Here is a 115,343-nt window from a genome sequence, read left to right as displayed (position 1 = left end):
AACCCGTTTTATCAGCAACTCGAACAACAACTCAAAACTACCCGTGCTGAAGGGTTATATAAAAACGAACGGATTATCACTTCCGCTCAGCAAGCTGATATTTCTGTTGCTGATGGGAACCGCGTCATTAATTTTTGCGCCAATAACTATTTGGGCCTGGCAAATCACCCGCGACTGATCGCCGCAGCTAAAAAAGGTATGGATACACATGGCTTTGGTATGGCATCGGTGCGTTTTATCTGTGGTACGCAAGATGCTCACAAAGACTTAGAGCAGAAGCTCGCCAGTTTTCTAGGAATGGAAGATGCCATTCTCTACTCCTCTTGCTTTGATGCGAACGGCGGTTTGTTTGAAACCTTGCTCGGGCCAGAAGATGCCATTATCTCGGATGCGCTGAATCATGCCTCCATCATTGATGGCGTGCGGTTATGTAAAGCTAAACGTTACCGTTATGCCAACAACGATATGAGCGAGCTAGAAGCGCAGCTAAAACAAGCCAAGGCCGAGGGTGCACGTCATATTATGATTGCCACTGACGGCGTGTTCTCGATGGATGGGGTGATCGCCAATCTGAAAGGCGTTTGTGATTTGGCGGATGAATATCAAGCATTAGTCATGGTGGATGATTCCCACGCTGTGGGTTTTGTCGGAGCCAATGGGCGTGGGACGCATGAGTACTGCGAAGTGATGGATCGCGTTGATATTATCACTGGCACCTTGGGTAAGGCGCTCGGCGGGGCATCTGGTGGTTACACGGCTGGCCGTAAAGAAGTGGTTGAATGGTTGCGCCAGCGTTCACGGCCTTACTTGTTCTCCAACTCATTAGCCCCCGCTATCGTTGCCGCCTCAATTGAAGTGTTATCACTCTTGGAAGACGGTGCCGAACTGCGTGACCGTCTGTGGGCGAACGCTCGTCTTTTCCGTGAGAAAATGAGTGCTGCCGGTTTCACGCTGGCGGGTGCTGATCATGCCATTATCCCTGTGATGCTGGGTGACGCAACATTGGCGCAAGAGTTTGCCAATGCATTGCTGAAAGAGGGAATTTATGTCACCGGTTTCTTCTATCCGGTTGTTCCAAAAGGTCAGGCTCGTATCCGTACACAGATGTCGGCCGACCACACGACAGAGCAGGTAGAGCGGGCGATTGAAGCCTTTGTACGTATTGGTAAGCAACTTAACGTTATTGCGTAAGGAATATCATGAAAGCACTATCCAAACTGAAAGCAGAAGAAGGTATTTGGATGACCGATGTGCCGCAGCCAGAGCTCGGCCACAACGACATCATGATCAAAATTCGCAAAACCGCTATCTGTGGCACGGATGTACATATTTATAACTGGGATGAGTGGTCGCAAAAAACGATCCCTGTCCCAATGGTGGTCGGCCATGAGTATGTGGGGGAAGTGGTCGCCATTGGTCAAGAAGTGAAAGGGTTTAATATTGGTGATCGGGTGTCTGGCGAGGGGCATATCACTTGCGGGCATTGCCGTAACTGCCGTGGGGGCCGAACCCATCTTTGCCGCAATACGGTAGGCGTTGGTGTGAACCGACCGGGCTCTTTTGCTGAGTTTCTGGTGATTCCTGCTTTTAATGCCTTCAAAATCCCAGATAACATTTCAGATGAGTTAGCCGCTATTTTCGATCCTTTCGGCAATGCTGTGCATACCGCATTATCCTTTGATTTAGTGGGGGAAGATGTGTTGGTGTCCGGTGCTGGCCCGATTGGTATTATGGCTGCTGCGGTGTGTAAGCATGTCGGTGCTCGCCATGTTGTCATTACAGATGTGAATGAGTACCGCTTGGACCTGGCGCGTAAAATGGGCGTCACGCGGGCTGTTAACGTCAGTAAAGAGAACTTGAATGATGTGATGGCCGAGCTGGGTATGACAGAAGGGTTTGATGTGGGGCTAGAAATGTCAGGTGCGCCACCTGCATTCCGTTCACTGCTTAACTCCATGAATCACGGTGGCCGTATCGCGATGTTGGGGATACCGCCATCTGATATGTCTATCGATTGGAATCAAGTGATTTTCAAGGGGCTGTTTATCAAAGGAATCTATGGCCGTGAGATGTTTGAAACCTGGTACAAAATGGCAGCACTGATTCAGTCTGGCTTAGATTTAACGCCGATCATTACTCACCGTTTCTCTATTGATGAGTTCCAAGAAGGTTTTGATGCCATGCGTTCAGGGAAATCAGGCAAGGTCATATTGAGCTGGGATTAATTACTGATAAAAACAAGTTATTGATGGCAATAAGCGGGGCGACCATTATCTGGTCGCCCCGTTTGTTCTTCAGCCCATCATTGAGTATCCGTTTTTGGCTGATGGGTTATTGGTTCATCCACTTTTGGCTCATCAACCGGTACGGCTGGCATAAAATGAGGCGGCCAATAGCGCTGAATAAAGGTGACTGCAGGGCTTTGCATCAGGCTCTCGCCGATGATGCTGAACATCCTGTCTGCATAGATTTTCTCTGGCACATAATGGGCTTTCGCTTTGCATTGCTTAATGGCTTTTAGGCGATCATTTTTCGTGGGCTCACGCGGTGTTGATTTGCCCGATGAAGTCGTGCCACTGCTATGGGTTACAGGCTCATTCAGTAGTGCGCTTGGCCGGACCAATACGATGTCTGACGGCAGTTGAGGCAACATCTGTTGCAGCACTTTAATCGTCGCCGGATGTGGATGACCAATCGCAATAGCAGAGCCATTTCGGCGCGCTAATTCTACCGCGCGATTAAACTGTAGGCGGATAGCCGCTTCATTTTGTGAGTCATCCAAGAAGACTTTACGCTTAATCACTTTCACTCGAGTGCCATCGGCCGCTTTACTGGCTTGGCTATTACCAATCGTAACGCTGTCGAGGAAATAGAGCTGATAGTGCTCCAAGACCTGCATCACTTTCTGCATCCCACTTAAACTGGAGGTCATGGCGCTGCCCATGTGGTTATTCATGCCACTGGCGTAGGGGACGTTATTCACCGCTTGGCGAATAATGCGCTGGATCTCCTCACTGCTCATGGATGGCTGCAAGGTATCACGCTCCAGCGGCTGCTTGCTCAGCGGTGCCATTGGCAGGTGAATCAGGATTTCACGCCCTTGATTGTGGGCTTTAACCGCCATCTCTCGGGCATAAGGGGCATTGGGTAAGATAGCGACCGAAATAGGTAACGGCATCTGCAATATCTTGTTTTCGTTCTGTGGGCGATAACCAAAGTCATCGATGACAATTGAAAGCTTGCCTGCCTGTGCGGCGCTGGCGATAAGTAGTGTTGTCGCGATGATAAATCGGCGTGCGTTGAAATAGCGCAATACGTGTTCCCTAACGTTGTTCCCTATCTTCCTAACCAGGGTTGTGGGTTAACAGCTTGACCCTGACGGCGGATTTCGAAATAGAGTGATGGCTCACCCTGACCGCCACTGGTGCCAACGAGAGCAATCGGCTGGCCAGCTTTCACCTGTGCACCGACATTGACTAACGCGCTCTGGTTGTAGCCATATAAACTCATATCCCCTTTGCCGTGCTCAATCACCACGACCAGACCATAGCCTTGTAGCCAGTCTGCCAGCAAGACTCGTCCATCTGCAATCGCTTTGACTTCACTGCCTTCCGGTGCGGAAATCACCATCCCTTTCCAGCGAAGTTCCCCTTGTAAGGCTTCACCGAAACGATGCGTTACGTTACCACGTACAGGCCAGACAGCTTGAGCACCTGGGCGACCAAGGCCACCGGTACGAGCCATTAATGAGCGCTCACTTTCACTTGGTTTATAGCTGGAGCCCGTTTTCTTGGCTTGCTGCTCTTTGGCTTTTACCTGCTCGCGCACACGGGCGGCTTCTTTAGCTTCCCGCTCAGCACGGGCTTTTGCTTCCCGTTCTGCTTTGGCAATTTGATCACGCAACCGTGATTCGTTCAGCCTCAATTCTGCTAGACCCTGCTGATCTTTTTCCAGCGAGGCTTCTAACGAAGTGAGGGTTTTCTTGCGCGCAGTCCTTGCCTGTTCTAGCTTCTGCTGCTGGTTTTTTTGCTCATCCAACAGCGTTTTTTGCTGATTCTGTTTCTGTTCTAGCGTTTTTTTCTCTGCAGAGAGATCGGTACGAGTCTGTTCCAGCTCTTCAATAGATTTTTGTCGAGCTTCATTGAGATAACTGAAATAGGCCAAAATACGCTCACTGCGTTGGCTCTCTTCACCGCTTAAAATAAGCTGCAAACCACTGTGTTGGCCTTGCTTAAAGGCAGCATCAAGTTGTTTAGACAGCATATCTTGTTGCTGAGATTGTTGGTTTTGCAGCTTGGCAATAGAGGTCGTGAGCTTGGAAATGTCTTTGTCTAACTCAGTCAAGGTACCTTGAGTGTCGCGCAGGCTTCGGCTGGCTTGAGCAATGGTATTCTCTTGCTGTTTCAACTGATCCAGCAATGAGCTGCGTTGCTGTTTTTGCTGCTGAACACTTTTTTCTTTTTCGGCGATATCTTGCTGAAGGGTTTTCAACTGATTTTTGTTATCAGTTGTTTTTGCTGCTAAAGGGGCATCAGCGGCATTGACGGAAAATGGCAATAGCAATACGCCAGCGCAAAAAACGCTGGCGTACAGTGCTAACCACGGACGACGCCCCCACTGAGTCGGCAACGGAGTATTACGCTCTTCGTTGCCCGCAGGGGTATAGTCAGAAGCCATTGATATCGTGAATGCCGCTTTTTCCTTCATAACGAAGGATTATTCCACGATGAACAGCGGCTTACCAGTCATCTCTTTCGGGATTTCCATTTCCATCAGTGACAGCATGGTTGGGGCGATGTCAGAAAGTTTGCCACCCTCGACCGCTTTCACCTCTTTATTACCGACGTAAATAAGTGGCACAGGCAGGCTGGTATGGGCAGTGTGGGCTTGGCCGGTTGCTGGGTCACGCATCTGCTCAGCATTACCGTGGTCAGCGGTTACCAGCAATTGGCCGTCAACGGCTTTGACCGCGGCAACCACTTGCTCGATGCAATTATCCAGCGTTTCTACTGCTTTCACAGCCGCATCATAGTCACCGGTATGGCCGACCATATCGCCATTTGGATAGTTACAAATGATCACATCATATTTGCCACTGGCAATTGCGGCGACCAGTTTCTCGGTCAATTCGGCCGAACTCATTTCAGGTTGCAGGTCATAGGTTGCCACTTTTGGTGAGTTAATCAGAATGCGATCTTCACCTTTAAAGGGCTCTTCTACGCCACCGTTGTAGAAGAATGTGACATGCGCATATTTTTCAGTCTCAGAAATGCGTAGCTGTGTTTTGTCATGCTTCATCAGCCACTCACCGAAGGTATTCTCCAGTGATGCTGGTGGGTAAGCGCAGGCGACTTTAATGTCCGCAGCATATTCAGTCAGCATGATGAAATCGCCGAAATTAACCACTTTATCGCGTTTGAAACCGTCGAAATCGGCGTTAACAAAGCAACGGGTAATTTGACGAGCGCGGTCAGCACGGAAGTTCATGAAGATTAATGCATCACCATCGTTCATGGCTGCTTGAGCTTCGCCAGCGGCTTGAATCACGGTTGGTTTAACAAATTCATCATTCTCATTGCGAGCATAAGCGGCTTGCAGACCAGCGACGGCATTATCCGCAGTAAACTCGCCTTTAGCCTGCGTCAGTAAGTCGTAGGCCAGTTGGACACGATCCCAACGGTTATCACGGTCCATGGCATAGTAACGGCCAATAATCGACGCAATGCGGCCGTTACCCAATTCTGCAAATTTCTCAGTGAATCGTTTCAGTGAAGACTCAGCACTGCGCGGTGGAGTGTCACGTCCGTCGAGGAATGCATGAAGGTAAATGGCCGTTGCACCGCGTTTGGCGGCTAATTCAACCATTGCCAGAATATGGTCTTCGTGGCTATGTACACCACCGGCAGAGAGCAAACCCATGATATGAACTGCTTTGCCTGCTTTAACCGCGTTATCAACTGCTGTGGTTAGCGTCACGTTAGTGAAAAAATCACCGTCTTTGATCTCTTTATCGAGGCGAGTTAAGTCCTGATAAACGATGCGGCCAGCACCTAGATTTACGTGGCCCACTTCTGAGTTACCCATCTGCCCGTCGGGCAAACCAACATCCAAGCCGGAAGCTGCAATCAAGGTATGAGGTTGCTGCTGCCACAAGCGGTCCATGACCGGCGTTTTTGCATTCAGAATGGCGTTATCCTGCTGTTCTTCGCGGTGACCGTAGCCATCGAGAATAGTCAGAACCAGTGGTTTTTTAGTGCTCGACATTGCATAACCTCTTTCTTGTTCTATTGGGTATATATGTTGAAAGGCGGTAATTTACTATAAAACCGGTTAAAAATAGCCCAAAGAGATCAACATTGGCGCTGGGTTTTACGTAAATATCATTATTTAGGCGACAAAACTTCCCGAGATTGCTCGCAGTTTCTGCAATCACGCTTGCATATTGGCTGTATTTGCCGCATCGCGCAGGTATACTCTGTGACCTTGAATATTATCCCCTAACTAACGGGAGTTTTTACCCCCATGTTGCAAGAGATTATGCAATTCATTAGCCAGCATCCAGTTTTGAGTCTGGCCTGGGTGGCGTTGTTCGTCGCCGTGATTTTCACTACTTTCAAAAGTTCTCTCTCAAAAGTGAAAGAGATCACCCGTGGTGAAGCGACGCGTCTGATTAATAAAGAAGATGCGGTTGTGGTTGATATCCGCACACGTGATGATTACCGCAAAGGTCATATCGCCAGCTCGCTTAATTTGCTGCCGACCGACATTAAAAACGGCAGCTTAGCTGAGTTGGAAAAGCACAAAGCACAGCCTATTATTGTAGTTTGTGCTACAGGGACAACCTCCCGTGCTTCTGCTGATCTGCTGAGTAAAGCAGGCTTTGAGCGAGTGTTTACCTTGAAAGAAGGTATCTCGGGCTGGAGTGGTGAGAATCTGCCACTGGCGCGCGGTAAGTAATTGCGATACAAATTTCGCTATATCAATAAATTATACAGTCAACTGAGGTGTATCCATGGCGAAGATTGAGATTTATACCAAAGCAACTTGCCCATTCTGTCACCGTGCTAAAGCACTGCTGAACAGTAAAGGCGCTGCTTTCCAAGAGATCGCAATTGATAATGACCCTGCCAAACGCGAAGAGATGATTGCTCGTAGCGGGCGGACGACTGTACCTCAGATATTTATTGATGGGCAGCATATCGGTGGCTGTGATGATTTACATGCCCTGGATGCGCGCAGTGGGCTAGACCCACTGCTTTAACTCGTCAGTGGGCCACACTCATTAATGGAAGAGCCCACGGCGGCAGTGCAGTTTAATATGGACGTATAACTTTAGGGTATCTATACACATGTCAGAACAAAACAACACCGAAATGGCTTTCCAGATCCAACGTATCTACACCAAGGATATCTCCTTCGAAGCGCCAAATGCTCCGCAGGTTTTCCAGCAGGATTGGCAGCCAGAAGTTAAACTTGATCTTGATACTGCTTCCAGTCAGCTGGCTGAAGATGTGTATGAAGTGGTACTGCGTGTGACGGTAACGGCCTCTTTGGGCGAAGAAACTGCATTCCTGTGTGAAGTTCAGCAAGGTGGTATCTTCTCCATCGCCGGTATCGACGGCACCCAACTGGCTCATTGCTTAGGCGCATATTGCCCGAACATTTTGTTCCCGTATGCTCGCGAATGCATCACCAGCTTGGTTTCTCGTGGTACTTTCCCACAGCTGAATCTGGCACCGGTTAACTTTGATGCCCTGTTCATGAACTATCTGCAACAGCAGGCTGAAGGCGAAGGTGCTGAACAACGTCAGGATGCCTGATGAACACCACGACTGCTTCAATGACAGTTATCGGTGCCGGATCTTACGGCACCGCATTAGCCATCACACTCGCGCGTAATGGCCATCAAGTTGTGCTATGGGGCCATGACCCTAAACACATTCAAGTTTTGCAACATGACCGTTGTAACCAAGCTTTCTTGCCAGATGTCCCTTTTCCAGAGACTTTGCTTCTGGAAACGGATTTGGCACGTGCATTAGCGGCCAGCCGTGATGTATTGGTCGTTGTGCCAAGCCATGTCTTTGGCGCGGTATTGCATCAGTTGAAACCGCATTTACGCCAAGATGCACGAATTGTCTGGGCGACAAAAGGGTTAGAGGCAGAAACCGGCCGCTTGCTGCAAGATGTCGCGCGGGAAATCTTGGGTGAAAGCATTCCCCTGGCTGTCGTTTCTGGACCTACTTTTGCGAAAGAGCTTGCCGCTGGGTTACCTACGGCGATCGCATTGGCCTCAACCGATACGAAGTTCAGCGAAGACCTGCAACAATTGCTGCATTGTGGCAAAAGTTTCCGCGTTTACAGCAATCCTGATTTTATCGGCGTTCAGCTCGGTGGTGCGGTCAAAAACGTGATTGCGATTGGTGCGGGGATGTCTGACGGCATTGGTTTTGGTGCAAATGCCCGTACTGCATTGATTACCCGTGGCTTAGCTGAAATGACACGCTTGGGCTCGGCCTTAGGCGCAGATCCTTCCACCTTTATGGGCATGGCAGGGCTGGGTGATTTGGTGCTAACCTGCACAGATAATCAATCTCGTAACCGCCGGTTTGGCATTATGTTGGGCCAAGGGTTAGGTGTACAAGAAGCGCAGGACAAAATTGGTCAAGTGGTTGAAGGTTACCGCAACACCAAAGAAGTCTTGGCATTGGCGCAGCGTCATGGTGTTGAGATGCCGATAACTGAACAGATTTATCAGGTATTGTATTGCCACAAAAATGCCCGTGAAGCGGCATTGACCCTACTGGGTCGGACTAAAAAAGATGAAAAAAGCGGCATTTAAGCCCTTGAGTTAAATCCGCGCAAAAGGTCTGGGCTGAAATAAAATAATAACGATATATCCAGTGTCATTGAGGTTTTCGCCTCAAGGGAAAGGGTATCAGTTGCTTCGGCCGTTCCCCGAGGCAACCTGTTTATGGGCAGGAGTACGTCATGTCGTCAGAAGAGTTAGAACTGGTCTGGAGTAGCATTAAATCTGAAGCCAGAGCACTGGCTGAGTGTGAACCGATGCTGGCAAGTTTTTTTCACGCGACATTATTGAAGCATGAAAATTTGGGTAGTGCGCTGAGCTACATTCTGGCGAATAAATTGGCAAATCCAATCATGCCCGCTATCGCTATTCGTGAGGTGGTAGAGGATGCTTATCGCGCGGACGAACAGATGATTGTCTCCGCTGCTCGCGATATTTTGGCTGTACGCCTGCGCGACCCTGCCGTCGATAAATACTCCACACCACTGCTATACCTCAAAGGTTTTCATGCATTGCAGGCTTATCGTATCGGGCATTGGTTGTGGGCGCAGGGCCGCAAAGCCTTAGCTATTTATCTGCAAAATCAAGTATCTGTTGCCTTTGGTGTCGATATCCATCCTGCGGCAACCATTGGTTGTGGCATCATGCTCGACCATGCTACGGGTATTGTTATTGGTGAAACTGCCGTCGTTGAGAATGATGTTTCCATCCTGCAATCCGTTACCCTTGGTGGTACGGGTAAAACCAGTGGTGATCGTCATCCGAAGATTCGTGAAGGCGTGATGATTGGTGCTGGCGCGAAAATTCTGGGGAATATTGAAGTCGGGCGAGGGGCTAAAATTGGCGCAGGGTCAGTGGTGTTGCATTCCATACCTGCGCATACTACCGCCGCGGGTGTACCTGCTCGTATTGTCGGTAAGCCAGAAAGTGATAAGCCTTCACTGGACATGGATCAGCATTTCAATGGTGCTGGGCATGGTTTTGAGTACGGTGACGGTATTTAATTCTGTCGGTCCTGTTTGACGCTCTCACGGTGTGAGTAACATCTGTGTGAGCAACATTTGTGTGAGCAATAATTGGTTACTTGGCCCATCCGTGGGCCTCGCCTTCGCAAGACTTTACTCTTTCAATAACGCACCCGGATACCCTAGTTGCCGCCAGGCTTCATATACGACGACCGATACGGCATTTGACAGGTTCATACTGCGGCTATCGGCTTGCATGGGTATTCTGATTTTCTGCTGGGCAGGTAACGCATCCAGAACACTGGCCGGTAAACCTCGGGTTTCAGGGCCAAACAGCAGATAATCATTCGCTTGATAACTCACAGCGCTATGGGCTGGCGTCCCTTTGGTGGTCAATGCAAATAAGCGGGCAGGTGTTGCTCCGGAAGACAGGGCACCATCGAGTTTTTCGCTGTCCAAAAAGGCTTGATAATCATGATGATGCTTGATGTTTGCAAACTCATGGTAATCAAGACCCGCACGGCGTAAACGTTTGTCGTCCCAAGTGAAACCCAAAGGCTTAATCAGATGGAGTTGGCAGCCAGTATTCGCGCATAACCGAATAATATTACCGGTGTTGGGCGGGATTTCGGGTTCAAATAAAACAATATTAAGCATATGTCCCCCAATAATAAGGGGCGCAGGATATCAGAATCCCCCTGTGAGTGCAGCGGTTGACGACGCGGATAGCGTAAAACAAAAAATTTAAAAGCAAGGAGCGGAGAGTACTGTTAACGGCTATTTTATAGGCTGACCATCACAGTCAGAATTAATGGGGTATTCATCATGACAACAGTCAAAAGCGCATTTGGTAGCGAACAAGACTCACGTTGGGTTGCCGTGACGACGCGTGATAAAGCCGCCGATGGTCAGTTTGTTTATGCAGTAAAAACCACCGGTATCTATTGCCGTCCCTCCTGTCCGTCTCGTCAGGCTAAAGTCGAACACATTGAATTCTTTGCTGATAATCAGGCTGCGGAGCAAGCGGGTTATCGAGCTTGTAAACGTTGCCGCCCCACTCAATTGCCTTTGGCACAGCAGCATAGAGATAAAATCAGTCAAGCGTGTCGTTTGATTGAACAAGCAGAAACCCCACTTAAACTTGATGAACTGGCCGCTGAATTGAATCTTAGCGCTTTTCATTTTCACCGGCTGTTTAAAGCGATGACCGGACTGACCCCAAAGGCGTACGCTAACGCGGCTCGAAGTGCACGTGTTCGTACTCAATTGGCAGGTGAAGGCTCAGTGACTGATGCTATTTTTGAGGCTGGATATAACGCTAATGGCCGATTTTATGCGCAATCAAATGCGCTATTGGGCATGACGCCAACCCGATATCGTCATGGTGGTCGTGATGTGACACTGCGATTTGCCGTTGGTGAGAGCTCACTCGGCGCGATTTTAATGGCAAAAAGTGAACTGGGGATTTGTGCCATTTTATTGGGTGACTCACCTGATTTGCTGGTGCAGCAATTGCAGGATAAGTTTCCGCACGCGACGTTAATCGGCGGTGATGATGAGTTTGAGCAATGGTTTGCACGGGTCGTGGGCATGGTCGAGGCACCCAAACTTGGCCTAGATTTACCACTGGATATTCAGGGTACCGCTTTTCAGCAACGGGTATGGCAAGCCCTACGGGAGATTCCGGTAGGTGAAACCGCCAGTTATGCCGATATCGCCACTAAAATAGGCTCACCGAAAGCGGTTCGTGCTGTTGCGGGTGCTTGTGCGGCCAATATGCTGGCTGTTGCGATCCCTTGCCATCGCGTTATTCGCCAAGATGGTGCATTGTCAGGCTACCGCTGGGGTATTGAACGCAAGAAACGATTGCTGGAAAAAGAAGGGAATTTAACCAGAGTTGATCTGCCCGATCCACAATGATCGGGCAGCCAAATAAACGCTCAAGCCAAGGGGCAGATAACGGCCTCTTTTTACGCCAAAATTAGGCTTTCAGCGGGTGCAGCGGTAACCACAGTATCAGCCGTAAGCCGCCTAATGGACTATCCTCTGCTCGTACCCAACCACGATGCTGGTTAACCGCCGTTTCAACAATCGCGAGTCCTAAGCCTGTGCCGCCTGATTCGCGATCTCGCGCTTCATCAGTGCGATAGAATGGCCGGAATATCTGCTCGCGGTCGTCTGGGCTAACACCTGGCCCATCATCGTCAACAATGATGGTGACACCTTGGTTATCCGAGCTGAATGCCACCGCAATGTGGTGATGGGAATAACGCAGCGCATTACGCACGATATTCTCCAACGCACTCTCAAGAGCTGCTGGGTTAGCAAATAAGGTCCACGGCCCTGGGGGAGAGGTGACTTCCAACGTTTTGCCCATTTGGTCAGCTTCGAACTGGGCATCTGCCAGCACATCAGACCATAAATCATTCGCTTTAATCGGCTCGCGATGAAGTTCGCTTTTGTGCTGACTGCGGGATAACACCAACAAGTCATTGATCATGCTATCTAACCGCTGCGCCTCCATTTCGATACGTTCCAACTCTTTACCCTCACCATGGCGACGACGCATCAGCGCTGTTGCCAGTTGTAAGCGGGTGAGCGGGGTACGTAGCTCATGGGAGATATCAGAAATGAGCCGCTGTTGGGCCACGACCATTCGATCGAGCGCACTGATCATCTGATTAAAACTGGCACCGGTAGCCAAAAATTCTTGGGGCCCGGATTCCAGCTCTGGGTGCGGTTTTAGATTGCCTCTAGCAACATCATCAGCAGCATTTTTCAGCTTACGAGCCGGTTTTGCCAAACTCCACGCCAGCCACAACAGCAGGGGTGAGCTGATTAACATGGTGGCAATCAACAGCAGTAGCGGCCGGTCAAACATCAGGTTGATAAAATCAGATTGTGGACTGCTGGCAGGGCGCAGCAAATAGAGCTGATAGTTATCTTCGCCATCCCGAATCGAGAAGGGGCCGACCATCTCGACACGACCATATTTCTTCTTTTTCGGCTGATCAGAGTTATCTGACTGGCCGATAAAATTACGTACAATCTGCATTTCGTGTCGTTGAGCACCAATCACACGGCCTTCGGAGGTCACTAACACCAAATGCTGGCCCGGCGGTGCCCACTTCTCAATGGCGCGATACAGTCTACGCCACCACATGAGATCATTAGCAGGATCGCTGGCCAGCTCGGCTTCAATATGTTGCTCGAGCATCGTACCCTGACGCTCTTCGCTATCGAGTAAAGTGGTCATTTGACGCGAATCAAGCTTTGGTAACATCAGCACGAGCATCAATACCAGCGCTAAGGTAAACCAGAAAATGGCAAAAATTCGCGTCGTTAAACTGTTAATCATGTTTCGGATACCATCAGATACCCGCGACCACGTAAGGTTTTAAACCACGGCAACCCATCTTTGCGATCGGGTAACTTACGGCGTAGGTTTGAAATATGCATATCAATAGCACGGTCAAAAGGTGTCAACCGTTTCCCCAGCACTTCTTGGCTCAGATGCTCTCGCGAGACGACCTGACCGAGATGTTGGGCCAGTAAGTAGAGTAAGGTAAATTCAGTACCAGTCAGTTCCAGCACTTGCCCTTCAAAACTGGCTTCTTGCCGGCCAGGATTCAATTGCAGGCAATCAACGTCAAGTATCGGCGCACCCTGATCAATATTTTGTTGCTGTTCGCTCCAGTTAGAGCGACGCAAAATTGCACGGATACGGGCAACCAGTTCACGATCGTTAAAGGGTTTTGCCAGATAATCGTCAGCACCTAGCTCAAGGCCAAGTACCCGATCCAATTCACTGCCACGGGCAGTCAGCATAATCACCGGTGTTTGGTGATGTTGACGCAACTCTTTTAGCGTTTCGATGCCGTTTTTACGTGGCATCATAATATCAAGTAATAACAAGTCGATAGAACTGTCCAGCAAGTTCAATGCCTGTTCGCCATCATGGGCAACAACAACATTAAAACCTTCCATTTCCAGTAATTCTTTCAACAGCGACGTCAATTCACGGTCATCATCAACTAATAGGATTTTATGCATGGTTATTTCTCCTCTTGACGCAAAATACGTTAACGCTTGCCGGTATTCCATGACTTTACTTAGCTTTACATGCTCTGACTCCAGTTTTACATCCGCTGACGCATGTTTGCAGCTGGACCGATAGACTGCTCCTCATTGAATCGCATAGCAGCAAATCGCTTAGCAGATAGAAACCAGGAGTTAAATGATGCGTAAAGTAACTAAATTAACAACGTTAATGATGGCGTCAATGTTAGTTCTCGGCTCTTCAACCGCCTTCGCCGTCGATAAAGCCGACAGAGACAATGGCTGGTGCCATGGTGACGGTTCGATGATGAACAAAAAAGATGGCCGTGGTCACCATAACATGTTTGATGGTGTGAATCTGACTGAACAACAGCGTCAGCAAATGCGTGACCTGATGCGCCAGTCTCGCCAAGGTCAACCCCGTATGGATATTGCTGACCGTGAAGCCATGCACAAGCTTATGACCGCCGATAAATTCGACGAAGCTGCGGTAAGAGCACAAGCCGAGAAGATGTCCAAAGACCAGATTGAACGTCAGGTCGAAATGGCTAAAGTTCGCAACCAAATGTACAACTTGCTCACACCAGAGCAAAAAGCTGCCCTGAATCAAAAGCACCAGCAGCGCATTGAGAAAATGCAGCAGGCGCCAGCAGCACAACCCTCTTCTGCCCAGAAGTAAGTAGTACCCTGTAATACCCTGTTTTCCTTGCCATAGACACCATCCCTGTCTTTCCCCGCCATGATGGCGGGGCTTTTTTTTTATATGCCTATCGTCGTGTGAAAATCTTTACTCTAATGGCTAACTAGACGACTTCTTCACTGATGACCTGACTGCACCTCGAATTATTTAGGGTATATACTGAGAGTCCTTAATATTATTCGGAATGCGTTATGGATCCGCAATATGCGCGACTGGTCAAAGCCGCGGCACTGAGTGCTACTGTGCTGGCATCAATTTTACTGGTGATTAAAATTTTTGCCTGGTGGCATACTGGGTCGGTGAGCTTATTGGCCGCGTTAGTTGACTCGCTAGTGGATCTCGCGGCTTCACTAACCAACCTTTTTGTCGTGCGATACTCACTGCAACCTGCTGATGCAGAACATACTTTCGGCCACGGGAAAGCGGAATCATTAGCAGCACTGGCGCAAAGCATGTTTATTTCTGGCTCTGCATTATTCCTGTTCCTGACCGGTTTCCAACATTTAGCCTCACCGGAACCCTTGCAAGACCCAGGTTTAGGCATCTGGGTAACGCTATTTGCATTATTCAGTACCCTAATATTAGTGACATTTCAGCGTTGGGTGGTGCGAAAAACGCACAGTCAGGCCATTCGTGCCGATATGCTGCACTATCAATCGGACGTCATGATGAATGGTGCTATTCTTATTGCACTGGGGTTAAGCTGGTACGGCTTCCATCGAGCGGATGCGCTATTTGCTTTGGGGATAGGTGTTTATATTCTGTATAGCGCGTTGCGTATGGGTTATGAGGCGGTACAAGCTTTACTGGATCGTGCATTGCCTGATGCTGAACGGCAGGAGATTATCGATATTGTGATGTCTTGGCCGGGTGTGATTGGTGCTCATGACCTGCGAACTCGTCAGTCGGGGCCGACTCGCTTTATTCAGCTGCATCTTGAAATGGAAGATATGATGCCGTTGATGGAGGCGCATGTCTTAGCTGAGCAAGTTGAGCGTGCATTGTTACACCGCTTCCCTGGTGCGGATGTGCTAATCCACCAAGATCCCTGTTCCGTCGTGCCAAAAGAGCGTCATGCGCATTGGGAACTATAATAATGACTGAATAAATAATAGCGTCATTAACGATGGATAAACTTTGTGACATGTTGATTCGATCATGAAGAAAATACCGCCAAATGGCATGACTTGAATCAATTCAGCTTGGTGTTTTTGCTATAATATCCGATATTAATCTCATAAAGCTGATTTCCGTACTCTATCACCTGTGCCAAGCATAAATCAGCAGACAACGAATTTAAAAATCGCATCTACAAGTTTAGAGGTAGTCATGGTCAAAAAAATCGGTGTACTAACAAGTGGTGGTGACGCACCTGGTATGAACGCAGCCATTCGTGGGGTGGTTCGTGCCGCTTTGTCAGCAGGGCTGGAAGTTTACGGTATTGAAGATGGCTACCTTGGCTTGCACGAAAATCGTATGAAGAAGCTGGACCGCTATAGCGTGTCAGATATGATTAACCGTGGCGGTACTTTCCTCGGTTCTGCACGTTTCCCAGAGTTCCGCGATCCACAAGTGCGTCAAGTGGCGCTCAAAAATATGAGAGATCATGGTATTGATGGTCTGGTCGTTATCGGTGGTGACGGTTCATATGCCGGTGCTGACTTGCTGACGAAAGAAGGTGGCATTCACTGTGTCGGTCTTCCGGGCACCATCGATAACGATGTGGCGGGTACGGACTACACCATCGGTTTCTTCACCGCGCTGGAAACCGTGGTTGAAGCGATTGACCGCCTACGTGACACTTCTTCTTCACACCAGCGTATCTCTATCGTTGAAGTGATGGGCCGTTATTGCGGTGATTTGACTTTGGCAGCAGCTATTGCTGGGGGCTGTGAGTTTATCGCTATCCCTGAAGTTGAATTCAAACGTGAAGATCTGGTTGCTGAAATCAAAGCGGGTATCGCAAAAGGTAAGAAGCACGCTATCGTGGCGATCACCGAAAAACTGGATGACATCGATTCGCTAGCCAAATATATCGAGAAAGAAACTGGCCGTGAAACCCGTGGCACAGTACTCGGTCATATCCAGCGCGGCGGTGCTCCGGTTGCTTATGACCGTATTTTGGCTTCTCGTATGGGCTCCTATGCCGTGGATCTGCTGTTGCAGGATCATGATTTCTCACAAGGCGGCTTCTGCGTCGGTATTCAGAACGAGAAAATGGTGCATGAGTTAATCTCGATTTGTATCGCGCCAGAAAACAAGAAAAGTAAATTCAAAGAAGACTGGTACGACACAGCGAAAAAACTGTTCTAAAACAGTCGTCCACGTCCTCTCAGAGCCTCCGCATGCGGGGGCTTTTTGCATTCTAGATGTCGTATATTTCGTATTGATATAATCAGAAGTTTTTTATTCTTTAATTGGATGGATAGTTTCTGGCACGCTCTCTATCAAGCCAACCAATCAGGTTGATAGCACGTTAGGTTGAAAAATTAGATTAATAATAATCATTTTGGGAGCGGGTCAATGCGTAAATGGGGTGTGGGTTTGTCGTTACTGCTGTTGGCATCGGGTGCCATAGCAAAAGATATTCAATTATTGAATGTGTCCTATGATCCGACACGTGAATTTTATCAGGAATATAACCAAGCATTCAGTAAGCACTGGCAACAACAAACGGGTGATAAAGTCACCGTGCGCCAATCCCACGGTGGTTCTGGTAAGCAGGCGACCTCGGTGATTAATGGTATTGAAGCCGATGTTGTAACACTGGCACTGGCTTATGACGTCGATGCTATTGCTGAGCGTGGTCGTATTGATAAGAACTGGATCAAGCGCCTACCGGATAACTCCGCACCTTACACATCAACCATCGTATTTTTGGTGCGTAAAGGGAATCCTAAGCAAATCCATGACTGGTCAGATTTAGTCAAACCGGGTATTTCGGTGATCACCCCTAATCCAAAAACCTCTGGTGGTGCGCGTTGGAACTACTTAGCTGCATGGGGTTATGCGTTAGAGCACAACAACAACGATCAAGCCAAGGCGCAGGAATTTGTCAAAACCCTGTATAAGAATGTGGAAGTATTGGATTCTGGCGCTCGCGGTGCCACTAATACCTTCGTCGAACGTGGCATTGGTGATGTGCTGATTGCTTGGGAAAACGAAGCACTACTGGCAGTAAATGAAGTGGGTAAAGACCAATTCGATATCATCACCCCAAGTGTCTCTATTTTGGCAGAGCCAACGGTGTCGGTCGTGGATAAAGTGGTCGATAAACGCGGCACTCGTGATGTCGCTGATGCGTATTTGAAATACCTCTATTCGCCAGAAGGCCAGACTATCGCGGCCAAGAATTACTATCGCCCACGTGATCCCGCCGTCGCAGCTAAGTTTGCGAATGAATTCCCGAAACTGAAACTGTTTACTATTGATGATGTTTTTGGTGGCTGGACTCAGGCACAGCAGGTGCATTTCGCCACGGGCGGCGTATTTGACGAGATCAGTAAACGTTAAATAACTGCATTATTATTGCCCTAATAAGACGCCTGTCAGTGAAAACTGTGGGCGTTTTGCTTTATTGATTTTAGTAATAATATTTTTTCATATTTATTACCTTACTTATAAATGCCAACCGTAGGATTCGCTAACTGCTGCACAGTACGTTATTAAGTGGTCTTTGCCGATAAGGCAACACAACGTATTGGGGAAAATGATGGTCAATAGTATTTCTAATGCAGGCGCGTTTGTTAAGCCTGTTATGGACCCATTAGCGCTAAACCCGTCAATAGTCGGGTGCGGTTCTCTTGAATCGCTCTACAGTTCTTATGATCTACACGGCTCCTTTGATGACATCAGTGAATATAGTCTCGGCGACTTATCAACCTATGCACCACCTGAGAAAATAGAAAACAAAGAGGCTCTCTTTGGAATAAAGCCAGATCGTTATGCCTTTGGCAAAGAAGCCTACTTCGACTATTTATTAACAGAAGTCAATCGCGAGGGAAAACCCCCTCTATTTCTCCGACCGCTAGCCGCTTTATTGGCGTTGTTTGGGATTCATGGCTTTGGGCAAACCAACTGTGCATCTTGTGCAACTGCTGTCATTGATACATTCGAACAAAATAAATTGTATCTCGCATTACCGACATTGAGAGGCGCGGATGTCAAAGGGAATATGGGGCTACCGAAGGATGATGAAGTGGGTATGTCTGCTGCTAAATTAATCGCACAATTAGAAACATGTAAGCCTGATAGTGAGTTATATGGTGTTCTTGTTATCCATCGACCAACGTTATGGACGATGTTGCCGGGAGCGACTCGAGGGCATGCTTGTAATGTGATTAAGCTTAAAGACAGTAATATTCTTCATTTTATTGATACTCAAAAGAGAACCCATTTAAGCTATGACCTTACTGATCTCAATGACCTCTCTTATATGAGTGATGAAGTTAGTGAGTTCTTAGGGCGAGTGGGTAAAGAGGGTATCGATTTATACCAAAAAGAATTTAAGAAGTAGGAACATAAAGAAGCCGGAGCAACGTTGAATTGCTCCGGCTTAATCACTAAATACCTAAATTAGGCTTTTTTAGCTTCTGCTGCTGCTTTCACGATAACCGCGAATGCATCTGCTTTCAGTGAAGCACCGCCCACCAGCGCGCCATCGATATCTGGCTGGGTGAACAGCTCTGCTGCGTTTTTATCGTTAACAGAACCGCCGTACTGGATGATCACTTGTTCTGCAACCGCGGCATCTTGTTTAGCAATGTGGTCGCGGATGAATTTATGAACGGCTTGAGCCTGTGCTGGAGTGGCTGATTTACCGGTACCGATAGCCCAGATTGGCTCATAAGCGATAACCGCGCCTTCGAATGCTTTCACGCCTAAGGTGTTCAGCACGGCATCCAGTTGTTTAGCGCAAACCGCTTCAGTTTGGCCCGCTTCATTTTCTGCTTCAGATTCACCGATGCACAATACTGGGATCAGGCCGGTTTCTTTCAGTACGCCGAATTTCTTGGCGATCAGTTCATCACTTTCTTTGTGATAGGTACGGCGCTCAGAGTGACCGATGATGATGTACTGTGCACCGACATCTTTCAGCATTTCAGCAGAGGTTTCGCCCGTAAATGCGCCAGAGAGATTCACATCAACATTCTGTGCACCCAGAGAAATGCGGCTACCTGACAGCTCATGTTTAGCTTGATTCAGATAGATAGCCGGTGGGGCAATCGCAACACCACAACCGTCAACGGTGCTCAATTCTTTACGCAGGCCAGCGATAAGCTCGATAACCATGTGAGTGCTACCGTTCAGCTTCCAGTTACCCATAACTAATGGATGACGCATGTTTCTTCCTCCAACAAAGGGATACGAGGGTCAATAAAATGACTGCCCGACAGGCAGTTTACCTGTCCAACAGTATAGAGATGATTAGTGACAATGGCTTTGCTTTTCGTCATTAATTGCGGTGAGATTATGCTTCAGATAGTGAAAGCTTAATCGGTTCAACAGCGAAAGTAAGCCCCTTTTCACCATTATCTGCCACAACATAGCGAATTGCGCCGACAGGATGAGAGTAGAACGGCAAACCTTTACCTTGCGTCAACAGTTGTTGCACGTTTTCGATGCTTTGCTGGGGCGTGAGTGTGGGTTCAAATTGCCGCATCAGGGCTGCCATATAGTTGACGGCCACTAATCGGGCGGCTTTCTCCTCACTCCCTTTGATTGGTAAGTAAGTGATTTGCAATGTTTTAATCTTACCAGTTCCCTTTTCTAACGCAGTTGAAGCATAAAGATTTTCATTAATCTTGCTCGCAGCTCGGGTCAGTGGGGGAGCATCATCTTTTACGGTGATGGCGTGGAACTCATGCAGAGGCAGTGTTGGGTTGGCGCGGTTATAACTTTCTCTGAATTTAACCAAAGTTAAATCGAAGGTTGGCGCGCCGGAAAGCAGGTAAGGTGCTGTCGGCAGCGACTCTTCTGTTGGCTGACCACTGTCGTCTACGGGATCGGCATGAGCGCGGCCAACCGTTGCTATTAGCAGCAGTATTGTCAGCGTTGCGGTTATTTCTTTTCTCATGACTTACGCCGTCGTTAGAAGTGTATGGGGGGATTAAAACGGTATTCAGGGGTGATTGTCAAAATTCACTGCGAAGTTTGTCGGTTGGTAGCCTGTTTAGGTTACACTCAGGCACGATTAAATGAGGTCTATGGATCAGTTCATCGATGACAATACAGCAGTGGTGTTTCTCTTTTAAAGGCCGTATCGGTCGGCGAGATTTTTGGATCTGGATGAGCCTGTGGCTTCTGGCAATGTTAGTTATTTTTACACTGGCCGGAAAGGACTGGATGCCTATTCAGACCGCCGCATTTGCGATAGTTTTTCTGCTGTGGCCAACAGCGGCAGTAGTGGTGAAGCGGTTGCATGATCGCAATAAAGCAGGCTGGTGGGCGCTCTTAGTGGTATTGGCTTGGATGTTGATGGCCGGTAACTGGCAGATGCTAGCCCCTATTTGGCAATGGGGCGTCGGGCGGTTCATTCCCACACTAATTATTGTCATGATGTTTATCGACTGCGGCGCATTTCTCGGGACTGAGGGGGATAACCGTTTTGGTCCACCTGCGGTGCCGGTGAAGTTCTTAGCAGATAAAGCATGGAATAAATGAGTGGTAGGGGGAAAGACGAGGATGGTTCAGTGGCAAAACCATCCTCGTTGTTTAGGGGGTTGGTAGATGTTTAGGGGGCTGGCAGAAACTTAAGGTCTGACGCCCAACGTATGGCAAATGGCATAACTCAACTCAGCGCGGTTTAAGGTATAGAAATGGAAATCTTTCACGCCTTCACGGCTCAAGATTTTCACCATATCCATCGCAACTGAAGCCCCCACCATTTTGCGCGTCTCAGGGTCATTATCTAGCCCTTCAAAAATAGTCGTCATCCAATTTGGCACCCGCACATTGGTCATGGTGGCGAAGCGCTGAAGCTGTTTAAAGTTAGAAACCGGTAAGATGCCAGGCACGATTTCGACGTCAATACCGGCTGCTACGCAGCGGTCACGAAAGCGCAAATAGCTTTCGACATCAAAAAAGAACTGCGTAATGGCACGGTTAGCGCCCGCATCAATTTTCCGTTTTAAATTGATCAGGTCAGCTTGGGCACTCTTCGCTTCAGGGTGAACTTCGGGATACGCTGCCACCGAGATATCAAAATCACCCACATCTTTCAGTAATGCTACTAAATCCGAGGCATACATCTCAGGCTTGCCACTCTCCGGAGGCAAGTCCCCGCGCAGAGCAACAATATGGCGGATGCCGCTATTCCAATAATCAGCCGCAATATCACGTAACTGAGTGGGAGAAGCATCAATACAGGTCAGGTGCGGCGCAGCTTCAAGGCCAGTGCGCTCCTTAATCCCTTTAATGATGCTATGAGTACGGTCACGCTCACCAGAATTCGCGCCATAAGTGACGGAAACAAACTTTGGTTTCAGGGTGCTTAGGCGATCAATAGAGCTCCACAGGGTCTCTTCCATCTCGCTGGTCCGCGGCGGGAAAAACTCAAAAGAAACATTAATTTGGCCTTGCAGCTCTGCCAGACTTTGATTTAGCGCTTCCCGCTGGTTTGCGTGATAAAAACTCATACCCTGTCACTCCATTGTCGCTATAACGACTTATGTTATCTGTTGCCGCCCATTTGTGAGCGTCTATACGTTTAGATGGCTAAATAGAAGGTGCCGGAAGTTGGCTAAAGAGTCAACGTTTAAATAAGTTTAGGCTGATGATTAATGTTCATCGGGTCATGAGAAAGATTCACGTTGCGGGAAAGTCGAGGACAGAGAGGTAAGGTAGCCCCTTCTGCGCAGAGCAGAAGAGGCTAAGGAATGGCTGGTTACAGCAATTGAGAGAGTCGGTTTAAGTCAGATTGAATCGCACCGGCTGTGACATCTCGCCCAGCGCCAGGGCCACGGATCACCAGCGGATTATCACGATACCAACGGCTTTCAATGGCGAAGACGTTATCGCACGGTAACAAGGATGCCAGTGGATGGTCAGCTCGCACGGCTTCAACGCCCACCCGAGCCTTTCCATTGGCATCAAAGCGTGCCACGTAGCGCAAGACCAAACCCATTTCATTTGCGGCTTCTAAACGCTGAACCATTTGCTGATTCAATGCATCTCCGTTTTCGAAGAACTGATCTACCGAGCCAGCCTCTGCACCGACAGGCACCAGTGATTCGACCCGTACCTGATTCGGCTCGATATCATATCCCGCTTCACGGGCCAGAATGACCAACTTACGCATCACGTCTTGACCGGAAAGGTCTACACGCGGGTCTGGTTCGGTCAACCCTTGTTGCCAAGCTTGATCCACCAACTCAGTAAACGGCACTGTGCCATCAAATTGCAGGAAGAGCCAAGACAGCGTACCGGAGAAAATCCCGCTAATGGCCAGAATGCTGTCGCCACTGTCACGCAAGTCGCGCACGGTATGGTTAACCGGTAGCCCCGCACCGACGGTGGCGTTATACAACCAATGACGGCCCGTTTTAGCAAACGCATCGCGAATTTGGCGATAGTTATTGCTACTAGACGCCCCTGCGAGTTTGTTCGCACTGATCACATGGAAACCATAACTGGCGAAATCCAGATATTGCTCCGCAAGTGATTCGCTGGCCGTCACATCTAGCACCACCAGATCATCAAACGGGTGCGCACGCATCCACAGGAACAGTGATTCTTCATCCTGCTCATTGGCTTCATCATCGTAAAATGCCAATGTTCGGCTGGCATCGAGCCCGTCGTAACTCAACAGGCTGCGGCGGCTATCCACCACGCCTGCCAACACGAATTCAAAGCCACTACGGGCGGAAATATTTTTTTGCTCGCGTGCGAACAACTCAAGCCAACGGGCACCGATATTCCCTTTCCCGAACAGGACAAGGCCAATACGTTTTTCGGCGCGGAACAATGACTGATGCAAGCCCTGAATCAAATGCTCTGTCGGCCCGAGACGCAGAACGGCGACCAAGCTAATCCCATCTTCAGCCTGCCAGATAAACTCAACTGGCTGATCTTTCAGTTGCTGGTAGAAACGGTGGCTATGTAGAGGGTTCTTACTCACGCCAGCACCGACCAATGCAACCAAAGCCAATCCCTCGCGCAGAGACAATTTCCCCGGCAGCGTGGCATCTTCTAGCACTCTCAGTGCACTGCCGACGACTTCTGAGGTGTAGCAAAGTTGCAGCAGATTGCGGTCTGGGTGAATACCTGTTGCCAGTGGCTTGATTTGCGCCCGTTTGAGCAGCGAATCAATTTCTTTTTGCGCCAGTGAGAAATCATGGTGGCCAGCAATTTGCAATTCAATGAGACAGACATCATCGTGGCTAGTGACAATTTTGGCACCAGAACCGGACGCCAATACACGTTCAATACGGGTAGAACCTTGTTCTGGCTGGTAACTACAACGCAACTGCAAATCGATATCGCTACCTGAAACCGGCTGTAATGTACGGGTGTGCAATACCGGTGCCGCCAAGCGGGCGAGTTCACTGGCTTCATCTAGGCGCAGTAAAGGCAGCAAGCAGGCATCTTTTACTTTACGAGGGTCAGCACTGTACACCCCAGCAACGTCACTCCAGATGGTGACACGTTCGACACCTGCCAGCGCACCCACCTGTGTCGCTGAATAGTCACTGCCATTACGCCCTAACAACACGGTTTCACCGGCGTTATTGCGTGAGATAAAGCCCGTCACCACGAGACGTTGGTGCGGGTTTTGCGTCATTAATTGCTGCAACAACGGATAAGAGCGGCCTTCATCAATTTGGGGCTGTGCTGCTCGCTCAGCTCGGAGGAAATGCCGTGCATCCAGCCAATTCGCTTTCATATCCAGCTTGTTCAGCACCGCGGCCATCAGGCGAGCGGACCAAATTTCACCATGCCCAACCACTTCGGCATAAATAGCATCGTCTACTTTACTGTCCAGCAAACCAGCCAAGCGTTCCAAATCATGGATAAACTCACTGATTAGCGGCTCAGCCATTTCTGGTGGCAACAAACCGTTGATCAGGTCATGTTGATAACGACGCAGGTTTTGCTGCACTTGATGGGCAGAAAGACGATCACTTTGACTGAGCTTTAGCCAGCTAATCAGCTGGTTGGTGGTACTCCCTGCCGCAGATACCACCATAAGATCGCCGGGGTGGCTGTAGTTGGCCATAATATTGGCCACTCGCAGGTAACACTTCACGTCCGCAAGGCTACTACCACCAAACTTATGCAGTTGACGACCAGTGACCGCCGCTGCTACCGCTGTTGCATTCATGCTTACCTCGTTCCCGCCAACTGGAATGCATTTTCCAAATCGGCAATCAAATCTTCGCTGTCTTCAATACCCACGGAAATTCGCAACAAGCTATCAGTAATGCCTGCGGCAATACGTGCTTCTGGTGCCATGCCTGCATGTGTCATGGTTGCAGCATGAGAAATCAGGCTTTCCACGCCGCCCAACGACTCTGCCAAGGTAAATAGCTCAAGGGCAGAGAGGAAACGACGCAATACCTGTTCATCACCATTTAGCTCAAAACTGAGCATCGCACCAAAACCTGACTGCTGACGGCAAGCAATTTCGTGGCCGGGATGTTGTGGCAGAGAAGGATGATACAGCTTTTTCACCAAAGGCTGCTGCTGTAAATAGCGAACAATGTCATCTGCGTTACGCTGCTGTTGAGCCATACGTGGTGATAAGGTCCGTAAACCACGTAATAACAAATAACTATCGAACGCGGCCCCAGTCACACCGATATTATTTGCCCACCAAGCGAGTTCGACGGCTAACTCAGGATCTTTGGCAATGACCGCTCCCGCGACCACATCGGAGTGACCATTCAGATATTTAGTACAAGAGTGAACCACTAAGTCAGCCCCTAGAGATAATGGCTGCTGCAAGGCTGGGCTGAGGAAGGTATTGTCGCAAACGGTCAGTGCGCCGACAGCATGGGCGGCTTCGCAGATGGCCGCGATATCCACCACTCGTAATAATGGGTTACTCGGTGTTTCAATCAAGACCAGCTTAGGTTTTTCAGCCAATGCTCGGTTAAGGGCGGCAGTATCCCCTTGATCAACAAACAACACGCGGTAAGCCCCGCGCTTGCTCAGGCTATCGAATAAACGGTAACTACCACCGTAACAATCGTGTGGTGCGACCAACAAATCGCCTGGCTTTAAAAATGTGGTGCAAACCAAATGAATCGCCGACATCCCGCTGCTGGTCATGACGGCACCCGCCCCCCCTTCCAGTTCAGCCAACGCTCGCTGTACCACATCACGTGTTGGGTTACCGCGACGTGAATAGTCATGTGCACGTGGCTGATTAAAATCAATAAAATTGTAAGTACTGGAGAGGTGAATCGGGGGGACAACGCAGCCGTATTGCTCGTCATCATTCAATCCGCTACGGACTGCAATTGTTGCCTGTTTACGCGTCATAAGGATTTCCACCAGCCGGGATCGAGAAAATGTTACGCCAGAGTAGACGCACAAATTCCGGACGTCAATACATCTGGACATCTAAACTTCTTTGCGTATAGATTGAGCAATGGAATAATAACCGTTAAAATTATTGTGGTTTTAGATATCTTAATGATGGCAGCCAGTATTCGGTGATGTTTTGTTTCATCGCAAAGACGGCAGAGAAAGGTATCAGCTATTAATTAAGTGTCACTTGGGAAGTGAAAGTCACTAGCACTACTGCAAACGGTCGAACATACCCAAATCAGTAAGTTGAGTGGGAGAGTATTGTTAGGATCGCAGTAAACTCAAGCAACAACGGCATTTCAGTGACCCTAGTCTAGTAAAATTGACATTTATTTAGTGAGAACAGCGAAGATCGGGCATAATTGGCCTGATTTCAGAATTTTATATTTTTCCGACAAATTTAAGGTGTCCCATGGCTGAGTGGAACGGCGAGTATGTCAGCCCTTACGCTGAACACGGCAAGAAAAGCGAGCAGGTTAAAAAAATCACGGTATCCATCCCGCTGAAGGTGTTAAAAATCCTCACGGATGAGCGTACCCGCCGTCAGGTCAATAACCTGCGCCACGCCACCAACAGTGAATTGTTGTGTGAAGCATTTTTGCACGCGTTTACTGGTCAGCCGCTGCCGAATGACGAAGATCTACGCAAAGAGCGCAGTGATGAAATTCCGGAAGCCGCGAAGATTTTAATGCGTGAACTAGGTGTTGATCCCGATACTTGGGAATATTGATTTCCAATGCTTCCCGTTCATCAAACATGATGAATAGGGGAGTAGAAATGAAAAAAGGCGCCTAGGGCGCCTTTTTCGTCTGACGAGCAGATATTACTTCTTAGCAGCACCTGGCACGCTGAAACGCTTGTTAAAGCGGTCAACACGGCCACCGGTCGCAACATCACGCTGCTTGCCAGTGTAGAACGGGTGGCATTCGCCGCACACGTCCAGATTCAGGTCATGACCAACGGTAGAGTTGATCTTGATAACGTTACCGCAAGAGCAAGAAGCAGTAACTAAATCGTATTTTGGGTGGATACCTTGTTTCATGGAAAACCTCTATATTTAGGCCGTGTCGCTATCCAGCCCTGTTTCGCCAGACACCACACGATTGATAACTAACAATCGCTGATAAAGTAACCAACGCTTGTTAACAGGATTTGATATCGAATTATATCAAAGGCGGCGAATCATACAGAATTTAGCCAAGCCGCGCAATCGAATCCGCACATTGTGTAGCATGCGGTGTAAACTATTCAATCTTTTTTGCTCAGGTCAATTTTCTCATTCAGGATAAAAACACATGTCCGTTGTTCAAGTGGCTTTACCCGTACCGCTGGCCCGTACCTTTGATTACCGATTAGACAGTGCCATGGACTGTCCGGTGGTAGGTGCTCGTGTCAGCGTGCCATTTGGTAAACGTACCGCTATCGGCATTGTGGTTGGGATTAGCGAGACAAGCGCATTTCCCCTTGAGCAACTGAAAGCCATTGATGCCGTTCTGGATGATCGCAGCTTATTTCCCCCCAGCCTATGGCGCATTCTATGTTGGGCAACCGACTACTACCACTATCCCATCGGTGAAGTGTTATTTCATGCCTTGCCTATTTTGTTGCGGCAAGGGAAACCGGCGCAGTCGGCACCTTTATGGCAATGGTTCGCGACCGAGCAGGGGCGCGCCACGCCACCAGAAAGCTTAAAACGCGCGCCAAAACAGCAACAAGCCCTCGCGGCGTTATTACAAAAACCGGTCTATCGTCATCAAGTAAATGAAATGGCGTTAACCGAAAGTGCGTTACAAGCTTTGCGCAGCAAAGGATTGATTGATCTACGCACCCAGACAGTAGCCACCACCGATTGGCGTCAGGGTTTTACGGTATTAGGCGAGCGGCTTCGATTGAATACCGAACAGGCCACGGCTGTTGGTGCTATCCGCAGCGAGGATACGCAGTTTGCTGCTTGGTTGCTGGCGGGGGTGACGGGTTCCGGTAAAACTGAAGTCTATCTGAGTGTACTGGAAAATATTCTGGCGCAGGGCCGTCAAGCGCTGGTGCTGGTACCTGAAATTGGTTTGACCCCGCAAACCATCGCCCGTTTCCGTGAGCGATATAACGCACCGGTTGAGGTGTTGCATTCCGGGTTAAACGACAGCGAACGTTTATCGGTCTGGTTGCGAGCCCGTGACGGTGAAGCTGCAATTGTCATTGGGACCCGCTCCGCACTGTTTACGCCGTTTGCCCGTTTAGGCGTGATTATTATCGATGAAGAGCACGATACCTCATACAAACAGCAGGAAGGTTGGCGCTATCACGCCCGAGATTTAGCGGTATTTCGCGCCCGTGAAGAGGGCATTCCCATCGTCATGGGCACTGCGACCCCTGCACTGGAAACGCTGCATAACGTACAAATGGGGAAGTATCGTCAGCTCACGTTGTCAAAACGAGCAGGCAATGCCAAACCGGCAGTACAGCACTTACTGGATCTTAAAGGATTGCCGTTAAAGGTCGGGCTTTCTCAGCCGCTGTTGAAAAGAATTAGCGCCCATTTACAAGCGGATAATCAGGTTATTTTGTTCCTGAATCGCCGAGGGTATGCACCTGCTTTACTGTGTCACGAGTGCGGCTGGATTGCCGAGTGTCAGCGCTGCGACCACTATTACACGTTGCATCAAAATCATCGCCAACTCCGTTGCCACCATTGCGACAGTCAAAGGCCCGTGCCTCAGCAATGCCCGAAATGCGGCACCACACATTTGGTGTCTGTCGGCGTGGGTACCGAGCAATTGGAGAATGAGCTAGCGCCTCTGTTCCCTGATACCCCTATCACCCGCATTGATCGTGACACGACGAGCCGCAAAGGTTCGTTGGAACAGCATTTGGCGGACGTTCATCAGGGCGGAGCACGTATTCTGATTGGTACGCAAATGTTGGCGAAAGGTCATCATTTCCCCGATGTGACGCTGGTGGCATTACTGGATGTTGATGGTGCACTCTTCTCAGCCGATTTTCGTTCAGCAGAGCGTTTCGCTCAGCTTTATACTCAGGTATCCGGCCGTGCGGGCCGTGCCGGTAAGCAAGGCGAAGTTATTTTACAAACGCATCATCCGGAACATCCGTTGCTACAAATTTTACTGCAACAGGGCTATGACGCCTTTGCCAAACAGGCACTTGCGGAACGTAAAAGTGTCTTTTTACCGCCTTATACGAGCCACATTATCGTGCGCAGCGAGGATCACGATAATCAGCAGTCAGCGCTTTTTCTGCAACAATTACGCAATTTACTGGAAGCCAGTCCGCTTAAAGATGATGCACTCTGGATAATGGGGCCAGTACCCGCCTTGCAAGCCAAACGTGGTGGGCGTTTCCGCTGGCAACTCTTGCTACAACATCCCTCACGCCAGCTATTACAGCGACTGATTAAAACGTCTCAGCCGTTGATCAATACGTTGCCGCAGGCGCGGAAGGTTAAGTGGGCGTTGGATGTGGATCCAATCGATAACTAATTACCCTTCGTCCTTGTCGCCGCAGCGTTGTTAGCTGCGCTCGCTTACCCGAATAACTGACTTTAGGTAATGAATAATCCTCATGTTATTCGAGGTACACATGGGTGGTTTTTTGTTTGATCCACGTCTCTAAGCAATCGTTTACTCTGCTTTCTGCGAGCCAGTTCGAAAAAACCTACTTATGTCACACTTTTAATGCAAATTAGGTAACAAATTACCCTCACTATCTGTATAGAATGTTCCAAAGTTTGTTATTAATCGAAACCATACTGCCATGAAAGGATATGAGCGCGGCCGACCGGTAACACTGATAGCCGTGTGACAACTCGTTAATATCCTGAGCGATTGGCCTCGGGATATCTCAAAGTCATTAGGGCTGGCATTACGCCAGAGCAAGGAGAAAGGCGTTGGAACAGAAGAAAGAATTCACGGTGGCCACCATGAAAGATGTTGCTGGCATGGCGGGCGTTTCAACAGCGACGGTATCACGTGCATTAATGAACCCCGAAAAGGTTTCAGCAGTGACCCGACAAAAAGTGGAACAAGCTGTTCTGGCTGTGGGTTACTCTCCTCATGCTTTGTCTCGCAACATCAAACGTAATGAATCACGCACCATTCTGGTCATCGTACCGGATATCAGTGATCCGTTTTTTGCCGACATCATTCAGGGCATTGAACATGCCGCCGCTCAGCAAGAATATCTGATCTTAATCGGCGACTGTGCACAACAAACTCAGCAAGAGCGTACTTTCCTTAATCTGATCATTACCAAACAGATCGATGGCATGTTGTTGTTAGGTTCGAATTTGCCTTTTGATGCCAGCAAAGAAGAACAACGCAATTTACCGCCGATGGTGATGGCAAACGAATTCTCACCTGAGTTGGAACTACCAACGGTACATATTGATAATCTGACCGCTGCTTTTGAAGCGGTTAACTATCTGCATGAATTAGGGCACAAACGCATCGCCTGCATCGCGGGCCCAGAGACGCTACCGCTGAGTCATTACCGGCTACAAGGGTACATTCAGGCGCTGCGACGTAATGGCGTTGTGGTCGATAACGATTATGTTATACGGGGTGACTTCAGTTATGAATCGGGTGCTGAGACCTTTGCTACCTTGATGGCACTACCCAATCCGCCAACGGCAATATTTTGTCACAATGATGTGATGGCGATAGGCGCAATGTGGCAGGCGAAGAGAATGGGGCTCAATGTACCGCGAGATGTCTCATTGGTGGGGTTTGATGATCTGAAGCTGTCACAATATTGCGATCCCCCCTTAACCACGGTAGCGCAACCTCGTTATCAAATTGGTCAGCAAGCCATGTTACTATTACTCGAACAGTTACAAGGGCATTCAGTACAAAGTGGCTCCCGCTTGTTAGACACCGAATTAATCATCAGGGAAAGTACTGCTGCGCCTAAAAGCTAGGCAAATATTCAGGGGTTCAGTAACATGACGGACTTATTCCATCATTATGACGCAGCGAAACGATAGTGGCACAAAGAGATTATGTAAGCCGAGGGCGCTCAGGAGCGCGGCGCAAAAGCACTAGCCGGAAAAAACGCAGTGCACCAGCAGTATCTAAAACCGTGGTGGCACTGGCCGTCGCGTTATTAGTGGTATTTGTTGGCGGCCTTTATTTCATTACGCACAATAAGCCAGATGAGCTTCCGTTGCTGCCCAATAGTGGCCCCCGTACAGGTAATGGGTTACCGCCAAAACCGGAGGAGCGCTGGCGCTACATTAAAGAGCTGGAAAATCGCCAAATTGGCGTACCGACACCGACCGAGCCTTCTGCTGGTGGTGAGGTTAATTCCAAGACTCAGCTGACGAATGAACAGCGGCAATTGCTTGAACAGATGCAGGCTGACATGCGTCAACAGCCAACACAGCTGTCTGAAGTTCCTTATAACCAAGGAATATCGGTGCCACGCTCAGCGGTAACGATTACACCGCCGACGACGAATATGCAGCAACCACTAACACAGCCACCACTAACGCAACCGCGTCAGGTGACAGCGCCAACACAGCCGCAAACGCAAGCACCATCGCAGACACGGGCGCAGACTCAAACGCAGCCACCGGTTTCTACACCGCCGCGAACACAACCTGTTGCACCAGTCACACAGGCCGCGACACCGCCGAAACCGGAAAAAGAGAAAGAAAAAGCACAGCGTTGGATGGTGCAATGTGGCTCATTCAAAGCCATCGATCAGGCTGAATCTATCCGAGCCCAGTTGGCATTTGGTGGTATCGAAAGCCGTATTACCACTGGCGGTGGTTGGAATCGCGTCGTGCTCGGCCCGTACAGCACTAAAGCGGCGGCAGATAAAACCTTGCAGCGTTTGCAGGGTGCAGGTCAATCAGGATGTATTCCCCTCGCTGTCGGGGGTTGAAAAGTCGTAATCCTCCCCCATTTATAATCTCAATATACCCCATACTGTTTTTCTGAAGGGCAGTATGGGGGTTCATTCAGTCTGCAACGAGGGTCCGCTCGTGACAACAATTGTAAGTGTTCGCCGTAATGGTCATGTCGTGATTGGTGGTGATGGCCAGGTCACCCTGGGCAATACCGTCATGAAAGGCAATGCTAAAAAAGTACGCCGTCTTTATAACAATAAAGTCATTGCTGGCTTTGCGGGGGGAACCGCTGATGCCTTTACGCTATTTGAATTGTTCGAGCGTAAATTGGAGATGCACCAAGGCCATCTGACGAAAGCGGCGGTTGAGTTAGCCAAAGATTGGCGCACTGACCGTATGTTACGCAAGCTTGAAGCACTCTTAGCCGTGGCGGATGAAACCGCATCACTGATCATTACCGGTAATGGCGATGTTGTTCAGCCTGAAGACGATCTGATTGCGATCGGCTCCGGCGGACCTTATGCCCAGTCGGCAGCGCGTGCGCTACTCGAAAATACCGAATTAGGTGCGCGGGATATCGTTGAGAAATCACTGAGTATTGCGGGGGATATCTGTATCTATACCAACCGCTTCCAAACCATTGAAGAATTGACGTACTAAGCATTAAACCGCTAGGCGTGATTAACGAATAAAGCGTAAGGATAGAGTGATATGTCTGAAATGACCCCACGTGAGATTGTCAGCGAACTTGATAGCTACATTATCGGGCAAGATAAAGCTAAACGCGCAGTGGCTATTGCTCTGCGTAACCGCTGGCGTCGTATGCAGCTCAACGAAGAGCTGCGCCATGAAGTGACCCCTAAAAATATTCTGATGATTGGCCCAACCGGTGTGGGTAAAACTGAAATTGCCCGCCGTCTGGCAAAACTGGCCAATGCGCCATTCATCAAAGTTGAAGCGACTAAATTTACTGAAGTTGGCTATGTGGGTAAGGAAGTGGATTCGATTATCCGCGATCTGACCGACGCAGCAGTAAAAATGGTTCGTCATCAATCCATTGAGAAAATGCGTTATCGTGCGGAAGAGTTAGCGGAAGAGCGTATTCTTGACGTGCTGATCCCACCGGCCAAAAATAACTGGGGCCAACCGGATGAAACCCAAGAACCATCGGCTACCCGCCAAGCGTTCCGCAAAAAATTGCGTGAAGGCCAACTAGACGATAAAGAGATTGAAATCGATCTGGCCGCTTCGCCAATGGGGGTGGAAATTATGGCACCTCCAGGTATGGAGGAGATGACTAATCAACTGCAATCGATGTTCCAGAACATCGCTGGTCAGAAACAAAAGCCACGCAAAATCAAAATCAAAGACGCATTCAAATTGCTGATTGAGGAAGAGGGCGCGAAGCTGGTTAACCCAGAAGAGCTGAAGCAGCAGGCGATTGATGCCGTGGAACAGCACGGGATCGTGTTCGTCGATGAAATCGATAAGATCTGTAAGCGCGGCCAAACGTCAGGTCCAGATGTCTCCCGCGAGGGGGTACAGCGTGACCTGCTGCCATTGGTTGAAGGCTGCACCGTGTCAACCAAACACGGTATGGTGAAAACAGACCATATTCTGTTTATCGCCTCCGGCGCGTTCCAAGTGTCTAGCCCGTCAGATCTTATTCCGGAATTACAAGGTCGCTTGCCTATTCGCGTAGAATTGCAGGCACTGACCACCGATGATTTCGAGCGTATCCTGACTGAGCCGAGTGCTTCGTTGACCGAGCAGTACAAAGCTCTGATGGCAACGGAAGGCGTGACGGTAGAGTTCACACGCGAAGGTATCCGTAAAATCGCGGAAGCAGCATGGCAGGTTAATGAGCGTACCGAGAACATCGGTGCTCGTCGTTTGCATACCGTGCTGGAGCGTTTGATGGAAGATATCTCCTATGACGCCAGCGAGAGTCAGGGTCAATCCATTACGATTGATGCGGAATATGTCGGTAAGCACTTGGATGAATTGGTCGCTGATGAAGACCTGAGTCGCTTCATTCTATAATTCGCCAGTCAATATCGAGTGGGAGGCAATGCCTCCCACTCTTGTTTTAGCGAACCTTGTTTTTCATTAATTCTGTTCTCGCGCATGTTACATTCATTAATGTTGTTTTCGTTAAAACCGTTTTCAGTAACAGGGTTTCCGTCAAGATTTTTGCTATCAAATTTATTTTTTGATGACATTATTTCTGGCGACATTATTCTTGGCAGACATGATTTTTATAACGCGCCAATATGGGCGGACCAGACTCCTATTAAATGAAGCGAAAAATGAGCCTATCAACCAACACCAGCCAAACTCAGGCTTGGCTGGAAAGCCTACGGCCACGAACCCTACCACTGGCTTTTGCCTCTATCGTTACTGGATCAGCACTGGCTTTCTGGCTCGATAGTTTTAAACCCGCCGTCGCTTTACTCGCTTTGTTAACCGCTGGCTTGCTGCAAATTCTCTCCAATTTGGCCAATGACTACGGTGATGCCATTAAAGGCAGTGATACCGAAGAGCGTATTGGGCCATTACGTGGCATGCAAAAAGGAATGATTACCCGCCATCAGATGAAAGTCGCACTGATTATCACTGTGGTGCTGACGATCATTTCTGGTGTTTCACTTATCGCCATTGCCTGTGAAAAGCCCAGTGATATTTTAGGCTTCTTAGTCCTCGGTCTGATGGCCATTATGGCGGCAATCACTTATACCGTGGGTAACAAACCCTATGGCTATATGGGATTAGGGGATATTTCTGTCTTAGTGTTCTTCGGCTGGTTAAGTGTCGCTGGGACTTATTACCTTCAGGCGGGCCACTTTGACAGCATTGTTATGCTGCCCGCCACGGCCTGTGGCTTACTCGCCACCGCTGTCTTGAATATTAATAATTTGCGCGATATCGAAAGTGACCGAGCCAATGGTAAAAATACGCTGGCGGTACGTTTAGGCCCAGTGGTCGCACGTTATTATCATGCCTTACTGATCGCGGCGGCTATCTTCTGCTTGGCGTTATTTAGCCTACTGAATCTGCACAGTTGGGCCGGATGGATTTTTGTTCTGGCAGTGCCATTGCTGGTTAAGCACGCGTTGTTTGTACTGCGTGAGCCAACATCAGCAGGTATGCGCCCGATGCTTGAGCATATGGTCAAGGCTGCACTCCTGACCAACGTCCTATTTGCTGTAGGCTTGGTTCTCAGTTAATCCTACCTCATTAATTGTCCGAGCAAGCAAGCAGAAAGGCTGGCTCGGATTGATTTAACAATTGATGCTTTTGCCAACAACGGCTAGAAAGGGATATACTTAGCATCCCAGCCGCAACCAGACGTAAATCCTATGAAATATGATACTTCCGATCTCTGCGATATCTATCATGAAGAGGTAAATGTGGTAGAACCACTGTTCTCCAATTTTGGCGGACGTACTTCATTTGGTGGCAAGATTACTACTGTAAAATGTTTCGAAGATAACGGCTTGTTGTTTGACCTACTTGAAGAAAATGGTCTGGGCCGTGTCTTGGTCGTTGATGGCGGTGGCTCGGTGCGCCGTGCATTAGTCAATGCCGAACTCGCTGATTTAGCCTTAAAAAACGAGTGGGAAGGTATTGTTGTTTACGGTGCCGTGCGTCAGGTCGATGAGCTGGCTGAGTTAGATATCGGTATTCAGGCAATGGCCGCTATCCCTGTTGGTGCTGCGGATGAAGGCATTGGTGAGAGTGATATCCGCGTAAACTTTGGCGGTGTGACCTTCTTCTCCGGTGACCATCTGTATGCTGATAACACAGGGATGATTTTGTCAGAAGAACCCTTGGATATTGAATAGCGTCCTAAGCCTCTCTCAGCGAAGCATAAAAAAGGGCGATATCAATATCACCCTTTTGCTTTCCTGTTATTTTAAGCAGGAAGAATTTGTGAAAGCCAGCCAGTACTCAGACTTCTTCCATCTTTCCCAGCAGAGCCCGCAAACGATCCTGCCAGACGTGCTGCTCTTGCTTTAGTTGCTCATTTTCGCGCACTAAGGCTTCACGACCACCCGCGGCATCCTGAACTTCTTGGGACAGGGTGTTATTTTTCTCTTTCAGCTCTTCAATTTCCATCTGCAACAATGTGATGGTATCAATCGCCTGCTGAACTTTAACTTCCAATTTCTCAAATACTTCAAATGACATTCTTCGGTCCCCTTATGGTAGCAAGGCGTACATCTTTGGGTCGCAGTCATCATGCTTCACCGAAGTTACTGTATGACCGACGTCACCGAGTCGAGTAAAGCAACCTTCGGCAGATGAAACTGCTGTGAATACTTATCGCGCTATATATCTATCGAACTAGTGAAACAAGCGCTATGTTCTCACGCGTTCCTTCGCAAAGGCGACGCAGCTTGATAAAACGATGCTCTTGATAAACTGATGCTCTTAAACGATTGTATGTAGCCAGTCTCCCCCTGTCTAGCGCCATACCGGCACAAACTACACTCTGTAGCAATTTCTTATAAGTGACTATCGGCGAAAACTGAAAGACGATGCCTATCTATTCTGTAGAATCGAACATTCTTTTAACAAGCAGGGAAAAAAGTACTGGTCTGATCACACTTTCAAAGTCCCTTAACAGCCATGCATAACGCGAAATCGCTCATTTTTATGACGCACTACACACATTTTGATTTCGCTATTTCTCGTTTGTGCTCGTTAACGATAAATTTACATCACCCCCTTCGTTGTCCGAAGGGCAAAAATAAGAAATACCCTATAAATCTCTGTCTCTAGGACATCTACTATGAGCCAAACCGCTAGTTCGACCTTGAAAGGCCAATGTATCGCAGAGTTCCTCGGTACGGGTCTGCTAATCTTTTTCGGTGTAGGCTGTGTTGCTGCGTTGAAATTGGCAGGCGCCAGTTTCGGACAATGGGAAATTAGTATTATTTGGGGCCTAGGTGTTGCCATGGCCATCTATTTGACCGCAGCAATTTCAGGTGCACATCTTAATCCGGCGGTAACCATTGCATTGTGGTTATTCGCTTGCTTCGATCGCCGCAAAGTTATTCCCTATATCGTGGCGCAGGTTGCCGGTGCTTTTTGTGCCGCGGCATTAGTGTACGGCCTGTATTACAACCTGTTCGTCGATTTTGAACAAACTCATCAAATGGTTCGCGGCAGTGCCGAGAGCCTCGATCTGGCCGGTATCTTCTCTACCTATGCCAATCCGCACATTTCTGTTTTCCAAGCATTCTTGGTTGAAACTGTGATTACCGCGATTTTGATGTGCCTGATTTTGGCACTGACTGACGATGGTAACGGCATTCCACGCGGTCCACTGGCACCACTGCTGATTGGTATTCTGATCGCCGTTATCGGTGCATCTATGGGGCCACTGACTGGCTTCGCGTTAAACCCAGCACGTGACTTTGGTCCGAAAACATTTGCTTATCTGGCAGGTTGGGGCGAAGTCGCCTTTACTGGCGGGCGTGATATTCCGTACTTCTTGGTGCCAATATTCGGGCCAATCGTCGGCGCGTTACTCGGTGCATTTGGTTATCGTGCGCTGATTGGTCGTCACTTACCTTGTGATGTCTGCGTCAGCGATGAAGACGAAACCACGGCCACGACCACAGAACGTAAAGCATAAATATTAGATACTGCGATAAACGGCAACTTAAAATGTGAGCTTATTATGACAACTGAAAATACGACTCAAAAAAAATATATTGTTGCGCTTGATCAGGGGACCACTAGCTCTAGAGCCGTGGTGATGGATCATGATGCTAATATCGTGAGTGTGTCTCAGCGCGAATTTACTCAAATCTACCCGAAAGCGGGTTGGGTTGAACATGACCCAATGGAAATATGGGCAACCCAAAGTTCTACATTGGTTGAAGTGCTGGCAAAAGCCGGTATCAGTTCTGATGAAATAGCAGGTATCGGTATCACCAACCAACGTGAAACCACGATTGTATGGGATAAAGAAACCGGTAAGCCGGTGTATAACGCGATTGTCTGGCAATGTCGTCGTACGGCAGATATCTGCGAAAAATTGAAAAAAGAAGGGCTGGAAGAGTATATCCGCCACAATACAGGCTTAGTGGTTGACCCTTACTTCTCCGGTACGAAAGTAAAATGGATCCTCGATAACGTCGAAGGTGCACGTGAGCGTGCTGAACGTGGCGAGTTGCTGTTTGGTACTGTGGATACTTGGCTGGTGTGGAATATGACACAAGGCCGTGTTCACGTAACGGATTACACCAACGCATCACGTACTATGATGTTTAATATCCGCACCAAAGAGTGGGATGAGCGCATGTTGACCGCGCTGAACATTCCACGCGCTATGCTGCCTGAAGTTCGCCCATCCTCAGAAATTTATGGCAAAACCAACATTGGTGGTAAAGGCGGGACGCGTATTCCAATCGCAGGGATTGCCGGTGACCAACAAGCGGCCTTGTTCGGCCAGCTTTGCGTACAACCGGGGATGGCGAAAAACACCTACGGTACGGGCTGCTTCTTGTTGATGAATACCGGTGAAGAAGCCGTTCAATCTAATCATGGATTGCTGACGACTATCGCTTGTGGTCCGCGTGGCGAAGTTAACTATGCGCTAGAAGGTGCGGTGTTTATTGGTGGTGCCTCTATCCAATGGCTGCGTGACGAGCTGAAATTGATCAGTGATGCCACCGACTCCGAATATTTCGCCACTAAAGTGAAAGACAGTAACGGTGTATACGTCGTGCCTGCCTTTACTGGATTAGGTGCCCCTTATTGGGACCCGTATGCCCGTGGTGCGATTTTCGGCCTGACCCGTGGTGTTAACAGTAACCATATTATCCGTGCAACACTGGAGTCGATTGCTTACCAAACTCGCGATGTGTTAGATGCAATGCAAGCGGATTCCGGCGAACGCCTGAAATCACTGCGTGTAGACGGTGGCGCAGTGGCTAACAACTTCTTGATGCAGTTCCAAGCTGATATTCTGGGTACGCGTGTTGAGCGTCCTGCTGTGCGCGAAAGCACGGCATTGGGTGCTGCCTTCCTCGCGGGTCTGGCAACGGGCTTCTGGAATGATCTGGACGAAGTGAAGAGCAAGGCAACGATTGAGCGTGAGTTCCGCCCAGGGATTGAAACCACCGAGCGTGATTTCCGCTATAAAGGTTGGAAGAAAGCTGTGGCTCGTGCTCAGGCATGGGAAGAGCACGACGAGTAACACCCCGCCTGTTTTACGCTGAACGTGCTTTTATATTGGACGTAATTTGCAAACAACGCGCTATCACCCCCGATAGCGCGTTTTTCGTTTAATTCCCGATGAGCTTACACCGAGCTAACACCCCTACGACTTCAAGTACGAAGGGTGGTAGAATTCCCGCCCAAACTCAGTTCCTCATCCCGCAATCAACAGGTCTAACCATGAAACGTGAATTAGCCATCGAGTTTTCCCGTGTTACCGAAGCCGCTGCATTAGCAGGGTATAAGTGGCTGGGTCGAGGCGATAAAAATGCCGCTGACGGCGCCGCTGTAAGGGCTATGCGAATTATGCTCAATCAGGTCAACATTGATGGGCAAATTGTTATCGGTGAAGGTGAAATCGATGAAGCACCCATGCTGTTTATCGGTGAAAACGTCGGCACGGGGCAAGGGGATGCTGTTGATATCGCGGTTGATCCCATTGAAGGCACGCGCATGACTGCCATGGGGCAGGCTAATGCCTTGGCAGTACTGGCCGTCGGCGATAAAGGCACATTTTTACATGCGCCTGATATGTACATGGAAAAGCTGGTGGTTGGCCCAGGGGCGAAAGGCGCTATCGACCTGAACTTGTCGCTTGAGCAAAACCTACGCAATGTAGCTCGTCAGTTGAACAAGCCCTTGGCTGATCTCACGGTGATCACCCTCGCTAAGCCACGTCATGACGGCATCATCGCTGAAATGCAGCAACTGGGTGTAAAAGTATTCGCTATTCCTGATGGTGACGTCGCGGCGTCTATTTTGACCTGTATGCCCGAAAGTGAAGTCGATGTGATGTACTGCATCGGTGGAGCCCCTGAAGGCGTTATTTCTGCTGCGGTTATCCGTGCTTTAGACGGTGACATGCAAGGCCGCTTATTGGCGCGTCACCACGTTAAAGGGGATAACGACGATAACCGCCGTATTGGCGAGCAAGAGTTAGCACGCTGCAAATCAATGGGTATTGAAGCCGGTAAGGTTCTGCTGCTGGGGGATATGGCCCGCAATGACAATGTCATTTTCTCTGCCACTGGGATTACCAAAGGTGACTTACTGGAGGGGATTTATCGCAAAGGGAACATGGCGACCACCGAAACATTGCTGATCCGAGGCAAATCTCGGACTATTCGCCGCATCCGCTCCACTCATTTCCTCGACCGTAAAGATCCGGCGCTGCATGAGTTTTTACTGTAGTGGTCACAGCAACACCGTTCGTCAGGTAATACCCTTTGTCACAGCAATAAAAACGGGTACTGGACTCAGTACCCGTTAGTCTAAATTAAGCGCGGTGCTCTTGGGGCTGCATCCGATGGGATAACGGCCACCAGCAGAGTAAAATCACGATTGCCATCGCGAACATTAACAATCCCAGACTGAATTGCCCCGTTTGCGGCAGCATGGCGGATAGCCATGTCGCTAATCCTGAACCCACATTTTGCAATCCACCCACTAAGGCGCCAGCCGCACCGGCCAGATAAGGAAAGGGTTCCATTGCCCCTGTCGTTGCCAGTGGGAATAGCATGCCCGCACCAAAGAAAAAGAGGGCGGCAGGTATCACTAACGTCCAGATATTCATCACGCCAAACCAACTGGGGATCCACATCATTAGCCCAGCCAGCAGGCAACTGATAACGGAATGCCACATCAAACTGTGGAAGTTCTTACCGTCACGGCCGGCATACCATGCACCAAAGAAGGCCGCCGGAATGGGTAAAATAAACAAAATACTGACGGTCACACCACTTAACCCAAGCACGCCCCCCATCAACACGCCCGCACTGGCCTCAAATACGGCAATCCCCGCTAATGCACCAATTAACATCACCAGATAACAGCTAAAAGCACCGTCAGATAACAACAGACGAAAGCTGGCTAACATACGCCGTTTTTCCGTTTGCTGTGGCCGAGTTTCTGGTAACCACCGGAACATACAAAATGCGACTAAACCGCATAAAAACAGCAGAAATGCATAGGAAGAACGCCAGCCAAACAGGCTTGCCAGTACCCCACCGATAACCGGTGCTAGTAGCGGGCTGACCAAAATCCCCATGTTTAACATGCTGTTGGCATAACGTAATGACGAGCCAGAATAAAGGTCACGGGGCATTGTCCGCGCCATAACGCCCGCAACACCCGTCCCCATGCCCTGCAAAGCACTGGCTGCCACCAACATGGTTAAGCTGCTGGCCAGCAAAGCGCCTAATGCGCCTAACATAAAGATCATCATGCCCGCCAGAATCACCGGGCGACGACCGACACGGTCGGAAAGCGGGCCATAAATCAGCTGTGAAAAGCCATAGGTCAACAAATATGCCGCCATCACACGCTGCACTACACCGGTACGAACCGAAAAATCACGGGCGATATCCGCGATGACTGGCACATAGATCGTTTGCGCCATTTGGCCCACGGCAACTAGCAGGATTAACATCACAAGCAGGTGAAGATTTTCTATTTTTTTCATTATCTTAAAGAATCAATAAGCCGTAATACGTGCCTTTTTTGTGACACACCTCACTATCGGCGTATAAGCTAACAAATTTTGATTATTTATCTATGTAGCACGACATATTACAAAATCGTCTGCTGGCAGATAAAAACACCAAGCACGTAAAGTAAACTGTCCATATTCACGTTGGCGAAATGAATCTTTTAAGTAAAACAGCGCGATAACATTTAATCGATAATACTTTTTAGGCAAATCCCCTAAAATATCGCCTGCGCTTTTGGCATGACTTCTAATAGGGACCATAACGATGGCTGAATGGGTTAGTGGCAAGATTACTCACGTCGATCACTGGACAGACGCGCTGTTCAGCATTCGGGTTAATGCACCGGTCGATCCCTTTACGGCTGGCCAATTTGCCAAGCTGGCATTAGATATCAATGGTGAGCGGATACAACGGGCTTATTCATACGTTAACGCCCCAAGTGATGAGAATCTGGAGTTCTATCTGGTCACGGTGCCGGAAGGTAAACTCAGCCCTCGGCTGGATCAATTGGCTGTCGGCGATGAGGTGATGGTGACTAAGCAAGCTGCGGGTTTCTTCGTGCTGGAAGAGATACCCGATTGCGATACCTTATGGATGCTGGCCACCGGCACCGCCATCGGCCCCTATCTGTCTATTTTGCAGGAAGGGCGTGATCTGGAACGCTTCAAGAATGTGGTATTGGTCCATGCGGCCCGTTTTGCTCGTGACCTCAGTTATTTGCCATTGATGCAGCAATTGGAACAACGCTATAACGGCAAACTTCATATTCAGACCGTAGTAAGCCGCGAGCAGTCTCCCGGTTCGTTGACTGGCAGGGTGCCTGCACTGATTGAGAGTGGTGCATTGGAAGCGGCAGTGGGCTTGAAGATTGATGCTGCAGATAGCCATGTCATGCTGTGCGGCAATCCGCAAATGGTGCGTGACACTCAGCAGTTACTGAAAGAACAGCGTGAGATGCGTAAACATCTGCGCCGTAAACCGGGGCATATGAGTAGCGAGCAGTATTGGTAGTAGGCGGCATGAGTTAGGCGACAGCCCAGAAATTTATGGGTCAGCGCTACGACCAACTGATGATTTCGATGTGGATGGTCGGTTGGGCACAAATGATATGCCAACCGACCTAACCAACGTGCTAGTCGGCTAAAGGCTCGTAAACCGGCTATCAGCTAGCCGGTTCAAATGAGCTTCGAGTACTAGCCTGTGTTGCGCATGCCTGCCGCAACACCTGCAATCGTCACCATCAATGCTTGTTCAACACGCGCATCAGGGTGTTCTTGCTGGCGTGAACGGTGCAACAGTTCTGCTTGCAGGACGTTCAACGGGTCGGTATACACGTTACGTAGCGCGATAGACTCCGCAATCCACGGCAAATCAGCCATCAAGTGATCGTCATTGGCAATCGCCAGCACCACTTTAATATCGGCTTCTAACTGATCGCGTAATTGCTGGCCCAGCGGCCACAGAGATTTTTCGACCAAACGCTGATCGTAATATTCTGCTAACCACAAATCGGCTTTAGCGAACACCATTTCCAACATACCAATACGCGTCGAGAAGAACGGCCAGTCACGACACATGGCAGCGAGCGCATCACGCTTACCGGCATCAATCGCTTTCTGCAAACCGGCACCTGCACCCAACCAAGCGGGTAGCATCAGGCGGTTTTGTGTCCACGCGAAGATCCATGGGATGGCACGTAAGCTCTCTACCCCGCCGTTCGGGCGGCGTTTGGCAGGGCGTGAACCTAATGGCAGCTTACCTAACTCCAGCTCTGGCGTTGCGGCGCGGAAATAAGGGACGAATTCTGGATTCTCACGCACATAACCGCGATACATATCGCAGGATGCATCAGACAAGATATCCATCACCTCAATCCATTCTTTCTTCGGTTCCGGTGGTGGGAGCAGATTCGCTTCCAAAATAGCACCTGCGTACAGGGCTAAACTGCTGATGGTGACTTCCGGTAGACCAAATTTAAAGCGGATCATCTCGCCTTGTTCAGTGACACGTAAGCCGCCTTTCAGGCTACCCGGAGGCTGCGAGAGCAGCGCAGCATGGGCTGGTGCACCACCGCGACCGATAGAACCCCCACGACCATGGAACAGCGTCAGGGAAATACCTGCTTTCTCGCAGGTTTTGATCAAGGCGTCTTGTGCACGATATTGCGCCCAAGATGCGGCCATCACACCGGCGTCTTTCGCCGAGTCAGAATAGCCAATCATCACCATCTGTTTGCCTTGAATCAGACCACGATACCAGTCGATGCTCAGCAACTGCGTCATCACATCGTCTGCGTTGTTTAAATCATCAAGGGTTTCGAACAGCGGCGCGACCGGCAATGTGAACGGGCAACCCGCTTCTTTCAGCAATAAATGCACAGCCAGTACGTCGGAAGGGACTTTCGCCATGGAGATAACATAGGCGGCGATAGAGCCTTGCGGGGCTTCAGCAATCACCCGACAAGTTTCCAGTACTTCCTGTGTATCAGCGCTTGGCTCCCATTTCAGTGGAACCAGCGGGCGCTTGGAGTTCAATTCACGGATCAGGAAGGCCTGTTTGTCCGCTTCAGACCAGCTCTCATAATCGCCGAGGCCCAGATAGCGGGTTAACTCTGCAATGGCATCGGTATGACGGGTGCTTTCTTGGCGTACATCGATACGCACCAAAGGCACACCAAAACAGCGGACGCGGCGCAGTGTATCCAGTAACTGACCATTGGCGATGATCTCCATGCCGCAGGCTTTCAGGGACTGATAACAGGCGTAGAGTGGGTCCCACAGTTGGTCATTGCTCACCAACAGATCAGTCGGTGGCAACACTCGCTCACCTTTCAGGCGTTTTTCCAGATAGGCCTGCGTGTTTGTTAACTGAGTCCGAACACGTTTCATCAGTTCACGATACGGTTCTGGCACTTCGTCGCCACCAGCCAATTCACGCAGTTCAGGCGTACATTCAGACATTGAAAGCTCTGATACCAGAACCTGAATATCACGCAGGAACAAATCAGTGGCTTTCCAACGGCTGAGCAGTAGCACGTGGCGAGTAATTTCTGCCGTCACATTGGGGTTACCGTCACGGTCACCGCCCATCCATGAGGTGAAGCGAATCGGCACGGCTTCAACCGGCAAACGGTAATCGAGGGAGTTTTGCAACTGCTCATTAAACTCGCGCAAGAAAGCAGGTACGCCTTCCCACAGGCTATTTTCCACCACGGCAAAGCCCCATTTGGCTTCATCAACAGGGGAAGGGCGAATTTTACGAATTTCGTCGGTATGCCATGATTGTGCGACTAACTGCCGTAAACGACGCATGATCTTGTTGCGTTCGTAATCGGCTAAATCATTATGATCCAACTGGCTCAGGCAGGTATTCACTTCCACCAGTTTATGAATCAACGTACGGCGAGTTATTTCGGTTGGGTGAGCAGTTAAGACCAGCTCAATGGATAACTCTTCAACCGCGCTGCGCATATCTTTCTCGCTCAGCTTTTTATTTTTTAACCGAGTGAACAGTTGAGCCAGCGCTTCTGGATTGCTTGCCGCTTCACCGTGGGGTGAAATGCTGTGGTATTGCTCCGCCGTATTCGTCAGATTGAGGAATTGGCTAAAAGCACGGGCGACAGGTAACAGCTCGTCGTTGGACAGATTTTGCAGCGTCGTCAGCAGTTCCTGACGGCTCGCTTCATTCCCCGCTCGCGAAGATTTGGATAATTTACGGATGGTTTCTACCCGATCAAGGATGTGTTCGCCTAACGCTTCCTTGATGGTTTCCCCGAGTAGTTTGCCGAGCATACTGACGTTACTTCGCATTGCGGAATATTGTTCGTTCATATGACCCCTAACATACCCGTCATCATCCAAGTTGCAGGCAAAAGGGCTTAATCGCTGGCCGCCTGCCTGCATCTTGAAATCTATTGGGTATATGATTTCTTTTTGTACCCTTCGTAACTTGATGGGTATGTAAATTAATTTCACCCAGAAGGCTGAGATGGACAATTCCACTCGCCACGTTCAATTCCATACCCCAATTGACACTATTTTCAGCAAAAAAACATCAATTTTAGGGATATTTCTGAAATTTAATTACCGAGGTTAGGTTATCAGTCTGGCTTATGGGCAATATTGATCCGCCTACCTCATTAGAGTTATTTTTGCTGACAAAAATGGTCAACTAACTGACCAATCAGCTCACGAGTGGGTTCGATAAAGGCCATATCGATAAATTCATCTGGCTGGTGGGCCTGATTAATTGAGCCTGGCCCCAGAACCAGTGTCGGGCAGATTTGCTGGATAAACGGCGCTTCAGTGCAGTAGTTCACTACCGCAGTGCGCTCACCCAATAATTTTTCAATAACACCGACCATATGATGGTCTGTCGGGCATTCATAGCCAGGAATCGGGGGATGCAGTTCATCAATACTCAAACGGCCTGGCCAGCGTTCACTCACCGGTGCCAACGCCTCTGCCATCAACTCATCCAGATCGCTTAAGGTGAGACCGGGCAATGGGCGGATATCCATATGTAATTCGCAACAAGCACAGATGCGGTTTGCAGCATCACCACCGTTGATATGACCAAAATTCATCGTCGGATAAGGGACGGTAAACGCGGGATTGTGATAACGCTCCTGCAGCTTAGTGCGCAGTTTCATTAACTCAGTAATGGATTCATGCATTAAATCAATCGCATTGACGCCACGCGCTGGATCACTGGAATGGCCGGATTGGCCCGTGATACGGATGGCGTTGGAAATATGCCCTTTGTGCGCCCGCACCGGTTGCAGTGAGGTGGGTTCGCCAATAATGGCAAAATCAGGGCGCAGCTGGGAGGAGGCGGCAAAGTAGCGTGCGCCTGCCATCGTGGTTTCTTCATCGGCGGTGGCCAGAATATACAGCGGCTTACTCAGCTTGCTGGCATCAATATCGCGTACTGCATCTAAAATGAAAGCAAAAAAGCCTTTCATATCGGCAGTACCTAAACCGTATAACTTATTGTCGTGCTCGGTCAGTGTGAAGGGATCTCGCGTCCAACGCCCTTCATCGTAAGGCACAGTATCGGTATGGCCAGCCAGCAGCAGCCCCCCTTTGCTTGTGCCGCTATTCGTTTCTCCAATACTTGCAAGCAGGTTAAATTTATGGCGTGTATTGGGGACGGGTTGAATTTCGATACGAAAACCTAAGTCTGCGAACCATCCAGCCAACAAGTTGATTAACGCCTCATTACTTTGATCAAGGGCGCCATCGGTCGCGCTGATGGAAGGCGTGGCGATTAACGCCCGATACAACTCAATAAATGGAGGTAATTTCATCTTCACTGTTGACAGCCTTTGGTTAGGATAGTATCAATATTCATGCAATTATTATGAATAAAAATACATTAAGCTTAAGCGTAAGGGAACCTTAAAACGCCCTTAAATTTACGAAAATGTCAATGCCCAATCGCGTGGGGAACAGTAAAACCTTGCTGACTACCCAAAAACTGGTTTTGACTACTTATGTTTTTAAAACCAATTTATGTGTTTAAACCCAATAACATTTTTATAGCCAAAGTACGGGGTGTTACAGCCAGCGGATGAATCTCACCCACATCGCTGCAACATCAAGTAAGCAAGGTAAGGTGAACTGAACCCATGTTAAATACGCTAATTGTTGGTGCTAGTGGCTATGCCGGCGCGGAGCTTACGGCTTACCTGAATCGTCACCCACATATGAACATAACCGGTTTAACGGTTTCAGCGCAAAGTGCAGATGCAGGAAAATTACTTTCTGACCTGCACCCGCAGCTAAAAGGCATCATCGATCTCCCGCTGCAACCCTTGGTGAATGTGGCTCAGGCGGCAAAAGGTGTCGATGTGGTTTTTCTTGCCACTGCCCATGAAGTCAGCCATGACTTAGCGCCACAATTTTTAGCCGCAGGTTGCGTCGTATTCGACCTCTCCGGCGCATTCCGCGTTCAGGATACCGCGTTCTACAGCCAGTATTACGGTTTTGAGCACCAGCACGCGGATTGGCTGGATAAAGCGGTATATGGGTTGGCTGAATGGCAAGCAGAAGACATCAAACAAGCCCAATTGATCGCGGTTCCTGGCTGTTATCCAACCGCCTCTCAACTGGCGCTAAAGCCGTTAGTGGATGGCGGTTTACTCAATGATGCGCAATGGCCAGTGATTAACGCCGTCAGTGGCGTTAGCGGTGCGGGGCGTAAAGCCAGCATCGGTAACAGTTTTTGCGAAGTAAGTTTGCAGCCGTACGGTTTGTTTAATCATCGTCATCAACCCGAGATTGTTGCTCATTTGGGTACGCCGGTGATCTTTACTCCGCACCTAGGCAACTTTGCGCGCGGTATTTTGGCGACGATCACTTGTCGATTGAAGGCAGGCGTGACGGCAGAGGATATCGCTGAGGCGTATCACAATGCTTATCAAGATAAGCCGCTAGTGCGGTTATATCAGCAAGGTGTACCGGCACTGAAAGCCGTAGTTGGCCTACCTTTCTGTGATATTGGTTTCTCTGTAAAAGGCGAGCATTTAATCATTGTCGCGACAGAAGATAACCTGCTGAAAGGGGCGGCTGCGCAGGCCGTACAATGCATGAATATTCGTTTTGGCTTTGCGGAAACCCAATCCCTACTGTGAGTCACGCTAGGGTAGCCAGTGACCGAGCCAGAATAGGCAGATACAGATACTTTATCCAATTAGATTGAGGCGAAACATGATAAACCCGTTGGTCATTAAATTAGGTGGCGTGTTGCTGGACAGCGAAGAAGCGCTGGAACGCCTGTTTACTGCATTAGTGACCTATCGTGAGAAGCATGAGCGCCCGCTTGTGATTATGCACGGTGGTGGCTGTCTGGTTGATGAGCTGATGAAAAAACTCGCGTTGCCGGTCGTCAAGAAGAATGGCCTGCGGGTTACTCCGGCTGATCAGATTGATATTATCACTGGCGCACTGGCAGGAACGGCCAACAAAACCTTGTTGGCTTGGGCGATAAAACATCAAATCAATGCCGTTGGCCTGTGTTTAGGTGATGGTGATACTGTGCCGGTGACGCCGTTAGATGCCGAGTTAGGGCATGTGGGCAAAGCTCAACCGGGTTCACCGGCATTGGTGCAAACTTTGTTGGCTGTCGGGTATATGCCAATCATCAGCTCAATTGGCATAACGGCGGATGGCAAACTGATGAATGTGAATGCGGATCAGGCTGCAACAGCACTGGCCGCGACATTGGGCGCAGATCTGATTTTGTTGTCCGATGTGAGCGGCATTTTGGATGGCAAAGGCCAGCGGATTGCAGAAATGACGGCGCAGAAAGCAGAACAATTGATTGCTCAGGGCATTATTACCGATGGCATGATTGTTAAAGTGAATGCGGCGCTGGATGCGGCACGCTCATTGGGGCGTCCAGTCGATATCGCCAGTTGGCGTCATGCAGATCAACTGCCAGCGTTGTTTAATGGTGTGCCCATTGGTACCCGTATTCTGGCGTGATACTGTTTATTTAAATTCCTTTACCCGACGCTATTGGCGTGGCAGGTTGTTGGCAACCAGCTAACAAGCCTGTCGCTGCAACAGTGCAGGGTATTCTATCGTGTAATTAGGGAAGCAAGATTATGGCATTGTGGGGCGGACGGTTCAGTCAGGCAGCAGATCAGCGTTTTAAACAATTCAACGATTCCCTGCGGTTTGATTACCGGCTAGCAGAGCAGGATATTATCGGGTCTGTTGCTTGGTCGAAGGCGCTGGTCACCGTTGGCGTATTAAGCGCAGACGAGCAGCAACAATTAGAGCAGGCACTTTCTGTTTTGTTAGAAGAAGTGCAGGCCGATCCACAGGCCATTTTGAACAGCGATGCGGAAGATATCCATAGCTGGGTAGAAACTAAACTGATTGATAAGGTCGGCGATTTAGGCAAAAAACTGCACACTGGCCGTAGCCGTAACGATCAGGTCGCGACGGACCTAAAATTGTGGTGCAAATTCCAGATAACTGAATTAAAGGCCGCTGTTCAGCAGTTGCAGCAGGCGTTGGTTATCACGGCTGAAGCTAATCAGGATGCGGTGATGCCGGGTTATACCCACTTACAACGCGCCCAGCCGGTGACTTTTGCCCATTGGTGTTTGGCCTATGTTGAAATGCTCGCCCGTGATGAAAGCCGTTTGCAAGATACCCTGAAACGCCTTGATGTCAGCCCATTAGGCAGTGGGGCATTGGCAGGTACAGCTTATGCTATCGATCGCGAGCAATTGGCGGGCTGGTTAGGTTTTGCTTCTGCGACCCGTAACAGCCTCGATAGCGTTTCTGATCGTGACCATGTGTTAGAACTCCTATCGGATGCCAGTATCGGTATGGTGCATCTATCTCGCTTCGCAGAAGACTTAATTTTCTTCAACAGTGGTGAAGCGGCATTTGTCGACTTATCCGATCGCGTGACGTCAGGCTCTTCCTTGATGCCGCAAAAGAAAAATCCCGATGCATTAGAATTGATTCGCGGTAAGTGTGGCCGAGTACAAGGTGCATTGACCGGTATGATGATGACACTAAAAGGCTTGCCTTTGGCCTATAACAAAGACATGCAAGAAGACAAGGAAGGGCTGTTTGATGCGCTTGATACTTGGCTCGATTGCTTGCACATGGGTGCGCTGGTATTGGATGGCATTCAAGTAAAACGCCCACGTTGCCAAGAAGCGGCGGAACAGGGCTACGCTAACGCGACAGAACTGGCTGACTATTTGGTCGCTAAAGGCGTGCCGTTCCGTGAAGCGCACCATATTGTCGGTGAAGCCGTGGTGGAAGCCATTCGTCAGGGTAAAGCGCTAGAAGCCCTATCGCTCAGTGATTTGCAAAAATTCAGTACTGTCATCGGTAACGATGTGTATCCGATTCTGGCCTTACAGTCTTGTCTGGATAAACGTGTCGCTAAAGGTGGTGTGTCGCCACAGCAAGTCGCCTTGGCTATCACTGAGGCTAAAACCCGCCTGTTTTAGTTTGCTAAGAACTAATACCTATTATGGGCCACTTTATCGTGGCCCATTCTTTTCGAAATACCTGCCCCGAATATTCCTATTAATTCACCGACTCAGAAATTCAATCAACGTTACAGCAACACTTATTTATCGATGAATTATTCTTTCTATAAAATCAATATTCTCAGTGACATACTTTTTTATTTATGAAGGTGATTGAGTTTGTACCTACAAATGATTATGATAATTATTCTCAAATAATGGCGTGGGAATATATCTTCGACTAGCATTAATTAATTAAAAAAATCAGCTCTACGCTAATAACGGAAGACCTTAATTAGGAAGGTTAATTGCCCCACGAATAAGACATATCAATTATTCTGGCTAAATTAACTCCTCTTTGTATGGTTTACGTTATTTAAATACTTGATAGAAAATTACGACACATTAATTATCCGGTTATTTATATCGCTCGGAGCGGATAGCTATTATCCAAACGACGGGCAAATTGTTAAGACTAAAATAATTAATATATGTATTTCTTTTGTATTAATAAGGATGAGTTTTCATAAATGGATAATATGGCTAGAGATAAAAAAGAAACCATAATCTCAAAAAATAAGATTGCACTGGGCCTCATTTTAGCTCTCACCACTCAGGGCTATACTGAAGATGCTAGCGCGGAAACAGCAGTATCATCATCGATTAAAAATGACATGGTGCTAGATAAGCTCAAAGTCGAAGAGACGAGTCATGCTCAGGAAGGCGACTGGGTTTACGATGAAATACACTCGGTAAGCGAAATATCCCGTGAACAAATGGATAACCGGCCAGCACGTCATGTAGCTGATATATTAGAACAAACATCGGGCGTTTATTCCAGCGTAAGCCAGCAAGATCCCGCGTTATCCATCAATATCCGTGGCATGCAGGACTATGGCCGCGTCAATATGAATATTGATGGCATGCGTCAGAATTTTATGAAAAGTGGCCATGGGCAGCGCCATGGGGTGATGTATATTGATCCCGAAATACTGAGTAGTGTTGTCATTGAAAAGGGCCCCAGCAGTGGTATAGGAGGGGCAGGTGTTATTGGTGGTATTGCCACTTTCAGGACTTTTAATGCCAGTAATTTTCTCGAACCAGGAAAAGAGATTGGCGGTAAAGTCCGAGCAATAACCGGCGATAATGGCACTCAATTTATCGGTAGTGCGGTACTCGCAATCGGGAATGAATATGGCGATATAATATTGGCTGCCAGTGAACGGAATCTGAAAGAATATTGGCCTGGCAATAAAGGCCATATTGGTGATATTCGTTTTGGCACCGGTTCCAAAACGCTGGGTGAAGAAATGAAGAAAATCAAAGTTGATTTTTCTAATTATAAAATGGATTCACAGTTGGCCAAAGTGGGGTGGAATATCTCTGCCGATCAGCGTTTGGTATTCAGCTATTTGCAGACACAAATAAATAGCCCCAATGCTGGTATGTTCACCCATGTTTATGATAGGCCAAACTCGAAGCGTAAGATAAATTACGGCTGGTTAAGCAGCAGCGTCAGTGATGTGAAAAATAGCAATGTCGGGCTGGATTATAGCTTAAAGCCAGAACATATCGCGTGGTTGGATATGACGGCAAAAATCTATTATGTTGATACCGACGATAAAACCGATACCCATAATGCCAACCCCGTTTTCCGCGATAAATTCTGGACCCAAACCCGCTTAACCACTCAGGGGTTACAACTGCAAAACACCAGTCTATTCGCCCCAGCAGATCAGCATCAATTTCGCCTGAATTATGGCCTAGAGTGGTTCAGTGACCGTTCGCGAGGTAATTCAACTCATGAGTCCATGTTAGGGGTCACCCCACCGGGAAAACGCACCATTACCAGTACTTTCGCGCAGGTTAATTACGACTATAGCGATTGGCTACGGTTAGAAGGCGGCTTACGTTATGATCACTACCGCTTGCAGGGGAATACTTGGATGTGGACTGATGAATCCCTTCACACCCGTGATAATCCTTGCCGTAAGGGATCTTTCTTTGGTCCTTCTTGCCTTAGAAAAGAAAAGTACGCCATGACATGGGATGTGGATCGCCGAGAACAACAATTTTCACCCACGATGGCCATGGGGATAAAGCCCGGAGTCCAGTGGTTGGAGTTCTTTGGTAATTACGGTAAGTCCTGGCGACCACCGGCGATTACCGAAGTCCTTGCCACCGGCAGTGCGCATGGGCACGGTTGGTCTTTACCGAACCCTGTATTAGCGACTGAAAAGTCTAAGGCATGGGAAACTGGTATTAATCTTCAAAAACAAGGCTTGTTTATCAATGAAGATCGCTTCGCCGCAAAACTGGCGTACTTTGATACCCGCGTCAGTGATTATATCAATCTTGAATTATCCAAACATAAGCCTAAATTTGGTGGCTCATCCTTTGCGAATGCAACTTATATTAATAATTTATTGAAAACCCAATTTCGAGGGCTGGAGTATCAATTAAGTTATGATGCTGGCTTTATTTATACAAATTTAAATTATACCAGAATGATTGGGGTAAATAGTATTTGTTCAAAATATGCGTGGTTGGGTGGTGTACAGAGAATGGTACGTGATAGGAAGAAATATTACTTCTCGGTTGAGTCTCCTGAAATGAATGATGTGGTAAAGTGTAAGAAAACTAATAATATATTTAGCTCATCAGCTTATTTACCTGGTGATCGTGGTAGCCTAACATTAGGTGGAAGAATATTTGATCAAAAGCTGGATCTCGGTACCATTATCCGTTATAACAAAGGACATCAAGATTATACAGCTTTGGCTAAGGACGGTAATGTCTTCGTTGCATATGTGGCGGATTGGCCGAAATATACTTTATTTGATCTTTACGCCAGTTATAAGGTGACGAATAATCTTACTTTGCGCAGTTCAATAGAAAATATCACTAACCGAGCTTATATTGTGAGTTATGGGGATTCTCTTTCCTTCTCTCCAAATCGAGGTAGAACTATACAGGGTGGTTTTGAATATAAGTTCTAATATACATACTTTAAATAGATAACACACAGCATTCTATAATTTTATAAAACAGATATATTATTTAAATATAATAATTTTAGTATTCAGGTGAATAACACATTCACCTGTGAGTCAGGGTGGCTCAATGATGAGTCACTCATTCGTTGTTAACTAATATAAGGAAATTATTATGACCATAACCATTAAATACGATAGCGAACTCGCTGATTATTCCATTTCAACTTATGCTAAAGTCTGGGCAGACAAGCATGGTGATATCATGGAAGCAGCCAGAGGTGACCGCAAATACGGAGATTTTGAAGGAGGGACCGGCTTTTCAGGTACCAAATACTCTCTACCTAGCTCCCATGGCGGTAGTACTGGGCTGATTGTTGAAGGGGATGTAACTTACTCCTTTATGCCACAACATACGTTCTACGGCAAAATTGATAGCTTAGAACTGGGGGAGGAACTTACCTCTAATCCTAATGGTAAATACCTGAGTGAAGTACAGCTAAAATTAAGTGGGTTGGATATTTCTGGCGAATTCGACGATAACAAATCGAAGGAAGAAAATCAGCAAGGAGAAATGCATAAATCGGTGTTTGGCTTAATGCGAGGCAACGCCGAACCCATGCTCGAAATCCTTAAAGCTAAGGGCATTGATGTAGATGCAAAACTCAAAGATATAGATATTGCTAGCCAATTCGATGTGATGTGTGATGCCCCAGAAATTGCCACTGTCGGAATTGCAGATGATAGTGATGCACTGTTGATTGCTGCATAAATCTATTTCAGCCCGAGATAGACGGTCAGAAAAGTGTTATTTGATGAATTAACTTACAGTACTCCACCACCGTTCTCTGGTGAACTGGTTTATTGGCGGCGGTGGTGGTTTACCTCATGTTATTAAAAATAAAAGTGAATAAAATTAAATAAATTTAAAAATAAGAAATTCACCAACCAATAATGGTTAAATAACTAATGTTATATCTTTTATTTAAAATGGATATTAATATAGTGATAAAATCGAAGTTAAATCCACTGTTGAATGACACGATATTGCAGTTTATCGTCAAGCAGTTAAAGACGGGTGGTGAGTAGTGTAATAACTAAGGAAGTATACCATTATCACTATCTGAATAATTCTGATTTATCGATATTGGTGGTATTTTAATTTATCGATAATCTGACAAGCCAATAGCGCGATTTTAAATCTGACAATTATATTACTTTTAGTATGGAAATGGATGCCATGGACTTCAGAAAAACGCCCAATCATTCTTCGGCCTCCCCAACTATTTTCTCGATATTAGCCGATCACAAAAAAAACCTTTGGGGAATCGGATTATTTACTGCTGTAATTAATTTACTGATGTTAGCGCCAGCAATTTATATGCTGCAAGTTTATGACCGCGTTCTTGCCTCAACCAATACCATGACGTTATTCATGCTGACCATCCTTGTGCTTGGCGTATTTGCTTTTATTGGCTTATTAGAATGGGTTCGCAGTGCCGTTGTTATCCGGCTCGGAACACGAATGGATATGCAGTTGAATCAGCAAGTATTTAATGCCGCCTTTGCTTCTCAACTCGTGGGCGATAAAGCACCCGCTGCGCAAGCATTAAATGACCTCACCATTCTACGCCAATTCGCGACAGGTCAAGCGCTGTTTGCTTTTTTTGATGCGCCTTGGTTTCCACTGTATTTAATGGTGATTTTCTTACTTCACCCTTGGCTTGGTGTATTAGCTACTCTAGGTGCGGGAATATTGATTTTCCTCGCCTGGCTCAATCATTCCATCGGTAAAAAGCCCCTTAAAGCCGCATCAGTCATCACTTCCCAAGCCACCCAACAGGCAAATGCGAATTTACGTAATGCAGATGCCATTGAAGCGATGGGGATGCTAACGGCATTACGTCAGCGTTGGCTCGCATCACATTCCCATTTTCTTTATCAGCAAAACCTTGCCAGTGATAAGAGTAGTCAAGTGACCGCCATATCGAAGGCCAGCCGACAGGCGTTGCAATCAATGATGCTGGGGTTAGGTGCATTGCTGGTTATTGATGGTGCCATTACGGCGGGCGTGATGATCGCAGGATCCATTTTAATTGGGCGCGTATTAAGCCCCATCGATCAAGTTATTGCTGTTTGGAAACAGTGGAGTCATGCGCGATTGTCTTATCTGCGTCTGACCAACTTGCTCAGCCAACATCCACCTGTTCACGCCGGTATGCAGCTATCTCCTCCAACAGGGAAGCTAAGCGTGACACAGCTGACGGTCTGTAAACCAGGCACACATCACCCCGTGTTACAGGCCATTAGTTTTGAGTTGCAACCCGGTGATGTTCTTGGCGTTTTAGGGCCATCGGGCAGTGGGAAAAGTACGTTGGCAAAATTGTTGGTGGCCTGCAAACCGGCCTTAAGTGGCTCAGTCCGCTTAGACAGTGCCAACTTGTCTCAATGGGATAAAACTCGATTAGGGGAGTTTATTGGTTACCTGCCGCAAGATATCCAGCTATTTCGTGGCTCTATTGCTGAAAATATTGCGCGTTTTGGCCAGATTGATACCGCAAAAGTGACCGCAGCTGCGCAGCTCGCTGATGTACATGAGTTAATCCTCCACCTACCACAAGGCTATGACACCTTGCTCGGGGATGAGGGGGAAGGGCTGTCTGGCGGTCAGCGCCAGCGCATCGCTTTGGCGCGAGCTATGTACGGCATACCACGGCTGATTGTGTTAGATGAACCCAATGCCAGCTTGGATAAGGAGGGCGAAAAAGCCTTACTTGATAGCATTGTGCAACTAAAACAACAGGGTTGCACCATCGTGATGATTACCCATAAGCCAGCGCTTTTATCCGGCAGCGATTATCTGTTGTTACTCAATAATGGCCAGATGGAATTATTTGGTCGCACTCAGTCGGTTTTGCACGGCGGTAAAGGACAGGACAAGCCTACGACCAAACCGAATGTAAAAGCATTCAATAATAAAAATAATTGGAGCAACGCTGCGTCATATGGTGTGGCACCAACGCGTACTGCTTCAGAAAAACCATAACGTTAGATATAGATTCCACGGAAGGGAGAAAACAGATGTCACCTGAAAAGAGTCATAACCTGATGGCAGTTGTGAGTCACCATCAACAAAGCCCCCCACCGCTGCAAACCAATAGCGAGCGCTACTTGAATCTAGGGGGGTTATTGGTTTTGGGCGGTTTCTGCAGTTTCTTGTTTTGGGCTGGGTTAGCGCCTTTAGATAAAGGTATTGCTGTCGCGGGGCAAATTGTCGTTGCTGAAAACCATAAAGTGATTCAGCCCATGCAAGGTGGGCGTATTCAGCAAATACATGTTGCCGAAGGGGACGAGGTTGTCGAAGGGCAATTACTCATCACCTTAGATGATACTGCGATACGAAGCCATCGGGATAATCTACAGCAACAGTACCTCAATGCATTGGCTCAAGACGCTCGTTTAGTCGCCGAGCAACATGATTTACCGGAGATTCATTTTGCTGAGGAATTACTTCAGGATTCGGCGCACTCATTTGTTGAAGGCATTATCGTCTTACAGCAACAGCTTTTTCAGCACCGCCGCCAAGCTCAATTGAGCGAAATTGCGCGGCTATCGGCGCAAATAGCCCGCCATCAGAGCCGATTAAGCGGCCTACAAATCCTACGTGAGAATAACCATCATCAACTGGAATTATTCCAACAACAGTTACATGGCGTGCAGTCGTTGGCAAAACAGGGTCATGTTGCCAAGAATCAATTATTAGAAATGGAGCGTCAGGCCATTTCTTTGCGCACCAATGTTGCGCAAAACGAGAGTGATATCGGGGAGTTGTATAAGCTTATCGATGAAACGGAGCAGCATATTTCACAGCGTCACGAACAGTATCAAAGCGAGAATCGCGAGCAACTCGCCAAAGCACAGCAAAATAAACAAGAGTTGGCACAGCGTTTGAGTATTGCGGAATATGAATTGGATAATACCCGAATCATCGCACCTGTCAGCGGTTCAGTTATCGCGCTTGCGCAACATACTATCGGTGGTGTCGTGAGCACTGGGCAAACATTGATGGAATTGGTTCCCAGCGGGCAACCTTTGTTGGTTGAAGCCCAGCTCCCAGTAGCACTCATTGATAAAGCCATGATTGGATTGCCGGTTGACCTTAATTTCTCAGCGTTTAATCAAAGTACCACTCCACGGCTTTATGGATCTGTCTCGCACATTGGGGCTGATCGAATGCAACATGCACAAACGCTAGAGCCTTATTACCCGCTCACCATCCTGATCGATACTCACCCAACTGCGCTAAAAATTCGGCCCGGTATGTCAGTTGATGTTTTCATCCGCACAGGAGAGAGGTCATTGCTTAACTATTTATTTAAGCCGCTAACCGATCGTCTGCATGTTGCGTTTGCCGAAGAATAGCCTCCGATGTAAGTAACATTTCGATAACTCGTTAAAAAATAAAGAAATACAATGATTAACTACATGAAAATAAGACAGAATAACAACCGCATGACTCTTTGGTTGAGCAGTGCCATATTGGCGAGTTGTGTTCATGCCTATCTGCTTTGGTGGCTGAGTTTGGCTGCTATCCCCACCACAGTCCTAAACTCGTATCCTATGGCCGTGATGGTCCGTTTGGCGGCTGAGCCTGCATTTACCCCCAATGTAAAACCACATCCAGTTGTGGGAATAACCCAAAATGCTAGCGAGGCCGCCGTTGATCCCACTGAGGAACCACCAGAACAAACCAGTGAGTTACTGACGGCTCCTGAAAGCCCTAATGCCATTTTGAATGTTGAAAAAGAGCGGGAGATCATTAAAAAGCAGCAGACCAAACCAAAACGACCGCAGCAAGACGTGACGAAGCCACGTAAGCCCGTGACCGAAGAAACCTTGCATCACCCGAGCAAGTCATCGTTACCCGCAGCAACAGCCAGTACCTCGTTATCAGGCCAAAGTCAGGAAACTGCCGCCGCGATGAATAGCGATTCTTTGCACATGCAACAGATTAAAATGAATTGGCGAAGCCGCTTACAAGGGCATCTGATAGGGTTTAAGCGCTATCCACCCATTGCCAAAAAGCAGCGGCAACAAGGTATCGCCACTATCCGTTTTATCGTTAATCAAGACGGAAATGTTCTCTCAGCTCAATTGGTTAAAAGCAGTGGGGTAGCGATTTTAGATCGTGAAGCATTAGCACTGATTAAGCGTGCTCAACCGTTACCCAAGCCCCCTAATGAATTGTTATCACATGGGCAAATAACATTAGCATTACCCATTGGTTTTGATCTGAAGAACAAAAGCTAATGCTCTTGGTCACGGGGGATCGGCGACATTAACAATACAAACCTGTCGAGGGGAAGATACCAGCCCGACAGGTTTTATTCATACGGCTAACCGTGCGCAAAGATAGCGATTTAGGCTCACCCCTTCTTCAGATGGATTAGCCAGAAATATTATTCGCCAGGACAACGTAAGCAACGTTCGGCTTCATCGGCGCCCAGCCTCAACTTGGACTGCAAATCACGTAATGCGGTACGCAAACCTTCCTCAATCACGGGATGGTAAAAAGGCATATCCAGCATTTGGTCGATAGTCATTTGCTGTTGATGCGCCCAAGCCAACAGATGAGCTATGTGCTCGGCACTTGGCCCCATCATTTCAGCACCTAAAAAACGGCCCGTCCCCTGCTCACCATAAACGCGTAAAATACCTTTGTTCTTTAGCATTACCCGTGAACGACCCTGATTTTCGAAAGAGACTTCACCGATTTCAAAACAACCGCACGCACTGAATTTCTGCGTCAATTCGCGGAAAGTTGAACCTACCATGGCAATTTGCGGGTCCGAGAAAACCACTGAAATTGGGCTACGGCGTAAACCTGGTACCACTTCAGGGAAACCACCGGCATTCACGCCAGCGATACGAGCTTGGTCACTAGCTTCATGCAGAAGCGGTAATTGGTTACTGGCATCACCGGCGATAAAAATATGTGGCACGCTGGTTTGCATTGTCAATTTGTCGGCCGGTGGCACACCGCGTTCATCAAGAACCAGTGCGGTATTTTCCAGTCCCAGCTTATCGACATTCGGGCGGCGACCCGTAGCTGCCAAAACATAATCCACCATAATCTCTTGTGGCTTATCGTTTTTATCGAGATAACGAATAAAGACTTTATCCCCTTCGCGTTGCATGACTTCGACGGTCACATCCGGATCAAGGTAGAATTCTTCACCCAGTGTTTTTGCTGCGTAAGTGCGAACAATGCTATCAGTGAGTGGGCCGACGCCACCGCCGACACCGAATACTTTCACCTGAACGCCCAACCGATGCAGTGCTTGACCCAGTTCCAACCCGATGACGCCAGGGCCGAAAACGGCGACCGATTCAGGTAAATCGTCCCAGTCAAAAACGTCATCATTCACAATCAATCGATCACCCAGCGCATTCCAAGCAGCAGGCCAAGTGGGTCTGGAACCTGTTGCGATGACAATTCTCTGTGCAACAATACGGGTGTGATCATCTACTTGCAGGGTATTGTCATCAATAAAGCGAGCATATCCCTGAATTTTATCAGCAGCCGGAATGTTATCGACGCCTTCCAATACGAATCCAACAAAGCGGTCACGTTCACGCTTCACGCGGTCCATGACTTCACGGCCATTAATCAAGGTGTTACCTTGCGGATGAATACCGAATCCGGGAGCGGTTTCAATGTGATGCACGGCATCAGCCGCCGCAATCAACAGTTTGGATGGCATGCAACCGACGCGTGCACAGGTCGTGCCGTACTCGCCACCTTCAATCATCACCACGCTTGGGGTCGATAGTTTGGCAGCGCGATAAGCGCCGAGCCCAGCAGTGCCACCGCCGATAACGGCAACATCAACGTTTAAGGTTTTCATGTCTACTCCTCACTGGAAAACAGAAAAAAACGGTAGGCCGAAGCCTACCAAAATACTTCATTTCATCTTCATTTTTATTGATGTTATTAGGCAGAGAAATAATTCTCTAAATCATCACTTCCGCCAATGTGGCGTCCGCCGATATATACTTGTGGAACAGTCCCACGACCGGTCACCGCTCGTAGACTGACGGTTGTGGCGTCTTTACCCAGCACGATCTCTTCGTATTGGATCCCGCGCTCTTGCAGCATTTGCTTCGCTTTGGCGCAGAATGGGCAGCCCGGTTTGGTGAACACTGAAACAGATTCCTGCACTTTAAAATCAGGTGCCAGATATTTCAGCATGGTGTCAGCATCAGAGACTTCAAACGGGTCACCTGGCTTATTCGGCTCAACGAACATTTTCTCAACCACACCGTTACGTACCAGCATGGAGTAACGCCAAGAACGTGGTCCGAAACCAAGGTCTGCCTTCTCAACCAACATGTTCATGCTCTTGGTGAATTCACCATTGCCGTCTGGAATAAAGGTGATATTTTCAGCGTGTTGATCAGCCTTCCATGCATTCATCACAAAGGTGTCGTTGACGGAAACACACAAAATATTATCAACGCCATGTTGCTTAAACACACCGGCCAGCTCGTTATAGCGTGGCAAATGGCTGGAAGAACAGGTCGGGGTAAAAGCACCGGGCAGTGAAAATACGATAACGGTTTTATTGCTAAATAAATCGTCGGTAGTGACATCAATCCACTTGTCGCCCTGACGGGTATGGAAAGTCACCAGTGGGATTTTTTGACCTTCTTGGCTAGCGAACATTGCAACTCCTTGATTAAAAAATTAAATGCTTAAATTTTTATGGGTGTTTCTTCGTTGGGAAACATTATTGATTTTATCGCTTGATAGTTCTAATCACTGGTTGCTATCTTATCTATCGTCAAGGGCTATCATAAAGTGGAGCAGCGATGAACATTCGTGATCTAGAATACTTGGTGGCGCTGGCTGAATTCAGGCATTTCCGGCGTGCTGCCGATTCTTGTCATGTCAGTCAACCCACCTTAAGCGGCCAAATTCGTAAATTGGAAGATGAATTAGGTGTCATGCTGTTGGAGCGCACCAGCCGTAAAGTCTTATTTACTCAAGCTGGGTTATTGCTGGTGGAGCAGGCAAGAACAGTCCTGCGTGAAGTGAAAGTGTTGAAAGAAATGGCCAGTTTACAGGGTGAGAGCATGTCTGGACCCTTGCACATCGGACTGATTCCAACGGTCGGGCCTTATTTACTACCGCAAATCATTCCAACGCTGCATCACACATTCCCAAAACTGGAAATGTATCTGCATGAAGCACAAACCCAGAACCTATTAGCTCAATTAGACAGTGGCAAGCTGGACTGTGCCATCCTTGCGCTAGTCAAAGAAACAGAGGCGTTTATTGAAGTCCCACTCTTTGATGAACCGATGCAATTGGCGATATACGCCGATCACCCATGGGCAGATCGTGACAGAGTACAAATGCATGAATTGGCGGGTGAAAAGTTGCTGATGCTGGAAGATGGTCACTGTTTACGCGATCAAGCGATGGGCTTTTGCTTCCAAGCAGGGGCAGATGAAGACACGCATTTCCGTGCCACCAGTTTAGAAACTTTGCGCAATATGGTTGCAGCAGGTAGCGGTATCACACTCTTGCCTTCACTGGCTGTGCCAAATGAAAGGCAGCGTGACGGAGTATGTTATCTGGAATGTTATAAGCCGGTTCCCAAGCGTACGATTGCCTTGGTATACCGCCCCGGCTCCCCATTGCGTGGCCGCTATGAGCAACTTGCCGAGGCGATACGTGAGCACATGCAAGCGCGCATGAACCCAACGTTAGAACAGGCGGTTTAAGCCATTGAGTGCCGCTACGCGGTAGGCTTCAGCCATTGTTGGATAATTGAAGGTAGTATTAACGAAATATTCAATCGTATTACCTTCGCCTTTTTGCTCCATGATAGCTTGCCCAATGTGGATAATTTCAGCCGCGCGCTCACCAAAGCAATGAATGCCAAGTATCTGCTTAGTTTCGCGATGGAACAGAATTTTTAAGCTGCCAGTATTCATCCCAACAATTTGAGCGCGGGCTAAGTGTTTAAACTGCGCGCGACCGACCTCGTAAGGCACTTTCATTGCCGTCAATTCTTGTTCGGTTTTACCTACCGAGCTAATTTCGGGAATGGTGTAGATACCCGTCGGGATATCTTCTATCAAGTGAACATTCGCCTCGCCTTTGATCATCGCTTGCGCCGCAATGCGCCCTTGGTCATAGGCCGCAGAGGCTAGGCTCGGGTAACCAATAACATCACCGACGGCATACACATGAGGCAGCGCTGTCTGGTACATGCTGTTGACCTTCAGCAAGCCACGGCTATCTGCTTCCAAACCAATTTTTTCCAGCCCTAATCCACTGGTATTACCGGTACGGCCATTGGCGTATAGCAAGCAATCGGCTTTCACTTTTTTGCCTGATTTCAAATGAACAATCACCCCATCAACCGTTCCTTCGATCTGCTCAAATTCTTCGTTGTGGCGGATAACCACGCCGTTATTCCAGAAGTGGTAAGACAGAGCATCTGACATTTCTTGATCAAGAAAAGCCAGTAGGCGGTCACGGGTATTAATCAAATCCACTTTGACGCTTAAGCCGCGGAAGATAGACGCATATTCGCAGCCAATCACCCCAGCACCGTAGATAATGACGTGTTGTGGTTCATGGCTGAGCTGCAAAATGGTATCACTGTCGTAAATACGTTCGTGGGTAAAATCCACGTTTGCCGGGCGATAGGGCCGTGAACCGGTCGCAATAACAATGTTATCAGCGCGCAGCGTATCGTTAGTGCCATCGGCGTAACGGACATTGATAGTATTGGCATCTATAAAGCTGGCATCACCGGAGAACATCTGGCAATGATTGCGATCGTAAAAGCCTTGGCGCATACGGGTTTGCTGGTTAATCACGCGGTCTGCATGATTTAAAATATCAGCGAAAGATGAACTGATGGTTCGAGCATTGTCGCTGTAGAGTGGGTTTTGGTTGAATTCGATAATACGGCTAACGGCGTGGCGCAAAGCCTTGGAAGGGATAGTGCCCCAATGGGTACATCCACCGCCCACATTATTGTACCGTTCAATCACGGCAACCCGGGCGCCTTGCTTGACCAACCCCATAGCGGCACCTTCACCGCCAGGACCCGAGCCAATAACGATGGCATCAAAATGGAAGTGCTGTTGCATGTAGGAGAGACCTATTATTATACAAAATTACAACGGTACATTAACATCATCCAGAGTATAACCCAATCAGCAATAGGTAAATCACCGTGATGGATACTGTAAAGCGGCAATTCCGTATTGGGATGATGCTTTTGTATAACGGTTGTTACTATAAAGTTTGGTATATTGCTGACTATATGTCTTAGATTGAGAATTTGGATATCCCTTGGGCACGATTATGGGCGTCAGAGCACAACAAAAAGAGCGGACTCGTCGTTCCCTTATCGAAGCGGCGTTCAGTCAGCTCAGTGCAGAGCGGAGTTTTGCCAGCCTCAGTTTGCGAGAAGTTTCTCGTGAAGCTGGTATTGCGCCGACTTCTTTTTACCGGCATTTCCGTGATGTTGACGAGCTGGGCCTCACAATGGTCGATGAAAGCGGCTTGATGTTGCGTCAGCTCATGCGACAAGCACGTCAGCGGATTGCCAAAGGCGGCAGTGTTATCCGCACGTCAGTTTCTACATTTATGGAATTTATCGGCAATAACCCTAACGCCTTCCGCTTATTGTTACGGGAGCGTTCAGGGACCTCTGCCGCTTTCCGTGCCGCGGTTGCACGTGAAATTCAGCATTTTATCGCCGAGTTGGCTGATTATCTGGAGCTGGAAAACCACATGCCGCGTAGCTTCACCGAAGCTCAAGCTGAGGCCATGGTCACAATAGTCTTCAGTGCGGGTGCAGAAGTGCTAGACGTGGATATTGAACAACGGCGACAGTTAGAAGAGCGCTTGGTCTTACAACTGCGGATGATCTCCAAAGGTGCTTATTATTGGTATCGTCGCGAGCAGGAGAAACTCGCAGTACCCCGTACTTAATAAGAAAAGGAAAATGATGGAACACGCTAATTCTGAAAAGCACTCTTCATCTGAAGAACACGCTTATCCTGAAAAACAGCCTCGCCGCGAAATGGGCACTCTACTGCTGGCGTTGACGACGGGGTTGGCAATAAATGGTTCATTCAATGCATTATTTAGTGCGTTTGTGCCTTTTTCAATTTTTCCGCTAATTACATTAATATTGGCGGTTTATTGCTTACATCAGCGTTATCTCCATTTTGCGATGCCGCAAGGATTACCACTGTTAGTTTCGGCTTGCTTCCTATTGGGGATTTTATTGTATAGCGCCATTGTACGGGTCGAGCATCCGGCGATTGGCTCTAATTTTCTCCCCTCTATTCTTAGTGTGGCCTTGGTATTTTGGATTTTGTTCAGGCTAAAAGCACGGAAATCGGCACAGGCAGACTCGGAAATCGGGTCGGATAATACGGAAAACCATTCACCGCAGTAATCGCGTATGGCCTATGAGGCGTAACGAGTCAATGTGCCGTTGGGAGTCCAACGGCATCTATTCATCAGTGTAGATAGCTTAGCGGCAGCTAGTCGCGCTTTTCTAGCAAGACCCCGCACTCCATATGATGGGTATAGGGGAACTGATCGAACAGTGCTAAGCGGCTGATTTTATGAGTGTGCTGTAACTGTTCAAGGTTGGCACACAGTGTCTCGGGGTTGCAAGAAATATACAGGATACGCGGATAAGCTTGCACCAACTTGACGGTTTCATCATCCAACCCACTACGCGGCGGATCGACAAAAATGGTTTCGCAGTTATAGCCGCTCAAATCAATGCCCTTCAGGCGATTAAACTCACGAACACCTTGCATTGCTTGGGTGAATTCTTCCGCGGACATGCGGATTATCTGCACGTTATCAATGTGATTAGCCGCGATATTATACTGAGCCGCTGCTACTGAGGGTTTGGCTATCTCAGTCGCCAGCACCCGATCAAAATTACGCGCCAGTGCCAACGAGAAGTTGCCATTACCGCAGTACAACTCCAGTAAATCCCCACTGGCATGCTGAGTGACATCAAGCGCCCATTCCAACATATGAATATTCACCGCGGCATTTGGCTGCGTGAAGCTATTTTCGACCTGACGATAGATCATCTCGCGGCCAGCGACCGGCAACACTTCGTCGATATAGTCGTGGTCCAACATGATTTTGGTTTTCGATGCTCGCCCAATCAACTGCAGGTCAAAGCCTTGTTCGCGAAGCTGATCACGTAACGCCAATGCCTTTTGTTGCCATTCTTCATCTAACTGACGGTGATACAGCAAAGAGGCGATCAGTTTCCCGCTTAGGGTAGATAAGTAATCAATCTGGAACAATTTACGGCGCAAAACAGGTTCGGCTCTGATAGCCGTCATCAAGGCGCTCATCAGACGATTGATGAGCAAGCTGGCTACAGGGAATTGCTCGACCCGAATGCGCTGCTTGGTCTGTTGGTCAAACATGATGTGGTACAAATCGTCTTCATCGTGCCAAACGCGAAACTCTGCCCGCATGCGGTAATGTTCAGCAGGCGAACGGAATATCTCGGGAGCGGGTGCCTGAAACGGCAACATCATTGCCTGAAGACGGGCGGATTTCTCTGCCAATTGGTGATCATAGCCGTCAGTCGGCAGGATGTTGTGAGTCATGTTTCTTCTCGTTTGAGCATAATAAAGAGTGTTATTCCTGCGGATTGTAGGGAAAGTGGCCCTGATGTCCAGTTTTGTTCTATTTATTCATCATGAGAATAATGGAAGTCTAGACATCCATTTTACTTAATCGTAACATTGCGGTCCGGCCTCATGCTGTACTTAAACACCTAAGAGTTAAAAGGGAATCCGGTGTAAATCCGGAGCTGACGCGCAGCGGTAAGGGGAAGTCACGGCGATAGGTTTCAACCAGACACTGTCCGCAAGGACGGGAAGTCATCGCCCGCTCTTTTTTTAGAGATCCCAAGCCCGAAGACCTGCCGGTATAACGTCGCAATATTCGTGGTCGTCGCGTACTACCGGCCATGGCTCTGCGGCATCCGCCAATTGAGTTTGGATGCTTTATGATAATTAAAAAATATACGCTGTTCACAGCCCTCTCTGTGACGGCATTTTCTGGCTGGGCGCAGAACAACACCACGACGAGTAATAATGACGAAATGGTGGTGACAGCCAGCCGTTTCAAACAGCCTGTTTCCACCGTATTAGCACCCACTGATGTAGTGACCCGAGATGATATTGATCGCTGGCAGGCCAAAAGCCTCAATGAAGTGATGCGCCGTTTACCGGGTGTCGATATCGCTCAGACTGGCGGGATGGGGCAAGGCTCTTCCGTTTATATTCGCGGCACTGAGGCACGGCATGTTTTGGTGCTGGTTGATGGTATCCCCTTGGCACGTACCGGTATCGTCAACACTGCTAGCTTTAATCAGATACCCATCTCCTTGGTACAGCGAGTTGAGTATATTCGTGGGCCGCGCTCTGCCGTATATGGCTCGGGGGCGATTGGTGGCGTCATCAATGTGATCACGCAATCTGATAAAGAAGGCGTGCAGATAAATGCAGGTGTCGGTTCCAAAGGCTATCAGCAATATGATGGCAGCGTGCGCCACCGCTTTGGCGATACATTAGCGACGATTGCAGGTGGGTATCAAACCACCAATGGCTTTAATATCAAGCCAGACTCTAATTATTCGGTAGACAGTGACCGAGACGGTTTTCGTAATAAAAATTTCTGGGCAGGATTGGATCATCAGTTCAACCAAGAGTTCTCTGGGTTTGTCCGAGGTTATGGCTACACCAATAGCACCGATTACGACGTCGGCAGTACCCCTTATCTGCCAGAATACAGTGGTGATAAAGAGCGTTTGTATAACCACACTTATGATGCTGGCTTGCGTTATGCTTCAGGCGCTTACTCTTCTCAGTTCATTGCGAGTTACCAAAAATATAAAGATTACAATTACAGCAGCCAATTAGGCCGCTATGGGGTCGCCACCACGCTCGATGATATGGATCAGCGTAATCTGCAATGGGGCAACACTTATAGCTTTGAAAATGCGACGCTAAGCGCAGGGCTTGATTGGCAGCAGCAACGTTTGGCTTCATCCAACACTACTATTTCTGATACCTACAAGCGTGATAACACCGGTTTATATCTGACTGGGCAGCAGAAGTTCGATAGCGTCACACTTGAAGCCTCTGGCCGTGCAGATAAAGATGAGCAGTTTGGTTGGCATGAGACATGGCAAACAGCCGCTGGCTGGGAATTCGTTCCTGATTATCGTTTGACGTTATCTTACGGTACCGGCTTCTTGGCACCATCCTTGGGTCAACAGTACGGCGCGCAGCGCTTCAGCCCACGGATTGAACCCAACAGTAACCTTAAACCGGAAGAGTCTCGCCAATGGGAAGCGGGATTAGAAGGGGTGACGGGGCCGGTTGACTGGCGCTTATCGGCTTATCACAACAAAATTGAAAATCTGATCGATTACTACTCTGACCCGTTGACCTACATTGGGCAATATTACAATGTTAACTCTGCGACCATAAAAGGTGTGGAATGGACCGGAAATCTTGATACCGGTATCTTCACTCATCAGGTCACATTGCAATATATTGATCCGCGCAACGATGAAAATAACGAAGTGTTAGCCCGTCGTTCTAAGCATCAGGCCAAGTATCAGTTAGATTGGACCATGTTCAACTTAGACATGGACGTTTCTTATCAGTACTTCGGCAAACGCTATGACAATAACACCTCTGCGTACAGCACAACGCAGCGTGAATTGCCGAGTTATAGCACAGTAGACGTTTCTGCATCGTATCCCGTTACTTCTCATCTAACAGTTCGTGGTAGAATTGCTAACCTGTTTGATAAAGAATATGAAACGGCTTATGGCTATAGAACTGCTGGACGAGAGTATTACCTCACAGGAAGCTACAACTTCTAAGGCTAATACCGCTCTTCGCCCGACGGCACTGATTTTTGACTCAGGTGTTGGCGGGCTCTCTGTCTATCAAGAGATTCGGCAGCTATTGCCGGATCTCCACTATATATATGCTTTCGATAACGTTGCTTTCCCTTATGGGGAGAAATCCGGTGAGTTCATCGTTGAACGCGTATTAGAGATTGTCACCGCAGTACAACAGCGTCACCCTCTGGCGATTGTGGTCATTGCTTGTAACACTGCCAGCACCGTCTCCCTTCCTGCTTTACGCGAGCGCTTCGCATTCCCAGTCGTTGGCGTGGTTCCTGCTATCAAACCTGCCGTGCGGCTCACCCGTAATGGTATCGTCGGTTTATTGGCGACGCGTGGCACCGTTCATGCTTCTTACACCTTAGATCTCATTTCACGTTTTGCGACAGACTGCAAAATCGAGCTATTAGGGTCATCTGAGCTGGTGGAGCTGGCAGAAACCAAACTGCATGGTGGTGTGGTACCTGCGGAAGCATTAAAGAAAATCCTTCATCCATGGTTGGCGATGCGTGAACCGCCAGACACCATTGTATTGGGATGTACCCATTTCCCTTTATTAGCGGAAGAGTTAGCGCAAGTGCTGCCAGAAGGTACTCGGATGGTTGATTCCGGTGCCGCAATCGCTCGGCGTACCGCTTGGTTGATCTCTTCTCAGGAAAATGTGGCTTCTTCACAGGATGAAAACATTGCGTATTGTATGGCGTTGAATACGGATACTGACGCTTTATTGCCCGTTTTGCAGGGTTATGGCTTCCCAACGCTGCAAAAACTGCCAATTTAACGGCGTTTTGACTAAAGAAACAGCGGTTGAAAAGTTTTTTGAAATTAGGGGTTGCAGCCTGTCAGGAACTCCCTATAATGCGCCTCCACTGACTGGGAACAACGAAATAGACTTCGCCGGGTTAGGAAGAGAAAAGAATCAGTTTGAGTTCGAAAGAAAGCAAATAAAACCTTGACTCTTCAGCGGGAAAGCGTATTATCTGCCTCCCGCGTTACCGTCAGATTAACCGCAAGGTTAACAGGTAACGAACGCTCTTTAACAATTTATCAGACAATCTGTGTGGGCACTCGCAAGACGATATCGAAGCCTGTTTCGACAGGCAGAAGCAATATCAAAGTCTTGAAGAGTGACCAAAGCAGTAAACATTTGAACCTCGGTTCGAATGCATATTTGCAGAAAGTAATCTTTGAGCATCGCTACTTCGGTAGCAAATCAAACAAATCTTAAATTGAAGAGTTTGATCATGGCTCAGATTGAACGCTGGCGGCAGGCCTAACACATGCAAGTCGAGCGGCAGCGGAAAGTAGCTTGCTACTTTGCCGGCGAGCGGCGGACGGGTGAGTAATGTCTGGGGATCTGCCTGATGGAGGGGGATAACTACTGGAAACGGTAGCTAATACCGCATGACCTCGAAAGAGCAAAGTGGGGGACCTTCGGGCCTCACGCCATCGGATGAACCCAGATGGGATTAGCTAGTAGGTGAGGTAATGGCTCACCTAGGCGACGATCCCTAGCTGGTCTGAGAGGATGACCAGCCACACTGGAACTGAGACACGGTCCAGACTCCTACGGGAGGCAGCAGTGGGGAATATTGCACAATGGGCGCAAGCCTGATGCAGCCATGCCGCGTGTGTGAAGAAGGCCTTCGGGTTGTAAAGCACTTTCAGCGAGGAGGAAGGCATTGTGGTTAATAACCGCAGTGATTGACGTTACTCGCAGAAGAAGCACCGGCTAACTCCGTGCCAGCAGCCGCGGTAATACGGAGGGTGCAAGCGTTAATCGGAATTACTGGGCGTAAAGCGCACGCAGGCGGTTTGTTAAGTCAGATGTGAAATCCCCGCGCTTAACGTGGGAACTGCATTTGAAACTGGCAAGCTAGAGTCTTGTAGAGGGGGGTAGAATTCCAGGTGTAGCGGTGAAATGCGTAGAGATCTGGAGGAATACCGGTGGCGAAGGCGGCCCCCTGGACAAAGACTGACGCTCAGGTGCGAAAGCGTGGGGAGCAAACAGGATTAGATACCCTGGTAGTCCACGCTGTAAACGATGTCGACTTGGAGGTTGTGCCCTTGAGGCGTGGCTTCCGGAGCTAACGCGTTAAGTCGACCGCCTGGGGAGTACGGCCGCAAGGTTAAAACTCAAATGAATTGACGGGGGCCCGCACAAGCGGTGGAGCATGTGGTTTAATTCGATGCAACGCGAAGAACCTTACCTACTCTTGACATCCACAGAACTTAGCAGAGATGCTTCGGTGCCTTCGGGAACTGTGAGACAGGTGCTGCATGGCTGTCGTCAGCTCGTGTTGTGAAATGTTGGGTTAAGTCCCGCAACGAGCGCAACCCTTATCCTTTGTTGCCAGCACGTAATGGTGGGAACTCAAGGGAGACTGCCGGTGACAAACCGGAGGAAGGTGGGGATGACGTCAAGTCATCATGGCCCTTACGAGTAGGGCTACACACGTGCTACAATGGCAGATACAAAGTGAAGCGAACTCGCGAGAGCAAGCGGACCACATAAAGTCTGTCGTAGTCCGGATTGGAGTCTGCAACTCGACTCCATGAAGTCGGAATCGCTAGTAATCGTAGATCAGAATGCTACGGTGAATACGTTCCCGGGCCTTGTACACACCGCCCGTCACACCATGGGAGTGGGTTGCAAAAGAAGTAGGTAGCTTAACCTTCGGGAGGGCGCTTACCACTTTGTGATTCATGACTGGGGTGAAGTCGTAACAAGGTAACCGTAGGGGAACCTGCGGTTGGATCACCTCCTTACCTCACGATACGCATTGCGTAGTGTCCACACAGATTGTCTGATAGAAAGTAACGAGCAAATAAGGCCGGACTGAGAAATTAGTCGGGCTTTAGTACCTTGTTGGGTCTGTAGCTCAGGTGGTTAGAGCGCACCCCTGATAAGGGTGAGGTCGGTGGTTCAAGTCCACTCAGACCCACCAACTCACCATTCCCTGTTGAGTTGCAGCAATAAGGTGATTTGCTTTTTATATGGGGCTATAGCTCAGCTGGGAGAGCGCCTGCCTTGCACGCAGGAGGTCAGCGGTTCGATCCCGCTTAGCTCCACCATATAAAAAACTATTTCAAAACGTACTGCGGTCGCAAGGCCTCAGTGTGTTGTGAAATATTGCTCTTTAACAATCTGGAACAAGCTGAAAATTGAAACCATACAGCTGAACGTTATCTCACCGTAGAAGTATCGGGATAATCAGTAACCTGTATGAGAGTCTCTCAATAATCACAGCATGAAGGTCTTTATCTTCACGATAAAACATCTTTGGGTTGTGAGGTTAAGCGACTAAGCGTACACGGTGGATGCCTAGGCAGTCAGAGGCGATGAAGGGCGTGCTAATCTGCGAAAAGCGTCGGTAAGCTGATATGAAGCGTAATAACCGACGATACCCGAATGGGGAAACCCAGTGCAATTCGTTGCACTATCGTTAGATGAATACATAGTCTAACGAGGCGAACCGGGGGAACTGAAACATCTAAGTACCCCGAGGAAAAGAAATCAACCGAGATTCCCCCAGTAGCGGCGAGCGAACGGGGAGGAGCCCAGAGTCTGAATCAAGTGGTGTGTTAGTGGAAGCGTCTGGAAAGTCGCACGGTACAGGGTGATAGTCCCGTACACCAAAACACACTGCTTGTGAACTCGATGAGTAGGGCGGGACACGTGACATCCTGTCTGAATATGGGGGGACCATCCTCCAAGGCTAAATACTCCTGACTGACCGATAGTGAACCAGTACCGTGAGGGAAAGGCGAAAAGAACCCCGGCGAGGGGAGTGAAATAGAACCTGAAACCGTGTACGTACAAGCAGTGGGAGCACCTTCGTGGTGTGACTGCGTACCTTTTGTATAATGGGTCAGCGACTTATATTTTGTAGCAAGGTTAACCGAATAGGGGAGCCGTAGGGAAACCGAGTCTTAACTGGGCGTCTAGTTGCAAGGTATAGACCCGAAACCCGGTGATCTAGCCATGGGCAGGTTGAAGGTTGGGTAACACTAACTGGAGGACCGAACCGACTAATGTTGAAAAATTAGCGGATGACTTGTGGCTGGGGGTGAAAGGCCAATCAAACCGGGAGATAGCTGGTTCTCCCCGAAAGCTATTTAGGTAGCGCCTCGTGAACTCATCTTCGGGGGTAGAGCACTGTTTCGGCTAGGGGGCCATCCCGGCTTACCAAACCGATGCAAACTCCGAATACCGAAGAATGTTATCACGGGAGACACACGGCGGGTGCTAACGTCCGTCGTGAAGAGGGAAACAACCCAGACCGCCAGCTAAGGTCCCAAAGTCATGGTTAAGTGGGAAACGATGTGGGAAGGCATAGACAGCCAGGATGTTGGCTTAGAAGCAGCCATCATTTAAAGAAAGCGTAATAGCTCACTGGTCGAGTCGGCCTGCGCGGAAGATGTAACGGGGCTAAACCATGCACCGAAGCTGCGGCAGCGACGCTTAGGCGTTGTTGGGTAGGGGAGCGTTCTGTAAGCCGTTGAAGGTGGTCTGTGAGGGCTGCTGGAGGTATCAGAAGTGCGAATGCTGACATAAGTAACGATAATGCGGGTGAAAAACCCGCACGCCGGAAGACCAAGGGTTCCTGTCCAACGTTAATCGGGGCAGGGTGAGTCGACCCCTAAGGCGAGGCTGAAAAGCGTAGTCGATGGGAAACAGGTTAATATTCCTGTACTTGGTGTTACTGCGAAGGGGGGACGGAGAAGGCTAGGCTAGCCGGGCGACGGTTGTCCCGGTTTAAGCATGTAGGCGGAGTGACTTGGTAAATCCGGTTGCTTATCAACGCTGAGGTGTGATGACGATGCACTACGGTGCAGAAGTAGTTGATGCCATGCTTCCAGGAAAAGCCTCTAAGCATCAGGTAACACGAAATCGTACCCCAAACCGACACAGGTGGTCAGGTAGAGAATACTCAGGCGCTTGAGAGAACTCGGGTGAAGGAACTAGGCAAAATGGTGCCGTAACTTCGGGAGAAGGCACGCTGGCGCTAGGTGAAGAGACTTGCTCTCGGAGCTGAAGCCAGTCGCAGATACCAGCTGGCTGCAACTGTTTAATAAAAACACAGCACTGTGCAAACACGAAAGTGGACGTATACGGTGTGACGCCTGCCCGGTGCTGGAAGGTTAATTGATGGGGTCAGCCGCAAGGCGAAGCTCTTGATCGAAGCCCCAGTAAACGGCGGCCGTAACTATAACGGTCCTAAGGTAGCGAAATTCCTTGTCGGGTAAGTTCCGACCTGCACGAATGGCGTAATGATGGCCAGGCTGTCTCCACCCGAGACTCAGTGAAATTGAACTCGCTGTGAAGATGCAGTGTACCCGCGGCAAGACGGAAAGACCCCGTGAACCTTTACTATAGCTTGACACTGAACATTGAGCCTTGATGTGTAGGATAGGTGGGAGGCATCGAAGTGTGGACGCCAGTCTGCATGGAGCCAACCTTGAAATACCACCCTTTAATGTTTGATGTTCTAACTCGGCCCCATAATCTGGGGTGAGGACAGTGTCTGGTGGGTAGTTTGACTGGGGCGGTCTCCTCCCAAAGAGTAACGGAGGAGCACGAAGGTTAGCTAATCACGGTCGGACATCGTGAGGTTAGTGCAAAGGCATAAGCTAGCTTGACTGCGAGAGTGACGGCTCGAGCAGGTACGAAAGTAGGTCTTAGTGATCCGGTGGTTCTGAATGGAAGGGCCATCGCTCAACGGATAAAAGGTACTCCGGGGATAACAGGCTGATACCGCCCAAGAGTTCATATCGACGGCGGTGTTTGGCACCTCGATGTCGGCTCATCACATCCTGGGGCTGAAGTAGGTCCCAAGGGTATGGCTGTTCGCCATTTAAAGTGGTACGCGAGCTGGGTTTAGAACGTCGTGAGACAGTTCGGTCCCTATCTGCCGTGGGCGTTGGAAGATTGAGAGGGGCTGCTCCTAGTACGAGAGGACCGGAGTGGACGAATCACTGGTGTTCGGGTTGTCATGCCAATGGCATTGCCCGGTAGCTAAATTCGGAAGAGATAACCGCTGAAAGCATCTAAGCGGGAAACTTGCCTCGAGATGAGTCTTCCCTGGGGCTTTAAGCCCCCTGAAGGAACGTTAAAGACGATGACGTTGATAGGCTGGGTGTGTAAGTGCAGCGATGCATTGAGCTAACCAGTACTAATGATCCGTGAGGCTTAACCTTACAACACCAAAGGTGTTTTGGTGGTATTGAGAGATTTTCAGCGAAGTTCCGAGATTGGGTTGACTGGCTGCGCGAAGAGACGTGTAGTGGGTTGATTGAGACAGAATTTGCCTGGCGGCCATAGCGCGGTGGTCCCACCTGATCCCATGCCGAACTCAGAAGTGAAACGCCGTAGCGCCGATGGTAGTGTGGGGTCTCCCCATGCGAGAGTAGGACACTGCCAGGCATCAAACACGAGTTATCAGAGTGACATCTGGTAACTGACAAAATCGTCAGAGACGGTTTTGCACAGCGAGGAGCGCTGGCCCTGTAAAGGGTAAGTATCAGGAAGATACACGTAACAGAATCGGTGGAGCGGTAGTTCAGTTGGTTAGAATACCTGCCTGTCACGCAGGGGGTCGCGGGTTCGAGCCCCGTCCGTTCCGCCACCCTATTTAGGGGCGTAGTTCAATTGGTAGAGCACCGGTCTCCAAAACCGGGTGTTGGGAGTTCGAGTCTCTCCGCCCCTGCCAGATAAATAAATAACCCTTCGTGAAAGCGAAGGGTTTTTTTATGTTTAAAAAATCTGTGCCATATCCGCTTTTATTTCTGTGCAGTATCAGTTTGTGCTGTTAGCTACATTCTGAGCGTGTTTAATCCCCCACCTCCTTGCTGTAATGATTTCTACTCCTCTATTTTGGGTTTATCTCCGCATTGACTCGGTGACTTGAACAAGTATCCCATGCCTGAACAGATATCCTTATTTACTGTGTTTCATTTTAAAAATTCAAACAAAGCTAAAAGGTAACGTTCCCAATGCATACCTATTTAGCTGAATTTATGTACAAAATGATTGTTATTCTGTGGTGTGACACTGCTCATTATTACTTTTACAAAATGTACTAAAACTAATTAACATTTCAGCTATCAGGAAGCTCACCTTAAAAAACATAATGTGTTTTTCGACCGACATTATCTGCAAATTGGCCGAAGTTCAGGGCTGTTAATGACCTGAATGATTATCTTAACTGTTCTTTGGAATAGTAGTGAATCAACGGCCCGACGATGGCAAGTGAGGAGATAAATATGTACAGGCGTTTACTGTTAGCAGCAGCTGTAACAGCAGCAATGTGTAGTGCAGTTCAGGCGGCTCCGTTAGTCGTGGGCTTCTCTCAAATTGGTTCAGAATCGGGTTGGCGCTCGGCGGAAACAAAAGTTTCTAAGCAAGAGGCGGAAAAACGCGGGATAACATTAAAAATCGCGGATGCTCAACAAAAACAAGAAAACCAAATAAAAGCAGTGAGATCGTTTATCGCTCAAGGCGTTGATGCCATTTTTATCGCACCTGTGGTTGCAACAGGCTGGACACCAGTTTTACAGGAAGCAAAAGAAGCTAAAATCCCCGTATTCTTGCTCGACCGTATGATCGAAGTGAATGATCCTTCGTTATATACCGCAGCGGTTGCCTCAGACAGCGTCTATGAAGGCAAAGTCGCAGGCGAGTGGCTTCTGAAAGACGTGGCAGGTAAGCCTTGTAATGTCGTTGAACTGCAAGGCACAGTGGGTTCTAGCGTGGCGATTAACCGTAAGAAGGGTTTTGCTGATGGAATAGCCTCAGCTCCTAACGTGAAAATTATCCGCTCTCAATCAGGTGACTTCACCCGTAGTAAAGGCAAAGAAGTCATGGAGAGCTTCATTAAGGCTGAGCAAAACGGCAAAAATATTTGCGCCGTGTATGCACATAACGATGATATGGCGATTGGTGCCATTCAAGCCATTAAAGAGGCCGGCCTGAAACCAGGTTCAGAAATCAAAATCGTCTCTATCGACGGTGTTCCTGATATCTTCAAGGCAATGAGTAGCGGTGAAGCAAACGCGACAGTTGAGTTAACACCAAATATGGCAGGCCCTGCTTTCGATGCATTAATTGCGCTGAAGAAAGACGGTACTCAGCCACCTAAATTTATCCAAACAGAGTCCCGCCTGTTACTGCCAGATACAGCCAAACAGGAATATGAGTCTAAGAAAAGCCTAGGTTATTGATTCAAATGGCGGGGCTTGCCCCGCCTCCTTTCGTCACCTGTATTTAGGCAATATCTGAGTCGTTTTTGAACGTGGGTACATCTGATGGAAACACTGCTAGAAGTCCGTGGTTTGTCAGTTGAATTTCCAGGTGTTAAGGCATTGGATTCTGTTGACTTTTCTCTGCGTCGTGGTGAAGTGGTTGCGTTGTTAGGGGAGAATGGGGCCGGGAAATCAACGTTAATCAAAGCATTAACTGGGGTCTATAAACGCAGCGCCGGTGAAGTTTATTTGGATGGCAAAGCCATTTGCCCCGTTGATACCGCTGATGCTCAGAGAATGGGGATTGGTACGGTATACCAAGAGGTAAATTTACTGCCTAACATATCGGTTGCAGCCAATCTTTTTATTGGTCGCGAACCTTTGCGTTGGGGATTCATTGATCATCGGACGATGAATGAGCAGGCGGCGAAGCTGCTGACAGGCTATGGCTTAACGTTGGATGTACAGCAGCCACTAGCGAATTTCTCTATTGCGATACAGCAAATTGTCGCGATTGCCCGAGCGGTTGACCTATCAGCAAAAGTCCTGATTCTGGATGAGCCAACGGCCAGTCTAGATGCCAAAGAAGTCAGCATGTTACTGGATATTTTACGCCAATTACGCGATCAAGGTATTGGCATGATATTCGTGACCCATTTCCTCGATCAGGTCTATCGGATCAGTGATCGCATAACTGTTTTTCGCAATGGTAAGCTCGTTGGCACGAAAACAACGCCAGAACTCCCTCGTATTGAATTGGTCCAGATGATGTTGGGCCATAGCTTCGATGAGCAATTACTGAAACGGGGCGAACATAATATTGCGGCCGGCAATCCATTGGTTGAGTTTAAAAATTATGGTCGTCGTGGTGTAGTAGAGAGTTTTGATTTATCTGTTTCGCCCGGTGAAATCGTTGGGCTAGCAGGGTTATTAGGCTCTGGACGCACTGAGACAGCACAGCTCATTTTTGGTGTCACCACACCTGATACTGGCGAAGCCAAAATACAGGGTAAACCCGTCAAAATCAGAACACCGCGCAAGGCATCAAAATTCGGATTTGGCTATTGCCCCGAAGATCGCAAGACGGACGGCATTGTCGGTGCGGCAACAGTACGAGAAAATATTATTTTGGCCTTACAGGCTCAACGCGGCTGGCTACGGCCCCTTTCAATGCGTGAGCAAACTCAAATCGCTGAGGAATTTATCCAGCAACTTGGTATTCGTACACCCAGCCCCGAGCAGCAAATTCAGTATCTCTCCGGTGGAAACCAGCAAAAAGTGTTACTAGCCCGCTGGCTAGCCACAAAACCACGATTCTTAATTTTAGATGAGCCAACACGTGGAATTGATGTGGGGGCACACGCTGAAATTATTCGGTTGATAGAGAAACTCTGTGACGAAGGGTTGGCACTGTTAATCATCTCATCTGAATTAGAAGAATTGGCGGGTTATGCCGATCGCGTCATTGTCCTACGTGACCGTCGACATATTGCACAACTCGAACATGGTGAGATTTCTGTCCCTGCGATTATGCAGGCGATTGCGGTGTAATAAGGAGTACCTCATGGTGAATAGGAGCCTATCGATGCCGCAACGACCGCGTAAAGTTAAATGGGTCTTACCGAAAGGTGCCACTCAGTTTGGTGCTCTGGCGGTTATTTTATTAATCGATAGTTTGGTTGCCCCGCACTTTTTCTCGATCCATATTCAGGATGGACGGCTGTTCGGCAGCATTATTGATATCTTAAACCGAGGTGCACCAGTCGCTTTACTGGCATTGGGGATGACATTAGTTATCGCGACAGGCGGTATTGATTTATCTGTTGGCGCGGTAATGGCAATCGCAGGCGCGACAGCGGCGACATTGACGAGCGCAGGGCAACCATTACCAACCGTGTTGGCCGCTGCCATCGCTGTTGGCGCGTTATGTGGGTTATGGAACGGGTTCTTAGTGGCGGTGTTTCAAATCCAACCGATTGTTGCCACGTTGATGCTCATGGTGGCAGGGCGGGGGATTGCCCAGCTCATTACAGAAGGACAAATTGTCACATTTGATAGCGGTGGTCTGGCTGAATTAGGCAGTAGTACCTTGATGTACTTGCCAATGTCCGTGGTTATCGCGTTTAGCATGCTGATTATTGTGTGGCTATTGACCCGCAAAACAGCACTGGGGCTATTTATTGAGTCTGTCGGCATTAACCTTCGTTCAGCGCGTAATGCGGGAGTCAGTACTCGGTTGGTGCTCATTGCGGTGTATGTGATTTGTGGTATCTGCGCCGCAGTCGCCGGAATTATTGTGACCGCCGATATTCGTGGTGCAGATGCCAATAATGCAGGTTTATGGCTGGAGTTAGACGCGATTCTGGCGGTTGTTATTGGTGGTGCATCTTTAATGGGGGGGCGTTTTAACCTTCTGCTCTCGGTGATTGGCGCTTTGATTATTCAGGGGATGAACACTGGGATTTTACTCTCAGGTTATCAACCCGAATTTAACCTCGTCCTTAAAGCTATCGTGGTATTAGCCGTCTTGGTGGTGCAGTCACCGATGATCTCATTTAGCCATATCTTCCGGAGGCGAAAATAATGTTAAAGCGCAATATTCCTTTGCTGATTACTATCGCCGTTTTTATTCTGGGATATGCATTTTGTCTTAGCCAATTCCCCAGTTTTTCATCCACCCGAGTCTGGTGCGATTTACTCACTGATAATGCCTTTCTGGGGATTGTCGCGGTAGGGATGACTTTCGTTATTTTATCCGGCGGTATCGATTTATCTGTCGGCTCAGTGATTGCGTTCACAGGTGTATTGCTGGCGAAATTGATCGGCACATATGGCATTCATCCCGCATATGCCTTTGTGATTGTGTTGTTTATGGGAGCGATGTTTGGGGGATTGATGGGTTGGATTATTGATTACCTAAAACTCCCTGCGTTTATTATCACCTTAGCTGGGATGTTCTTCGTGCGGGGCATGAGTTTTATCGTATCCGAAGAGTCTATTCCTATTGACCACCCGCTTTACGGTACATTAGCGAATTTTGCTTGGAAGATCCCAGGTGGAGGGCGATTCACCTTACTGGCCTTCATCATGTTAATGGTGGTGGTATTTGGCGTTCTGCTGGCTCACCGAACACGTTTTGGCCATAACGTCTATGCGATTGGGGGTAACAGTGTTTCCGCTGCGTTGATGGGAGTTCCAGTTAGAAAAACCACCATCAAAATCTATATGTTATCGAGTACTCTCGCTGCCTTATCAGGCATTGTATTCTCGCTCTATACCTCTGCAGGGTATGCATTGGCAGCCAGCGGTGTTGAGTTAGATGCGATTGCGGCTGTTGTTATCGGTGGAACATTACTCACTGGCGGCGTCGGAACTGTCTTTGGGACTCTGTTTGGCGTACTCATTCAGGGCTTGATACAGAGCTATATCACCTTTGACGGCACACTCAGTTCATGGTGGACCAAGATTGTCATCGGCATTTTGCTATTTAGCTTTATTGCGATTCAGAAGTTGATGAGCGCGTTTTATTTAAACCGCCGAGCACGTCCTCAGTCACCGCCGCTTAATCCTGTGTAGTGCTTTGTGTTGCGTTATTTATAGGGGTTTTTAATAGCTGTCGAATCAATGGTTGTTGATCACTGTTTTGCAACCAAACGGCATACAGTGGCCGCACAATGACGGGGATATCAGCGTTAGCAATGAGCTGAGGATATTCTTTTTGCCAATGTTCAGGCAAGAATGCACAACCACTGGTCGTTTCTAATAGTTGCCGAGTGAGATGAGCCGAGGTGGTTATCAATACCGGTATCTGCTCACTGTCGAGTATCCGACTCTCTTGCTGATGGAAATCAGCCCCCCATTCAAGTTTTATATAAGGCGCCTCATTTGCATTTTCATGCTCATTTTGGGTGTCAGTATCTTGTAGTAAATCAACGGGTGTTGCCGAAAAAAGTCGCAATGAAAAATGCCCTAATAATTGACTCGCTAACTCATCCATCTTCGGTGGTTCGGTCGTCATCAACAAATCCAATTGCCGTTCGTGTAATTGTTTTACCAACGATTGCCGTAGAGCAATACGCGCTTCAAGGTGCAATGAGCCTCGCTGATTGTATAGCTGTTGCAACCATGGGGTAAGATAAGCTTCCCAGAGTGAGGCGGTGGCACCGATGGATAACTCGGTATGTTGCGGCGAGTGAGCAACCTCTTTTTTAGCCAATTGCCAAGTACTCATCAGTGTTTCGGCATAGGGAACTAATCGTTCACCTGCCGGAGTCAGACGAATATTATTGCGGTGGCGCGTGAATAAATTTGCACCTAATTGATTTTCCAATTGGCGAATACGAAAACTCACCGCCGACTGTGTTAAGTACAAAGATTCTGCTGCGCGACCAAAGTGGCGAGTTCTACTGACCTCCAAAAAGGTTTTCAGTAATTCAGTATCCACACCTATCTCCAATTATTTTTGTCGTTAAGATTTAAATGTTTTGTTTTACACGATGTCAAGCGTATCTAATACTCCGCGCCATAAACAGCACGACCATAAAAGAATTAGGAGCGTGTCAGATGGCGGAAAGCTTCATCACGACCAATCGTTTTTTTGATAATAAACATTATCCTCGCGGGTTCTCGCGTCACGGCGATTTCACCATTAAAGAGGCGCAATTGCTAGAGCGCCATGGTTACGCCTTCAACGAACTCGACTTGGGTAAACGCCAGCCTGCAACGGAAGAAGAACAGCTGTTTGTCGCTGTCTGTCGCGGTGAGCGTGAACCCGTCAGTGCAGAGGAAAAAGTCTGGTCAAAATATGTGACTCGGACTCGTCGTCCTAAACGTTTCCACACGCTATCAGGCGGTAAGCCGCAGATGGATGCGGTGGAGGATTATACTGATAGCGATGATTAGCTGCGTTCACTTACCCGAATCACTGACTTGGGTATGAGTATAGCGACTGAAAAATGGGGGGCTTTTGCTCCCTTTTTCATTTTTAGTCCTTTGTCACATCAAACTCTTATGCAACTGCAACAGTAGCCGGTCCATACAACGATAGCTTAGTGCTTCAGAAAGATGATGCTTTTGGATGTTATCTTCCTGAGTAAGATCAGCAATCGTTCGGGCCACCTTCAAAATAGAGTGCCAAGCACGCACTGATAACCCCAATGTCAGCAAAACTTGTTCAAGAAAAATAGCGTTTTCAGGTGCTAAACAACAATATTCGGCAACTTCTTGGCTACTCAACTGAGTATTAATCTTTCCGGCTCTTTCAAGCTGCTTTTGCCTTGCCTGCAATACTCGCATCCTAACCGTTTCGCTCGTTTCCCCTTGATTCTTTTGTGCGCCAAGCATCCCTGAGGGAAGCAATGGAACTTCTATCGATAAATCAAACCGATCCAGAAACGGACCAGACAGCTTTGCCAGATAACGCAGAACTTGCTGGGGCGATGTCCGGTTATGAATGCCCTGATAGTGACCACTGGGGCTGGGGTTCATCGCGGCGATGAGTTGTACTTTTGCTGGGAAGCAAACTTTGGCTGCCGCACGGGAAATGACAATTTCACCTGACTCCAAAGGCTCACGGAGTGAGTCTAATACACGGCGCTCAAACTCCGGCAATTCATCCAGAAACAAAACCCCATTATGGGCCAGCGATATTTCACCGGGGCGGGGGATGGAACCTCCACCGATGAGTGCGGCCATCGAGGCACTATGATGAGGGGCTCGAAAAGCACGGCAACGCCATTGCGCCGGAAGTTCGTTGGTGTGCATTAGGCCATTGATAGCGGCAGCTTCCAATGCTTCTTGATCCGTCAGGGGCGGCAGAAGCCCCGTTAACCGGTTTGCCAGCATGGTTTTACCTGTCCCCGGCGGCCCGAGCAGTAATAAGTTATGGCCTCCGGCTGCGGCAATTTCTAACGCACGTTTAGCCTGTGATTGGCCGATGATATCTTGCAGATCAAGATTGTTATCCCAAGAGGGGGATGATGCTAAATATTGGCCCTGAGCAAGCGTATTCTCGCCTTGCAAAAAACCGCACACAGCCAATAAATGGTCAGCAACCCAACTGTTACTTTGCGGGATCAAACCCACTTCATGGCTGTTGGCTGTCGGAAGAATTAATTGCCGTTGATCATCACGACTGGCGAGTGCTGCCGGAATTGCGCCGCTAACACGCCTTAGCGCACCTGAAAGGGCGAGTTCACCCAAGAACTCATAGTGCGTTAGTTTATCCGCAGGAATCTGTTCTGATGCGGCCAGTATCGCTAATGCGATAGGGAGATCATAACGCCCACCTTCTTTCGGTAAATCTGCCGGTGCCAGACTGACGGTAATCCGTTTAGCGGGAAAGGTGAAGCCGCTATTGATCAATGCGCTCCGAACCCTATCACGTGCCTCTTTTACCGTTGTTTCGGGTAAGCCGACCAAGACGAGAGCGGGCAACCCATTGCTGATATGGACTTCTACCGTCACATTGGGTGCTTGAATCCCCAGTGTGGCCCGAGTGTGAATAGTTGCCAGTGACATCATGCATTCCTTTGCTGTCGATACCGCAGCCGAGATAGTGCCTCAGTATTTTTTTCTGCGTGCGGAAAAAGTTTGGGATTGCGAAACCTCCCGAGAAGTTTCGTTGTAACGGAGAGTGTAGAATTTAGAATTGCGGCCAATCACGCAAAAAAAGACCAGTCTACTGATGTGGCTTTTACTGATTGATAAATAAAATATTTGTGGCGTTTCATGTGTGTGCTCACAGAATAATAAATTAAATAAATATTGTCAGACGACCAATAACTGTGATAACTCTGTAGGTATTCGTTCGACACAAGACAGATGAACAACCTAATTATGAAAGCAATTGTCCAAGTGATTAACCTAGTCCTAATTAGCGTGGTGGTGATTATTATCCCACCGTGCGGGGCTGCACTTGGACGAAGAAAGGCATAAAAATCAAGCCTTAATCTCAAGAGAACCCCCGCACCGAAAGGTCCGGGGGTTTTTTTATTGTTACGTTAAAGACGCGAGGAACATAAAATGCACAACAGAATAAAATCCTGTGCCTCCCGCAAAAGGTCGGGGAAATAACTATGAATGGTGCTCAGTGGGTGGTTCAAGCGTTGCGTGCGCAGGGTGTTGATAAGGTATTCGGCTACCCAGGTGGTGCGATAATGCCCGTGTACGACGCTTTGTATGATGGTGGTGTCGAGCATTTGCTCTGCCGCCATGAACAGGGTGCTGCAATTGCCGCGATAGGTTATGCACGTGCAACCGGTAAAGTCGGTGTGTGCATTGCCACTTCAGGCCCTGGAGCCACGAATCTGATCACCGGTTTGGCGGATGCCTTGCTGGACTCTGTTCCTGTTATTGCCATCACCGGTCAGGTGGGTTCTGCTCTGATTGGCACCGATGCTTTTCAGGAGATAGACGTACTAGGCTTGTCACTGGCCTGCACCAAACACAGTTTCCTCGTTGAGTCTCTGGAGGCGCTGCCGGGTATCATGGCTGAAGCATTTGCCATCGCGACCAGCGGCCGTCCGGGGCCAGTTTTAATTGATATTCCTAAAGACATTCAGTTAGCTGTGGGTGAGCTGACCCCGCATCTGATGCCGGTTGAAGAATACCTTGTTGATTCTGCCGCTGAGTTACAGCAAGCATGGGATATGCTGGCGACGGCTAAAAAACCTATGTTGTACGTCGGTGGTGGTGTGGGCATGGCACAGGCCGTACCTGTATTGCGTGATTTTATTGAGACGACGGATATCCCTACGGTTGCCACCCTGAAAGGTTTGGGCGCGCCTGATGCTGAGCACCCCTGCTATCTTGGGATGTTGGGGATGCACGGCACCAAAGCGGCGAACTTTGCCGTCCAAGATTGTGACTTGTTGATTGCGGTTGGCGCGCGTTTTGATGACCGCGTAACCGGCAAGCTGAACACCTTCGCCCCAAAAGCAAAAGTTATCCATATGGATATTGACCCAGCCGAATTAGGCAAACTGCGTCAGGCACACGTGGCATTACAGGGCGATTTGAAAGTGTTACTGCCCGCGCTGCAACAACCACTGAGTATTCAACCGTGGCGCGATGAAGTTATGGCGTTAAAAAAGCAGCATAGCTGGCGTTACGATCACCCTGGGCAAGCGATTTATGCCCCGTTGTTACTGAAGCAAATTTCTGAGCGCAAAGCCCCACAAACCGTGGTGACAACAGATGTCGGTCAGCACCAGATGTGGACAGCGCAGCATATGAGCTTTACCCGCCCTGAGAATTTCATCACCTCCAGTGGTTTGGGTACGATGGGCTTTGGTGTGCCCGCAGCGGTAGGTGCACAAATGGCCCGTCCCGATGATATGGTTATCTGTGTCTCAGGCGATGGCTCGTTTATGATGAATGTTCAGGAATTGGGCACGATAAAACGAAAACAGTTGCCGCTGAAAATCGTGTTGTTAGATAACCAGCGATTAGGGATGGTTCGACAGTGGCAGCAGCTGTTTTTTGATGGACGTTATAGCGAAACAAACCTTTCTGATAACCCCGATTTCATCACTCTGGCCAGTGCTTTTAATATCCCCGGCCAACGTATCACCCGCAAAGACCAAGTCGACGCCGCCCTGGATGCGCTGTTTAACAGCGAAGGCCCTTATCTGCTCCAGGTTTCCATCGACGAACTCGAAAACGTTTGGCCGTTAGTGCCGCCAGGCGCAGGTAATGAAACCATGCTGGAGAAAATCTCATGATACAACATCAACTCTCTATCCAAGCCCGCTTCCGCCCTGAAATGTTAGAGCGCGTATTGCGGGTTGTGCGGCACCGCGGCTTTCAGGTTTGTGCTATGAATATGTCGCCAACGAATAATGATGAGAATATTAATATTGAATTGACCGTTGCCAGCCAACGGCCTGTCGATTTACTGTCTTCTCAGCTGAGTAAGCTTATGGATGTCGCCTGCGTCGAAATCCTACAACCCAATTCATTACAGATACGCGCCTGATGCGCGACAAGGAAAGAAAAGAATGACGAAGAAAGCTGATTACATTTGGTTTAACGGTGAGATGGTTCCGTGGGCAGAGGCGAAAGTTCACGTGATGTCTCACGCGTTACACTATGGCACGTCAGTCTTCGAAGGTGTTCGTTGCTACGATTCCCATAAAGGGCCCGTTGTTTTCCGTCACCGCGAACACATGCAACGCTTACATGATTCAGCCAAAATTTACCGCATGCCTGTCTCTCAGTCGGTTGATGAGCTGATGGAAGCTTGCCGCGAGACACTGCGTAAAAATAATTTGACCAGCGCCTATATCCGCCCATTAGTGTTTATCGGTGATGTAGGGATGGGCGTCAATCCGCCAGACGGCTATAAGACCGATGTCATTATTGCGGCATTCCCGTGGGGAGCTTATCTGGGGCCAGAAGCGCTGGAGCAAGGCATTGACGCCATGGTGTCCTCATGGAACCGTGTCGCACCTAACACGATCCCAACGGCCGCGAAAGCCGGTGGTAACTACCTTTCTTCCTTGCTGGTGGGCAGTGAAGCACGTCGTCATGGCTATCAGGAAGGGATTGCGCTGGATATCCACGGCTTCCTATCTGAAGGTGCCGGTGAGAACCTGTTTGAAGTTAAAGATGGCATCTTGTTTACGCCGCCGTTTACCTCTTCTGCCCTGCCGGGGATTACCCGCGACGCCATCATCAAATTGGCGAAAGATATGGGGCTGGAAGTGCGTGAGCAAGTGTTATCACGTGAATCTCTCTACTTGGCGGATGAAGTCTTCATGTCCGGTACTGCGGCTGAAATTACACCCGTGCGCAGCGTAGATGGTATTCAGGTGGGTATCGGTAAACGTGGCCCAATTACCGGCAAGATTCAACAGGCGTTCTTTGGCTTGTTCACTGGTGAGACTGAAGACAAATGGGGTTGGTTGGATCAAGTCTACCCCGACTCATCAGCGAAGTAATTGCTAGCAGACATCGCAAGTGGTTCGTTCGCCACTTGCGACACAGGTTATTCGCAACATGACAGACTATTTGCATCACAATCAATTATTTGTAACACAACCCATTATTTGCAACACCGAATTGATGTGCAAAATAAAAAAAGCGGAGTAAAGAGACAATGCCAAAGTACCGTTCCCATACCACCACCCATGGCCGCAATATGGCGGGCGCCCGCGCACTGTGGCGCGCTACCGGTATGACCGATGATGACTTCGGCAAACCGATTATTGCAGTGGTTAACTCATTTACCCAGTTTGTCCCGGGCCACGTTCATTTGCGTGACTTAGGCAAGTTGGTCGCGGAGCAAATTGAAGCTTCTGGTGGCGTGGCGAAAGAGTTCAACACCATAGCGGTGGATGATGGGATCGCGATGGGCCACGGCGGCATGCTCTACTCCCTGCCTTCGCGTGAATTGATCGCCGATTCCGTTGAGTACATGGTGAACGCCCACTGTGCGGATGCCATGGTGTGTATCTCTAACTGCGACAAAATCACCCCAGGGATGCTGATGGCCTCTCTGCGACTGAATATCCCCGTGATCTTTGTGTCCGGCGGCCCAATGGAAGCAGGCAAAACCAAGCTGTCGGATAAAATCATTAAGTTGGATCTGGTGGATGCCATGATTCAGGGGGCGAACCCTAATGTCAGTGATGCCGACAGTGAGCAAATCGAGCGCTCAGCCTGTCCAACCTGCGGCTCTTGCTCAGGGATGTTTACCGCGAACTCCATGAACTGCCTAAATGAAGCGCTGGGCTTGGCCTTGCCGGGTAACGGTTCACTACTGGCGACTCATGCTGACCGTAAGCAGCTGTTCATCAATGCCGGTCAGCATATTGTTGCGCTGACCAAACGTTATTACGAGCAAGATGATATCACTGCCTTGCCGCGCAGCATCGCCAATAAAGCGGCATTCGAAAACGCCATGACGCTGGATATCGCGATGGGCGGCTCAACCAACACCGTGTTGCACTTACTGGCCGCGGCGCAGGAAGGCGATGTTGATTTCGATATTAGCGATATTGACCGCTTATCCCGCCAAGTCCCGCATTTGTGTAAAGTCGCGCCGAGCACACAGAAATACCATATGGAAGACGTACACCGTGCGGGTGGGGTGATGGGGATTTTAGGCGAGCTTGATCGTGCAAACCTGCTGAATCGAGAAGTGAAAAACGTTTTAGGGCTGACGTTGACCCAAACGTTGGACACCTATGATGTGATGCTGACCAAAGACGAAGGCGTGAAGCAGATGTACGCCGCAGGTCCCGCGGGTATCCGCACCACGAAAGCGTTCTCGCAAGATTGCCGTTTCCCATCACTGGACACTGATCGTGAAGACGGCTGTATTCGTACCCGTGAACATGCCTACAGCCAAGATGGCGGCTTAGCCGTGTTGTACGGCAATATTGCCGAAAATGGCAGTATCGTTAAAACCGCGGGTGTGGATAAAGAGAGTTTGATCTTCCGCGGCCCAGCTAAAGTGTACGAGAGCCAAGATGCGGCGGTAGAAGCGATTCTTGGTGGCAAAGTCGTGGCCGGTGATGTGGTCGTTATCCGCTACGAAGGGCCAAAAGGTGGGCCGGGGATGCAGGAAATGCTCTATCCAACCACTTATCTGAAATCCATGGGGTTAGGCAAGAGCTGCGCATTATTGACGGACGGTCGCTTCTCTGGCGGCACATCAGGGTTGTCTATCGGTCACGTTTCGCCAGAAGCGGCCAGTGGCGGCTTGATTGGCTTGGTGCAGGATGGCGACTTTATCAATATTGATATTCCGAGCCGTGGCATCGTATTGGATGTGAGTGAGTCTGAGCTGGCTGCTCGTCGTGAAACTGAAGAGGCCCGTGGCGCTGCTGCATGGTCACCGAAAGCCCGCGAACGTCAGGTTTCTTATGCACTGCGCGCTTATGCCTTATTGGCGACCAGCGCGGACAAAGGTGCTGTGCGCGACAAAAGTAAGCTGGGAGGCTAATCCCCATGGCGGTATCACAACCCTTATCCGCTGCCCCCTGTGGGGCAGAATATCTGCGTGCGATACTTCGCGCGCCGGTGTATGAGGTGGCGCAAGTCACCCCACTGCAAGCGATGGAAAAAATCTCGTCTCGCTTGGGTAATACCATTTTGGTGAAGCGGGAAGACCGGCAACCGGTGCATAGCTTTAAGCTGCGTGGAGCTTATGCGATGCTGGCGAGCCTGACTGAAGAGCAGAAAGCTTGTGGTGTGATTACCGCTTCTGCGGGTAACCATGCGCAGGGTGTGGCGCTCTCAGCCAGCAAGCTAGGCATCAAAGCGTTGATTGTGATGCCAGTCGCGACTGCCGACATCAAAGTGGATGCGGTGCGTAACTTTGGTGGTGAAGTGCTGTTGTTCGGTGCCAATTTTGATGAAGCCAAAGGCAAAGCTATCGCACTATCTCAACAGCAGGGCTATACCTTCATTCCCCCTTTTGATCACCCAGCCGTGATTGCAGGGCAGGGAACACTGGCAATGGAATTACTCCAGCAAGATGCACATCTTGATCGGGTGTTTGTTCCGGTCGGCGGCGGTGGGCTGGTGGCAGGGGTAGCCGTGCTGATCAAACAGCTCATGCCGCAGATTAAAGTTATCGGCGTCGAAGCGGAAGATTCGGCCTGTTTACGCGCAGCGTTAGATGCAGGTAAACCGGTCGATCTGGCCCGTGTTGGGCTGTTTGCTGAAGGTGTGGCGGTGAAGCGTATCGGTGATGAACCTTTCCGTCTGTGCCAGGAATATCTGGACGAAGTGATCACGGTCGACAGTGATGCTATCTGTGCAGCGGTCAAAGATTTATTTGAAGATGTGCGTGCTATCGCAGAACCCTCCGGTGCCTTGGCACTGGCGGGCCTGAAAAAATATGTGCAGCAGCACAATATTAAAGGTGAGCGCTTAGCCCATGTACTTTCTGGCGCTAACGTTAACTTCCACGGTTTACGTTATGTGTCTGAGCGTTGTGAACTGGGTGAACAGCGCGAAGCACTGCTGGCTGTCACTATTCCTGAGCAAAAAGGCAGCTTCCTACGTTTTTGCGAATTGCTAGGTGGCCGTTCAGTGACGGAGTTTAACTACCGTTACGCTGACGCAGACAACGCCTGCATTTTTGTCGGGGTGCGTTTGACGCGCGGTTATGCGGAGCGGGCAGAGATCCTCGCCGAGTTGCAGGAAAAAGGTTATCAGGTAGTGGATTTGTCTGATGACGAAATGGCGAAACTCCATGTGCGTTATATGGTGGGGGGCCGCCCGTCAAAACCATTGCGTGAGCGCCTGTACAGTTTTGAATTCCCTGAGTCACCGGGTGCATTGCTGAAATTCCTGCATACCTTGGGCACACACTGGAATATTTCTCTCTTCCATTATCGTAGCCACGGTACCGATTTCGGTCGAGTATTGGCAGGGTTTGAGTTGTCGTCATCTGAACCGCAATTTGAGCAACATCTTGCTGCGTTAGGCTATGACTGCCATGACGAAACAAATAACCCCGCATTTAAGTTTTTCTTGGCGGGTTAGCAATTATATTGCAACGGGCTCTCATATCTCATGATCGATAGAGGGCTTAAATCATTTTATCTAGCGGCTCATTGAGCCGTTTTTTTATGAGTCTCATTCAAGTTATATAAGTCTGTGAATTATTTACGATGATATTAATGATAGATGGAATATAAAATAAATATTTTGAGGTTAACTGTCATTATGTTTTCTTGTTCAATATGTAATTTCGTTTACTTTCTTATTAATTCTCATGTTGTCAGTTATCTAGAGATAACATTGTCAGCGTCTAAGTGCACTCGATAATTTTTCATTAGATATAAGTTATCATCACTTTTACTTATTGTGACCTTAGATAAATATAATCATAAAATAAATTATTTTAATCTTATAAATAATATAGGTGTCTCTATGAATGATAAAAATACTTACGACAGTCATACCATTAGTCGCGATGACATTAATTTGGATGGCCTGCCGATTAAAAAAAGTAAAGATAAAAATGGTGATGTATTGCGAGATAAGTTTGATGGTAAAGGTAAGTTGATTTGGCGTGAGCGAATGGCTTATAACAAAAAAGATAAAACAACTTCAAAGATCGTTACCAACTTTATCCGTAATAAAGGAGGCGCGATAACTGAACGTGATGATTCGACTTATAATGCATCTGGAGAGTTAACTAAACGTAAAGAGCATGTCATCACTGGGCGTGGTAAGTCCGCCATAACTAGAGTATCAGAGTGTCAATATGGAGGTGGATATGTAGTCCTTAAAACTGAAAAAACACTTAATTCAAGTGGTGGTATTTTGAACGAAAAAGAGCAGTTTTTTGATCAGAAAGGAAACATTTTAATTGAGCACTCATTTCTATATAGTAACGGGATTTTAATTGCAATAAATAAGCAAGATAATACACTTAACATTGATAACAAGATAACTTATAGTGAAATTAAACATTATGATGGCAAGGAAGAATTGATTTCTTTTTCCAAAAGAAAGTATATTAATAATAGTGGAGGGGATGGGGATATTCGTTATGAAGAAAGAAAATATCATAATAATGACGAGCTAGTTGAGATTGTGATTCTATCAAAATCATTTAATGCAGATGGGGTTTCATATAATGTTTGTGAGGAGTTTTATTCTTCCGAACAAGATTTAAATAATGACAATGAATTTAAGGTTATTGACAGTGATTTTGATATTTCAGGTAATTTAATTTACAGCGATACAACTTGTGGTAATGAATCTACAAGGATATCTCAAGAATTTGATTCATTTGGTAAGTTAAAGTCAAAAGTGGAAAAAGTGAGTCTCACTCACCATGGGCTGACTTATCAGGAAAATATATATACTTACGATGCTAATGGCGTTGAAATAGATGCGGTTGAGATAACTCACACTCACGATGATTCTAGTCGTAAGTTACAGTCGTCATATGAGTACCACCGCACTAATGACGCTAAAGGTCAGATTATGGGCTCAACTGAAATACGCAAAGAATTTAATTCTAATGGCGATCTAATATCTAACATTCAAAATAAGTATAACCATGCAGGGGAGTTGGTTAGTAACCCGGCAAAAGAGTCAATTTCTAGTTCTGAAAATAAAGTGACTGAACATACGACAGCAACGCAAAAATATCATGAGCAAACAACCGAAACGCTTACAAGAAAAGTAACACCTGGTGTTGATAGCACTCTTATCGAAAGAATTAAAAATGTATATGACGATAATGACGTTAAATTTAAGAGTATTACGATAAGTGAAGAAGTTAATTCCGCTAATAGCAGAACTTACCTAGCCGAAGAGATTCAAGAGTTTGGCTATGATGGCAAATTGATCGTCAAAGTCATTGATAGCTATGACTTTAACTATAGCCCTGATGGAAAACTGCTTTCCCAAAATCAATCAACGCAAGAATTTAATTCAGATGGTGTTCTGACTTTCTGTTCTGGAGGCGAATATAAAGCCGATGGACATAAGACTAAAGACTTTAGTGACACTAGTGGGCACGATGGGGAACATCGTCATCTAGAGCATCAGTATGAGACGTTAGATTATTTGATGAGCTCGATGAATGGCTTTGACCTCAATGAGGGTGTACCAACGTCGGTAGATACTCATTTTATTCCCGCAATGAAGTCGAATACGCTGGTAGCGCCGGTATAAACAATTTTCAGATCTACCACGGCTGAGTTCAATTACAACAGCCCCCAGAACGCTTCTATCAACGGCTCATTGAGCCGTTTTTTCGTCACGCAAACACCCAATTCAAATGGCTCCACCAGTGAGACATCATCCAGCAGCGAAATACGATTGCGTACCGGTTCGGGGCTATTATCCACCACGACTGACGGGATTAATGCTACGCCGCAGCCCAATGCGACCATCGACACAATCGCCTCATGACCAGAGACGGTTGCATAAATTAATGGGTTAGCGATGCGCTGGCGACGAAACCATAAATCGATACGTTTTCGCGAGGGGCCATGCTCCGGCAATATAAACGGGATGTTAGCCCAATCGGGCTGATCGACGGATACCTGAGATCGCACCGCGCAAGGCAGCGCAGGTGCAATCAGCACTAACGGAATTTCACCAATCTGGGTAAATGCCACACTGCTGGGGAGGACTTCAGGGCGGCCTGCAATCCCAAGATCAGCCTCATTAGATTGCACCTTATCGACAGCATCAGCCGCATCACCGGTCGTGAGCTTGATTTCAACCAGTGGGTGACGAGCCCGAAAGCGATCGAGAATGGGCGGTAAGTGGCTATAAGCTGCCGTGACAGAACAAAAAAGCCGTAACTCTCCACTCAGTGATGGCCCATGTTGGCCCAAAGCATGGCGCAATTGCTGGTATTGGAGCAATGTCTGCTGTGCAAAAGCCTTTAATTGAGTGCCTGCATCGGTCAGTTGCACGGTGCGATTGTCGCGCAAAAAAAGTGGCTGGCCGATGGTCTCTTCCAAGCGCTGGATCTGGCGTGAAAGGGTCGAGGGACTGACGTGCATGGCTTTAGCGGTGCGGCCAAAATGGCGGCTTTCAGCTAAATGCAGGAACAATTTTAGGTCACGTAAATCCATCACATACAGCCTCTTGGTTGAGAAGAACCATTGTATTGCATCAGGATTAAGCTGTATTGCAGAATCTGCAATATGACGTTGTTAATATATCAATTTCAGCAATGTGTTTCCTGTCATATAGTGAAACCAAGGTTATCCCCTACACCCACAAAACAGAATCGAACGGAGTAATACCATGGCTAACTATTTCAACACCTTGAACCTGCGTCAGCAGTTGGCGCAATTAGGCAAGTGTCGCTTTATGGCACGTGACGAATTCGCCGATGAAGCAAGCTACCTGAAAGGTAAAAAAGTGGTGATCGTGGGCTGTGGCGCACAAGGTCTGAACCAAGGCTTGAATATGCGTGACTCCGGTCTGGACGTGGCTTACGCCCTGCGCAAAGAAGCCATTGCTGAGAAGCGCGCTTCATGGCGTAAAGCGACGGAAAACGGCTTCAAAGTGGGCACCTATGAAGAGCTGATCCCGCAGGCAGATCTGGTCGTTAACTTGACGCCAGACAAGCAGCATTCAGCGGTTGTTCAAGCTGTTCAGCCACTGATGAAAGATGGAGCAGCACTGGGTTACTCCCATGGATTTAATATTGTTGAAGTGGGCGAGCAAGTGCGCAAAGACATTACCGTCGTGATGGTTGCGCCAAAATGCCCAGGTACTGAAGTGCGCGAAGAATACAAACGTGGTTTTGGTGTCCCGACGTTGATCGCGGTTCACCCAGAAAACGACCCTAAAGGCGAAGGCATGGCCATTGCTAAAGCTTGGGCAGCAGCGACAGGTGGTCACCGTGCAGGTGTGCTGGAGTCCTCTTTTGTTGCTGAAGTGAAATCTGACTTGATGGGCGAACAAACTATCCTGTGCGGTATGTTGCAAGCTGGTTCACTGCTGTGCTTCGACAAATTGGTTTCTGAAGGTACTGACGCGGCATACGCTGAAAAACTGATTCAGTTCGGCTGGGAAACTATCACCGAAGCCCTGAAGCAAGGCGGTATCACGCTGATGATGGATCGCTTATCCAACCCAGCAAAACTGCGTGCTTACGCGTTGTCTGAGCAGTTGAAAGAGATTATGGCGCCTTTGTTCCAGAAACACATGGATGACATCATTTCAGGCGAGTTCTCCAGTGGCATGATGGCTGACTGGGCTAACGATGATGCAAAATTACTGGGCTGGCGTGAAGAGACAGGCAGAACTGCCTTTGAGAATGCGCCACAGTTTGAAGGCAAAATTTCTGAGCAAGAATATTTCGACCACGGCGTGTTGATGATTGCGATGGTAAAAGCCGGTGTTGAATTGGCATTCGAAACCATGGTTGATTCTGGCATTATCGAAGAATCTGCCTATTACGAATCCCTGCATGAATTACCGCTGATTGCGAATACCATTGCACGTAAACGTCTGTATGAAATGAACGTGGTGATTTCGGATACCGCAGAATACGGTAATTACCTGTTCGCCAATGCAGCTGTGCCGTTGCTGAAAGGTAAGTTTATGGATTCACTGCAAGCGGGTGATTTGGGTAAAAGTATCGCCGGTTCTGCGGTCGATAATGCCCAATTGCGTGATGTTAACGAAGCTATCCGCCAACATCCAATTGAAGCTGTCGGTCATAAACTGCGTGGGTATATGACGGATATGAAACGTATCGCAGTTGCGGGCTAAAATATCCTTGTCCGTAAGTTAGCTGCAGCTGCCTAGCTTCATGACAATGATTGAGTCAACGTAAAACGCCGCCATTGATTAATGGCGGCGTTTTTTTGTCTACCCTACAAGAACAATCCAGAACTGCGAGCCTTTATTTTAAATGACTACTCAGGGGCTTACTGTTGCCTGAATCGTCGATTAAGACAAAATTTAAAGCCGTGTTGTTGCTAGTGGGCAAGTGATTGAGCGGGAAGTCGAGTGTAGAAAAAGGGGCAACCATATCAGGCAATGCTTCCGATGAACCTAATTTTATTGAGGCCAGAGATGCATAATAAGGTGTGGGATTATTCACTTTAATCAGTGCAGTGTCACCGTTGCGCACTAAAGAAAAAGTTAGTGTTTTGCCTAAGGTATCTTCCGGTGCGGGTATATCCTTCGGTCGATAAAATATTTTGTACTGCATACGTAAGGCGAGGGTAACGAAAGATTCATCCTCAACTTTAGTGGTGGTCTTCGGCGGAATTTCGTAAACGTTAAGCCAAAATGCAGACTCTCTATCGACAGGTAATTTACTGGCCCCTGATAAAATCAACCGCAAACTGCGCTGTGCTTGCGGTTGTAACCGAAATAAAGGTGGCAGCACTAATACTGGGGAAACCGCTTTCTCCGGTGTGGCCAGTAAATCACCATCATCCACCCAGACCTGTACGGCGACTGGATAACTGTTGCTGTTGACCAGTTGCAGCGATTCTTCGGTGCTGCCCCCGCTAAAGATGACCCGTGTTCTTTCGGCTATCACGCTGGCCATCGCTGGCACACTGCTGGCCATCATCAGCAAAAGGAGCGAACAGTAGATTCCACGATTAACGCGTTTGAAAAGCACGCTATTGGACTCGAATAACCACTTGCGCATGTGCATTCACCGCTCCCGCTGTCACCGTTTGCCCGCTGATCTTGCTTAACTCAGCCCGAAAGTTCTCCGTGTAGCTATTCCCCCCCGACACCGTGCCAGTTATCTGTTGTGCACCTTGGAAAATGCCATACCAGCCACCATTATTACCTGTTTGAGTCACATTCTTTGATAACAGATACATTGGACTATTATTACGGTAAATACGGATGCCAACTCCGCTTGCCATTCCCGCAGCACCGTAATTTTCAGAAACTAAATGGCTGATACCACCACTGCCATTCATTAATCCTAACGTTTGTGCTTTTGCAACACTGGCCGCGGGCACCAAAAAGCCCATTGCCACTGTACCCGCGGTGACACCTGAATTAATGCCTGTTTGACACTGAAAATCCACATTAAAATCCGCAGAGCTGGTATTACCATTGTTTAACTCGGCGACAGAAATTCTGGGTAAAATAACTGTCGGCGTAAAGTTAGTGACCGCACATATTGTTGTGCGGCGAAAAGTCATATAATTGTATAGCCCGATGGAAGCAGGCCAAGTCCCATACCAACCAGGCCAATTTGATACTGAGTCGGTGCCTTCAACTGGGCCACTTATCCCTGGGCCTTTAAAGGCAATATAGGCATTTGGCTGGGTATAGGCATAGGCATATGAAGCCACATTATAAGCCCCTGCACGGGTATAGTTTATGCGAAAAAGCTCAGTATAAAGATTACTGAAATTCTTCGCTTTGACTAAGATACGGCCAGTACTGTCCGTATCAAGTCCCGTTAAACGGCGTCCTTTCCACAAGCGAGAGTAATATTCACCGGTTGAAAGATTTGTCAGTCGAATCACGACATTGGCGACAACGGTGGCAAATCCAGAAGGAACATTCCCCGCAATGGCACCATCTTCATTTTTGCCACCATAGTCATTATCTCCGTTAGTGGCATACATCTCGAACAGTTGGTCGACATCTGCCGCCGCACAACGAAAGAGTACGCGTTCAGGGCCATAACCCGTATTTAAGGCGAAAGTGGTGAAATCAGAAGTTGCAGCCGCTAATAGCGTACCATCTGGTTGAAAATTGGCATTGGTACTGAGATCGATGACACTCGGTAAGCCAAGTGAGCCATTATTATTGTCCAGTGAACCTGCCCATGCTCCCGCCGTGCCATCGCCAGCGCTAAGCTGGTTTTGCGCTGTAATTTTGGTGCAGGCTGACCATACAGGTGTGCTGCATAGCCCAAGCAGTGCCATCATTCCCGCTATCACGCAGGTGCAACGATATCGCGTTGCGACCGCTGGCGACGAAACCTCGCAAGATAGTAATGGTGCTTTTTGTCTAAACATTATTTCTCTCGCATCGTTAACGGTGGCAACTGCCGGTTAAATGGATAATATCTTGCTCGGCTTCTTTTGAATCAAACGCATAAGGCAATTCGCATTGTTCATTGCTGTTATCGCCCCAGCGAACATAGAGTGATCCTTTTTTATCTTTCACCCGAGCGTAGATCTGATTGCCTTGACCTACCATCCCCACAAGCTCGTCTTTTCCACTGTAGACGTCTGCACCGAGTGGTAGCCCCTCACCTTCAGCCGCTTGGGTTTGAATTAATACAGCGTAGCCCGTTAAGGTTTCAAATTTCACTTTAACTGCTGCGCCAGAATAAGGAACCACGCGTCCCTGATTCTCTTTCAGTTCCGTATTACGATTAATCCCTTTCGTATCTAAACCAATCGTATTGTAATTGTAGGGTGTGAGTGATGGCACCAGCGCAAAACCGTTACTATCAATTCTTGCCCCTTGCGAATTACGCACGGTCGCCCCTTGGGCACCATCGGCTTCAATTAAGCCAAAAGTCTCGCCCAAATAAGGCCCCAATGTCAGGCCTTGGCTATGAATAACCGCCGCACCACGTGCACCCGCACCATATTGGGTATAATTACTACCACGAGAATAGCTACCATTGACTGTTGCATTAGGGAACTGCTGCTGCACATTCGCCCCCCAAGTATTCGAACTGCCACTGATATTGCTGTCGTCGTAACCCGCATTGACGGAATAGTTAAAGCTATTTCGTTCACCGGCAGTACCTGATAGTGACGTCTGATAGTTATTACCACTTTTCGGATTACGGTTGGCAGACAGGGATAAATACTGATTCCTGTTACCTATATTCAATGGAATAGACACTGTCAACGACGCGATATTTTCGGTATTGCCATAACGCGTTGATGTCGTCGTGGCATCAGTCTCATCGGTATCCCAGTTATAGAGCGTTGAAGTATAAATTGTACGTTGCCGACTAATGGCCACGTTATAACTGATGTCGCGATAACTGTTTGAGTAATTAAGCTGTAACTGCGTGTCTCGCTGAGTATCGTTATAATAATCGCTGGTTGATGCTGATGCCGACAGTTGCCCATAGCCGCCCAGTGACTGATTTATGGTCGTCGTAAACTGGCTGCGTTGCTTATAAGTGGATGAATCCCAGTTTCCACCATTCTTTTCTACTGAGCGCACACCGAAAACATCATTTAAGTCGCGATAGCCTTTTGTTGAATAACGATATCCAGCCAATGAGAAGGAAGTACCCGTTTCATTAAAAGTTTGGCTATAGGTAGCCTGCATTCGCCAGCCATCCTGAGTTTGATCATTTTCAACTTTAGCGTGGGAATAAGTAGTATTTAGACCAAATGCACCAACGGGGGTCCCTAATACGCCCCCAACAAGTAGTGCCGTATAATCTTGTGCTAAACGAATCCCACTGTTGGCCGTTAATTGATTTGTCAGACCTCGTTCATAGGTGAAGTCCGAGAAATAGCTATCGATATCGGTGAAATCACGTGATTCCCCAACAACGGCATTATAACGACTCACACCTGGACGCATTGAATCTGGTACGGCACTAAACGGAACGGTAAATGTGGAGCGAGTGCCATTTGCCTCTATTACCTCAACATTGAGGTCACCTTGGCTAGCAGTGCTATATAAGTCGTTAATAACAAATGGGCCGGGTGCGACGTTGGTTTCATATATTTCTTGCCCATTCTGGCGAATAACCACTCGCGCATTACTCGTGGCAACACCACGGACTTCTGGCGCAAAGCCACGCATTGACTCTGGCCACATACGTTGGTCAGTTGCCATTTTGGCACCACGAAATGACATGGTGCCGAATAATGTACTATCGGTAAATGTTTCGCCCAGCGTTAATTGACTATCGAGTTGTGAAATAGGGCGTTGCACATAAGTACGGATATTATTCCATTGTGTATCGCTGTTCGTTGAATTACTGGCATAGCGCACGTTTGATTGTTGACGAATTTGCCACAACCCTAAATTCAAGCCGCCTTTTAGACCAAGGAACCCGTAATCAGAGGTATTATTTTGTGTACCCTGTGTTTCGCTACGATAAAAGTTAGTGCTGTAGTTAACAAATGCGAGGTTCTCACCCGCGTCCCATTCCGAACGCTCAATATAGCCTCGAGGTTGCTTTTTTAATAAAGCTTGTGGAATAGATAGCTCTAAGCGCAGTTTGGCCTGATCAAAGTGAAATGAAGCCCCTTTTACCCGTTGAGACAGTGGGACACATTCACCAGTTGGGGTTTCTGCCGCGGAATTCGAAGGTGCTGGTTCCGGATTGGTAGCATCGGGCACATGAGGTTCTTTCTCCATGGCACTGTCACTACCGATGACTTTAATACCTGCAGCCGTTAAGAACTCATCGCTCAGACAGGGGTGAACCTCTGATGAATCAGTATCCTTAACAAACTTAATTGTCGTACGTTTGTACTGCTTGTTATTGATCAAGACATCGACAGCATCGTAATTACCCGCTGTCGTGGCATTCTCTTTATTAAGTTGACTCAGCCCCGCGGCAAAATTGGTACCTAAAAAGAGAGACTCGTCAAACTCTAGATTCTGTGATGCTTCCTGAGCTAAAACAGTATCAACATGTAAGATTAAGCTGATACATAATGTTAATGCTTTCTTACGGCCAGAAAATTTCGCCTTGAATATGATGCGCGCAAAACCCATAAATATTCCCTTACCGGAAAAGGCTATTGAGTCCGATAGCTGCCGGTATCTTGCCCGCCGAAATCATTAACAATACGAAAGTTAATAACAGGATTTGAAGGTGCTGAGGAATTTGGAATAATCCATTCAGCTTGAGACATTGGCGGTATCATCTCTGACTTCATCTTAAGTTTTTTACCGCCGCCAACTACTTCGCCGCTGGCAATAGTGGCAAAGAAGCCTGTAGGATTTTTGCCAGTTACAACCACATTACTGCCTTGCTGGCGAACACTGAATGTTAATGCACTCGGGACTTGGTCTGATCGGCCGACAATACTGTCAGGACGATAAAATAGCTTAATGCGGTTACGCAGCAGGACTAACATTTTATTGTTTTTCTCTGCTTTATTGACGGGTGGTACCTGTAAGAAGTTAAGATAAAATATAGATTCTTTATCTGTTGGCAGCCCACTACCGGTATATTTCAGGCGTAATGTTTGACCTGCATTTGCTTCAATGCGGAAGAATGGTGGGGTAACAATAAACGGGGCCTTACCCGTTTCTGGTGTGGATTGAGCATCCCCACTGTCTAACCAAACTTGAACAGCATTGGCAAAGTTATCATTATTGGTTAATTGTACACTGTGCTCTTTCGCACCCGCCGGATATATAATACGGCTGCCACCCATAACGACACTGGCATTGGCAAAGGAGATACCCATAAATATTAATAGAGTGGCAAACAGAAAACGGTAGCCGTAGCTATGTGTATTAAGCATGATGGGTATATCCTCTGTGGGAATTAATCGGGTGGTTTCCCACCCGACAGTACTCATATTACAGGTAAGAAACTGCGTATTGTACAGAGCCAATCACTGTTCCTGGTGTGGCTTGCCCAGTTGCATAATACTGGACTGCAAAATCATGTTCTGCAGATGTTTGACCTGCTTTCAATACGATACCATCTTGCGCCAAACCGCTATTCAAATCTATACCTGTTGTTGTTGTTGCATCTTTTAATAATTGAAGCTCAACATTCGTTGCTGTACCGCTATTTTTCAGGTTACCGGTCGCTGAAACTTGGTTACCAATGAAAACAGTTTTGATATCAATATCACTTGCGTCAGCAGTACAACCAGAAACACCTAAAGTGAAGGTTGTTTTACCTGCTTTCTTACCAGAAGTATCAAGGTCAGCGCTTGATACAGTCGGCAATAAAACCATTGGATTTGCTTCAACACCGTTTACAGTAACTGAACAAGTCTGTGCAGTAACTTCACCCTGGAAAGTAATTGTATTATTACTTGCTGCCATAGCAAAAGTTGTAGATGCAGAGAATAATGCCAAAGCCAAAGTAATCTTATTCATTTAAAACTCCAAAGCGTTAATTTAAAGTGAGTCTAATCATCATATATATGATGATTTAACTTTATTTATTAAGTAATGAAATGGACTATGACTGTAATGGCGATTTTTATTCGATTATACTTGTCAATTTCCACGGATTTATATTTAAAGTAATTCAGTGCTTATTGTTTTTTGGCACATCCCTTACTTGATGTGAAATATAATATATAAGGTAATCCTTATTGCACATAGGATAAGCGAACCAGTTTTTGTGGGAAAATTCCTATCACACTGACTTTAGGGTTTTAGATTGAATAACGTCATGTATTTAAAGGATTTTAATGAAAATCGAATTTAAAATTAATAAGATCTTTCTTGTTGTTTTTGTCTGTAATGGCTTTTTTTTGCTATTTTTAGGGTTTTTACAACCCTAGTTTTACATTAGAACATGCTCGTTTTAGGATTTATTTACGGTACCTATTTATAGTTAAGTGAAGATTGCATAGAGAAATGACAGGTAAGATTTTTAAGTATAAGAACTTTATGAAACGAATTATGTTGATGATGTAGGTAGGGAAATGTCAGATGGTAAAGATATTATTTGCGCCTCTTATTCAGGAGACGCAAACTAAACTTAGTTCCGATATAGCACTTTAATGATGTGATAACCGAACTGAGTTTTTACCGGACCATAAGGTTGCAGTAGTTCGCAGCTGAAGACGGCTTTATCGAACGCTGGGACCATATCGCCTTTGTTGAACTCACCCAGATCACCGCCGTTGCGTTTTGACGGGCAGTTGGAGAACTTCTTCGCCAACGCTTGGAAATCCGCGCCGCTATTTAATTGCGCCAGAATATCGTTTGCCTGCTTTTCATCATCTACCAGAATGTGCAGCGCAGAAGCTTTGTTTGCCATAATTACAATCACCACAATGTTATTTGAACGAAGGTTATCTTCTATAGGCTCTAGAAGCGCGCCAGTGTAGCGTATTTTATTCGGGATGGGGCGACTAGCGAGGCTGTTTTACAAATCAAAAGGTGCAGGTGATTTTTTTTCGACAGCGGCTTTCTGCTACAATCCTGTTCCCCCGATAACCCACAGAGCGACCCATGTAACATGCGATTAAATCCCAGCCAACAACAAGCCGTCGAATTCGTCACCGGACCCTGCCTGGTGTTGGCCGGTGCGGGATCGGGTAAAACTCGGGTGATCACCAATAAAATTGCCCATTTAATACGCCAGTGTGGTTATCAACCAAAACATATCGCAGCGGTGACCTTTACCAATAAAGCCGCGCGTGAGATGAAAGAGCGAGTGGCCCAGACTCTAGGGCGTAAAGAATCCCGTGGTTTGATGATTGCGACCTTCCATACGTTAGGGTTGGAGATCATCAAAAAAGAGTATGCGGCGCTGGGGATGAAATCTAATTTCTCGCTGTTCGATGCGCAGGACCAAATGGGGTTATTGAAAGATTTGACCCACAAGTGGCTGGAAGATGATAAAGCGCTCCTGCAACAGCTGATCTCAGCGATCTCCAATTGGAAGAATGATCTGCTGGATCCTGCCGGCGCTGCCGCATTAGCGCGATCCGAGCGTGATAAATTGTTCGTTCATTGTTATGGCTTATACGACGCTCATCTGAAAGCCTGCAATGTATTGGACTTCGATGATCTTATCTCCCTGCCGACGCTACTGCTGCAAAATAATTTGGAAGTGCGGGAGCGTTGGCAAAATCGCCTGCGTTACCTATTAGTAGATGAATACCAAGATACCAACACTAGCCAATACCATATGGTGAAACTGCTGGTGGGGAGCAGAGCACGTTTTACGGTGGTGGGTGATGATGACCAATCAATCTATTCATGGCGAGGCGCACGGCCACAAAATCTGGTGTTGCTGAATGAAGATTTCCCTCAGCTGCAGGTGATTAAGCTGGAGCAAAATTACCGCTCTTCAGGACGAATTCTAAAAGCGGCGAATATTCTGATTGCCAATAACCCGCATGTTTTTGAGAAGAAACTCTTTTCTGAGTTGGAGTATGGCGATGAGTTAAAAGTCATTACTGCCAATAATGAAGATCATGAGGCCGAGAGAGTCGTCGGCGAGCTTATTGCTCATCACTTTGTTAAAAAAACGCAGTACAGTGACTATGCCATTTTGTATCGTGGTAACCATCAGTCGCGTCTGTTTGAAAAGTTATTGATGCAAAACCGTATTCCTTATCGAATCTCCGGGGGAGATTCATTTTTCTCACGCCCAGAGATTAAGGACTTACTGGCTTATTTGCGGGTCTTGACCAATCAAGATGATGACAGTGCCTTCATGCGTATTGTTAATACGCCAAAGCGTGAGATAGGGTCGGCGACTATCCAAAAATTGGGTGAATGGGCCAATTTGCGTAATAAAAGCCTATTTCGTGCCAGCTTTGATTTGGGGCTGGGTGAACATCTAAAAGGCCGTGGTTTGGAGTCATTGCAGCGCTTTACGCACTGGATGGATGCCATTATTCGGTTGGTCGAACGCGAACCAGTGGCGGCAGTAAGGGATCTGATCCACGGTATCGATTATGAGAGCTGGCTGTACGAAACATCTCCGAGTCCGAAAGCCGCTGAAATGCGGATGAAGAACGTGAACCTATTATTTAGCTGGATGACAGAGATGTTAGAAGGCTCTGAGCTAAATGAGCCGATGTCGCTAACGCAGGTCGTAACACGCTTTACGCTGCGTGACATGATGGAGCGGGGAGAAAGTGATGGTGAACTGGATCAAGTCCAATTAATGACACTACATGCGTCGAAAGGGCTGGAATTCCCTTATGTGTTCTTAGTTGGGATGGAAGAAGGTTTACTGCCGCACCAAAGCAGTATTGATGAAGATAATGTTGATGAAGAACGGCGACTGGCATATGTGGGTATTACTCGTGCTCAGCGCGAGCTGTTCTTTACCTTGTGTAAAGAGCGGCGTCAGTATGGTGAGTTGATACGGCCTGAACCTAGCCGTTTCCTGATGGAGTTACCGCAGGATGATTTGCAATGGGAAAATGAGCGTAAGGTCGTTAGCCCGCAAGAACGAATGCAAAAAGGCCAGAGCCATCTGGCCAATATTCGTGCTCAGTTAGCAAATGCGAAGAAACAGCCTTGAGTATGTGCTGAATGGGCAGATGAACCTGCCCATTCGTTTACGGATTAAGGCGCAACTTGCTTACCATCAACAGTGACGTTTTTTACATCGCTAAAATGCCATGGTGTCTCACCGCGCAATTCAGTAAAGACCACATTATTAAACTCGCTGTCACGTAAATCACTGATTGCCGTTGGTGTCACCTGCTTTAATTGCACATTATTGACATGGACTAAGCGGTGCCAAGCCTGATTCACCGAATCACCTTTGATCTCAATTGAGGCATTTTTGCCGGTGGTGTTATCCACCGTCACATTATTTAAGGTGAAATCATAGAATTGAGCTGGAACCTTCGCCGGTGGATAATCAATGTTGGCGTTGCTATCAGCATAATCCAGTGTCATGACCATCACTTGTTTCGCCAAATCGCGCATTGCATTGTTACGGAATGTAACATTGCGTGCACCGCCACCGATAGTGCTGGTGCTCTTGGCGCGCAAGCCGATGTCGGTCAGGTACATCACATTATTTTCAGCCAGAATATCTTCAATCCAAGCACCGGTATGGCTACCGGTGACAATTGCGCCGTGCCCCATGCGGAAATAGTTATTGAATAGCCATGCGCCTTTCATCGGCTCTTGTTCCAGTGCTTTCTCACCGGTGCCCGCAGCAAAATTGATGCAGTCATCGCCGGTATCAAAAAAGTTGTTAAACACCATCACATTTTGGCTATTGCCGAACTCAATACCATCTCCATTGTTAGCATCATAAGTTTGATGCACTAAACCATTAGCCACCACATTATGGTTTTCCAGATTCATGATGCCGTGGAACGCGGGGTTACGGACAGTGAAATCGGCCAAGTAAACGTTCTCGACTCCGCGTAAAGTCATTAGGCTGGAGCGGCGTTGGCCATAAGCATTCTTCAAATCCATACCTTCGGAAACGGCTTTTTCGACCTGATTTTTCGCCAGAATACCGTCTTCGTGTACTTTGCTATTTTTACTCGCCACGTATTGCGGTAATGGACGACCTAACTCATCCGTGATTTCAGCTGTTTTGGCTCTTTGCCAACCATTGCCATCAATAATGCCTGAACCTGTAATTCGGATATTACGGAATGTACCCGGCTTGCTGCTATTAGGGTTGATGGCATTGATCAGCGAGGCAGGGCGCTCAATCGTTGAGTAAGGATAGAGGCGATAGCCAGCCGGATAGTCATCTGGGTTCTCTGAACCCAACAACGTAGATCCTGCTTGCAGATTGAGGGTCATATCACTCTTCAGCCAAAGTGCGCCGCTTTTGTAGGTGCCTGCAGGGATATCGACACGACAACCCGGCTTGCAGCTATCAATGGCTTGCTGGATCGCTTTGGTGTTCAACGATTTGCCATCATCAATGGCACCAAAGTCACGGATGTTGACAATCTGTGGCTTTGCACTGGTTTTGGCATTAACAGGCTGGCTAGCTGCGGATAATGTACCGTCAGCATATTGTGCTTTGACCGTAAATTGATAACGAGTATCAGGTTTCAGACCGTCAACGGTAAAATTCTGGAGCACAATTTTATGTTGAAAATTCTCTTTATCATTCGCGTAGAAGTTATCCATATAGGGCTTCGCTGGTGAGAATTTATCATTGTTATCAGTGGCTTTACCCAACAATTTTCCAGCAGAGTAAATCTGGTAATCAACAATTTTTCGGGTATCTTCCGGCGCTTTCCAAACTAAAACAATACTGCTCTCGTCATAGGCGAGAGTAGGGACTTGTAGCTGCTGAGGGGCATCGTGGCTCGTTGATTTAGCGGCCATCGCCAAGGGAGATCCGACCATCAGACTGGAGATAATCACCAACATACCTGCTGTATGTGGGCGTTGAAGCTGTGCTCGCATTATTATTCCTCATAAATGACTGAAAATTTGGACACAGCGTTCTTTCCCAGAAGGCGATATAGAAACTCATTATTCAATATAGAAACGCTGTTTTATAAAAATACACACATTGTTTCTATTTTAAGCTGGGGACGATCACATTCTGAGGGTTTCAGTTTTTTTGTCTGAGGTAACATGAGGTTGATCAAGGAGAGGAAGATTATTGGGTGACCAAAAGTCACCCAACAGAAGAAATCCTTAGCTGAGTTCTTCTAATATTAATGGCCATTGCACATAACTTTGCCAATGACTTTCTTGCTCTAATGCTTCTGCACGGTAAGGATGATGCTGTAGCCAGCCTTGAGGCAACAGCACATAAAGTGCTTCGCCATTTGCACGCAACCTGACTGCCGGAAGTGTGTCATCCCGACGGCGGCTAGAGAAGATAATTGCCAGACGTAATAAGCGACACAAATGTTGCGCCATATCGACGGGCAATGCGTTCTGCTGAGTTAATAGCGTCAGATCGAGAGCGTCACTCTGATTTTGCAACAGTGCCGAGAAGAGCCGTTTTTGTGCAGGAGTAAAACCAGGTAGGTCAAGATTGCGAATCAGGTAAGCAGCATGTTGAGGAGCGTGCTTAAAATCAACACTGAGGCCAATTTCATGAATCAAACAGGTATTTTGCAATAACTCGCGACATCGACTATCGAGATGCCACTCTTTTTCGACCTGTAGCAAGAAATTGTCTGCTAATTTACTGACGCGCTTAGCTTGCTCAGTATCGAGTAAATAGCGGCGCTGTAAATTTCGTACAGTGCGACTGCGAATATCTTGTTCAACCGGCAGATGAAGCATGCCATAAACGAGCCCTTCGCGCAGTGCGCCGCCAGCTAACGTCATGCTTTCAATCGCTAACTCTTGGAATATCGCTATCAAGATAGACAGGCCACTGGGGAAAACTAACGCTCGTTCTAATGTTAAACCGGGGATTTCCAACTCTTCCAATTTGCCGCACTGAATTGCTCTTTGCTTGAGTTGCTGCAATTTGGGCAAGGTAATCAGCTCATCCATCCCTTGGGCGACCATGATCTCTTGCAGGGCCTGTACCGTGCCTGAAGCACCGACACAGATTTGCCAGCCGTGTTCACGAAAACGTGCCGCGACGGGTCTGATCATCTCACGAGCAGCGAGCTCAGCACGTTCGAAATTGTCTTTTGCAAGGTTACGATCACTAAAATAGCGCTCTAACCAAGTAACACAACCCATTGATAAACTAACTAATATGTTGGCTTGAGCACCATTGCCCGTGACCAATTCGGTACTACCACCACCAATGTCAACCACCAGGCGTTTCTCTGGCCCACCGGTGGTATGTGCAACACCGTGATAAATTAGCCGAGCTTCTTCTTCGCCGCTGATCACCTGAATGGGGCAGCCGAGGATCTCGGTTGCCGTTTGCAGAAACTCTTCAGCATTGGACGCTAGACGCAGGGTGGCTGTCGCGACCACGCGAATCTGATCCCGCGGGATGTCCTGTAAACGCTCTGAAAAAAGCTTCAAGCATTGCCAACCGCGTTCCATCGCATCTTGCGATAGGTGATTTTGGCTATCCAAGCCGGCTGCCAGACGGACCTTTCGCTTAATTCGGGCCAGCGTCTGGATACTTCCTGCCACCTCACGTACTACCAACATATGAAAACTGTTGGAGCCAAGATCGATGGCAGCATAAAGTGAGGTGGAACTCAGCATCGTTTTTATCAGCTCGGTCGCTTACGGTTATTCCGTGGTGCACCACTACGGCGTGGGGCAGAGTTACGGCGTGGGCCATTCCCAGTACGGGGACGAGCCAAACGTTTCGGCGCCGGTAAATCTGTTAATAGCGCATCGCTATTATATTTGCTGACCGGAATGCTATGACCCGTGTAGGTCTCGATAGCCGGTAAGTTTAACGCATATTCTTCACAGGCCAGACTGATGGAATGACCACTTTCGCCTGCTCGGCCAGTACGGCCAATGCGGTGAACATAGTCTTCGCAATCGTCAGGCAGATCGTAGTTAAAGACGTGGGTGACCAGCGGGATATGCAGGCCACGTGCCGCAACGTCGGTAGCAACCAGAATATCGATATCACCTTTAGTGAAGTCTTCCAGAATCCGCAGGCGTTTTTTCTGCGCAACATCACCTGTCAGTAAACCGACACGATGACCGTCAGCAGCCAAATGACCCCAGATCTCTTCACAACGATGCTTGGTATTAGCAAAAATAATGCAGCGGTCAGGCCATTCTTCTTCAATCAACGTCTGAAGTAGACGCATTTTTTCTTCATTTGAAGGATAGAACAACTCTTCTTTGATGCGGTGGCCGGTTTTTTGTAACGGTTCCACTTCAACATATTCCGCATTATTCATCTGTTCGAAGGCCAGTTCGCGTACACGGTACGAAAGTGTGGCAGAGAACAGCATGTTCAAACGTTTTTCAGCGGATGGCATACGGCGGAACAGCCAGCGGATATCTTTGATAAAGCCCAAATCGTACATACGATCTGCTTCATCCAAGACCACGACCTGAATCGCACCGAGGTTAATATAATTCTGTTTTGCGTAATCAATTAAACGGCCAGTTGTCCCGATCAGGATATCAACGCCACTTTCTAGCACTTTAAGCTGTTTATCGTAGCCGTCGCCCCCATACGCTAAGCCTAATTTCAGCCCTGTCGCTTGGGAAAGTGACTCTGCATCGGAGTGAATTTGCACTGCCAATTCACGCGTGGGTGCCATAATCAACGCGCGAGGTTGATTTGTCTGGCGACCCTCTTCTGCCGGGTTAGAAAGCAAATAATGGAAAGTAGACGCTAAGAAAGCCAGCGTCTTGCCGGTTCCTGTTTGCGCCTGACCCGCAACATCACGCCCAGAAAGGGTGAGTGGCAATGCTAACGCCTGAATCGGCGTGCAATACTCAAACCCTTTGCTTTCAAGAGCTTGAGTAACTAGCGGGTGCAGGGCGAAGTCGGAAAACTTCTGTTCGGTCAAGTGTGTTTTGCTCATAGTGTGGTAGAATATCAGCTAACTATTGCTTTACGAAAGCGTATCCGGTGAAATAAAGTCATCCTATTGTTGGTTAATGCTACACCAACGAGGTAGACACAATCCTTTGGAGTAGAACATGAGCGATAAAATTATTCACCTGAGTGATGAAAGTTTCGACACTGACGTACTGAAAGCTGACGGTCCGGTTCTGGTCGATTTTTGGGCTGAATGGTGTGGTCCGTGCAAGATGATTGCTCCGATTCTGGATGAAATTGCTGAAGAGTATGAAGGTCGATTGACCATCACTAAGCTGAATATTGATGACAATGTGGCGACGGCACCTAAATTCGGTATCCGTGGTATTCCTACGCTGTTGTTATTCAAAGACGGTCAAGTTGCGGCCACGAAGGTGGGAGCCTTGTCTAAAGGCCAGTTGAAAGCATTCTTGGATGCCAATCTGTAAGCGGCTTTAAACAGCCTAAACCCAAATATTTCAAGATGCGTCGCCAGTGACAAGCAAGAGAATTCCGATAAGCTAACAGCCTATCAGTGAGCCGGAATGCAGTGAGCAGTCAATGCGGCAGTACCTTGAAAGAGGGTAGGTATAGCTGGGTGTGTAGCGGCAGTTGTGATTTCTCACACTGACCGCTAGACGCCTGCAAAGAAGCGTGTTAAGTTTACTTCACTGCGTATAAAACTTTCCTGTGTATTCAATCCGGGTTTGTAGCATCTAGCTTAATTCTTTAGTACCTATTAAATCTGTAGTACCTATTAGATCTGTAGTATCTATTAAGTTTGAATCTAAGATTTACTCTATGTCGAAATAATGTGTGTTGAGAATAATTATGAGCTCAATCAGTTTTTTGACAGTCTAACGGTTTTACAAAATCAGTCGAAGGCACTTTCAATCTTTTTACCGTTGAGTCGCGCAAATCTCGCGTAAGTGATTGCTTGCGTAGTTTGTCCAAGGCCGGTGATTGAATGTCCCATTAAACAGGCACGGATGACGCTGCCATACCATTCACGACCATAGTTCGAGACATACCCCGAGTTTAAGAACCCACCATTATGAATCTTACCGAATTAAAGAACACGCCGGTTTCTGATCTGATAACACTTGGCGAAAATATGGGGCTGGAAAACCTAGCCCGGATGCGTAAACAAGATATTATTTTCTCTATTCTTAAGCAGCATGCGAAAAGTGGAGAAGATATCTTCGGTGACGGTGTGTTGGAGATATTGCAGGATGGATTTGGTTTCCTCCGCTCTGCAGACAGCTCCTACCTCGCCGGTCCCGACGACATCTATGTATCCCCAAGCCAAATTCGCCGTTTCAACCTTCGCACTGGTGATACCGTTGCCGGTAAGATTCGTCCGCCTAAAGAAGGTGAGCGTTATTTTGCATTGTTGAAAGTTAACGAAGTTAACTATGACAAACCGGAAAACGCCCGTAACAAAATCCTGTTCGAAAACTTAACCCCACTACATGCTAACTCTCGTTTGCGTATGGAACGTGGTAACGGTTCGACAGAAGATTTAACTGCTCGCGTACTGGATTTGGCATCGCCAATCGGTCGTGGTCAACGTGGTCTGATTGTGGCACCGCCTAAAGCGGGTAAAACCATGCTGTTGCAAAATATTGCGACCAGCATCGCTTATAACCACCCTGATTGCGTATTGATGGTCTTGCTGATTGACGAACGTCCGGAAGAAGTCACCGAGATGCAACGTCTGGTTAAAGGTGAAGTAATTGCTTCTACCTTTGATGAACCAGCATCCCGTCACGTTCAAGTCGCTGAAATGGTGATTGAAAAAGCAAAACGTCTGGTTGAGCACAAAAAAGACGTTATCATCTTGCTTGACTCCATTACCCGTTTGGCTCGTGCCTATAACACCGTTGTACCTGCTTCAGGCAAAGTGCTGACCGGTGGTGTGGATGCGAACGCCTTACACCGCCCTAAGCGTTTCTTCGGTGCTGCACGTAATGTTGAAGAGGGCGGAAGCCTGACCATCATTGCCACCGCGTTGGTTGATACCGGTTCTAAAATGGATGAAGTCATCTATGAAGAATTTAAAGGTACAGGCAACATGGAACTGCACTTGTCCCGCAAAATTGCGGAGAAACGTGTCTTCCCAGCGATTGATTTCAACCGCTCGGGTACACGTAAAGAAGAGTTGCTGACTACCACTGAAGAGCTGCAAAAAATGTGGATCTTGCGCCGTATTCTTCATCCAATGGGTGAAATCGATGCGATGGAGTTCCTTATCAGCAAACTGGCAACCGCGAAAACCAACGATCAGTTCTTCGATAATATGAGACGCTCATAATTTTATCGTACTAACTAAAAACGTCACGCTCGTCGTGGCGTTTTTTGCTTTTGGAATATACGATAGCCGAGTTTGTAATTCATTTAGTGGATAACCAGATCAAACTAACGATTATTTTGGTATTTATTCTTAGGGCCAACGAGAAAATACCAAAAATAGAGTTGGGAATAACAAGCAAGGCTGTCATCATATTCAGAAATAACTGAAAGCGTGGCGAAGGCATGGTTTGCGCCAACCTACATGCTAAGCTGATGTAACTTTTTGCAGAGAGCGGTTAAACGTGAATTTACTCACTATGAGTACTGAGATATTTGTTATATTCCTGTTTTCATTGGCATTTTTATTTGTTGCTCGCAAAGTTGCCAAGAGAATTGGATTAGTCGATAAACCTAACTATCGCAAACGCCACCAGGGTTTGATCCCATTAGTGGGCGGTATATCCGTGTTCGCGGGTATTTGTTTTACCTTTCTGATCACCAATCAGCAGATTCCCCATTTCCGTTTATATCTAGGTTGTGCCGGTTTATTAGTCTTTGTCGGTGCGCTAGATGATCGTTTCGATATCAGTGTAAAGATCCGAGCCTTTGTACAAGCCATGGTCGGTATTGCCATGATGGCGATCGGTGGGCTTTATTTACGTAGCCTAGGGCATACTTTTGGCCCGTGGGAAATGGTACTTGGCCCCTTCGGCTATGTTGTGACGTTATTCGCAGTTTGGGCGGCGATCAATGCTTTCAATATGGTGGATGGTATAGATGGTCTGCTCGGCGGCCTATCTTGCGTCTCGTTTGGTGCCATGGGTGCTTTGCTGTATCAGAGTGGGCAGATGGCACTGGCGTTATGGTGTTTCGCTATGATTGCTGCAATCTTGCCGTACATCTTGCTTAACCTCGGGTTGCTAGGGCGTCGCTATAAGGTCTTTATGGGGGATGCCGGCAGCACGTTAATTGGCTTCACTGCCATTTGGATGCTGCTGCAAACCACGCAAGGGAATTCACATCCGATTAATCCGGTGACTGCATTATGGATTATCGCTATCCCATTAATGGATATGATCGCCATTATGTACCGGCGTCTACGTAAAGGGATGAGCCCTTTCTCTCCTGATCGTCAGCATATCCATCATTTAATTATGCGTGCTGGTTTTACCTCACGGCAGGCTTTTGTGTTAATTACCCTAGCTGCTGCGATATTAGCGGCGATTGGTGTTATTGGTGAACGGCTCACATTCATCCCCGAATGGGTTATGTTGGCATTATTCTTGCTTGCATTTCTATTGTACGATTACTGCATCAAACGGGCATGGCGAGTGGCACGTTTTATCAAGCGTATGAAGCGCCGGATGCGTCGTGCATCGCAAAATAAGCATGAATCTTAATCAGAGGCTTTTAGGCAGTGATGAAATCAGAATCTATGTCGACGGATAAAACAGGATCTCCCCATAATGAGCCTACTGTGGATAACGAATTAGATATTCGTAGCCTGTGCCGTACGCTTTGGCGTGGCAAAGTATGGATCATCGGGATGGCAATTCTTTTCGCCGCAATTGCGCTGGGTATCTCCTATCTGGTGAAACAGCAGTGGAGTGCGACGGCCATTACCGACAGACCGACAGTGAATAACCTGGGCGGTTTTTATTCTCAGCAACAGTTTTTGCGTAATCTGGACACTCGCATTAATAGTGGTGTTGCCAGTGAACAACCCGGTATTTCTGATGAAGCCTACAGCGAGTTTATTACTCAATTAGCGGCATACGATACCCGCCGTGACTTCTGGCTGCAAAGTGATTACTACAAACAACGCTTAGAAGGTGATGCCAGAGCAGACGCGGCATTGCTTGATGAACTGGTGAATAATATTGTTTTCACGCCGCGTGATGACAAAAAAATACTCAACGACAGTATTAAGCTGACGGCAGAAACCGCCACTGATTCTAATAAACTGCTGCGGAGTTACATTGATTTTGCCAACCAACGTGCGGCTAGCCATTTGAATGATGAGATTGTGGGGGCGTGGGCTGCACGTACACAATCAATGAAAGCGCAGGTTAAGCGGCAGGAAGCAGTGGCACAAGCAGTGTTTAATCGTGAAGTCACCGCAGTTCAGCAAGCATTGAAAGTGGCGGGCCAGCAAGGGATTAACCGTAATCAAACGGATACTCCAGCTGAGCAACTTCCTGATTCAAAAATGTTTATGTTAGGCAAGCCTATGCTTGAGGCTCGCTTAGAAACATTGCTGGCTACTGGCCCAAGTTTTGATATTGATTACGATCAGAACCGCGCGATGCTGGCAACATTGAACGTCGGTCCGACACTGGATAAAACATTCCAAACCTATCGCTACTTACGTACACCTGAAGATCCGGTGACACGTGATAGCCCGCGTCGTGTTTTCCTGCTGATTATGTGGGGCGCGATTGGGGCACTGGTTGGGGCCGGAGTCGTATTGGTTCGTCGTACTAACACGCAACCTTAATCTGTGGCGTGTGATGGAATCTACGCCTGAATAAATTAGCGTCGCAGCCAGACAAAAAAAGTCATGCTGCGGCGTTCCGTAAAAGCGTATAAATCGTTACTGGGCGCATTGTGCGCCCAACTTGCAGGCGTTGTCTGCGGCTAACTGACCTTAAAGAGATTCACTGTGAAAGTGTTGACTGTTTTTGGCACCCGGCCTGAAGCCATTAAAATGGCTCCTCTGGTGCACGCCTTGGCTCAGGATGAAGCCTTTGAATCGCGAGTCTGCGTGACGGCTCAGCATCGTGAGATGCTGGACCAAGTTTTACGTTTATTCGAAATTCAACCGGATTATGATTTGAATATCATGAAGCCGGGACAGGGATTGACGGAAATAACCTGCCGAATTCTGGAGGGGTTAAAGCCTGTTCTAGCTGAGTTTAAGCCAGATGTGATCTTAGTTCATGGTGATACCACCACGACGTTGTCGACCAGTCTCGCTGCGTTTTATCACCGCATACCGGTCGGCCATGTCGAAGCGGGTCTGCGTACTGGTAATCTCTACTCCCCATGGCCGGAAGAAGCTAACCGTCAACTGACAGGTCACCTAGCTATGTACCATTTTGCGCCGACAGAGAATTCGCGCCAGAATCTGTTACGCGAGATGGTACCGGATAGCCGTATTTTCGTCACAGGTAATACGGTGATTGATGCGCTGTTTTGGGTTCGCGATCGGGTGATGAACAACCCTGAACTTCGCGCTAGTTTGGCTCAGCGTTACCCGTTCCTCGATACCAGCAAAAAAATGATCTTGGTTACAGGGCATCGCCGTGAAAGTTTTGGTGGTGGTTTTGAGCGGATTTGCAGCGCATTAGCGGAAATTGCCCGTCGGCATCCTGATGTGCAAGTGGTCTATCCGGTGCATCTCAATCCGAACGTCAGTGAGCCGGTCAATCGTATCTTGAAAGGTATCGATAATATCATTCTGATTGACCCACAAGATTACCTCCCATTTGTTTATCTGATGAACCATGCCTACCTGATCTTGACCGATTCTGGTGGTATTCAGGAAGAAGCGCCTTCATTGGGTAAACCGGTCTTGGTGATGCGTGATACCACCGAACGTCCTGAAGCTGTCGATTCAGGCACCGTTTTGCTGGTTGGCACTAATATT

General features: G+C 48.0%; 90 protein-coding genes, 4 tRNA genes, 3 rRNA genes and 1 riboswitch (2 of these 98 only partly in view). Of the genes, 65 read left to right on the top strand and 32 right to left on the bottom strand.

The window, feature by feature from the left end; translation table 11 throughout:
• A protein-coding gene (gene kbl, locus DA391_RS22490) for a glycine C-acetyltransferase (protein WP_050082771.1) crosses the window boundary here: on the top strand, positions 1-1,191 show its 3' portion. 21 nt of this gene lie to the left of the window's left edge; only the last 1,191 of its 1,212 coding nucleotides appear in the window; its start codon lies off the left edge, out of view; its stop codon occupies positions 1,189-1,191.
• Between the two features lie 8 nt (positions 1,192-1,199).
• Positions 1,200-2,225, top strand: coding sequence for an L-threonine 3-dehydrogenase (tdh, locus tag DA391_RS22485; protein WP_004876921.1), 1,026 nt, complete (start codon positions 1,200-1,202; stop codon positions 2,223-2,225).
• Positions 2,226-2,302: 77 nt separating this feature from the next.
• On the opposite strand, the gene DA391_RS22480 is transcribed toward tdh, so the two are convergent.
• Genes DA391_RS22480 through gpmM form a run of 3 tightly spaced genes read right to left on the bottom strand, consistent with a single transcriptional unit; the run spans position 2,303 to position 6,264 of the window.
• On the bottom strand, positions 2,303-3,313 hold the full coding sequence (locus DA391_RS22480; RefSeq protein WP_108088218.1) for a divergent polysaccharide deacetylase family protein: 1,011 nt from the start codon (positions 3,311-3,313) through the stop codon (positions 2,303-2,305).
• Between the two features lie 23 nt (positions 3,314-3,336).
• Positions 3,337-4,677 carry a murein hydrolase activator EnvC gene (gene envC / locus DA391_RS22475; RefSeq protein ID WP_409994402.1) on the bottom strand — a complete coding sequence of 447 codons (1,341 nt, stop codon included), beginning with the start codon at positions 4,675-4,677 and terminating at the stop codon, positions 3,337-3,339.
• Positions 4,678-4,716: 39 nt separating this feature from the next.
• Positions 4,717-6,264, bottom strand: coding sequence for a 2,3-bisphosphoglycerate-independent phosphoglycerate mutase (gene gpmM / locus DA391_RS22470; RefSeq protein ID WP_098905096.1), 1,548 nt, complete (start codon positions 6,262-6,264; stop codon positions 4,717-4,719).
• Between the two features lie 258 nt (positions 6,265-6,522).
• Between gpmM and DA391_RS22465 the strand changes: the two genes are divergently transcribed.
• The 5 genes from DA391_RS22465 to cysE all read left to right on the top strand — a co-directional run bounded on the left by DA391_RS22465 (position 6,523) and on the right by cysE (position 9,810).
• A complete protein-coding gene (locus tag DA391_RS22465; protein ID WP_019213046.1) occupies positions 6,523-6,957 on the top strand; it encodes a rhodanese-like domain-containing protein in 435 nt (144 codons plus the stop codon).
• Positions 6,958-7,012: 55 nt separating this feature from the next.
• Positions 7,013-7,261, top strand: coding sequence for a glutaredoxin 3 (gene grxC, locus DA391_RS22460; protein WP_019213045.1), 249 nt, complete (start codon positions 7,013-7,015; stop codon positions 7,259-7,261).
• An 88-nt stretch (positions 7,262-7,349) separates the two neighbouring features.
• Positions 7,350-7,820: a protein-export chaperone SecB gene (gene secB, locus DA391_RS22455; protein ID WP_005164715.1), complete on the top strand. Its 471-nt coding sequence runs from the start codon at positions 7,350-7,352 to the stop codon at positions 7,818-7,820.
• Positions 7,820-8,839, top strand: a complete 1,020-nt coding sequence (gene gpsA, locus DA391_RS22450; protein ID WP_108088216.1) for an NAD(P)H-dependent glycerol-3-phosphate dehydrogenase — start codon at positions 7,820-7,822, stop codon at positions 8,837-8,839. Before secB ends, gpsA begins: the two co-directional genes overlap by 1 nt.
• A gap of 149 nt (positions 8,840-8,988) precedes the next feature.
• Entirely contained in the window at positions 8,989-9,810 is an 822-nt protein-coding gene (gene cysE, locus DA391_RS22445) for a serine O-acetyltransferase (protein ID WP_019213043.1), read from the top strand.
• A gap of 114 nt (positions 9,811-9,924) precedes the next feature.
• Here cysE and trmL read toward each other — a convergent pair whose 3' ends face one another.
• The gene (trmL, locus tag DA391_RS22440; protein ID WP_050082776.1) at positions 9,925-10,428 is read right to left on the bottom strand and encodes a tRNA (uridine(34)/cytosine(34)/5-carboxymethylaminomethyluridine(34)-2'-O)-methyltransferase TrmL; all 504 of its coding nucleotides are present in this window, start codon (positions 10,426-10,428) and stop codon (positions 9,925-9,927) included.
• Between the two features lie 168 nt (positions 10,429-10,596).
• On the opposite strand from trmL, the gene ada reads away from it, so the two are divergent.
• Positions 10,597-11,691, top strand: a complete 1,095-nt coding sequence (gene ada, locus DA391_RS22435; protein WP_050082777.1) for a bifunctional DNA-binding transcriptional regulator/O6-methylguanine-DNA methyltransferase Ada — start codon at positions 10,597-10,599, stop codon at positions 11,689-11,691.
• A gap of 61 nt (positions 11,692-11,752) precedes the next feature.
• On the opposite strand, the gene cpxA is transcribed toward ada, so the two are convergent.
• Both cpxA and cpxR read right to left on the bottom strand, forming a co-directional pair.
• Positions 11,753-13,129 carry an envelope stress sensor histidine kinase CpxA gene (gene cpxA / locus DA391_RS22430; RefSeq protein WP_049608638.1) on the bottom strand — a complete coding sequence of 459 codons (1,377 nt, stop codon included), beginning with the start codon at positions 13,127-13,129 and terminating at the stop codon, positions 11,753-11,755.
• Positions 13,126-13,824, bottom strand: a complete 699-nt coding sequence (gene cpxR, locus DA391_RS22425) for an envelope stress response regulator transcription factor CpxR (protein ID WP_050082778.1) — start codon at positions 13,822-13,824, stop codon at positions 13,126-13,128. Before cpxR ends, cpxA begins: the two co-directional genes overlap by 4 nt.
• 187 nt (positions 13,825-14,011) lie before the next feature.
• Here cpxR and cpxP point away from each other — a divergent pair, with 187 nt between their 5' ends.
• The 5 genes from cpxP (at position 14,012) to DA391_RS22400 (ending at position 19,046) form a co-directional block, all read left to right on the top strand.
• Entirely contained in the window at positions 14,012-14,509 is a 498-nt protein-coding gene (gene cpxP / locus DA391_RS22420; RefSeq protein WP_050082779.1) for a cell-envelope stress modulator CpxP, read from the top strand.
• A 212-nt stretch (positions 14,510-14,721) separates the two neighbouring features.
• Positions 14,722-15,624, top strand: a complete 903-nt coding sequence (gene fieF, locus DA391_RS22415) for a CDF family cation-efflux transporter FieF (RefSeq protein ID WP_050082780.1) — start codon at positions 14,722-14,724, stop codon at positions 15,622-15,624.
• Positions 15,625-15,859: 235 nt separating this feature from the next.
• Complete coding sequence (gene pfkA / locus DA391_RS22410; RefSeq protein ID WP_019213036.1) at positions 15,860-16,843, top strand: 6-phosphofructokinase; 984 nt, start codon at positions 15,860-15,862, stop codon at positions 16,841-16,843.
• A gap of 210 nt (positions 16,844-17,053) precedes the next feature.
• Positions 17,054-18,043 (top strand): sulfate ABC transporter substrate-binding protein, encoded by a 990-nt coding sequence (locus tag DA391_RS22405; RefSeq protein ID WP_050082781.1) that lies wholly within the window; start codon positions 17,054-17,056, stop codon positions 18,041-18,043.
• Between the two features lie 196 nt (positions 18,044-18,239).
• Positions 18,240-19,046, top strand: coding sequence for a toxin glutamine deamidase domain-containing protein (locus DA391_RS22400; protein WP_240624776.1), 807 nt, complete (start codon positions 18,240-18,242; stop codon positions 19,044-19,046).
• A 59-nt stretch (positions 19,047-19,105) separates the two neighbouring features.
• On the opposite strand, the gene tpiA is transcribed toward DA391_RS22400, so the two are convergent.
• On the bottom strand, positions 19,106-19,873 hold the full coding sequence (tpiA, locus tag DA391_RS22395) for a triose-phosphate isomerase (RefSeq protein ID WP_019213033.1): 768 nt from the start codon (positions 19,871-19,873) through the stop codon (positions 19,106-19,108).
• A gap of 127 nt (positions 19,874-20,000) precedes the next feature.
• Positions 20,001-20,606: a DUF1454 family protein gene (locus tag DA391_RS22390; protein WP_050082782.1), complete on the bottom strand. Its 606-nt coding sequence runs from the start codon at positions 20,604-20,606 to the stop codon at positions 20,001-20,003.
• A gap of 146 nt (positions 20,607-20,752) precedes the next feature.
• Here DA391_RS22390 and DA391_RS22385 point away from each other — a divergent pair, with 146 nt between their 5' ends.
• Positions 20,753-21,193 (top strand): DUF805 domain-containing protein, encoded by a 441-nt coding sequence (locus DA391_RS22385; RefSeq protein ID WP_108088215.1) that lies wholly within the window; start codon positions 20,753-20,755, stop codon positions 21,191-21,193.
• A gap of 89 nt (positions 21,194-21,282) precedes the next feature.
• Here the strand turns inward: DA391_RS22385 and metF are convergent, their stop codons facing one another.
• The 3 genes from metF to metB form a co-directional block, all read right to left on the bottom strand.
• Positions 21,283-22,167, bottom strand: a complete 885-nt coding sequence (gene metF / locus DA391_RS22380) for a methylenetetrahydrofolate reductase (protein ID WP_050082784.1) — start codon at positions 22,165-22,167, stop codon at positions 21,283-21,285.
• A 248-nt stretch (positions 22,168-22,415) separates the two neighbouring features.
• On the bottom strand, positions 22,416-24,851 hold the full coding sequence (locus tag DA391_RS22375) for a bifunctional aspartate kinase/homoserine dehydrogenase II (protein ID WP_050082786.1): 2,436 nt from the start codon (positions 24,849-24,851) through the stop codon (positions 22,416-22,418).
• Positions 24,852-24,853: 2 nt separating this feature from the next.
• Positions 24,854-26,014 (bottom strand): cystathionine gamma-synthase, encoded by a 1,161-nt coding sequence (gene metB, locus DA391_RS22370; protein ID WP_050082787.1) that lies wholly within the window; start codon positions 26,012-26,014, stop codon positions 24,854-24,856.
• A gap of 460 nt (positions 26,015-26,474) precedes the next feature.
• On the opposite strand from metB, the gene metJ reads away from it, so the two are divergent.
• The gene (gene metJ, locus DA391_RS22365; protein ID WP_004392248.1) at positions 26,475-26,792 is read left to right on the top strand and encodes a met regulon transcriptional regulator MetJ; all 318 of its coding nucleotides are present in this window, start codon (positions 26,475-26,477) and stop codon (positions 26,790-26,792) included.
• Positions 26,793-26,885: 93 nt separating this feature from the next.
• On the opposite strand, the gene rpmE is transcribed toward metJ, so the two are convergent.
• Complete coding sequence (gene rpmE / locus DA391_RS22360) at positions 26,886-27,104, bottom strand: 50S ribosomal protein L31 (protein WP_004876115.1); 219 nt, start codon at positions 27,102-27,104, stop codon at positions 26,886-26,888.
• Positions 27,105-27,357: 253 nt separating this feature from the next.
• Between rpmE and priA the strand changes: the two genes are divergently transcribed.
• From priA to rraA, 7 genes are all read left to right on the top strand, one after another.
• Complete coding sequence (gene priA / locus DA391_RS22350; protein ID WP_108088214.1) at positions 27,358-29,556, top strand: primosomal protein N'; 2,199 nt, start codon at positions 27,358-27,360, stop codon at positions 29,554-29,556.
• 407 nt (positions 29,557-29,963) lie between these two features.
• Entirely contained in the window at positions 29,964-30,992 is a 1,029-nt protein-coding gene (gene cytR / locus DA391_RS22345; RefSeq protein WP_050082790.1) for a DNA-binding transcriptional regulator CytR, read from the top strand.
• A 65-nt stretch (positions 30,993-31,057) separates the two neighbouring features.
• Positions 31,058-31,960 carry a cell division protein FtsN gene (gene ftsN / locus DA391_RS22340; protein ID WP_050082792.1) on the top strand — a complete coding sequence of 301 codons (903 nt, stop codon included), beginning with the start codon at positions 31,058-31,060 and terminating at the stop codon, positions 31,958-31,960.
• Positions 31,961-32,060: 100 nt separating this feature from the next.
• Positions 32,061-32,585: an ATP-dependent protease subunit HslV gene (gene hslV, locus DA391_RS22335; protein ID WP_004714422.1), complete on the top strand. Its 525-nt coding sequence runs from the start codon at positions 32,061-32,063 to the stop codon at positions 32,583-32,585.
• Positions 32,586-32,636: 51 nt separating this feature from the next.
• Positions 32,637-33,968, top strand: a complete 1,332-nt coding sequence (gene hslU / locus DA391_RS22330; RefSeq protein ID WP_050082794.1) for an HslU--HslV peptidase ATPase subunit — start codon at positions 32,637-32,639, stop codon at positions 33,966-33,968.
• A 266-nt stretch (positions 33,969-34,234) separates the two neighbouring features.
• Positions 34,235-35,152 carry a 1,4-dihydroxy-2-naphthoate polyprenyltransferase gene (locus tag DA391_RS22325; RefSeq protein WP_019213022.1) on the top strand — a complete coding sequence of 306 codons (918 nt, stop codon included), beginning with the start codon at positions 34,235-34,237 and terminating at the stop codon, positions 35,150-35,152.
• Between the two features lie 132 nt (positions 35,153-35,284).
• Positions 35,285-35,770 carry a ribonuclease E activity regulator RraA gene (gene rraA / locus DA391_RS22320; protein WP_019213021.1) on the top strand — a complete coding sequence of 162 codons (486 nt, stop codon included), beginning with the start codon at positions 35,285-35,287 and terminating at the stop codon, positions 35,768-35,770.
• 106 nt (positions 35,771-35,876) lie between these two features.
• On the opposite strand, the gene zapB is transcribed toward rraA, so the two are convergent.
• The gene (zapB, locus tag DA391_RS22315; protein WP_004704796.1) at positions 35,877-36,116 is read right to left on the bottom strand and encodes a septal ring assembly protein ZapB; all 240 of its coding nucleotides are present in this window, start codon (positions 36,114-36,116) and stop codon (positions 35,877-35,879) included.
• Between the two features lie 604 nt (positions 36,117-36,720).
• On the opposite strand from zapB, the gene DA391_RS22305 reads away from it, so the two are divergent.
• From DA391_RS22305 to glpX, 3 genes are all read left to right on the top strand, one after another.
• On the top strand, positions 36,721-37,569 hold the full coding sequence (locus tag DA391_RS22305; RefSeq protein ID WP_050287463.1) for an MIP/aquaporin family protein: 849 nt from the start codon (positions 36,721-36,723) through the stop codon (positions 37,567-37,569).
• 45 nt (positions 37,570-37,614) lie between these two features.
• Complete coding sequence (glpK, locus tag DA391_RS22300) at positions 37,615-39,138, top strand: glycerol kinase GlpK (RefSeq protein ID WP_049608603.1); 1,524 nt, start codon at positions 37,615-37,617, stop codon at positions 39,136-39,138.
• A gap of 200 nt (positions 39,139-39,338) precedes the next feature.
• Positions 39,339-40,349 (top strand): class II fructose-bisphosphatase, encoded by a 1,011-nt coding sequence (glpX, locus tag DA391_RS22295; RefSeq protein WP_019213018.1) that lies wholly within the window; start codon positions 39,339-39,341, stop codon positions 40,347-40,349.
• 85 nt (positions 40,350-40,434) lie between these two features.
• Here the strand turns inward: glpX and emrD are convergent, their stop codons facing one another.
• On the bottom strand, positions 40,435-41,619 hold the full coding sequence (emrD, locus tag DA391_RS22290) for a multidrug efflux MFS transporter EmrD (RefSeq protein ID WP_108088213.1): 1,185 nt from the start codon (positions 41,617-41,619) through the stop codon (positions 40,435-40,437).
• A 292-nt stretch (positions 41,620-41,911) separates the two neighbouring features.
• On the opposite strand from emrD, the gene fpr reads away from it, so the two are divergent.
• Entirely contained in the window at positions 41,912-42,658 is a 747-nt protein-coding gene (gene fpr, locus DA391_RS22285) for a ferredoxin--NADP(+) reductase (RefSeq protein WP_050082803.1), read from the top strand.
• A gap of 182 nt (positions 42,659-42,840) precedes the next feature.
• Here the strand turns inward: fpr and ppc are convergent, their stop codons facing one another.
• Positions 42,841-45,477, bottom strand: a complete 2,637-nt coding sequence (ppc, locus tag DA391_RS22280; RefSeq protein WP_050082805.1) for a phosphoenolpyruvate carboxylase — start codon at positions 45,475-45,477, stop codon at positions 42,841-42,843.
• A gap of 314 nt (positions 45,478-45,791) precedes the next feature.
• A complete protein-coding gene (gene argE / locus DA391_RS22275; RefSeq protein WP_050082806.1) occupies positions 45,792-46,955 on the bottom strand; it encodes an acetylornithine deacetylase in 1,164 nt (387 codons plus the stop codon).
• 321 nt (positions 46,956-47,276) lie between these two features.
• Between argE and argC the strand changes: the two genes are divergently transcribed.
• The 8 genes from argC (at position 47,277) to DA391_RS22235 (ending at position 58,954) form a co-directional block, all read left to right on the top strand.
• Positions 47,277-48,281 (top strand): N-acetyl-gamma-glutamyl-phosphate reductase, encoded by a 1,005-nt coding sequence (argC, locus tag DA391_RS22270; RefSeq protein WP_050874323.1) that lies wholly within the window; start codon positions 47,277-47,279, stop codon positions 48,279-48,281.
• Positions 48,282-48,357: 76 nt separating this feature from the next.
• Positions 48,358-49,134 carry an acetylglutamate kinase gene (gene argB, locus DA391_RS22265; protein ID WP_072187277.1) on the top strand — a complete coding sequence of 259 codons (777 nt, stop codon included), beginning with the start codon at positions 48,358-48,360 and terminating at the stop codon, positions 49,132-49,134.
• A gap of 122 nt (positions 49,135-49,256) precedes the next feature.
• Positions 49,257-50,630: an argininosuccinate lyase gene (gene argH, locus DA391_RS22260; protein WP_057651018.1), complete on the top strand. Its 1,374-nt coding sequence runs from the start codon at positions 49,257-49,259 to the stop codon at positions 50,628-50,630.
• Between the two features lie 551 nt (positions 50,631-51,181).
• Positions 51,182-53,650, top strand: a complete 2,469-nt coding sequence (locus tag DA391_RS22255) for a TonB-dependent hemoglobin/transferrin/lactoferrin family receptor (protein ID WP_108088212.1) — start codon at positions 51,182-51,184, stop codon at positions 53,648-53,650.
• Positions 53,651-53,819: 169 nt separating this feature from the next.
• Entirely contained in the window at positions 53,820-54,416 is a 597-nt protein-coding gene (locus DA391_RS22250) for a heme acquisition protein HasA (protein ID WP_050082810.1), read from the top strand.
• 453 nt (positions 54,417-54,869) lie between these two features.
• Positions 54,870-56,690 carry a type I secretion system permease/ATPase gene (locus DA391_RS22245; RefSeq protein ID WP_167398199.1) on the top strand — a complete coding sequence of 607 codons (1,821 nt, stop codon included), beginning with the start codon at positions 54,870-54,872 and terminating at the stop codon, positions 56,688-56,690.
• A gap of 35 nt (positions 56,691-56,725) precedes the next feature.
• The gene (locus DA391_RS22240) at positions 56,726-58,066 is read left to right on the top strand and encodes an HlyD family type I secretion periplasmic adaptor subunit (protein WP_167398197.1); all 1,341 of its coding nucleotides are present in this window, start codon (positions 56,726-56,728) and stop codon (positions 58,064-58,066) included.
• A gap of 63 nt (positions 58,067-58,129) precedes the next feature.
• Complete coding sequence (locus DA391_RS22235) at positions 58,130-58,954, top strand: TonB family protein (RefSeq protein ID WP_167398196.1); 825 nt, start codon at positions 58,130-58,132, stop codon at positions 58,952-58,954.
• Between the two features lie 149 nt (positions 58,955-59,103).
• On the opposite strand, the gene DA391_RS22230 is transcribed toward DA391_RS22235, so the two are convergent.
• Positions 59,104-60,552: a dihydrolipoyl dehydrogenase gene (locus DA391_RS22230; RefSeq protein ID WP_050082815.1), complete on the bottom strand. Its 1,449-nt coding sequence runs from the start codon at positions 60,550-60,552 to the stop codon at positions 59,104-59,106.
• Positions 60,553-60,638: 86 nt separating this feature from the next.
• Positions 60,639-61,370 (bottom strand): glutathione peroxidase, encoded by a 732-nt coding sequence (locus tag DA391_RS22225; protein ID WP_019213001.1) that lies wholly within the window; start codon positions 61,368-61,370, stop codon positions 60,639-60,641.
• 146 nt (positions 61,371-61,516) lie between these two features.
• On the opposite strand from DA391_RS22225, the gene oxyR reads away from it, so the two are divergent.
• On the top strand, positions 61,517-62,434 hold the full coding sequence (oxyR, locus tag DA391_RS22220; protein WP_019213000.1) for a DNA-binding transcriptional regulator OxyR: 918 nt from the start codon (positions 61,517-61,519) through the stop codon (positions 62,432-62,434).
• Here oxyR and sthA read toward each other — a convergent pair.
• Positions 62,417-63,817: a Si-specific NAD(P)(+) transhydrogenase gene (sthA, locus tag DA391_RS22215; protein WP_019212999.1), complete on the bottom strand. Its 1,401-nt coding sequence runs from the start codon at positions 63,815-63,817 to the stop codon at positions 62,417-62,419. The two genes, oxyR and sthA, sit on opposite strands and share 18 nt — an antisense overlap.
• A gap of 217 nt (positions 63,818-64,034) precedes the next feature.
• Here sthA and fabR point away from each other — a divergent pair, with 217 nt between their 5' ends.
• Together fabR and DA391_RS22205 are read left to right on the top strand one after the other, a co-directional pair.
• Entirely contained in the window at positions 64,035-64,667 is a 633-nt protein-coding gene (gene fabR / locus DA391_RS22210) for an HTH-type transcriptional repressor FabR (RefSeq protein WP_019212998.1), read from the top strand.
• Positions 64,668-64,680: 13 nt separating this feature from the next.
• A complete protein-coding gene (locus DA391_RS22205; protein ID WP_072187278.1) occupies positions 64,681-65,139 on the top strand; it encodes a YijD family membrane protein in 459 nt (152 codons plus the stop codon).
• Between the two features lie 88 nt (positions 65,140-65,227).
• Here DA391_RS22205 and trmA read toward each other — a convergent pair whose 3' ends face one another.
• Entirely contained in the window at positions 65,228-66,331 is a 1,104-nt protein-coding gene (trmA, locus tag DA391_RS22200) for a tRNA (uridine(54)-C5)-methyltransferase TrmA (protein ID WP_050082822.1), read from the bottom strand.
• 129 nt (positions 66,332-66,460) lie between these two features.
• Positions 66,461-66,670, top strand: a riboswitch (cobalamin riboswitch).
• Positions 66,671-66,735: 65 nt separating this feature from the next.
• Between trmA and btuB the strand changes: the two genes are divergently transcribed.
• From btuB to yjfF, 13 genes are all read left to right on the top strand, one after another.
• Complete coding sequence (btuB, locus tag DA391_RS22195; RefSeq protein ID WP_057651008.1) at positions 66,736-68,625, top strand: TonB-dependent vitamin B12 receptor BtuB; 1,890 nt, start codon at positions 66,736-66,738, stop codon at positions 68,623-68,625.
• On the top strand, positions 68,570-69,433 hold the full coding sequence (murI, locus tag DA391_RS22190) for a glutamate racemase (protein ID WP_049608544.1): 864 nt from the start codon (positions 68,570-68,572) through the stop codon (positions 69,431-69,433). The genes btuB and murI overlap by 56 nt, the downstream gene beginning before the upstream one ends.
• Positions 69,434-69,878: 445 nt before the next feature.
• Positions 69,879-71,421: ribosomal RNA gene (locus DA391_RS22180) — 16S ribosomal RNA — on the top strand.
• Positions 71,422-71,523: 102 nt separating this feature from the next.
• Positions 71,524-71,600: transfer RNA gene (locus DA391_RS22175), tRNA-Ile, on the top strand.
• 51 nt (positions 71,601-71,651) lie between these two features.
• Positions 71,652-71,727: transfer RNA gene (locus tag DA391_RS22170), tRNA-Ala, on the top strand.
• A gap of 219 nt (positions 71,728-71,946) precedes the next feature.
• Positions 71,947-74,853, top strand: a 23S ribosomal RNA gene (locus DA391_RS22165).
• A gap of 110 nt (positions 74,854-74,963) precedes the next feature.
• Positions 74,964-75,079 (top strand): 5S ribosomal RNA (gene rrf, locus DA391_RS22160).
• Together the 16S, 23S and 5S rRNA genes with 4 tRNA genes alongside form the textbook arrangement of a ribosomal RNA operon.
• A 125-nt stretch (positions 75,080-75,204) precedes the next feature.
• Positions 75,205-75,281, top strand: a tRNA-Asp gene (locus tag DA391_RS22155).
• An 8-nt stretch (positions 75,282-75,289) separates the two neighbouring features.
• Positions 75,290-75,365: transfer RNA gene (locus tag DA391_RS22150), tRNA-Trp, on the top strand.
• A 553-nt stretch (positions 75,366-75,918) separates the two neighbouring features.
• Complete coding sequence (gene ytfQ, locus DA391_RS22145; protein ID WP_050874508.1) at positions 75,919-76,875, top strand: galactofuranose ABC transporter, galactofuranose-binding protein YtfQ; 957 nt, start codon at positions 75,919-75,921, stop codon at positions 76,873-76,875.
• Between the two features lie 84 nt (positions 76,876-76,959).
• Positions 76,960-78,447, top strand: coding sequence for a galactofuranose ABC transporter, ATP-binding protein YtfR (gene ytfR / locus DA391_RS22140; protein ID WP_050083576.1), 1,488 nt, complete (start codon positions 76,960-76,962; stop codon positions 78,445-78,447).
• Between the two features lie 34 nt (positions 78,448-78,481).
• Entirely contained in the window at positions 78,482-79,480 is a 999-nt protein-coding gene (gene ytfT / locus DA391_RS22135) for a galactofuranose ABC transporter, ATP-binding protein YtfT (protein ID WP_019213115.1), read from the top strand.
• A complete protein-coding gene (yjfF, locus tag DA391_RS22130; RefSeq protein WP_108088210.1) occupies positions 79,480-80,472 on the top strand; it encodes a galactofuranose ABC transporter, permease protein YjfF in 993 nt (330 codons plus the stop codon). Before ytfT ends, yjfF begins: the two co-directional genes overlap by 1 nt.
• Here yjfF and hdfR read toward each other — a convergent pair.
• Positions 80,459-81,340 carry an HTH-type transcriptional regulator HdfR gene (gene hdfR / locus DA391_RS22125; RefSeq protein ID WP_108088209.1) on the bottom strand — a complete coding sequence of 294 codons (882 nt, stop codon included), beginning with the start codon at positions 81,338-81,340 and terminating at the stop codon, positions 80,459-80,461. The genes yjfF and hdfR overlap by 14 nt on opposite strands.
• A 119-nt stretch (positions 81,341-81,459) precedes the next feature.
• Between hdfR and DA391_RS22120 the strand changes: the two genes are divergently transcribed.
• Positions 81,460-81,798 carry a DUF413 domain-containing protein gene (locus DA391_RS22120; protein WP_019213118.1) on the top strand — a complete coding sequence of 113 codons (339 nt, stop codon included), beginning with the start codon at positions 81,460-81,462 and terminating at the stop codon, positions 81,796-81,798.
• A gap of 93 nt (positions 81,799-81,891) precedes the next feature.
• Here DA391_RS22120 and DA391_RS22115 read toward each other — a convergent pair whose 3' ends face one another.
• Positions 81,892-83,415: a YifB family Mg chelatase-like AAA ATPase gene (locus DA391_RS22115; protein WP_050083580.1), complete on the bottom strand. Its 1,524-nt coding sequence runs from the start codon at positions 83,413-83,415 to the stop codon at positions 81,892-81,894.
• A 318-nt stretch (positions 83,416-83,733) separates the two neighbouring features.
• Here DA391_RS22115 and ilvL point away from each other — a divergent pair, with 318 nt between their 5' ends.
• The 7 genes from ilvL to DA391_RS22080 all read left to right on the top strand — a co-directional run bounded on the left by ilvL (position 83,734) and on the right by DA391_RS22080 (position 92,547).
• On the top strand, positions 83,734-83,832 hold the full coding sequence (gene ilvL, locus DA391_RS22110) for an ilv operon leader peptide (protein WP_071822504.1): 99 nt from the start codon (positions 83,734-83,736) through the stop codon (positions 83,830-83,832).
• A gap of 140 nt (positions 83,833-83,972) precedes the next feature.
• Positions 83,973-85,619, top strand: a complete 1,647-nt coding sequence (gene ilvG / locus DA391_RS22105; RefSeq protein WP_050083582.1) for an acetolactate synthase 2 catalytic subunit — start codon at positions 83,973-83,975, stop codon at positions 85,617-85,619.
• A complete protein-coding gene (gene ilvM / locus DA391_RS22100) occupies positions 85,616-85,873 on the top strand; it encodes an acetolactate synthase 2 small subunit (RefSeq protein WP_050083584.1) in 258 nt (85 codons plus the stop codon). The genes ilvG and ilvM overlap by 4 nt, the downstream gene beginning before the upstream one ends.
• A 22-nt stretch (positions 85,874-85,895) precedes the next feature.
• Positions 85,896-86,837 (top strand): branched-chain amino acid transaminase, encoded by a 942-nt coding sequence (locus DA391_RS22095; RefSeq protein WP_050083586.1) that lies wholly within the window; start codon positions 85,896-85,898, stop codon positions 86,835-86,837.
• Between the two features lie 158 nt (positions 86,838-86,995).
• Positions 86,996-88,846 (top strand): dihydroxy-acid dehydratase, encoded by a 1,851-nt coding sequence (gene ilvD, locus DA391_RS22090; protein ID WP_050083587.1) that lies wholly within the window; start codon positions 86,996-86,998, stop codon positions 88,844-88,846.
• 5 nt (positions 88,847-88,851) lie between these two features.
• Positions 88,852-90,396, top strand: coding sequence for a threonine ammonia-lyase, biosynthetic (gene ilvA, locus DA391_RS22085; protein ID WP_050083588.1), 1,545 nt, complete (start codon positions 88,852-88,854; stop codon positions 90,394-90,396).
• Between the two features lie 390 nt (positions 90,397-90,786).
• On the top strand, positions 90,787-92,547 hold the full coding sequence (locus DA391_RS22080) for a hypothetical protein (protein ID WP_108088208.1): 1,761 nt from the start codon (positions 90,787-90,789) through the stop codon (positions 92,545-92,547).
• Between the two features lie 32 nt (positions 92,548-92,579).
• Here the strand turns inward: DA391_RS22080 and ilvY are convergent, their stop codons facing one another.
• The gene (gene ilvY, locus DA391_RS22075; protein WP_050083591.1) at positions 92,580-93,461 is read right to left on the bottom strand and encodes an HTH-type transcriptional activator IlvY; all 882 of its coding nucleotides are present in this window, start codon (positions 93,459-93,461) and stop codon (positions 92,580-92,582) included.
• Positions 93,462-93,636: 175 nt separating this feature from the next.
• On the opposite strand from ilvY, the gene ilvC reads away from it, so the two are divergent.
• Positions 93,637-95,115, top strand: a complete 1,479-nt coding sequence (ilvC, locus tag DA391_RS22070) for a ketol-acid reductoisomerase (RefSeq protein WP_050083593.1) — start codon at positions 93,637-93,639, stop codon at positions 95,113-95,115.
• 133 nt (positions 95,116-95,248) lie between these two features.
• Here ilvC and DA391_RS22065 read toward each other — a convergent pair whose 3' ends face one another.
• The 6 genes from DA391_RS22065 to ppiC all read right to left on the bottom strand — a co-directional run bounded on the left by DA391_RS22065 (position 95,249) and on the right by ppiC (position 102,283).
• Positions 95,249-96,016, bottom strand: coding sequence for a fimbrial biogenesis chaperone (locus DA391_RS22065; RefSeq protein WP_108088207.1), 768 nt, complete (start codon positions 96,014-96,016; stop codon positions 95,249-95,251).
• Entirely contained in the window at positions 95,982-97,259 is a 1,278-nt protein-coding gene (stbD, locus tag DA391_RS22060; RefSeq protein WP_186378686.1) for a fimbrial usher protein StbD, read from the bottom strand. The genes DA391_RS22065 and stbD overlap by 35 nt, the downstream gene beginning before the upstream one ends.
• A 106-nt stretch (positions 97,260-97,365) precedes the next feature.
• Positions 97,366-100,041 (bottom strand): fimbria/pilus outer membrane usher protein, encoded by a 2,676-nt coding sequence (locus DA391_RS22055; protein ID WP_050083598.1) that lies wholly within the window; start codon positions 100,039-100,041, stop codon positions 97,366-97,368.
• A 23-nt stretch (positions 100,042-100,064) separates the two neighbouring features.
• Entirely contained in the window at positions 100,065-100,799 is a 735-nt protein-coding gene (locus DA391_RS22050) for a fimbrial biogenesis chaperone (protein ID WP_050287225.1), read from the bottom strand.
• Between the two features lie 58 nt (positions 100,800-100,857).
• Positions 100,858-101,388: a fimbrial protein gene (locus DA391_RS22045; protein WP_050083602.1), complete on the bottom strand. Its 531-nt coding sequence runs from the start codon at positions 101,386-101,388 to the stop codon at positions 100,858-100,860.
• Between the two features lie 613 nt (positions 101,389-102,001).
• On the bottom strand, positions 102,002-102,283 hold the full coding sequence (ppiC, locus tag DA391_RS22040) for a peptidylprolyl isomerase PpiC (RefSeq protein WP_050083604.1): 282 nt from the start codon (positions 102,281-102,283) through the stop codon (positions 102,002-102,004).
• A gap of 201 nt (positions 102,284-102,484) precedes the next feature.
• On the opposite strand from ppiC, the gene rep reads away from it, so the two are divergent.
• Complete coding sequence (rep, locus tag DA391_RS22035; protein ID WP_050083605.1) at positions 102,485-104,509, top strand: DNA helicase Rep; 2,025 nt, start codon at positions 102,485-102,487, stop codon at positions 104,507-104,509.
• 44 nt (positions 104,510-104,553) lie between these two features.
• On the opposite strand, the gene DA391_RS22030 is transcribed toward rep, so the two are convergent.
• The 3 genes from DA391_RS22030 to rhlB all read right to left on the bottom strand — a co-directional run bounded on the left by DA391_RS22030 (position 104,554) and on the right by rhlB (position 109,406).
• Positions 104,554-106,380 (bottom strand): glycosyl hydrolase family 28 protein, encoded by a 1,827-nt coding sequence (locus tag DA391_RS22030; protein WP_050874501.1) that lies wholly within the window; start codon positions 106,378-106,380, stop codon positions 104,554-104,556.
• Between the two features lie 237 nt (positions 106,381-106,617).
• The gene (ppx, locus tag DA391_RS22025; protein WP_050083608.1) at positions 106,618-108,111 is read right to left on the bottom strand and encodes an exopolyphosphatase; all 1,494 of its coding nucleotides are present in this window, start codon (positions 108,109-108,111) and stop codon (positions 106,618-106,620) included.
• A gap of 8 nt (positions 108,112-108,119) precedes the next feature.
• A complete protein-coding gene (gene rhlB, locus DA391_RS22020) occupies positions 108,120-109,406 on the bottom strand; it encodes an ATP-dependent RNA helicase RhlB (protein ID WP_050083610.1) in 1,287 nt (428 codons plus the stop codon).
• Between the two features lie 118 nt (positions 109,407-109,524).
• On the opposite strand from rhlB, the gene trxA reads away from it, so the two are divergent.
• The 5 genes from trxA to wecB form a co-directional block, all read left to right on the top strand.
• Positions 109,525-109,851: a thioredoxin TrxA gene (gene trxA / locus DA391_RS22015; protein WP_019213138.1), complete on the top strand. Its 327-nt coding sequence runs from the start codon at positions 109,525-109,527 to the stop codon at positions 109,849-109,851.
• A 605-nt stretch (positions 109,852-110,456) separates the two neighbouring features.
• Positions 110,457-111,716, top strand: coding sequence for a transcription termination factor Rho (rho, locus tag DA391_RS22010; RefSeq protein WP_004704159.1), 1,260 nt, complete (start codon positions 110,457-110,459; stop codon positions 111,714-111,716).
• 280 nt (positions 111,717-111,996) lie between these two features.
• A complete protein-coding gene (gene wecA, locus DA391_RS22005) occupies positions 111,997-113,094 on the top strand; it encodes a UDP-N-acetylglucosamine--undecaprenyl-phosphate N-acetylglucosaminephosphotransferase (RefSeq protein WP_072084856.1) in 1,098 nt (365 codons plus the stop codon).
• 20 nt (positions 113,095-113,114) lie between these two features.
• Complete coding sequence (gene wzzE / locus DA391_RS22000; protein WP_050083613.1) at positions 113,115-114,191, top strand: ECA polysaccharide chain length modulation protein; 1,077 nt, start codon at positions 113,115-113,117, stop codon at positions 114,189-114,191.
• 165 nt (positions 114,192-114,356) lie between these two features.
• Positions 114,357-115,343 carry the 5' portion of a non-hydrolyzing UDP-N-acetylglucosamine 2-epimerase gene (gene wecB, locus DA391_RS21995; RefSeq protein ID WP_019213141.1) on the top strand. It continues 144 nt past the right edge of the window, so only the first 987 of its 1,131 coding nucleotides appear in the window; its start codon is at positions 114,357-114,359; the stop codon falls past the right edge of the window.

The sequence above is a fragment of the Yersinia massiliensis genome, assembly GCF_003048255.1.
Classification (GTDB): domain Bacteria; phylum Pseudomonadota; class Gammaproteobacteria; order Enterobacterales; family Enterobacteriaceae; genus Yersinia; species Yersinia massiliensis_A.
The sequence above is the reverse complement of the archived record's forward strand: the minus strand, read 5'-3'. Positions and strand labels throughout refer to the sequence as shown.

Bases quoted from the DNA above. Each gene is read 5' to 3' on its own strand.
- tdh (WP_004876921.1), top strand. From the start codon at position 1,200: ATGAAAGCACTATCCAAACTGAAAGCAGAAGAAGGTATTTGGATGACC.
- envC (WP_409994402.1), bottom strand. From the start codon at position 4,677: ATGGCTTCTGACTATACCCCTGCGGGCAACGAAGAGCGTAATACTCCG.
- gpmM (WP_098905096.1), bottom strand. From the start codon at position 6,264: ATGTCGAGCACTAAAAAACCACTGGTTCTGACTATTCTCGATGGCTAC.
- DA391_RS22465 (WP_019213046.1), top strand. From the start codon at position 6,523: ATGTTGCAAGAGATTATGCAATTCATTAGCCAGCATCCAGTTTTGAGT.
- grxC (WP_019213045.1), top strand. From the start codon at position 7,013: ATGGCGAAGATTGAGATTTATACCAAAGCAACTTGCCCATTCTGTCAC.
- secB (WP_005164715.1), top strand. From the start codon at position 7,350: ATGTCAGAACAAAACAACACCGAAATGGCTTTCCAGATCCAACGTATC.
- gpsA (WP_108088216.1), top strand. From the start codon at position 7,820: ATGAACACCACGACTGCTTCAATGACAGTTATCGGTGCCGGATCTTAC.
- cysE (WP_019213043.1), top strand. From the start codon at position 8,989: ATGTCGTCAGAAGAGTTAGAACTGGTCTGGAGTAGCATTAAATCTGAA.
- trmL (WP_050082776.1), bottom strand. From the start codon at position 10,428: ATGCTTAATATTGTTTTATTTGAACCCGAAATCCCGCCCAACACCGGT.
- ada (WP_050082777.1), top strand. From the start codon at position 10,597: ATGACAACAGTCAAAAGCGCATTTGGTAGCGAACAAGACTCACGTTGG.
- cpxA (WP_049608638.1), bottom strand. From the start codon at position 13,129: ATGATTAACAGTTTAACGACGCGAATTTTTGCCATTTTCTGGTTTACC.
- cpxR (WP_050082778.1), bottom strand. From the start codon at position 13,824: ATGCATAAAATCCTATTAGTTGATGATGACCGTGAATTGACGTCGCTG.
- cpxP (WP_050082779.1), top strand. From the start codon at position 14,012: ATGCGTAAAGTAACTAAATTAACAACGTTAATGATGGCGTCAATGTTA.
- fieF (WP_050082780.1), top strand. From the start codon at position 14,722: ATGGATCCGCAATATGCGCGACTGGTCAAAGCCGCGGCACTGAGTGCT.
- pfkA (WP_019213036.1), top strand. From the start codon at position 15,860: ATGGTCAAAAAAATCGGTGTACTAACAAGTGGTGGTGACGCACCTGGT.
- DA391_RS22405 (WP_050082781.1), top strand. From the start codon at position 17,054: ATGCGTAAATGGGGTGTGGGTTTGTCGTTACTGCTGTTGGCATCGGGT.
- DA391_RS22400 (WP_240624776.1), top strand. From the start codon at position 18,240: ATGATGGTCAATAGTATTTCTAATGCAGGCGCGTTTGTTAAGCCTGTT.
- tpiA (WP_019213033.1), bottom strand. From the start codon at position 19,873: ATGCGTCATCCATTAGTTATGGGTAACTGGAAGCTGAACGGTAGCACT.
- DA391_RS22390 (WP_050082782.1), bottom strand. From the start codon at position 20,606: ATGAGAAAAGAAATAACCGCAACGCTGACAATACTGCTGCTAATAGCA.
- DA391_RS22385 (WP_108088215.1), top strand. From the start codon at position 20,753: ATGACAATACAGCAGTGGTGTTTCTCTTTTAAAGGCCGTATCGGTCGG.
- metF (WP_050082784.1), bottom strand. From the start codon at position 22,167: ATGAGTTTTTATCACGCAAACCAGCGGGAAGCGCTAAATCAAAGTCTG.
- DA391_RS22375 (WP_050082786.1), bottom strand. From the start codon at position 24,851: ATGAATGCAACAGCGGTAGCAGCGGCGGTCACTGGTCGTCAACTGCAT.
- metB (WP_050082787.1), bottom strand. From the start codon at position 26,014: ATGACGCGTAAACAGGCAACAATTGCAGTCCGTAGCGGATTGAATGAT.
- metJ (WP_004392248.1), top strand. From the start codon at position 26,475: ATGGCTGAGTGGAACGGCGAGTATGTCAGCCCTTACGCTGAACACGGC.
- rpmE (WP_004876115.1), bottom strand. From the start codon at position 27,104: ATGAAACAAGGTATCCACCCAAAATACGATTTAGTTACTGCTTCTTGC.
- priA (WP_108088214.1), top strand. From the start codon at position 27,358: ATGTCCGTTGTTCAAGTGGCTTTACCCGTACCGCTGGCCCGTACCTTT.
- hslU (WP_050082794.1), top strand. From the start codon at position 32,637: ATGTCTGAAATGACCCCACGTGAGATTGTCAGCGAACTTGATAGCTAC.
- DA391_RS22325 (WP_019213022.1), top strand. From the start codon at position 34,235: ATGAGCCTATCAACCAACACCAGCCAAACTCAGGCTTGGCTGGAAAGC.
- rraA (WP_019213021.1), top strand. From the start codon at position 35,285: ATGAAATATGATACTTCCGATCTCTGCGATATCTATCATGAAGAGGTA.
- zapB (WP_004704796.1), bottom strand. From the start codon at position 36,116: ATGTCATTTGAAGTATTTGAGAAATTGGAAGTTAAAGTTCAGCAGGCG.
- DA391_RS22305 (WP_050287463.1), top strand. From the start codon at position 36,721: ATGAGCCAAACCGCTAGTTCGACCTTGAAAGGCCAATGTATCGCAGAG.
- glpK (WP_049608603.1), top strand. From the start codon at position 37,615: ATGACAACTGAAAATACGACTCAAAAAAAATATATTGTTGCGCTTGAT.
- glpX (WP_019213018.1), top strand. From the start codon at position 39,339: ATGAAACGTGAATTAGCCATCGAGTTTTCCCGTGTTACCGAAGCCGCT.
- emrD (WP_108088213.1), bottom strand. From the start codon at position 41,619: ATGAAAAAAATAGAAAATCTTCACCTGCTTGTGATGTTAATCCTGCTA.
- fpr (WP_050082803.1), top strand. From the start codon at position 41,912: ATGGCTGAATGGGTTAGTGGCAAGATTACTCACGTCGATCACTGGACA.
- ppc (WP_050082805.1), bottom strand. From the start codon at position 45,477: ATGAACGAACAATATTCCGCAATGCGAAGTAACGTCAGTATGCTCGGC.
- argE (WP_050082806.1), bottom strand. From the start codon at position 46,955: ATGAAATTACCTCCATTTATTGAGTTGTATCGGGCGTTAATCGCCACG.
- argC (WP_050874323.1), top strand. From the start codon at position 47,277: ATGTTAAATACGCTAATTGTTGGTGCTAGTGGCTATGCCGGCGCGGAG.
- argB (WP_072187277.1), top strand. From the start codon at position 48,358: ATGATAAACCCGTTGGTCATTAAATTAGGTGGCGTGTTGCTGGACAGC.
- argH (WP_057651018.1), top strand. From the start codon at position 49,257: ATGGCATTGTGGGGCGGACGGTTCAGTCAGGCAGCAGATCAGCGTTTT.
- DA391_RS22255 (WP_108088212.1), top strand. From the start codon at position 51,182: ATGGATAATATGGCTAGAGATAAAAAAGAAACCATAATCTCAAAAAAT.
- DA391_RS22250 (WP_050082810.1), top strand. From the start codon at position 53,820: ATGACCATAACCATTAAATACGATAGCGAACTCGCTGATTATTCCATT.
- DA391_RS22245 (WP_167398199.1), top strand. From the start codon at position 54,870: ATGGAAATGGATGCCATGGACTTCAGAAAAACGCCCAATCATTCTTCG.
- DA391_RS22240 (WP_167398197.1), top strand. From the start codon at position 56,726: ATGTCACCTGAAAAGAGTCATAACCTGATGGCAGTTGTGAGTCACCAT.
- DA391_RS22235 (WP_167398196.1), top strand. From the start codon at position 58,130: ATGAAAATAAGACAGAATAACAACCGCATGACTCTTTGGTTGAGCAGT.
- DA391_RS22230 (WP_050082815.1), bottom strand. From the start codon at position 60,552: ATGAAAACCTTAAACGTTGATGTTGCCGTTATCGGCGGTGGCACTGCT.
- DA391_RS22225 (WP_019213001.1), bottom strand. From the start codon at position 61,370: ATGTTCGCTAGCCAAGAAGGTCAAAAAATCCCACTGGTGACTTTCCAT.
- oxyR (WP_019213000.1), top strand. From the start codon at position 61,517: ATGAACATTCGTGATCTAGAATACTTGGTGGCGCTGGCTGAATTCAGG.
- sthA (WP_019212999.1), bottom strand. From the start codon at position 63,817: ATGCAACAGCACTTCCATTTTGATGCCATCGTTATTGGCTCGGGTCCT.
- fabR (WP_019212998.1), top strand. From the start codon at position 64,035: ATGGGCGTCAGAGCACAACAAAAAGAGCGGACTCGTCGTTCCCTTATC.
- DA391_RS22205 (WP_072187278.1), top strand. From the start codon at position 64,681: ATGATGGAACACGCTAATTCTGAAAAGCACTCTTCATCTGAAGAACAC.
- trmA (WP_050082822.1), bottom strand. From the start codon at position 66,331: ATGACTCACAACATCCTGCCGACTGACGGCTATGATCACCAATTGGCA.
- btuB (WP_057651008.1), top strand. From the start codon at position 66,736: ATGATAATTAAAAAATATACGCTGTTCACAGCCCTCTCTGTGACGGCA.
- murI (WP_049608544.1), top strand. From the start codon at position 68,570: ATGGCTATAGAACTGCTGGACGAGAGTATTACCTCACAGGAAGCTACA.
- ytfQ (WP_050874508.1), top strand. From the start codon at position 75,919: ATGTACAGGCGTTTACTGTTAGCAGCAGCTGTAACAGCAGCAATGTGT.
- ytfR (WP_050083576.1), top strand. From the start codon at position 76,960: ATGGAAACACTGCTAGAAGTCCGTGGTTTGTCAGTTGAATTTCCAGGT.
- ytfT (WP_019213115.1), top strand. From the start codon at position 78,482: ATGCCGCAACGACCGCGTAAAGTTAAATGGGTCTTACCGAAAGGTGCC.
- yjfF (WP_108088210.1), top strand. From the start codon at position 79,480: ATGTTAAAGCGCAATATTCCTTTGCTGATTACTATCGCCGTTTTTATT.
- DA391_RS22120 (WP_019213118.1), top strand. From the start codon at position 81,460: ATGGCGGAAAGCTTCATCACGACCAATCGTTTTTTTGATAATAAACAT.
- DA391_RS22115 (WP_050083580.1), bottom strand. From the start codon at position 83,415: ATGTCACTGGCAACTATTCACACTCGGGCCACACTGGGGATTCAAGCA.
- ilvL (WP_071822504.1), top strand. From the start codon at position 83,734: ATGAAAGCAATTGTCCAAGTGATTAACCTAGTCCTAATTAGCGTGGTG.
- ilvG (WP_050083582.1), top strand. From the start codon at position 83,973: ATGAATGGTGCTCAGTGGGTGGTTCAAGCGTTGCGTGCGCAGGGTGTT.
- ilvM (WP_050083584.1), top strand. From the start codon at position 85,616: ATGATACAACATCAACTCTCTATCCAAGCCCGCTTCCGCCCTGAAATG.
- DA391_RS22095 (WP_050083586.1), top strand. From the start codon at position 85,896: ATGACGAAGAAAGCTGATTACATTTGGTTTAACGGTGAGATGGTTCCG.
- ilvD (WP_050083587.1), top strand. From the start codon at position 86,996: ATGCCAAAGTACCGTTCCCATACCACCACCCATGGCCGCAATATGGCG.
- ilvA (WP_050083588.1), top strand. From the start codon at position 88,852: ATGGCGGTATCACAACCCTTATCCGCTGCCCCCTGTGGGGCAGAATAT.
- DA391_RS22080 (WP_108088208.1), top strand. From the start codon at position 90,787: ATGAATGATAAAAATACTTACGACAGTCATACCATTAGTCGCGATGAC.
- ilvY (WP_050083591.1), bottom strand. From the start codon at position 93,461: ATGGATTTACGTGACCTAAAATTGTTCCTGCATTTAGCTGAAAGCCGC.
- ilvC (WP_050083593.1), top strand. From the start codon at position 93,637: ATGGCTAACTATTTCAACACCTTGAACCTGCGTCAGCAGTTGGCGCAA.
- DA391_RS22065 (WP_108088207.1), bottom strand. From the start codon at position 96,016: ATGCACATGCGCAAGTGGTTATTCGAGTCCAATAGCGTGCTTTTCAAA.
- stbD (WP_186378686.1), bottom strand. From the start codon at position 97,259: ATGATGGCACTGCTTGGGCTATGCAGCACACCTGTATGGTCAGCCTGC.
- DA391_RS22055 (WP_050083598.1), bottom strand. From the start codon at position 100,041: ATGGGTTTTGCGCGCATCATATTCAAGGCGAAATTTTCTGGCCGTAAG.
- DA391_RS22050 (WP_050287225.1), bottom strand. From the start codon at position 100,799: ATGCTTAATACACATAGCTACGGCTACCGTTTTCTGTTTGCCACTCTA.
- DA391_RS22045 (WP_050083602.1), bottom strand. From the start codon at position 101,388: ATGAATAAGATTACTTTGGCTTTGGCATTATTCTCTGCATCTACAACT.
- ppiC (WP_050083604.1), bottom strand. From the start codon at position 102,283: ATGGCAAACAAAGCTTCTGCGCTGCACATTCTGGTAGATGATGAAAAG.
- rep (WP_050083605.1), top strand. From the start codon at position 102,485: ATGCGATTAAATCCCAGCCAACAACAAGCCGTCGAATTCGTCACCGGA.
- DA391_RS22030 (WP_050874501.1), bottom strand. From the start codon at position 106,380: ATGCGAGCACAGCTTCAACGCCCACATACAGCAGGTATGTTGGTGATT.
- ppx (WP_050083608.1), bottom strand. From the start codon at position 108,111: ATGCTGAGTTCCACCTCACTTTATGCTGCCATCGATCTTGGCTCCAAC.
- rhlB (WP_050083610.1), bottom strand. From the start codon at position 109,406: ATGAGCAAAACACACTTGACCGAACAGAAGTTTTCCGACTTCGCCCTG.
- trxA (WP_019213138.1), top strand. From the start codon at position 109,525: ATGAGCGATAAAATTATTCACCTGAGTGATGAAAGTTTCGACACTGAC.
- rho (WP_004704159.1), top strand. From the start codon at position 110,457: ATGAATCTTACCGAATTAAAGAACACGCCGGTTTCTGATCTGATAACA.
- wzzE (WP_050083613.1), top strand. From the start codon at position 113,115: ATGAAATCAGAATCTATGTCGACGGATAAAACAGGATCTCCCCATAAT.